The sequence below is a fragment of the Variovorax sp. J22R115 genome (assembly GCF_030317005.1).
Classification (GTDB): Bacteria; Pseudomonadota; Gammaproteobacteria; order Burkholderiales; family Burkholderiaceae_C; genus Variovorax.
In genome coordinates, this window is the sequence record NZ_JASZYM010000007.1 from 55,721 (window position 1) to 170,013 (window position 114,293).

109 protein-coding genes (2 of these 109 running past the window's edge) are annotated in these 114,293 nt (G+C 65.9%); 36 read left to right on the plus strand and 73 right to left on the minus strand.

Going from position 1 to position 114,293, the window contains the following annotated elements; translation table 11 throughout:
- The 5 genes from QTI04_RS13740 to QTI04_RS13760 form a co-directional block, all read right to left on the minus strand.
- Positions 1–18: the beginning of an ABC transporter permease gene (locus QTI04_RS13740; protein ID WP_286616158.1), read on the minus strand. The gene continues 894 nt to the left of window position 1, outside the view; 18 of the gene's 912 nt are visible here — the first part of the coding sequence; the start codon lies at positions 16–18; its stop codon lies beyond the left edge, outside the window.
- 98 nt (positions 19–116) lie between these two features.
- Entirely contained in the window at positions 117–1,700 is a 1,584-nt protein-coding gene (locus tag QTI04_RS13745) for an ABC transporter substrate-binding protein (RefSeq protein WP_286616159.1), read from the minus strand.
- Positions 1,701–1,729: 29 nt separating this feature from the next.
- Positions 1,730–2,983: a M20 aminoacylase family protein gene (locus QTI04_RS13750; protein ID WP_286616160.1), complete on the minus strand. Its 1,254-nt coding sequence runs from the start codon at positions 2,981–2,983 to the stop codon at positions 1,730–1,732.
- Positions 2,983–3,963 (minus strand): ABC transporter permease, encoded by a 981-nt coding sequence (locus QTI04_RS13755; RefSeq protein WP_286616161.1) that lies wholly within the window; start codon positions 3,961–3,963, stop codon positions 2,983–2,985. The genes QTI04_RS13750 and QTI04_RS13755 overlap by 1 nt, the downstream gene beginning before the upstream one ends.
- Positions 3,964–4,126: 163 nt before the next feature.
- Positions 4,127–5,428 carry a porin gene (locus QTI04_RS13760; RefSeq protein ID WP_286616162.1) on the minus strand — a complete coding sequence of 434 codons (1,302 nt, stop codon included), beginning with the start codon at positions 5,426–5,428 and terminating at the stop codon, positions 4,127–4,129.
- A 283-nt stretch (positions 5,429–5,711) separates the two neighbouring features.
- Between QTI04_RS13760 and coq7 the strand changes: the two genes are divergently transcribed.
- Positions 5,712–6,341, plus strand: coding sequence for a 2-polyprenyl-3-methyl-6-methoxy-1,4-benzoquinone monooxygenase (gene coq7 / locus QTI04_RS13765; protein ID WP_286616163.1), 630 nt, complete (start codon positions 5,712–5,714; stop codon positions 6,339–6,341).
- Between the two features lie 21 nt (positions 6,342–6,362).
- On the opposite strand, the gene QTI04_RS13770 is transcribed toward coq7, so the two are convergent.
- Positions 6,363–6,812 (minus strand): OsmC family protein, encoded by a 450-nt coding sequence (locus QTI04_RS13770; protein WP_286602820.1) that lies wholly within the window; start codon positions 6,810–6,812, stop codon positions 6,363–6,365.
- 249 nt (positions 6,813–7,061) lie between these two features.
- Here QTI04_RS13770 and ilvA point away from each other — a divergent pair, with 249 nt between their 5' ends.
- The gene (gene ilvA / locus QTI04_RS13775; protein WP_286616164.1) at positions 7,062–8,615 is read left to right on the plus strand and encodes a threonine ammonia-lyase, biosynthetic; all 1,554 of its coding nucleotides are present in this window, start codon (positions 7,062–7,064) and stop codon (positions 8,613–8,615) included.
- Between the two features lie 6 nt (positions 8,616–8,621).
- Here ilvA and QTI04_RS13780 read toward each other — a convergent pair whose 3' ends face one another.
- Positions 8,622–9,137 (minus strand): type II secretion system protein N, encoded by a 516-nt coding sequence (locus tag QTI04_RS13780; RefSeq protein WP_286602823.1) that lies wholly within the window; start codon positions 9,135–9,137, stop codon positions 8,622–8,624.
- Positions 9,138–9,201: 64 nt separating this feature from the next.
- Here QTI04_RS13780 and gspG point away from each other — a divergent pair, with 64 nt between their 5' ends.
- The 12 genes from gspG (at position 9,202) to QTI04_RS13840 (ending at position 20,970) form a co-directional block, all read left to right on the plus strand.
- Entirely contained in the window at positions 9,202–9,642 is a 441-nt protein-coding gene (gspG, locus tag QTI04_RS13785; protein ID WP_286602824.1) for a type II secretion system major pseudopilin GspG, read from the plus strand.
- Positions 9,617–10,120, plus strand: coding sequence for a prepilin-type N-terminal cleavage/methylation domain-containing protein (locus tag QTI04_RS13790; RefSeq protein WP_286602826.1), 504 nt, complete (start codon positions 9,617–9,619; stop codon positions 10,118–10,120). The genes gspG and QTI04_RS13790 overlap by 26 nt, the downstream gene beginning before the upstream one ends.
- Before the next feature lie 20 nt (positions 10,121–10,140).
- The gene (gspI, locus tag QTI04_RS13795) at positions 10,141–10,491 is read left to right on the plus strand and encodes a type II secretion system minor pseudopilin GspI (protein ID WP_286602968.1); all 351 of its coding nucleotides are present in this window, start codon (positions 10,141–10,143) and stop codon (positions 10,489–10,491) included.
- Positions 10,491–11,138 carry a type II secretion system protein J gene (locus tag QTI04_RS13800; RefSeq protein ID WP_286616165.1) on the plus strand — a complete coding sequence of 216 codons (648 nt, stop codon included), beginning with the start codon at positions 10,491–10,493 and terminating at the stop codon, positions 11,136–11,138. Before gspI ends, QTI04_RS13800 begins: the two co-directional genes overlap by 1 nt.
- Entirely contained in the window at positions 11,135–12,235 is a 1,101-nt protein-coding gene (gene gspK / locus QTI04_RS13805) for a type II secretion system minor pseudopilin GspK (protein WP_286616166.1), read from the plus strand. Before QTI04_RS13800 ends, gspK begins: the two co-directional genes overlap by 4 nt.
- Positions 12,236–12,366: 131 nt before the next feature.
- Entirely contained in the window at positions 12,367–13,578 is a 1,212-nt protein-coding gene (gene gspL, locus QTI04_RS13810) for a type II secretion system protein GspL (RefSeq protein ID WP_286616167.1), read from the plus strand.
- Positions 13,575–14,144 carry a type II secretion system protein GspM gene (gene gspM, locus QTI04_RS13815; RefSeq protein WP_286616168.1) on the plus strand — a complete coding sequence of 190 codons (570 nt, stop codon included), beginning with the start codon at positions 13,575–13,577 and terminating at the stop codon, positions 14,142–14,144. The genes gspL and gspM overlap by 4 nt, the downstream gene beginning before the upstream one ends.
- A gap of 6 nt (positions 14,145–14,150) precedes the next feature.
- Positions 14,151–14,954: a type II secretion system protein N gene (gene gspN, locus QTI04_RS13820; protein WP_286602834.1), complete on the plus strand. Its 804-nt coding sequence runs from the start codon at positions 14,151–14,153 to the stop codon at positions 14,952–14,954.
- Between the two features lie 2 nt (positions 14,955–14,956).
- Positions 14,957–17,272, plus strand: a complete 2,316-nt coding sequence (gspD, locus tag QTI04_RS13825; RefSeq protein ID WP_286602836.1) for a type II secretion system secretin GspD — start codon at positions 14,957–14,959, stop codon at positions 17,270–17,272.
- A gap of 9 nt (positions 17,273–17,281) precedes the next feature.
- Positions 17,282–18,700: a type II secretion system ATPase GspE gene (gspE, locus tag QTI04_RS13830; RefSeq protein ID WP_286602837.1), complete on the plus strand. Its 1,419-nt coding sequence runs from the start codon at positions 17,282–17,284 to the stop codon at positions 18,698–18,700.
- A 133-nt stretch (positions 18,701–18,833) separates the two neighbouring features.
- Complete coding sequence (gspF, locus tag QTI04_RS13835) at positions 18,834–20,066, plus strand: type II secretion system inner membrane protein GspF (RefSeq protein ID WP_286616169.1); 1,233 nt, start codon at positions 18,834–18,836, stop codon at positions 20,064–20,066.
- A 4-nt stretch (positions 20,067–20,070) separates the two neighbouring features.
- Complete coding sequence (locus QTI04_RS13840) at positions 20,071–20,970, plus strand: 5'-nucleotidase (RefSeq protein ID WP_286616170.1); 900 nt, start codon at positions 20,071–20,073, stop codon at positions 20,968–20,970.
- Positions 20,971–20,987: 17 nt separating this feature from the next.
- On the opposite strand, the gene QTI04_RS13845 is transcribed toward QTI04_RS13840, so the two are convergent.
- From QTI04_RS13845 to QTI04_RS13855, 3 genes are read right to left on the minus strand one after another with little or no spacing between them, the layout of a single operon-like run.
- The gene (locus QTI04_RS13845; protein ID WP_286616311.1) at positions 20,988–22,664 is read right to left on the minus strand and encodes a putative 2-aminoethylphosphonate ABC transporter permease subunit; all 1,677 of its coding nucleotides are present in this window, start codon (positions 22,662–22,664) and stop codon (positions 20,988–20,990) included.
- 59 nt (positions 22,665–22,723) lie between these two features.
- Positions 22,724–23,791 (minus strand): ABC transporter ATP-binding protein, encoded by a 1,068-nt coding sequence (locus tag QTI04_RS13850; RefSeq protein ID WP_286616171.1) that lies wholly within the window; start codon positions 23,789–23,791, stop codon positions 22,724–22,726.
- 10 nt (positions 23,792–23,801) lie between these two features.
- Positions 23,802–24,836 carry a putative 2-aminoethylphosphonate ABC transporter substrate-binding protein gene (locus QTI04_RS13855; protein ID WP_286616172.1) on the minus strand — a complete coding sequence of 345 codons (1,035 nt, stop codon included), beginning with the start codon at positions 24,834–24,836 and terminating at the stop codon, positions 23,802–23,804.
- 240 nt (positions 24,837–25,076) lie between these two features.
- Between QTI04_RS13855 and QTI04_RS13860 the strand changes: the two genes are divergently transcribed.
- Complete coding sequence (locus QTI04_RS13860; protein WP_286616173.1) at positions 25,077–26,846, plus strand: ABC transporter ATP-binding protein/permease; 1,770 nt, start codon at positions 25,077–25,079, stop codon at positions 26,844–26,846.
- On the opposite strand, the gene queC is transcribed toward QTI04_RS13860, so the two are convergent.
- Genes queC through QTI04_RS13875 form a run of 3 tightly spaced genes read right to left on the minus strand, consistent with a single transcriptional unit; the run spans position 26,825 to position 30,043 of the window.
- Positions 26,825–27,526 carry a 7-cyano-7-deazaguanine synthase QueC gene (gene queC / locus QTI04_RS13865; RefSeq protein ID WP_286616174.1) on the minus strand — a complete coding sequence of 234 codons (702 nt, stop codon included), beginning with the start codon at positions 27,524–27,526 and terminating at the stop codon, positions 26,825–26,827. The genes QTI04_RS13860 and queC overlap by 22 nt on opposite strands.
- Before the next feature lie 13 nt (positions 27,527–27,539).
- On the minus strand, positions 27,540–28,004 hold the full coding sequence (locus QTI04_RS13870) for a DUF1854 domain-containing protein (RefSeq protein ID WP_286616312.1): 465 nt from the start codon (positions 28,002–28,004) through the stop codon (positions 27,540–27,542).
- Positions 28,004–30,043: an ABC transporter ATP-binding protein gene (locus tag QTI04_RS13875; protein WP_286616175.1), complete on the minus strand. Its 2,040-nt coding sequence runs from the start codon at positions 30,041–30,043 to the stop codon at positions 28,004–28,006. The genes QTI04_RS13870 and QTI04_RS13875 overlap by 1 nt, the downstream gene beginning before the upstream one ends.
- Between QTI04_RS13875 and QTI04_RS13880 the strand changes: the two genes are divergently transcribed.
- From QTI04_RS13880 to QTI04_RS13905, 6 genes are all read left to right on the plus strand, one after another.
- Positions 30,032–30,229, plus strand: a complete 198-nt coding sequence (locus QTI04_RS13880) for a hypothetical protein (protein WP_286616176.1) — start codon at positions 30,032–30,034, stop codon at positions 30,227–30,229. The two genes, QTI04_RS13875 and QTI04_RS13880, sit on opposite strands and share 12 nt — an antisense overlap.
- A gap of 178 nt (positions 30,230–30,407) precedes the next feature.
- The gene (cphA, locus tag QTI04_RS13885) at positions 30,408–32,651 is read left to right on the plus strand and encodes a cyanophycin synthetase (RefSeq protein WP_286616177.1); all 2,244 of its coding nucleotides are present in this window, start codon (positions 30,408–30,410) and stop codon (positions 32,649–32,651) included.
- 33 nt (positions 32,652–32,684) lie between these two features.
- Positions 32,685–35,252 carry a cyanophycin synthetase gene (gene cphA / locus QTI04_RS13890; protein WP_286602852.1) on the plus strand — a complete coding sequence of 856 codons (2,568 nt, stop codon included), beginning with the start codon at positions 32,685–32,687 and terminating at the stop codon, positions 35,250–35,252.
- 202 nt (positions 35,253–35,454) lie between these two features.
- Positions 35,455–35,820: a hypothetical protein gene (locus QTI04_RS13895; protein ID WP_286602853.1), complete on the plus strand. Its 366-nt coding sequence runs from the start codon at positions 35,455–35,457 to the stop codon at positions 35,818–35,820.
- 116 nt (positions 35,821–35,936) lie between these two features.
- Positions 35,937–36,188 (plus strand): hypothetical protein, encoded by a 252-nt coding sequence (locus QTI04_RS13900; RefSeq protein ID WP_286616178.1) that lies wholly within the window; start codon positions 35,937–35,939, stop codon positions 36,186–36,188.
- A 30-nt stretch (positions 36,189–36,218) separates the two neighbouring features.
- A complete protein-coding gene (locus tag QTI04_RS13905; RefSeq protein WP_286616179.1) occupies positions 36,219–37,724 on the plus strand; it encodes a CYTH and CHAD domain-containing protein in 1,506 nt (501 codons plus the stop codon).
- On the opposite strand, the gene QTI04_RS13910 is transcribed toward QTI04_RS13905, so the two are convergent.
- The 10 genes from QTI04_RS13910 to QTI04_RS13955 form a co-directional block, all read right to left on the minus strand.
- On the minus strand, positions 37,721–38,650 hold the full coding sequence (locus QTI04_RS13910) for a dihydrodipicolinate synthase family protein (protein WP_286616180.1): 930 nt from the start codon (positions 38,648–38,650) through the stop codon (positions 37,721–37,723). The genes QTI04_RS13905 and QTI04_RS13910 overlap by 4 nt on opposite strands.
- Positions 38,651–38,665: 15 nt before the next feature.
- Positions 38,666–40,402: an IlvD/Edd family dehydratase gene (locus QTI04_RS13915; protein ID WP_286616181.1), complete on the minus strand. Its 1,737-nt coding sequence runs from the start codon at positions 40,400–40,402 to the stop codon at positions 38,666–38,668.
- A 39-nt stretch (positions 40,403–40,441) separates the two neighbouring features.
- Positions 40,442–41,476 (minus strand): galactofuranose ABC transporter, permease protein YjfF, encoded by a 1,035-nt coding sequence (yjfF, locus tag QTI04_RS13920; RefSeq protein WP_286616182.1) that lies wholly within the window; start codon positions 41,474–41,476, stop codon positions 40,442–40,444.
- Positions 41,473–42,543, minus strand: a complete 1,071-nt coding sequence (locus QTI04_RS13925; protein WP_286616183.1) for an ABC transporter permease — start codon at positions 42,541–42,543, stop codon at positions 41,473–41,475. Before QTI04_RS13925 ends, yjfF begins: the two co-directional genes overlap by 4 nt.
- A gap of 118 nt (positions 42,544–42,661) precedes the next feature.
- Positions 42,662–44,191: a sugar ABC transporter ATP-binding protein gene (locus QTI04_RS13930; protein ID WP_286616184.1), complete on the minus strand. Its 1,530-nt coding sequence runs from the start codon at positions 44,189–44,191 to the stop codon at positions 42,662–42,664.
- Positions 44,188–45,405 carry a multiple monosaccharide ABC transporter permease gene (mmsB, locus tag QTI04_RS13935; RefSeq protein WP_286602863.1) on the minus strand — a complete coding sequence of 406 codons (1,218 nt, stop codon included), beginning with the start codon at positions 45,403–45,405 and terminating at the stop codon, positions 44,188–44,190. The genes QTI04_RS13930 and mmsB overlap by 4 nt, the downstream gene beginning before the upstream one ends.
- Positions 45,395–46,918, minus strand: a complete 1,524-nt coding sequence (gene mmsA / locus QTI04_RS13940) for a multiple monosaccharide ABC transporter ATP-binding protein (RefSeq protein WP_286616313.1) — start codon at positions 46,916–46,918, stop codon at positions 45,395–45,397. Before mmsA ends, mmsB begins: the two co-directional genes overlap by 11 nt.
- A gap of 73 nt (positions 46,919–46,991) precedes the next feature.
- Positions 46,992–48,065: a multiple monosaccharide ABC transporter substrate-binding protein gene (gene chvE, locus QTI04_RS13945; protein WP_286602864.1), complete on the minus strand. Its 1,074-nt coding sequence runs from the start codon at positions 48,063–48,065 to the stop codon at positions 46,992–46,994.
- A gap of 63 nt (positions 48,066–48,128) precedes the next feature.
- Positions 48,129–49,094: an ABC transporter substrate-binding protein gene (locus tag QTI04_RS13950; RefSeq protein ID WP_286602865.1), complete on the minus strand. Its 966-nt coding sequence runs from the start codon at positions 49,092–49,094 to the stop codon at positions 48,129–48,131.
- Between the two features lie 64 nt (positions 49,095–49,158).
- Positions 49,159–50,610: an aldehyde dehydrogenase family protein gene (locus QTI04_RS13955; protein WP_286616185.1), complete on the minus strand. Its 1,452-nt coding sequence runs from the start codon at positions 50,608–50,610 to the stop codon at positions 49,159–49,161.
- Positions 50,611–50,700: 90 nt separating this feature from the next.
- Between QTI04_RS13955 and QTI04_RS13960 the strand changes: the two genes are divergently transcribed.
- Positions 50,701–51,660: a LysR family transcriptional regulator gene (locus tag QTI04_RS13960; RefSeq protein WP_286616186.1), complete on the plus strand. Its 960-nt coding sequence runs from the start codon at positions 50,701–50,703 to the stop codon at positions 51,658–51,660.
- A gap of 35 nt (positions 51,661–51,695) precedes the next feature.
- Positions 51,696–52,625, plus strand: a complete 930-nt coding sequence (locus QTI04_RS13965) for an SMP-30/gluconolactonase/LRE family protein (protein ID WP_286616187.1) — start codon at positions 51,696–51,698, stop codon at positions 52,623–52,625.
- Between the two features lie 9 nt (positions 52,626–52,634).
- Here the strand turns inward: QTI04_RS13965 and QTI04_RS13970 are convergent, their stop codons facing one another.
- A complete protein-coding gene (locus QTI04_RS13970; protein WP_286616188.1) occupies positions 52,635–53,612 on the minus strand; it encodes an AraC family transcriptional regulator in 978 nt (325 codons plus the stop codon).
- Positions 53,613–53,751: 139 nt separating this feature from the next.
- Between QTI04_RS13970 and QTI04_RS13975 the strand changes: the two genes are divergently transcribed.
- The 5 genes from QTI04_RS13975 to QTI04_RS13995 all read left to right on the plus strand — a co-directional run bounded on the left by QTI04_RS13975 (position 53,752) and on the right by QTI04_RS13995 (position 58,477).
- The gene (locus QTI04_RS13975) at positions 53,752–54,681 is read left to right on the plus strand and encodes an NmrA family NAD(P)-binding protein (protein WP_286616189.1); all 930 of its coding nucleotides are present in this window, start codon (positions 53,752–53,754) and stop codon (positions 54,679–54,681) included.
- Positions 54,682–54,829: 148 nt separating this feature from the next.
- Entirely contained in the window at positions 54,830–55,495 is a 666-nt protein-coding gene (locus tag QTI04_RS13980) for a response regulator transcription factor (protein WP_286616190.1), read from the plus strand.
- 37 nt (positions 55,496–55,532) lie between these two features.
- The gene (locus QTI04_RS13985) at positions 55,533–56,423 is read left to right on the plus strand and encodes a sensor histidine kinase (protein WP_286616191.1); all 891 of its coding nucleotides are present in this window, start codon (positions 55,533–55,535) and stop codon (positions 56,421–56,423) included.
- Positions 56,424–56,555: 132 nt separating this feature from the next.
- On the plus strand, positions 56,556–57,515 hold the full coding sequence (locus QTI04_RS13990) for a formylglycine-generating enzyme family protein (protein WP_286616192.1): 960 nt from the start codon (positions 56,556–56,558) through the stop codon (positions 57,513–57,515).
- A 14-nt stretch (positions 57,516–57,529) separates the two neighbouring features.
- Entirely contained in the window at positions 57,530–58,477 is a 948-nt protein-coding gene (locus QTI04_RS13995; RefSeq protein ID WP_286616193.1) for a transporter, read from the plus strand.
- 16 nt (positions 58,478–58,493) lie between these two features.
- Here QTI04_RS13995 and QTI04_RS14000 read toward each other — a convergent pair whose 3' ends face one another.
- From QTI04_RS14000 to QTI04_RS14020, 5 genes are read right to left on the minus strand one after another with little or no spacing between them, the layout of a single operon-like run.
- Complete coding sequence (locus tag QTI04_RS14000; protein WP_286602880.1) at positions 58,494–59,861, minus strand: patatin-like phospholipase family protein; 1,368 nt, start codon at positions 59,859–59,861, stop codon at positions 58,494–58,496.
- Between the two features lie 28 nt (positions 59,862–59,889).
- Positions 59,890–60,333 carry a hypothetical protein gene (locus QTI04_RS14005; RefSeq protein WP_286602881.1) on the minus strand — a complete coding sequence of 148 codons (444 nt, stop codon included), beginning with the start codon at positions 60,331–60,333 and terminating at the stop codon, positions 59,890–59,892.
- A gap of 43 nt (positions 60,334–60,376) precedes the next feature.
- Positions 60,377–60,928 (minus strand): hypothetical protein, encoded by a 552-nt coding sequence (locus QTI04_RS14010; RefSeq protein ID WP_286616194.1) that lies wholly within the window; start codon positions 60,926–60,928, stop codon positions 60,377–60,379.
- A 13-nt stretch (positions 60,929–60,941) separates the two neighbouring features.
- A complete protein-coding gene (locus tag QTI04_RS14015) occupies positions 60,942–61,355 on the minus strand; it encodes a hypothetical protein (RefSeq protein WP_286602884.1) in 414 nt (137 codons plus the stop codon).
- Between the two features lie 10 nt (positions 61,356–61,365).
- Positions 61,366–62,148, minus strand: a complete 783-nt coding sequence (locus tag QTI04_RS14020) for a hypothetical protein (protein ID WP_286616195.1) — start codon at positions 62,146–62,148, stop codon at positions 61,366–61,368.
- Between the two features lie 287 nt (positions 62,149–62,435).
- Between QTI04_RS14020 and QTI04_RS14025 the strand changes: the two genes are divergently transcribed.
- Together QTI04_RS14025 and QTI04_RS14030 are read left to right on the plus strand one after the other, a co-directional pair.
- Entirely contained in the window at positions 62,436–62,825 is a 390-nt protein-coding gene (locus QTI04_RS14025; RefSeq protein WP_286602886.1) for a hypothetical protein, read from the plus strand.
- A gap of 150 nt (positions 62,826–62,975) precedes the next feature.
- Positions 62,976–64,823, plus strand: a complete 1,848-nt coding sequence (locus QTI04_RS14030; protein WP_286616196.1) for a tannase/feruloyl esterase family alpha/beta hydrolase — start codon at positions 62,976–62,978, stop codon at positions 64,821–64,823.
- 2 nt (positions 64,824–64,825) lie between these two features.
- Here the strand turns inward: QTI04_RS14030 and QTI04_RS14035 are convergent, their stop codons facing one another.
- The 24 genes from QTI04_RS14035 to QTI04_RS14150 form a co-directional block, all read right to left on the minus strand.
- Positions 64,826–65,161, minus strand: a complete 336-nt coding sequence (locus QTI04_RS14035; RefSeq protein WP_286602890.1) for a hypothetical protein — start codon at positions 65,159–65,161, stop codon at positions 64,826–64,828.
- 65 nt (positions 65,162–65,226) lie between these two features.
- A complete protein-coding gene (locus QTI04_RS14040; protein ID WP_286602891.1) occupies positions 65,227–66,111 on the minus strand; it encodes a hypothetical protein in 885 nt (294 codons plus the stop codon).
- Between the two features lie 73 nt (positions 66,112–66,184).
- On the minus strand, positions 66,185–67,630 hold the full coding sequence (locus QTI04_RS14045) for an NAD-dependent succinate-semialdehyde dehydrogenase (protein ID WP_286602892.1): 1,446 nt from the start codon (positions 67,628–67,630) through the stop codon (positions 66,185–66,187).
- A gap of 75 nt (positions 67,631–67,705) precedes the next feature.
- On the minus strand, positions 67,706–68,320 hold the full coding sequence (locus tag QTI04_RS14050; RefSeq protein WP_286616197.1) for a hypothetical protein: 615 nt from the start codon (positions 68,318–68,320) through the stop codon (positions 67,706–67,708).
- A 140-nt stretch (positions 68,321–68,460) separates the two neighbouring features.
- Positions 68,461–69,900, minus strand: coding sequence for an efflux transporter outer membrane subunit (locus tag QTI04_RS14055; RefSeq protein WP_286616198.1), 1,440 nt, complete (start codon positions 69,898–69,900; stop codon positions 68,461–68,463).
- Between the two features lie 36 nt (positions 69,901–69,936).
- Positions 69,937–71,598 carry a proton-conducting transporter membrane subunit gene (locus QTI04_RS14060; RefSeq protein WP_286616199.1) on the minus strand — a complete coding sequence of 554 codons (1,662 nt, stop codon included), beginning with the start codon at positions 71,596–71,598 and terminating at the stop codon, positions 69,937–69,939.
- Entirely contained in the window at positions 71,595–73,124 is a 1,530-nt protein-coding gene (locus QTI04_RS14065) for a complex I subunit 5 family protein (RefSeq protein ID WP_286602897.1), read from the minus strand. Before QTI04_RS14065 ends, QTI04_RS14060 begins: the two co-directional genes overlap by 4 nt.
- A complete protein-coding gene (locus QTI04_RS14070) occupies positions 73,125–73,466 on the minus strand; it encodes an NADH-quinone oxidoreductase subunit K (RefSeq protein WP_286602899.1) in 342 nt (113 codons plus the stop codon).
- Positions 73,463–74,404: a hydrogenase subunit MbhD domain-containing protein gene (locus tag QTI04_RS14075; RefSeq protein WP_286602900.1), complete on the minus strand. Its 942-nt coding sequence runs from the start codon at positions 74,402–74,404 to the stop codon at positions 73,463–73,465. Before QTI04_RS14075 ends, QTI04_RS14070 begins: the two co-directional genes overlap by 4 nt.
- A complete protein-coding gene (locus QTI04_RS14080) occupies positions 74,401–74,697 on the minus strand; it encodes a monovalent cation/H(+) antiporter subunit G (protein WP_286602901.1) in 297 nt (98 codons plus the stop codon). Before QTI04_RS14080 ends, QTI04_RS14075 begins: the two co-directional genes overlap by 4 nt.
- Positions 74,694–74,978 (minus strand): monovalent cation/H+ antiporter complex subunit F, encoded by a 285-nt coding sequence (locus tag QTI04_RS14085; RefSeq protein ID WP_286602903.1) that lies wholly within the window; start codon positions 74,976–74,978, stop codon positions 74,694–74,696. The genes QTI04_RS14080 and QTI04_RS14085 overlap by 4 nt, the downstream gene beginning before the upstream one ends.
- Positions 74,971–75,471, minus strand: coding sequence for a Na+/H+ antiporter subunit E (locus QTI04_RS14090; RefSeq protein WP_286602905.1), 501 nt, complete (start codon positions 75,469–75,471; stop codon positions 74,971–74,973). Before QTI04_RS14090 ends, QTI04_RS14085 begins: the two co-directional genes overlap by 8 nt.
- Entirely contained in the window at positions 75,468–76,082 is a 615-nt protein-coding gene (locus tag QTI04_RS14095) for a hypothetical protein (protein WP_286602907.1), read from the minus strand. Before QTI04_RS14095 ends, QTI04_RS14090 begins: the two co-directional genes overlap by 4 nt.
- A gap of 18 nt (positions 76,083–76,100) precedes the next feature.
- Positions 76,101–79,181, minus strand: a complete 3,081-nt coding sequence (locus QTI04_RS14100; protein ID WP_286616200.1) for an efflux RND transporter permease subunit — start codon at positions 79,179–79,181, stop codon at positions 76,101–76,103.
- Positions 79,178–80,176, minus strand: a complete 999-nt coding sequence (locus QTI04_RS14105; RefSeq protein ID WP_286602909.1) for an efflux RND transporter periplasmic adaptor subunit — start codon at positions 80,174–80,176, stop codon at positions 79,178–79,180. Before QTI04_RS14105 ends, QTI04_RS14100 begins: the two co-directional genes overlap by 4 nt.
- A 165-nt stretch (positions 80,177–80,341) precedes the next feature.
- Positions 80,342–81,598, minus strand: coding sequence for an arginine deiminase (locus QTI04_RS14110; RefSeq protein ID WP_286616201.1), 1,257 nt, complete (start codon positions 81,596–81,598; stop codon positions 80,342–80,344).
- Between the two features lie 34 nt (positions 81,599–81,632).
- Positions 81,633–83,057 (minus strand): basic amino acid/polyamine antiporter, encoded by a 1,425-nt coding sequence (locus tag QTI04_RS14115; protein WP_286616202.1) that lies wholly within the window; start codon positions 83,055–83,057, stop codon positions 81,633–81,635.
- Between the two features lie 172 nt (positions 83,058–83,229).
- On the minus strand, positions 83,230–84,582 hold the full coding sequence (locus QTI04_RS14120; protein ID WP_286616203.1) for a tetratricopeptide repeat protein: 1,353 nt from the start codon (positions 84,580–84,582) through the stop codon (positions 83,230–83,232).
- A gap of 91 nt (positions 84,583–84,673) precedes the next feature.
- Entirely contained in the window at positions 84,674–85,720 is a 1,047-nt protein-coding gene (locus QTI04_RS14125; protein WP_286602915.1) for an AI-2E family transporter, read from the minus strand.
- Positions 85,721–85,831: 111 nt separating this feature from the next.
- Positions 85,832–86,218 (minus strand): energy transducer TonB, encoded by a 387-nt coding sequence (locus tag QTI04_RS14130; RefSeq protein WP_286616204.1) that lies wholly within the window; start codon positions 86,216–86,218, stop codon positions 85,832–85,834.
- A gap of 106 nt (positions 86,219–86,324) precedes the next feature.
- A complete protein-coding gene (locus tag QTI04_RS14135; protein ID WP_286616205.1) occupies positions 86,325–87,353 on the minus strand; it encodes a class I fructose-bisphosphate aldolase in 1,029 nt (342 codons plus the stop codon).
- An 86-nt stretch (positions 87,354–87,439) separates the two neighbouring features.
- A complete protein-coding gene (locus QTI04_RS14140) occupies positions 87,440–88,627 on the minus strand; it encodes a phosphoglycerate dehydrogenase (protein ID WP_286616206.1) in 1,188 nt (395 codons plus the stop codon).
- Positions 88,620–89,702 (minus strand): 3-phosphoserine/phosphohydroxythreonine transaminase, encoded by a 1,083-nt coding sequence (serC, locus tag QTI04_RS14145; protein WP_286616207.1) that lies wholly within the window; start codon positions 89,700–89,702, stop codon positions 88,620–88,622. The genes QTI04_RS14140 and serC overlap by 8 nt, the downstream gene beginning before the upstream one ends.
- 108 nt (positions 89,703–89,810) lie before the next feature.
- Complete coding sequence (locus QTI04_RS14150) at positions 89,811–90,326, minus strand: nucleoside deaminase (RefSeq protein ID WP_286602922.1); 516 nt, start codon at positions 90,324–90,326, stop codon at positions 89,811–89,813.
- Positions 90,327–90,419: 93 nt separating this feature from the next.
- Here QTI04_RS14150 and arsH point away from each other — a divergent pair, with 93 nt between their 5' ends.
- Positions 90,420–91,139 (plus strand): arsenical resistance protein ArsH, encoded by a 720-nt coding sequence (gene arsH / locus QTI04_RS14155; protein WP_286602923.1) that lies wholly within the window; start codon positions 90,420–90,422, stop codon positions 91,137–91,139.
- A gap of 122 nt (positions 91,140–91,261) precedes the next feature.
- Positions 91,262–91,678 carry a hypothetical protein gene (locus QTI04_RS14160; RefSeq protein WP_286616208.1) on the plus strand — a complete coding sequence of 139 codons (417 nt, stop codon included), beginning with the start codon at positions 91,262–91,264 and terminating at the stop codon, positions 91,676–91,678.
- A 31-nt stretch (positions 91,679–91,709) separates the two neighbouring features.
- On the opposite strand, the gene QTI04_RS14165 is transcribed toward QTI04_RS14160, so the two are convergent.
- The 6 genes from QTI04_RS14165 to QTI04_RS14190 are packed head-to-tail and all read right to left on the minus strand — an operon-like array spanning position 91,710 to position 97,885.
- Positions 91,710–92,687 carry a tripartite tricarboxylate transporter substrate binding protein gene (locus QTI04_RS14165; protein ID WP_286616209.1) on the minus strand — a complete coding sequence of 326 codons (978 nt, stop codon included), beginning with the start codon at positions 92,685–92,687 and terminating at the stop codon, positions 91,710–91,712.
- Positions 92,688–92,728: 41 nt separating this feature from the next.
- On the minus strand, positions 92,729–94,033 hold the full coding sequence (locus QTI04_RS14170) for a gallate dioxygenase (protein WP_286616210.1): 1,305 nt from the start codon (positions 94,031–94,033) through the stop codon (positions 92,729–92,731).
- 18 nt (positions 94,034–94,051) lie between these two features.
- A complete protein-coding gene (locus QTI04_RS14175) occupies positions 94,052–95,029 on the minus strand; it encodes a tripartite tricarboxylate transporter substrate binding protein (RefSeq protein ID WP_286616211.1) in 978 nt (325 codons plus the stop codon).
- Between the two features lie 11 nt (positions 95,030–95,040).
- Positions 95,041–95,748, minus strand: a complete 708-nt coding sequence (gene ligK / locus QTI04_RS14180; RefSeq protein ID WP_286616212.1) for a 4-carboxy-4-hydroxy-2-oxoadipate aldolase/oxaloacetate decarboxylase — start codon at positions 95,746–95,748, stop codon at positions 95,041–95,043.
- Positions 95,745–96,773 (minus strand): amidohydrolase family protein, encoded by a 1,029-nt coding sequence (locus tag QTI04_RS14185; RefSeq protein WP_286616213.1) that lies wholly within the window; start codon positions 96,771–96,773, stop codon positions 95,745–95,747. The genes ligK and QTI04_RS14185 overlap by 4 nt, the downstream gene beginning before the upstream one ends.
- Positions 96,770–97,885: a 4-oxalomesaconate tautomerase gene (locus QTI04_RS14190; RefSeq protein WP_286616214.1), complete on the minus strand. Its 1,116-nt coding sequence runs from the start codon at positions 97,883–97,885 to the stop codon at positions 96,770–96,772. The genes QTI04_RS14185 and QTI04_RS14190 overlap by 4 nt, the downstream gene beginning before the upstream one ends.
- Positions 97,886–98,079: 194 nt before the next feature.
- Between QTI04_RS14190 and QTI04_RS14195 the strand changes: the two genes are divergently transcribed.
- Positions 98,080–99,294 (plus strand): LysR family transcriptional regulator, encoded by a 1,215-nt coding sequence (locus QTI04_RS14195; protein ID WP_286616215.1) that lies wholly within the window; start codon positions 98,080–98,082, stop codon positions 99,292–99,294.
- Positions 99,295–99,452: 158 nt separating this feature from the next.
- On the opposite strand, the gene QTI04_RS14200 is transcribed toward QTI04_RS14195, so the two are convergent.
- Both QTI04_RS14200 and QTI04_RS14205 read right to left on the minus strand, forming a co-directional pair.
- Complete coding sequence (locus QTI04_RS14200; protein ID WP_286602934.1) at positions 99,453–99,740, minus strand: hypothetical protein; 288 nt, start codon at positions 99,738–99,740, stop codon at positions 99,453–99,455.
- 158 nt (positions 99,741–99,898) lie between these two features.
- On the minus strand, positions 99,899–100,378 hold the full coding sequence (locus tag QTI04_RS14205; protein WP_286602936.1) for a protein tyrosine phosphatase: 480 nt from the start codon (positions 100,376–100,378) through the stop codon (positions 99,899–99,901).
- A gap of 213 nt (positions 100,379–100,591) precedes the next feature.
- Between QTI04_RS14205 and QTI04_RS14210 the strand changes: the two genes are divergently transcribed.
- The gene (locus QTI04_RS14210; RefSeq protein WP_286602937.1) at positions 100,592–100,903 is read left to right on the plus strand and encodes a hypothetical protein; all 312 of its coding nucleotides are present in this window, start codon (positions 100,592–100,594) and stop codon (positions 100,901–100,903) included.
- On the opposite strand, the gene QTI04_RS14215 is transcribed toward QTI04_RS14210, so the two are convergent.
- Positions 100,900–101,772 (minus strand): LysR family transcriptional regulator, encoded by an 873-nt coding sequence (locus tag QTI04_RS14215; RefSeq protein WP_286602938.1) that lies wholly within the window; start codon positions 101,770–101,772, stop codon positions 100,900–100,902. The two genes, QTI04_RS14210 and QTI04_RS14215, sit on opposite strands and share 4 nt — an antisense overlap.
- Before the next feature lie 180 nt (positions 101,773–101,952).
- On the opposite strand from QTI04_RS14215, the gene QTI04_RS14220 reads away from it, so the two are divergent.
- The gene (locus QTI04_RS14220; RefSeq protein ID WP_286602939.1) at positions 101,953–102,156 is read left to right on the plus strand and encodes a hypothetical protein; all 204 of its coding nucleotides are present in this window, start codon (positions 101,953–101,955) and stop codon (positions 102,154–102,156) included.
- 27 nt (positions 102,157–102,183) lie between these two features.
- On the opposite strand, the gene QTI04_RS14225 is transcribed toward QTI04_RS14220, so the two are convergent.
- The 9 genes from QTI04_RS14225 to oxc all read right to left on the minus strand — a co-directional run bounded on the left by QTI04_RS14225 (position 102,184) and on the right by oxc (position 112,063).
- Entirely contained in the window at positions 102,184–103,110 is a 927-nt protein-coding gene (locus tag QTI04_RS14225) for a LysR family transcriptional regulator (RefSeq protein ID WP_286602940.1), read from the minus strand.
- A complete protein-coding gene (locus tag QTI04_RS14230) occupies positions 103,107–104,126 on the minus strand; it encodes a 2-dehydropantoate 2-reductase (protein ID WP_286616216.1) in 1,020 nt (339 codons plus the stop codon). Before QTI04_RS14230 ends, QTI04_RS14225 begins: the two co-directional genes overlap by 4 nt.
- Positions 104,127–104,161: 35 nt before the next feature.
- Positions 104,162–104,929, minus strand: a complete 768-nt coding sequence (locus QTI04_RS14235) for a fumarylacetoacetate hydrolase family protein (protein WP_286616217.1) — start codon at positions 104,927–104,929, stop codon at positions 104,162–104,164.
- 9 nt (positions 104,930–104,938) lie between these two features.
- Positions 104,939–105,838 (minus strand): succinate--CoA ligase subunit alpha, encoded by a 900-nt coding sequence (sucD, locus tag QTI04_RS14240; protein ID WP_286616218.1) that lies wholly within the window; start codon positions 105,836–105,838, stop codon positions 104,939–104,941.
- Position 105,839: 1 nt separating this feature from the next.
- The gene (gene sucC, locus QTI04_RS14245; protein WP_286602945.1) at positions 105,840–106,955 is read right to left on the minus strand and encodes an ADP-forming succinate--CoA ligase subunit beta; all 1,116 of its coding nucleotides are present in this window, start codon (positions 106,953–106,955) and stop codon (positions 105,840–105,842) included.
- Positions 106,956–107,194: 239 nt separating this feature from the next.
- Positions 107,195–108,442, minus strand: a complete 1,248-nt coding sequence (gene frc / locus QTI04_RS14250; RefSeq protein WP_286602946.1) for a formyl-CoA transferase — start codon at positions 108,440–108,442, stop codon at positions 107,195–107,197.
- Between the two features lie 34 nt (positions 108,443–108,476).
- Positions 108,477–108,914 (minus strand): PAS domain S-box protein, encoded by a 438-nt coding sequence (locus tag QTI04_RS14255; RefSeq protein WP_286602947.1) that lies wholly within the window; start codon positions 108,912–108,914, stop codon positions 108,477–108,479.
- Between the two features lie 121 nt (positions 108,915–109,035).
- Entirely contained in the window at positions 109,036–110,295 is a 1,260-nt protein-coding gene (frc, locus tag QTI04_RS14260) for a formyl-CoA transferase (protein WP_286616219.1), read from the minus strand.
- Between the two features lie 31 nt (positions 110,296–110,326).
- Positions 110,327–112,063 carry an oxalyl-CoA decarboxylase gene (oxc, locus tag QTI04_RS14265; RefSeq protein WP_286616220.1) on the minus strand — a complete coding sequence of 579 codons (1,737 nt, stop codon included), beginning with the start codon at positions 112,061–112,063 and terminating at the stop codon, positions 110,327–110,329.
- 184 nt (positions 112,064–112,247) lie between these two features.
- Between oxc and QTI04_RS14270 the strand changes: the two genes are divergently transcribed.
- Complete coding sequence (locus QTI04_RS14270) at positions 112,248–112,856, plus strand: Crp/Fnr family transcriptional regulator (protein WP_286602950.1); 609 nt, start codon at positions 112,248–112,250, stop codon at positions 112,854–112,856.
- 15 nt (positions 112,857–112,871) lie between these two features.
- Here QTI04_RS14270 and QTI04_RS14275 read toward each other — a convergent pair whose 3' ends face one another.
- Together QTI04_RS14275 and QTI04_RS14280 are read right to left on the minus strand one after the other, a co-directional pair.
- A complete protein-coding gene (locus QTI04_RS14275) occupies positions 112,872–113,708 on the minus strand; it encodes a cytidylate kinase family protein (RefSeq protein ID WP_286616221.1) in 837 nt (278 codons plus the stop codon).
- Positions 113,709–113,721: 13 nt separating this feature from the next.
- A protein-coding gene (locus QTI04_RS14280; RefSeq protein WP_286602952.1) for a tripartite tricarboxylate transporter permease crosses the window boundary here: on the minus strand, positions 113,722–114,293 show its end. Its footprint extends 958 nt past the window's final position; 572 of the gene's 1,530 nt are visible here — the last part of the coding sequence; its start codon lies off the right edge, out of view; the stop codon is at positions 113,722–113,724.

A 114,293-nucleotide genomic window follows, 5' to 3' on the forward strand; every position in this document is an offset into this window, starting at 1 on the left:
GGCTATGGTTTTTTTCATCGAGAGGCGGAAGAAGATGCCGCGGTCAGGCCGGCGCCGCACCGCCCCCTCGGGGGCAGCGACGACACGAGGTGCGGTAGCTTGGGAGGGTCACGCGCTCAAGGCTTGATGCTCATCCACTTGAACATCATCCAGTTGTCCGCGAGCTGCGTCAGTTCGACCTTCTTGCTCACGCCCCATGCCAGTGATTGCTGGTGCAGCGGCAGGTGGCCCACGTCGTCGGCGTGGATCGTGAAGGCTTCCTTGATCATCGCGTCGCGCTTGGTCTTGTCGGTCTCCGACTGGATCTTCTTGGTCAGTTCGTCCACCTTGGGATTGCAGTAGGCGCCGAGGTTGAACTGGCCGGTTCCCTTGTCGTCGACGCAAGCCGCCAGAGAACTGAGCGCGTTGTGCGAGTCGTACGTGGTCGGCGTCCAGCCGAGCATGTAGAAGCTGGTGTCGCGCCGAAGGACCTTCGGGAAGTAGGTGCCCTTCGTTTCGGCCGCGAGGTTGATCTTCACGCCGATCTTCGCGAGGCTGGCCGCCACGCTCTGGCAGATCTGGCCGTCGTTGACGTAGCGGTCATTCGGGCAGTTCATCGTCACTTCGAAGCCGTTGGGGTAGCCCGCATCGGCCATCAGCTTCTTTGCCGCTTCGACGTCGTAGGGCAGACGCTTGTCCTGCTCGGCGGTCCAGCCGTTGATGCCCGGCCCCACCAACAGTGCAGTGGGACGCGACGCGCCACGCATCACGGTGCGCTGGATGCCGGAAATATCGATGGCCTGGTAGAAGGCCTGGCGGACGCGCTTGTCCTTGAATGGGTTCTTGCCTTTGACGCTGGAATACAACAGCTCGTCGCGTTTCTGGTCCATGCCCAGGAAGATGGTCCGCAGTTCCGGGCCGGCGATGACGCGTGCGTTCGGACTCGCGTTGACGCGTGCGACGTCCTGCACCGGCACCGGCTCCATCACATCGACTTCGCCCGAGATCAGCGCGGCGACACGCGTCGCGGGATTGGCGATCGGCGTGAAGACGACTTCCTGGACGTTGCCTTCGATCTTGCCCCAGTAGTTGTTGTTGCGCACGAAGACCGTGCGCACATTGGGCTGGCGCTCGCGCACACGGAACGGTCCGGTGCCGTTGGCCTTGAACGACGCGGTGTTCTCGATGCCCTTGCGGCGATCGACCGGCCGGGTCGCCTGGTTCTCCTCGCACCACTTCTTGCTCATGATCATCAACTGAGAGATCACGTCGGGGAGGATAGGGAAGGGGCCGCGGGTTTCGATCTCGACCGCGAGATCGCCCACCTTGCGCACTTCCTTGATGTCGGTGGTGTTGCCCTGCATGTCAGAGCCCTCGCCCGCCGCGCGCTTGAAGCTGAACACCACGTCATCCGCCGAGAACGGCGTGCCGTCGTGGAACTGCACGCCCTTGCGCAGTTCGAAACGCCAGACCGTGGGCGATGTCTGCTTCCAGCTCGTGGCCAGCAATGGTGCCAGGGTCAGGTCCTTGTTGCGTCCCACCAGCATCTCGTAGACGTTGGCGGTCGTGCTCAATTGGAGCGTCTCGTTGAGCGAGTGCGGGTCCAGAGAGAGTGCATCGCCCTGGTTCGCAATGCGAATGGTTTGCGCACCGGCCATCAAGCTCGTGGCCGCCAGGACGGACAGAACCGCTGCAGCAACCATACTTTTCTTCAGACTCATGGGAAAGCACTCCTCGGGGTTGGAAAGACTCAAGACGCCGTCGAAGCGATCTTGTTTTTGGGTTTCTCGGCCGCGACGACCAGCGGCATGCCATGCTCGATCAAGCCCGCATGCAACGCGGCGCCGAGCGGCAGTATCTCGTCGTTGAAGTCGTACCGGCTGTTGTGCAGGAAGGCGCCGCCCCTGACGTCCTGGCCGATGCGCAGGTAGGCGCCCGCCTTCTTCTGCAGCATGAAGGAAAAGTCTTCGGCGCCCATGCTCGGTTCCATGTTGCGCTCGACGTTGTGCGCGCCCACCAGCGACTGCGCGACGTCGCCTGCAAACACGGCTTCCGGCGCGGTGTTGATGGTAGCGGGGTAGATCCGCTCGAACTTGACGGTGGCCGTGGCACCAAAGCCGCCAGCAACCGCGGTGCATAGTTCCGCCAATCGGCGCTCCACCTGCTCCTGCACCCTGGAGCTGAACGTGCGCACGGTACCGACCAGCGTGGCCTTGCCCGGCACCACGCTCATCGCCCCCAGGTCGCCCGCACTCACTGCACAAATGCTGATCACAGCCGCGTCGATGGGCCGCACGTTGCGCGAGACGATGCTCTGCACCGCTGTGATGATGTGCGCGGACACCACGACCGGATCGACCGTCAGATAGGCGTGCGCGCCGTGCCCGCCCTTGCCCGTGACCTCGATGGTGATGCGATCGGCCGCGGCCATCATCGCGCCGCGATTGATGCCCACCGTGCCGGCCGGCATGCCCGGCCAGTTGTGCATGGCATAGACCGAATCGACGGGGAAGCGGTCGAAGAGGCCGTCCTCGATCATCACGCGCGCACCGGCGAAGCCTTCTTCGCCCGGCTGGAAGATCAGGACCGCGGTGCCGTCGAAGTTGCGGGTCTCTGCGAGATAGCGCGCCGCGCCGACCAGCATCGCAGTGTGACCGTCATGGCCGCAGCCATGCATGAGCCCGTTCTTGGCGGAACGCCATGGAAAGTCGTTGTCCTCGCACATCGGCAAGGCATCCATGTCCGCGCGCAGGCCGATCATGCGGCCGCTCGCCGTCGAAGCGCCGCGGATCACGCCCACCACACCGGTCTTGCCGATGCCGGTGTGGACCTCGTCCACGCCGCAGGCCCTCAACGCCTCCTGGACGCGGCCGGACGTATAGACCTCTTCGAAGCCGAGTTCGGGATGCGCGTGCAGGTCGCGACGGAAAGCGGTGATTTCAGGATAGAAGCGGGCGATGTGGGCGAACGCCCTCCCCGCCGCTTGCAGACGAGGCTCAGTCATCAGTGACCTCCAGCGTTGCCAATACGCAACCGCGGGTCGACCACGAAGTAGAGCAAATCGACCACGAGATTGATGACGACAAAAATGAGTGCGATCAAGCACAGATAGGCCGCCATCACAGGGATGTCGGCAAAGGTCACGGCCTGGATGAACAGCAGGCCCATGCCAGGCCACTGGAACACCGATTCCGTGATGATTGCAAAGGCAATCAGGCCGCCGAGTTGGAGGCCGGTGATTGTCATCACAGGCACCAGAGTGTTCTTCAGCGCATGCCCGAAATGGATCGCACGGTCCGAGAGACCGCGTGCACGAGCGAACTTGATGTAGTCGGTGCGCAGAACCTCGAGCATCTCAGCGCGCACGAGCCGCATGATCAATGTGAGTTGAAAGATGGCGAGTGTGACTGCGGGCAACACAATGTGAAGCCAGCCGTCGGCCTTCAATAGGCCCGTGCTCCACCAGCCGAGTTGCACGGTGTCGCCACGTCCGAAGCTCGGGAACCAGCCGAGCAGGACGGCGAAGACAAGGATCAGCAGGATGCCGATCAGAAAGGTGGGCAACGAGACGCCCAGCAGGGAGATCGTCATGAACACCTGGCTCATGAAGCTGCCGCGCCGCAGCGCCGTGTAGACGCCCATCGGAATGCCGATGGCCAACGCGAGAACGGCTGCGACCAATGCGAGTTCCAGCGTGGCGGGGAAGCGTTCGCCAATCAGGCGCGACACCTTCGCTCCTTGCCGCAAGCTGAGGCCGAACTCACCTTGCGCGGCGTTGAGGAGGAAGTGCCAGAACTGCACGAAGAAGGGCTTGTCGAGCCCCAGGCTTTCACGGAGCTCGTGGACCTGCTCCGGCTTGGCGTCCTGGCCAAGCAGGAACACCACCGGGTCACCCACGTACTGGAAGAGAAGGAAGGCGATGAAGGCAACCGCGACCATCACGATGACGGCTTGGATCAGGCGGCGCAATACGAAAGCGATCATTCAGGAAACGAAGTTTTCAATGATGCTAGCAGAGCAAACTACGTGCCCATGCGGGAGTTCCCCGGGGGGTCAACACTTGCGTTGCTCCAATGAAAAAAGCCATCCGACTTGCATCGGATGGCTTCAAGAACTTCCCTTGATACTGGCTTACGCCAGCGTCAGATCAGAAAGCGTGACGGATACCGAAGTCGTAGCCCATCGAGCTCTTCGGGGTCAGGTTCGGCACAAACAGCGGGTTCGGGGCGCCGGTGGGCAGCGTTGCCGGGGCATTGCCGAAGTACTCGGGGCTGTTGCCGATGGTCAGGTCAGAGCCATTCTTGTTGTCGATGTAAGCCACCGTTGCGTACAGAGCCGTGCGCTTCGACAGGTTGTGCACGTAGCCGAGGGCCCACTTGCTCGCCTTGGGTTCGTCCAGGCCGAACACTTGTGCACGAGGCGTCGTGTTCTTGTAGTCGACAGCAGAGTAAGCAGCGCGGATCAGGCCAGGGCCGACCGGCACGGTCACGCCGAGCAGCCAACCGTCAGCGCCGGGTTCGCGGACGCCGAACGCATTGGCCACGGTGATCGCGGTCGTGTCGAACTTCGTATCAGACTTGGCGTACTCACCGAACAGCTTCACGACGCCGAAGTCGTACGAAGCACCGATGCTGCCCGAATCGAGCTTCGAGGTGGTGCCTTGGTAGAACTGGCTGGCCAGGGTCGTTTCAGCGTAGGAGATCGCGACGTCCAGAGGACCGTTGGCGTAGCCAACGCGACCGCCGATGTAACGGCCGGTACGCGAATCATTGAAAGCAAAACCAGCGGGGATGGTCGGCTGAACCAGCACGCCCGGATCCAGACTGGCCTTCTCGTTGAAGGCGTACATGAACTGACCGTAGAAGCCACCCAGGTTCGGCGGCAGGAAGTAGCCGATCGAGTTGCTGGAGCGAACGTACTGGTTGTTCACCGTGAAGCCGCTGTTCGAAGCGTTGCCGCTGTTGTAGCCGTTGGCCGTCGAGATCAGGTTGGTACCGACGCCGTTGGTGCCGAACGGATCGAACACGGTGTCGTTCCAGAACGTCGGGGTGTAGTCGCGACCGAGGCGAACTTCACCGAATGCGCCCGACAGGCTCACCGTTGCACGACGATTGAACGTCAAACCGCCGCCGCCTTGGGCCGTCGGGGCAACGCCGGAGATGGTCTGGCCGAGTCCTTCGTCGTTGTTGATACCGGCTTCGAGCCAGAAGCTGGCTGCCAGGCCACCACCGAGGTCTTCCGTACCACGGAAGCCCAGACGGCTGGAGTTGTAGCCCGAGTTGGTCAGCTTGGTGGCCTTCGTCGTGATTTTGTTGCCGAACAGGTCTTCCGTGTCGTTGGAATAGCCGCTGACAGCGGCGTCAACCACGCCGAACAACGTGACAGACGACTGAGCCGAGGCGACGCCGGCGACAGCCAGAGCAGCCAGGGCAACTAGAGATTTTTTCATTGCAAGTTTCTCCAAGGTTAAACATAGGGCTCCGGTGCGAAGGGCTCACCGTGACTGGCACTTTTGTGCTCCCACCGGACCCCGGGCCAACCTCCTTTTGGGAAGTTGTCGCTATTGCACCAGAGCCGCTTCGCCAGGGCAAAACAAATCGCCCGAAAACAGGGGCGGTCGAGGCGTTTCGTTGCAGCAGTGCAACAAAGGTTCTGGGGATTTTGCGACACCACTATGTGAAAGGATTTGCCCTGCGAGTTGTGACTTTTTGTGTTTCGGGTTCAATCGGGCCATGACCTCATCTCTCGACTCCGTCCTGGCAGTGGCAGACGCGGCGCTGCGCACACTATTCACCAAGCCGCACGCGACCAGGGAAACTCCCGCACCCGCAACCCCGGCAGGCACGCTGAGCGAAGCGGAACGACGGGAAGCCGGGGCCTTGATGCGCATCAATCACGTTGGCGAGGTCTGCGCCCAAGCCTTGTATACGGCGCAAGCAGCGGTCACCCGGGATCCGGCGCTGCGGATGCACTTCAGCGACGCAGCGCGCGAGGAAACGGATCACCTGGCCTGGACTCTGCAACGTCTGGATGAACTCGGCGCTCATCCTTCGGTGCTGAACCCGATCTGGTACCTGGGCGCATTCGGCCTGGGTCTCGTTGCAGGCCGACTAGGGGATTCATTGAGCCTCGGCTTCGTTGCCGAGACGGAGCGCCAAGTGGAGGCCCATCTCGATGGTCACCTCGACCGGCTGCCGGCGGGTGATGCCGCATCGCGGGCCGTCATCAACCAGATGAAACTCGACGAGGCGCGTCACGCCGCGCAGGCGTGGAGTGCGGGCGCGGCGGAACTCCCGGCGCCTGCGAAAGCCCTGATGCGCATGGCCTCCCGGGTGATGACGACCGTCGCCCACCGGATCTGAACGAGCGCAGGGCCGACGCCGTCAGATCTCGATCAGATCGAAACTGGTCGTGATCTCCGCGGTCTTTCCCAACATGACGCTTGCCGAGCAATAAGTGTCGTGGCTCAGGGCGATCGCGCGTTCCACCGCAGCGGCCGGAATATTTTTGCCCGCAACGGTGAAATGCATGTGGATCTTTGTGAAGACCTTGGGGTCCTTCTCCGCGCGTTCGCTGGTCAGCTTGACGCTGCAACGCTCCACCTGGTGGCGTCCCCGCTTCAAAATGAGCACCACGTCGTAGGCCGTGCATCCCCCGGTGCCTGCCAAAAGGGTTTCCATTGGACGGGGGGCGAGGTTCTGTCCGCCGTTTTCGGGCTTTGCGCCGTCGGGCGCTCCATCCATCATCAGGACGTGGCCCGTTCCGGTCTCGGCGACGAATCCCATGGCCGATCGCGTGCCGGTGTTGCCGGTCCAACTCACTGTGCATTCCATCTTTGCTCCAGGACGCGCGATAGAGGGTCCAAAACCCCCATCCGCGTGATTTAGTGTTCAAAAAGCGCAACTCGCTTGTTGCAATGCAACAAACAGTCGATATACTTTATTTCATTGCACACCGACACGTGTGCGCAGGTTGTCTCCTCCACCCTCCCAATTGGTGGATTTAGCCCCGAGCCGCAAGGCCCGGGGCTTTTTTCTTGGGCTCTCCAGCCCCTGCATCGGCAGGCCTATGATCGCGGCCCTATGTCCACGCCGACCATGCCTCTCACCCCTGCCGACTACCTCAAGAAAATTCTCACCGCGCGCGTCTACGACGTGGCAGTGGAATCGGCCCTCGAGCCGGCACGCGCGCTCAGCGCGAGGCTCGGCAATACGGTGCTGCTCAAGCGCGAAGACCAGCAACCCGTATTCAGCTTCAAGCTGCGTGGCGCCTACAACAAGATGGCGCATCTGAGCGAAGAACAACTCGCGAAAGGCGTGATCTGCGCTTCTGCCGGCAACCATGCCCAGGGCGTGGCCCTGTCTGCCCACAAGCTGGGGGTTCGCGCCGTGGTCGTGATGCCGGTGACCACGCCGCAACTCAAGGTCGATGCCGTTCGCGCCCTCGGCGGCGAAGTGCATCTGCACGGTGACAGCTACTCCGACGCGTACGGGTACGCGGTCGAGCAGCAAAGGCAGCACGGCCTGACCTTTGTCCACCCCTTCGACGACCCGGACGTGATCGCCGGCCAGGGCACCATCGCGATGGAGATCCTTCGCCAGCATCAAGGACCGCTGGACGCCGTGTTCGTCGCCATCGGCGGTGGCGGATTGATCGCCGGCGTGGCCAACTACATCAAGGCCGTACGCCCGGAGATCAAAGTCATTGGCGTGCAGATGAACGACTCGGACGCGATGATGCAGTCGGTCGCCGCCCATGAGCGGGTGACGCTGCCCGACGTCGGCCTCTTCTCGGATGGCACCGCCGTCAAGTTGGTCGGCGAGGAAACCTTCCGCATCGCAAGCGACCTGGTGGACGAGTTCGTCACGGTCGACACCGATGCGGTCTGCGCCGGCATAAAGGATGTGTTCATCGACACGCGCAGCATCGTCGAACCGGCCGGCGCGCTTGCCGTCGCTGCGATCAAGCAGTATGTCGAGGATCGGGGCAAGCGCGGCGAAACCTACGCCGCTATCCTCTGCGGCGCGAACATGAACTTCGACCGCCTCCGCTTCGTCGCAGAGCGGGCTGAGGTGGGCGAGGAGCGCGAGGGGTTGTTCGCGGTGACGATTCCCGAGGAGCGCGGCAGCTTCCGCCGCTTCTGCGAACTGGTCGGCCAATTGCCGGGCGCATCGCGCAACGTGACGGAGTTCAACTACAGGATCAGCGATTCGAAAGAGGCGCACGTCTTCGTCGGCCTGACGACGACCACGCGAGGCGAATCGAAGACGATTGCCGAAACCTTCGTGGCACACGGTTTCGGCGCGATCGACCTCACGCACGACGAACTCGCCAAGGAGCACATCCGTCATCTTGTCGGCGGCCGCACCGGCCTGGCAAAGGACGAACGTCTGCTGCGCTTCGTTTTCCCCGAGCGTCCTGGTGCGCTGCTGAAGTTCCTGAGCCTGTTGCGGCCCAACTGGAACATCAGCCTCTTCCACTACCGGAATCAGGGTGCCGACTACGGTCGCATCCTGGTCGGCCTGCAAGTGCCCGGCGCGGACAACGCGGCCTTCGACGAGTTTCTCCAGACGCTGGGATATCCCTTCGTGGAAGAGACCACCAACCCGGCGTACCGGCTGTTCCTGCAGGCCTGAAGCCGCTCAGCGCCGCGGGGCCGGCGCAGTCACGGGCGGCGGCGTGGACGCGGTTGGCGGCGACATCACTGCCAGCGGGCGCGTCGGCAGTTGCAACGTGAACGCCGCCGCCGAATCCGCACTGGCGCCCAGGGAGGCCGCGCGTGTCGTGACCGACTGGAGCACATAGCCTTCCTCGACCTTGGCGCCTACCCGGAAAGGCTTCGCGGGCTTGCCGTCGACGGCAATGAGCGCGGCGCCCTGCCCGTCGCTGTCCGCCACCACGCCGAGCAGCGCGAACCGACTCGCGGCTTCGGGCGCGGCCACCGCCGTAGCCTGCGTCGGGACGGCGCCCAGCAATTGGGCGACGGCGGCTGGATCGGCGGCGGCCTGCGGCGTGCTGGCCACCGCGGGCGGCGCCATGGCGTCGGAAGGCGCAGCCAGCCTCAGTCCCCAGAACACGATGCTCGCGGCCGCAAGCCCCCAGAGACCGGTCGTCGCTGTGGCTACAGGCCAGCGAGCAGGAGCATAGGGAACTGACATGGGCCCGGATTATCATTCACCGAACGCGGCACGCGCTGCCCCCGACGCTCTCACCACACCTTTCATGCCTCTTTCTCACCGTTCCCTTTCGCGCACGCTGCAACGCGGCTTCACCCTGATCGAACTGATGGTCGTACTGGTGATCATCGGCGTGCTCGCCGCGCTGATCGTGCCGAACGTCATCGAACGCGCGGACGATGCCCGCGTGACGGCGGCCAAGACCGACGTCAACAACCTCATGCAGGCACTCAAGCTCTACCGACTCGACAACCAGCGCTATCCCACGGGTGAGCAGGGCCTGCAGGCGCTGCTCACTCGGCCGACGGCCGGCCCGGCAGCCCCCAACTGGAAGCCCTACGTCGAAAAGCTCCCGAACGACCCGTGGGGCCGCCCCTACCAGTACCTGAATCCGGGCATCAAGGGCGAGATCGATGTGCTTTCGCTCGGCGCCGATGGCCAGCCTGGCGGCGAAGGCAAGAATGCCGACATCGGCAGCTGGCAGTAAGACGCGCTGCCGTCCACCCCAAAGCGCCCATCGCGGGACTGGCGGGTTCACGCTGCTCGAACTGTTGGTCGTGATAGCCATCATCGCGCTGGCCACGGCCGGCGTCGGGATGGCGATGCGGGACTCCGGCCAGGCGACGCTCGACCGCGAAGCCGAGCGGCTCGCCGCCCTGCTCGAAGCCGCCCGCGCGCAATCACGCGCTGCCGGGGTCGCGGTGCGCTGGCGCCCCACGCCGGATGGGCCGGGCAATTTCAGCTTCGATGGCCTGCCATCCAACTCGCTGCCTACGGCATGGCTCGCCGACGGCATCACGGCCCAGCCGATGACGGCGGAGGGCGCCGCCGTGCCGGCACTTCAACTGGGCCCCGATCCGATCATCGCGGCGCAGCAGGTGCTGATCACCTCCGATGGTCCGCCGAGCCGCAGCCTGCGCATCGGCACCGACGGGCTGCGCCCCTTCGCGGTGGTAACGCCGTGAAGCGGCAGTTCCGAAGCCGCATGCTCGGCTTCACGCTGATCGAGGTGCTGGTCGCGCTGGGCATCGTCGCGATCGCGCTGATGGCCGGCACGCAGGCGACGATGGCGCTCACGCGCAATGCGCAGCGCCAGTCCGACGTGATGCTGGCGCAAATGTGCGCCGAGAACGAGCTGATCAAGGCCCGCCTGGCGCGGCAACTTCCCGCCGTCGGCGATGCGGGCCTGATCTGCACCCAGGCCAACGTGAACTTCGGCGTCACGGTCTCGACCACGCCCACGCTGAACCCCAACTTCCGCCGCGTCGACGTGCAGGTTCGCGATGCCGACGAGGCACCGGTACTGCGGCTCTCCACCGTGGTGGGCCGCTACTGATGCGCAGGACGCGCGGCTTCACGCTGATCGAATTGCTGGTCGCGATCTCGGTCATGGCGCTGCTCGCGCTGATGAGCTGGCGCGGCCTCGATGGAATGGCGCGCGCGCAGGCCCAGAACCGCGAGCGCGGCGACGCCGTGCTCACGCTGCAGACCGCGCTGGCCCAATGGGGCGCCGATCTCGACGCCACCGTGGCGCTGTCGCAGACCCGCGCGATGGATTGGAACGGTCGCGTGCTGCGTCTCACCCGGCGCAGCACGGATGGCGGCACGCCGCGTGTCTACGTGGTGGCCTGGACCTTGCGCACGGACGCTGCCACCGGCACGCACTGGCGCCGCTGGCAGTCGCCCGGCTTCACGACTCGCGCGGAGTGGCAGCAGGCCTGGGACCGTGCCTCCGCCTGGGCAGAGGACGGCAGCAACGAGGCTCGCGGTGCGGAGGTCGACCTGATGCCGGCCGACGGCTGGCAGATCTACTACTTCCGCAACGACAGCTGGTCGCCCGCCGTCAGCGCCGAAGCGCTGGGAACCAACACGCCCCTGCCCGACGGCGTGCGGCTGGTCCTGAGCCTGCCGCCGGGCCCGGCGCTCGCGGGCCTCCTCACGCGCGACTGGGTGCGGCCCTCGGTGACGGTGCCCAAGACATGAAGCGCCGCATTCCCATTCATGCAAGCCGGCGTGAGTTCGGCGCCGCACTCCTGACGGCGATGCTCACCGTCACGCTGGTCGCGACCTTTGCAGTGGCGGCACTCTGGCAGCAATGGCGCGCGACGGAGATCGAAGGGGCGGAGCGGGCGCGGGTGCAGTCCGGCTGGATCCTGATCGGGGCGCTCGACTGGTCCCGGCTGATCCTGCGGGAGGACGCCCGCGCCAACGCCGTCACTGGCGGGGCCGATCATCTTGCCGAACCCTGGGCCATTCCGCTGGCAGAAGCCAAGCTGACCAGTTTCCTCGCCGCAGACAAGAACATCGCCAGCGATGCGCTCGAAGGGCTGCCCGACGCCTTTCTTTCGGGGCGCATCATCGACGCGCAATCCAAGCTCAATGTGAGGAATCTGGTGGAAGGCGGCAAGCCGGTGGAGTCAGCCGTCAAGGCCTTCGAAAAGCTCTTCCAGTTGCTCGGGCTGCCTGCCCAGGAAGTCCAGTTGATGGTCAGCAACCTGCAGCGGGCACTTCCAGCCACGGTGAGCGCGCCGGCCGGGACCACGGGCACGACGGGAACCACGGGCACGACGCCGGTGACTCCCGTACCCACCACGACCCCGACAACAACGGCGGCGGAAACCGACACCTCCACATCGGCCACCGGCCCCTTGATACCTCAGCACACCGACCAGTTGGTCTGGCTGGGCGTGTCCCCGACGACCGCGGCGGCCCTGGAACCCTATGTCACCATCCTGCCAACGGGCGGCACAAAGCTGAACATCAACACGGCCAGCGCCGAAGCACTGTTCGCCAGCGTACCGACGCTGGATCTCGCAAGTGCCAAGCGGCTGGTCGAGCGTAGGGCGCGAGCCTATTTCCGCAGCCTCGCCGACGCCAATGCGCTGGTCCAGCCAAGCACGGCGCAGTTCAGCGAGGGTCAGCACAGCATCGCAACCAACTACTTCGAAGTCCATGCCCGACTGCGCCTCGAAAGCGCCTGGGTGGACGAGCAAACCCTGTTGCGTCGGGACGGCATCGAAGTCCGAATCGTCTGGCGAGAGCGTGGCGCGGGCGCCACGGTGGCGCCACCCAAATCCTGACCCCGCGAGCGTCGCCAGCCCTATTGGATCAAAAATTTGCGCAGCGCCCGTAGCATCTGCGTGAGACGCTATCAAATTTGTAGCGCCTGCGATGACCCCACTTCTACAATAGTGACCCTTTCGTTTTCTCCATGGCCTTGCTGCTTGTAACCATTCCTCTCACACCCGGTTCGGCCACCGCCGAATACGGCTGGTCGGCGTGGTCCAGCGACGGCCGCAAGCTGCGTTCGCAGGGGAGCGCGCCGCCTGCGCTGCTGCCGGCGAGCGACGAAGTCATCCTCGGCGTCCCCTCCGCCATGCTCTCGTGGCACCAGGTCACCTTGCCGCAGGGCAGCATGAGCGGCGCGGTGCGCCTGCGCTCGGTGCTCAACGGCCTGCTCGAAGACCGCCTGCTCGACGATCCCGAATCCCTGCATTTCGCACTGGAACCCGGGGCCCGCGTGGGCGTCCCCGTCTGGGTGGCGGCGTGCAACCGGATCTGGCTTCGCAGCGCCGTGCAGGCGCTTGAAGCTGTGGGACGCCGCGTCACACGCATCATTCCGGAGTTCGCACCCCAGCCGGCCGGGGTCCCGACCATGGTCTTCGCCATCGGCGAACCTGGCGCGGCACTGTGCGTGGTTTGCGGCACCGACGGGGTCGCGATGCTGCCACTCGACAGCGCCGGTCTCGCGCTGGCCGGCAACCTTCCCGTTGACACTACCGCGCTGGCCGAACCCGCGGTCGCCGAACTGGCAGAAAGCGTGCTCGGCTATCGCGTTCCCATCGTCAAGCCCGCGGAACGCTGGCTCCGGGCCAGCGAATCGCAGTGGGACCTCGCTCAATTCGATCTCGCCTCCACCGGCCGCGCCCGCGCGGGCAAGAAGTTCGTCGCGATCTCGCGCGCGCTGTGGCACGGCCCGCAGTGGCGCGCCGCCCGATGGGGCGCCGTGATCCTGGTGCTGGCGCAACTGATCGGCCTCAACGCATGGGCCTGGAAGGAGCGCAATGCGCTCGATGCCAAGCGCCATGCGATACGCAACGTGCTCACGCAGACTTTCCCCTCGGTGCAACTGGTGGTCGACGCCCCGCTCCAGATGCAGCGCGAAGTCGCCGCATTGCAGCTAGCGACCGGTGGCGTCACGGCCAGCGACTTCGAACCCATGCTCGGCGCGCTGGCCGCGAGTCTCCCGCGAGGCCGCGCGCCCACTGCCATCGACTTCAGCGCCGGCCAGCTGCGATTGCGCGGCCTCGGCCTGCAAGCCGCGGAGCTCGGCAACGTGACCGCCGCCATGGCATCGCGCGGCTACAACGCCCGCAGCGAGGGCGACCTGCTTCTCGTGCAGTCGGCGGAGGCAGCACGATGAAGGGGTTCGAATCACTCAAGGCGCGCTGGCAGGCCTGGTGGCCCGAACTCGAGCCGCGCGAGCAACGCATGATCGCCATCGCAGCCGCGCTCGTCGTGCTTGCGCTGTTCTGGTGGGTGGCGCTGGCCCCGGCGCTGCGCACGCTGTCGTCGGCACCGGCCGAACACGCGCAGCTCGATGTCCAATTGCAGCGGATGACCAGCCTGCAAACGCAGGCCAAGGCCCTGCAATCCCAGCCACGCGCGAGCCGCGACGACGCCATGCGCGGTCTCGAGACATCGGTGCGCCAGAACCTCGGCCCCAACGCGCAGATGCAACCCGCGGGCGCCGGCGAGGGCGTGACCATCGCACTGCGCTCGGTGCCGGCGGACGCGCTCGCCCAGTGGTTCGGACAGGCACGCAGCAACGCGCGTGCCGTTCCGCGCGAAGTGCACCTGACCCGCAGCACGCAGAGCGCTTCGCCTCCTTCGCCTCCATCCTCGTCCCAGCCCGCCTCCGCGACGACAGGGGATTCGCCGCGCGTGCGATGGGACGGCACCGTGGTCATGAGCCTGCCTGCGCGCTGACCCAGCATGGCCACACGTTTCCCCAGCCCCGACGCCCCCGCCAAGTCCGCCTGGCGATGGGCCGTGCTCGGCATGCTTATCGGCACCTTGCTGGCGTTCTCGCTTTTTGCGCCGGCACGCTGGCTCGCGGCCGGCCTGGCCCGGTGGAGCAACGGCCACCTGCAACTGGTCAACGCACGCGGAACGGTCTGGACCGGATCGGCCGGTGTCGTGTTCTCGAGCGGCGCAGGCGGCGCGGAGGCGATCTCGCTGCCCGGAACGCTCGGCTGGACATTGCGGCCGCGCTGGGACGGAGTGACGGCCGCGCTCGATCTCTCCTGCTGCGCGGCCAAGCCGCTCGAATTCAACGCGCGTCCGCGTGCGAGCGGCCTCGAGCTCGAATGGCGCGACGGCCAGTCGCGCTGGCCCGCCGCGATGCTCGCCGGCTTCGGCGCGCCATGGAACACGCTCAAGCTCGACGGCATGCTGGACGTTTCGACCCAGGCCTTCGTCCTGCGCTCGAGCGGTCCGCAATTGGCGCTCGAAGGGCGCGCAACGCTCGACGCCACCGACATTTCTTCCAGTCTCTCGACCTTGAAACCGATGGGCAGCTACCGCGTTGCCCTCGAGGGAGGCGCTGCGCCGACCCTCCTGCTGACCACACGCGATGGAAGCAGCCTGCAGCTCAGCGGCAGCGGCCGCTGGAACGGCCTCGCTTTCCGATTCGACGGGGAGGCCAGCGCAGCGCCGGGGCGGGAAGACGCACTTTCGAACTTGTTGAACATCATCGGGCGACGCGAAGGCGCGCGCTCGCTCATCACACTGGGTTGACCATGAAGCCAAAGACTTCGACCGGCATCCGCATCGGAACCATCGCGCTCGCCGCGCAGATGCTGATCGCGGCCTGCATTCCTTCCGCGTTCGCACAGGAAACCATCGTGCGGCGCGGCGAACCGATCACGCTGAACTTCACCAACGCCGAGATCGAGTCCGTCGCACGGACCATGGCGGTCGTGACCGGCCGCGACGTGGTCGTCGACCCGCGCGTCAAGGGCACGCTCACGCTGCAGACCGACCGCGCCATCTCCCCGGACGCGGCGTTCAACCAGTTCGCGGCGGCGCTGCGGCTGCAGGGTTTTGCGGTGGTGCAGTCCGAAGGGCTCTACAAGGTGGTGCCGGAAGCCGACGCCAAGCTGCAGAGCAGCACGGTGACCACTTCCACCCCCACTTCGTCGAGCGTGAACGGCAATCAGATCGTCACGCAGATCTTCAAGCTCAACTACGAATCGGCCAACAACCTGCTGCCGGTGCTGCGCCCGCTGATCGCGCCCAACAACACGATCAACGTGAACCCGGGCAACAACTCGCTGGTGATCACCGACTACGCCGAGAACATGCGCCGCCTCGCACGCATCGTGGCAGCGCTGGACGTGCCGAACGCTTCGGACATCGAAGTGATTCCGCTGAAGCATTCGATCGCCACCGACATGGTGCCGCTGATCACGCGGCTGCTCGAAGGCGGCGCGAGCACGAGCCCGGGCGCCACCACGCCGGGCTCGGTCGATTCGTCGTTCCGCACCACGCTGCTTGCCGAGCCGCGCGGCAACGCGCTCATCCTGCGAGCAGCCAACCCGGCGCGCGCACAGTTGGTCCGCACGCTGGTCGACAAGATCGACCGCCCGGCCATCGACAGCGGTAACGGCGCCGCCGGCAATGTCTACGTGGTCTATCTGAAGAACGCCGATGCGGTCAAGCTCGCAGCGACCTTGCGTGCGGCGATGTCGGCAGAAGCACGTGGCGGCACCGGTGGCCTTCAGGGCACCACGGGCGGCGGCACCCAGCAGGCCTCGCAGCAACTCAACACCGCACAAAGCGGCCTGTCGCAGGCCAGTTCGGCTGCAACGGCGCCCCTCAACCCCAACGCCAACCAGCCGTCGACCGGCGGCCAGGTGCAGGCCGACCCGTCCACCAATTCGCTGATCATCACGGCGCCCGAACCACAGTACCGGCAGATGCGCGCGGTGATCGACCGCCTCGACGGCAAGCGCGCGCAGGTGCTGGTCGAAAGCCTGATTGTCGAAGTGAACGCCGACAAGGCGGCGGAGTTCGGCATCCAGTGGCAGACCGGCATCGGCAACAGCGGCGACCGGAACGTGGGCTTCATCGGCACCAACTCCAGCCTGGGCGGCCAGAACATCGTCGACCTGGCGGTCGGCCTGGCGACCGGCAACACCGCTACGCGGCCTTCGACCGGCATCAATTTCGGCATCGGCACCAAGTACGGCGGCCAATACATCCTGAGCTTTGTCGCGCGTTTTCTCGAGAGCAATGGCGAGGGCAACGTGCTGTCGACGCCCACGCTGCTGACGCTGGACAACGAGGAGGCCAAGATCGTGATCGGCCAGAACGTGCCCTTTCTGACGGGCCAGTTCACCAACACGGGTGCTGCCAACGGATCGGTCAATCCGTTCCAGACGATCGAGCGCAAGGACGTCGGCCTGACCCTGCGGGTGCGACCGCAGATCAACGAGAGCAACACCGTCAAGATGTCGATCTTCCAGGAGGTCTCGACCATCCAGGCGTCGACCCTGAACAACGTGAACGGCCCGACCACCAACAAGCGCAGCATCGAATCGAACGTGGTGGTGGACGACGGCAACATCATCGTGCTCGGCGGGCTGCTGCAGGACGAGTATTCGAGCGGCACGGAAAAGGTGCCCTTGGCCGGCGACATCCCGATCCTCGGCAATCTCTTTAAGAGCGAAACGCGCTCGCGCAAGAAAACCAACCTGATGGTGTTCCTGCGGCCCGTGGTGGTGCGCGACAACGCCGTCGGCGACCAACTCGCCCTCGACCGCTACGACGCCATCCGCGGCCTGCAGCAGACCTCGCAGCCGGAGAAGAACATCTTCCTGCGCAGCGTGGATGAGTCCGCAGTGCTGCCGGCGGCGCCGCCCGGGCAGGGCATGCAGCCCTTGGCACCTACACCCACACTGCCGCCGGCCGCCAACCCGGACCGCCGCATCGAGGGCACGCGCCTGGTGCCGCCGCCGCTCACCCCGAGCGACACGCGGGCACTGCGCCCAAGCACCATGAAGGGCGCATTGCCACCCACCGCCGACCCATCGACGGGCCGCGAATTGCCCTAGAGTCAGGTCGTGCGCTATCCCCTCCCCTACGCCTTCGCGCGCGGCCAGCAGTTGTTGCTGGAAGAAACGGACGAAGGCAGCTATACCCTCTGGATGCCCAAGGTGCCTCCGCGCAGCGCGCTGGGCGAAGTGCTGCGCAAGTACCAGGTCAAGACTTTTGAGCCACTGGCGCCCGAACAGCTGGCTCAGCGCATCAGCGCAGCCTATGCGCAGGGCGAATCGAACGCCGCCGCCGTGGTTAGCGAGGTCCAAGGCGACGCCGACCTCTCGCGCATGATGCAAGAACTGCCGGCGGTCGAGGACTTGCTCGAATCGGCCGGCGACGCGCCGATCATCCGCATGCTCAACGCACTGCTCACGCAGGCGGCGCGCGACGGCGCCAGCGACATTCACATCGAGCCCTACGAGCGGACGTCTTCGGTGCGCTTTCGCATCGACGGCACGCTGCGCGAAGTCGTGCAGCCCAATCGCGCGCTGCATGCGGCGCTGATCTCGCGCCTGAAGATCATGGCCGACCTCGACATCTCCGAAAAGCGCCTGCCGCAGGACGGACGCATCAGCCTGCGAATCGGCACCCGCGCAGTCGACGTGCGCGTGTCGACGCTGCCGTCGGCGCACGGCGAGCGCGCGGTGCTGCGTTTGCTCGACAAATCGGAAAGCAAGCTCACGCTCGAATCGGTCGGCATGCAGGGCGACACCCTCGCGCGTTTCGAGCAGTTGATCGGCCAGCCGCACGGCATCATCCTGGTGACCGGACCGACCGGCTCGGGCAAGACCACCACGCTCTACGCCGCGCTCAGCCGGCTCGACGCGAGCAGCAGCAACATCATGACGGTCGAAGACCCGATCGAGTACGAGCTGCCAGGCGTCGGTCAGACCCAGGTCAACGCCAAGATCGAACTGACCTTCGCCAAGGCCCTGCGCGCTATCCTGCGGCAGGACCCGGACGTGATCATGATCGGCGAAATCCGCGACTTCGAAACCGCGCAAATCGCCATCCAGGCATCGCTCACCGGCCACCTCGTGCTCGCGACGCTCCACACCAACGACTCCGTCAGCGCCGTCACGCGCCTGACCGACATGGGCGTGGAGCCGTTCCTGCTCAGCTCGTCGCTGCTCGGCGTGCTGGCGCAGCGGCTGGTTCGCAAGCTGTGTCCCGTCTGCTCTGTGCCCACAGATGGTGGCGAAGGTCAACCCGTCGGCTGCACCGCCTGCGGTCAGACCGGCTACCAGGGCCGCACCGGCATCTTCGAACTGCTCGTGGCCGACGACACCGTGCAGTCGCTCATCCACAACCGCGCCCCCGAAAGCCAGATCTTCGTCGCCGCCGAGCGCGGCGGCCTGCGCTCCATGCGCGAAGATGGCGAACGCCTCCTCAAGGCCGGCGTCACCTCACGAGCCGAACTTCTGAGGGTCACCAGAGACTAAGCAGCCCTCCGCAAGCCACGCTCCCATTCGCAGGTTGCCCCGGATCCGGCTCCGCCGGTCCGAAGGCAACGCCCCCGGAAGGGGGTTGGCGGCCACACGAAGTGGGCAAGCCTGGGGGAGAGAGAATCGCCAGATGCCCGCCTATTCGTTTGACGCCATCGACCAGCAAGGCCAGCCCCGCAAGGGCGTGCTCGAAGCCGATACCGCCCGCGGTGCGCGCGGCATGCTGCGCGCACAGGCGCTGATCCCCCTCGCCGTCACACCCGTCGGCAGCGTTGAAAGCGGCGCACCGGCCGCCGGTGGGTGGCGCCGGATGTTCGGCGGCGGCCGCATCTTCAGTTCCACGACCCTGGCCGTCTGGACCCGCCAGATCGCTGGCCTGGTGTCTTCGGGCCTCCCGCTCGAACGCGCACTCACCGCACTGACCGACGAAGCCGAGAGCGAAGCGCAACGCAACCTGGTCGCCTCCTTGCGCGCCGAAGTCAACGCCGGCTCGCCCTTCGGTCGCGCGCTCGCGCAACATCCCCGCGAGTTCTCCCCGATCTACACCGCCGTGATCGGTGCCGGCGAACAGAGCGGCAACCTCGGCCTCGTGCTGGAGCGCCTGGCCGATGACCTCGAACAGCGGCAGGCGTTGCAACAAAAGCTCGTCGGCGCGGCCCTGTATCCGGCGATCGTGACGCTGGTCGCGATCGTCATCGTGATCTTTCTCGTGAGCTACGTCGTGCCGCAGGTCGCCAACGTGTTCGCAGGCACCAAGCGCGCGCTGCCCATCCTCACGGTGGCGATGCTGGCCCTCAGCGATTTCGTGCGCAACTACGGGTGGTTGATGCTGGGCGTCATCGTCATCGGCACCATCGGCGCTCGAATGGCGCTCGCCCGCGAGGCCTTTCGCGAGAAGTTCGATGCGGCGTGGCTCAATCTCCCGCTCGTCGGCAAGCTCTCCCGCGGCTACAACGCGGCGCGCTTCGCGAGCACGCTGGCGATGCTGGCGACGGCCGGCGTGCCCATCCTGCGTGCGCTGCAGGCCGCCTCCGAAACACTCGGCAATCGGGCCATGCGCGCCGATGCGCTCGATGCGCTCGTGCTGGTGCGCGAAGGCGCGCCGCTGGCTTCGGCGCTGGCGCAGAAGAAGCGCTTCCCGGGCATCGTCTCGATGTTCGCGCGCCTCGGCGAGCAGACCGGCACCTTGCCGCTGATGCTGCAGCGTGCGGCGAACCAGCTCGGCGCGGAAGTGCAGCGCCGCGCCATGCACCTCGCCACGATCCTGGAGCCCTTGCTGATCGTGGCGATGGGCGGCGTGGTGATGCTGATCGTCCTCGCGGTGCTGATGCCCATCATCCAATTGAACCAATTCGTGAAGTAGCTCTATGGCGGTCTCCCTTGACGATAAGTTGGTGGTGGCGATCTCCTCGCGTGCACTCTTCAATCTGGAAGAAGAAAACCGGATCTTCGAATCAGGCGACGACGCGGGCTACATGAAACTGCAGCTCGACCGCCTCGACGTGCCGGCCCAGCCGGGCATCGCCTACTCGCTGGTGCGCAAGCTGCTGCGCTTCAACGACGACGGCAAGCAGCGCGTCGAGGTCGTGATCCTGTCGCGCAACGACCCGGTGTCGGGGATGAGGATCTTCCGCTCGGGCGCGGCCAACGGCATCTCGCTGCAACGCGGCGTGTTCACACAGGGGCGGCCGCCGTTCGGCTACCTGCGGCCGTTGCGTGCGCACCTCTTCCTCTCGGTCAATGCGGAAGACGTGCGCGAGGCCCTCGTTGCCGGATTCCCTGCAGCGCGGGTGCTCGTCGAATCGGTGCATGCCAGCGATGCCTATCCGAATGAAGTGCGCATCGCCTTCGACGGCGATGCGGTGCTCTTCAGCGACGAGGCCGAGCGCGTGTTCCAGGCCGAAGGTCTCGACGCCTTCCAACTGCACGAGTCGAGCAAGGCCCAGATGCCGCTGCCTGAAGGGCCGTTCAAGCCGCTGCTCGCGGCGCTGCATCGGCTGCAGCAGGCCAGCAGCCCGGCCATGCGCATTCGCACGGCGCTGGTGACCGCACGCAGCGCGCCCGCGCACGAGCGCGCCATCCGCACGCTGATGAACTGGAAGATCAAGGTTGACGAAGCAATGTTCCTCGGTGGCCTGCCCAAGGGCGAGTTCCTGCGCGAATTCGAGCCCGACTTCTTCTTCGACGACCAGACCGGCCACGTCGATGCGGCTGCGCGCCATGTGCCCTCTGGGCACGTCGCCAGCGGCATCAGCAATCCGCGCTGAGCCGCTCGGGCAGAAAGCTACCTGCTTCTCCAGCCCTGCGTCCGCGCCAGCACCGAGCGGCCCGCCAGTGCGAACAAGCCACGGCCGAGTGCGGCCGTCAGCATGATCAGCGACGCCATGGCCGCTGCCGGCGCGACATCGCCCGCATCGTCCATGTTCAGCACCGCGATGGCAGCCAGCGTGGTCTGCGGTGCGTAGAGGAAGACCACCGCCGATACCGTTGTCATCGCATTGACGAAGAAGTAGCCCGCGACGTCGAGCACGGTCGGCATCGCCACCGGCAGGTGCACGCGCCACAGCGTGCGCCAGAAAGGCACGCCCATCGATTCCGACACCAGTTCGTACTCGCGGTCGAGCTGGCGCAGCGCCGTGAGCGAAGTCAGGTGCGCGACCGAGAAGAAGTGCGCAACCGTGCAGATCACGAGGATCGCCATGCCGCCGTAGAGCCCGCGCAGCGGATTCGATGGCGCGTTGAAGAAGAAGATGTAGCCCACGCCCAGCACAAGGCCGGGCACGGCGAGCGGCAGATTCGCGAGCAGGTTGAGCACCTCGCGCAACAGCACGAAGTGGCGCGGCTTCTCGACCAGGTAGGCCGAGACAAAGGTGGCGATAGCACCCGCCACCGCGGCGCCCACCGCGAGGCGCAGCGAGTTGAAGTAGCTGCCCCAGCCGCCGCCATCCATATTGCTGAAGTCGTAGTTCTTGAGCGAAGGCGCGAGCTTGTAAGGCCAGTAGGTCGCCAGCGAGGCGAACACCGCCATGCCGATCATCACGACGATGCAGAACGCGATCAGCAGGCATGCGGCCAGCAACGCTCGGTCGCGCACCGGCATGGGCTCCGGCACGTAGAGCGTGGCGCGCGCGGACAAGGCCGCAGCCTGCAGGCGACGCACGCGGCGCTCGACCAGGAAGGACAGCACGGCAGGAATCAGCAGCACGAAACCGACCACCGCGCCCATCTGGAAGTTCTGTTGCCCCACGACCTGCTTGTAGATGTCGGTCGCGAGCACTCCAGTCTGGCCACCCACCACCTTGGGCACCCCGAAGTCGGTGATGACCAGCACGAAGACCACCATGCCGGCAACGATCAAGCCGTAGCGCGATGCCGGCAGCGTCACGGTGCGGAAGATGCGCCAGCGCGACGCGCCGAGCGTCTGTGCTGCCTCGTAGAGGCGGCCGTCGGACGTGGCCATCGCCGTGGTGAGAATCAGCAGCGCGTGCGGCAAGGTCCAGAACACCGAGCCGAGCACGATGCCCAAGGGGCCGTAGATCGACACGTCGCCGAGCCAGCCCTTGAACACGCCCTGGTTGCCGAACAGGTAGACCAGGCTGATCGCCGGCAGCAGCGAGGGCGCGAGCAGCGGCATCAACGCGATGGCGCGCAACAGTCCCTTGCCGCGCATGCACGAGAGCGTGAGCCCGTAGGCATACACATAGGAGATGCCCGTGCACAACGCCGCGCTGACCACTGCGAGCCAGACACTGTTGAAAGCCGACCGCACGAGCGCGGGGTTGTCGACGTAGTGCGCGAAGTTCGCGAGCCCCACGAACGCGCCCGCGCGATCGAAAAAGCTCTGCCCGACCAGCGCACCCACCGGCAGCGCCACGATCACGATCAGCACGGCCACGGCCAGCAATACGGCAGCGCCCGTCAGCCAGCGGTCGCGATCGAAAGCGCTGCGTTGGCGCGGCAGTTCGGTCGTCCGGGCAGCGATCGTCGACACGGTCGTGGAGTCGACGTCGGCGAGGGCGCTCAACGCGCCAACACCGACAGCGCGTGCTGCGGCAGCTGGATGTGCACCATGCTGCTGGGCACCAGCGGATCGACGCCACGATGGTCCACCGGCAGATCGGCCTCGATCTCGATGCCCAACGGCTCGCAGGCGAGGCGCGCGGCCGTCCGGTTGCCGAAGAACTCGGTGTCCAGAAGGCGCGCCGCGAAGCTGTTGATGCCCACGTCGTCGCCGAAGCGACGGACCACCACGTGCTCCGGCCGGATGCCGATGGTGGCCTGCGCGCCCACGCCGACGTCACCCGGCTCGCAGACCAGTTCGCTGTCGCGCACACGCATCCTGCCGTCGGGCAGCACGGTCGCGGCCAGCATGTTCATGCGGCCGACGAAGCTCGCGACGAAGCGGGTGCGCGGACGGTGGTAGAGCTCATCGGGCGTGCCAGCCTGTTCGATGCGGCCGTTGTGCATCAGCACCACGCGGTCCGCCATCGACAGCGCCTCTTCCTGGTCGTGCGTGACCATGATCGTCACGACGCCGAGGCGCTTCTGCAGCGCGCGGATTTCGGTGCGCAGGCTGGTGCGAACCTGGGCATCGAGCGCGGACAGGGGCTCGTCCAGCAAAAGGAGGCGCGGATTGGGCGCCAGCGCACGCGCCAGTGCCACGCGTTGCTGCTGGCCGCCAGAGAGCTGCACCGGATACTTGTCGGCGTGCGCGGCCAGCCCGACGAGATCGAGCATCTCGCGCGAGCGCTTGGCGATCTCCCGCGCCAGCGCCCCTGTCGGCTGCAGGCCGTAGGCGATGTTCTGCGCCGCCGTGAGATTGGGAAAGAGCGCGTACGACTGGAACACCACGCCGAAGCCACGCGCAGCCGGCGGCAGACCCGCGATGTCCTGGCCGCCCAGCAGCAACTGGCCGTGGTCCGCGTGTTCGATGCCGCAGACGATGCGCAGCAGCGTGGTCTTGCCGCAGCCCGAAGGCCCGAGCAGACACACGAACTCACCGGGTTCGATATCCAGGTCGATCCCGTCGAGCACGCGGGAGTTGCCGAAGGATTTGCCGATGCCGCGCAGGGAAAGGAAACTCGTCATGCGCGACCCGTCACTGCGGAGCCTTTTTTTCGGACTTCGACTCGTAGCGTTTGGACCACTCGGTCAGGATGCGTTCGCGATTCGCGGCAGCCCAGTCGAAATCGTTCTTCGCGAGCAGCTTCTCGACGTCGCCCGGCACGAACTCCAGCTTTTCCTGGATGCCCGGCAGCACGAGCACGGCGAAATTCTTCGCATAAAGCTCGTTCGCCTGCTTCGTCACGGCCCAGTCGGCCAGCGCCTTCGCGGCCTCGGCCTTCTTCGTCGTCTTCATGATGCCGGTGGCTTCCATGTCCCAGCCGAGGCCTTCCTTGGGCAGCACGATGTCGATGGGCGCGCCGTCGCGCTTGGTCTTGTTGGCGCGGTACTCGAAGGACATGCCGAGCGCGAATTCGCCAGCGCCTGCCTGGCGGCAGGGCTTGCTGCCGGACTGGCTGTAGATGCCGATGTTCTGGTGCAGGGCGTCCATGTACTGCCACGCCTTCTGCTCGCCCATCATCTGGATCCAGCCCGAAACCATCAGGTAGCCGGTGCCCGAAGCGGCCGGGTTCGGCATGGTGATCTGGCCCTTGTAGACCGGGTTCGTCAGATCGGCCCAGCTCGTGGGCTTGGGCAGGTTCTTCTTCTGCGCCTCGGCGGTGTTGAAGCACACGGCGGAGGACCACACGTCCATGCCGACCCACTTGGGCGGATTCGCGCTGTCGCGCATCGTCGGCTTGATGGCTTCCAGACCCTTCGGCGCGTAGGGCTGCAGCATGCCTTCCTTGTCGAGCAGCATCAGCGAGGTGGCGGCCAGCCCCCAGACCACGTCGGCCTGCGGGTTGGACTTTTCGGCGAGCAGCTTGGCCGTGACGATGCCGGTGGAGTCGCGAACGAACTTCAGTTCGATCGAGGGGTTGTCCTTCTCGAAGGCCGCCTTGTAGGCCTGCACCTGATCGGCTTCGAGCGCGGTGTACACCAGCAGCTCGGTACGGCCCTGGGCGGCCGCGCCGACACCGATGGTCAGCAAGACGGCGGGCAAGGCCCATTGAAAAGTGCGACGCAACATGGGGATCCTCTTGGGGTTGTGGCTGGGCAGCAGACTGCCGATCGGTGCGCGGCTCCGCGCGAAACCCGTCGATCATCCGGAGGGCATGTGACAGGCGTTTGTCAATTCCCCATGCACCGGGCAGCCTGTCACGGGGCCGTCATGCCGCCGACACGTTTCAGCGCCGCTTAAGCTTGCGGCGCTTGCGGGGCGCTACGATGAAAGATACGCGCCGTTCTGGCGTGAACCCAGGTCCACGCCATGACTGAGCCTACACAAGCCCCTAAGAACATCCTTGCCACCCTGCGCCGCATCGGCGCACTTGCGGCGCCCTACTTCCGGTCGGAGGAAAAGTGGGTGGCGCGCGGCCTGCTTGCAGCCATCGTCGCGCTCAACCTGGGCGTGGTCTACATGCTGGTGCTGAACAACCAGTGGTACGCGCGCTTCTACGACGCATTACAGAACAAAGATCAGGCCGTGTTTTGGAGGGAGATCGTCTTTTTCTGCTGGATCGCCGCCGCCTACATCGTGATCGCGATCCTCAAGTTCTATCTGACGCAGCTGCTGCAGTTGCGGTGGCGTGCGTGGATGACGCGCAGCTACCTGTCGCGCTGGATGGCGAATCACACCTTCTATCACCTCGAGCTTGCGCGCTACGGGCAGAACGATGGACAGACGCCGGACAACCCGGACCAGCGCATCCAGGAGGACATGCAGATCTTCACCGACTACACGATGACGCTGTCGATGGGGCTGCTGAACGCCGTGGTCACGCTGGTGAGCTTCATCGGCATCCTGTGGGGTCTGAGCGGCGTCGTGAGCCTGCCGCTGTTCGGCAGTACCTATGAGGTTCCGGGCTCGATGGTCTGGATCGCGCTGGCCTACTGCGCGGCCGGCACGGTCATCACCCACTACATCGGCAGGCCGCTGATCGGGCTGAACTTTCAGCAGCAACGCTACGAAGCCGACTTCCGCCACCATCTGGTGCGCGTGCGGGAGTACAGCGAGGCCATCGCGCTGGACCGCGGCGAGCAGGTCGAGCATGGGCAGCTCAAGCTGCGCTTCGGCTCGGTGCTGAAGAACTACCTGCAGTTGATCAAGAAACAGAAGAACCTGGTGGCCTTCACGGCTTCGTTCGGGCAAGCCTCGGTGGTCTTTGCGTTCATCGTGCAGGCGCCGCGCTTCTTCAGCGGCGCAATCCAGCTCGGGCAGCTGATGCAGGTCAACTCGGCATTCGGCCGTGTGCAGGATTCGCTGAGCTGGTTCGTCGACAACTACGACCGCGTCGCCGTCTGGCGCGCGACCGCGGACCGGCTGACCTCGTTCGAGGCGGCCATGCGGGCCCATGACGGCACCGTCAGTGCGCTGGAACGCACACCATCGAAGGCCGGCGAGGGCCTGAACGCCGCCGATGTCAGTGTCGCCTTGCCCACCGGTGCGTCGCTGATCCAGGGCGCCGCCCTGTCGGTGAAGCCGGGTGACTCCGTGCTGCTGCAAGGCCCCTCGGGCAGCGGCAAGTCGACGCTGTTCCGTTCCTTCGCCGGCATCTGGCCGTTCGCGAACGGCCGGGTCTCGGTGCCAGACAACGCGATGTTCATCCCGCAACGGCCGTACGTGCCCAACGGCCGCCTGCGCGACGCGCTGGCCTACCCCGAGCCGGCAAGCAAATACACGGACGCGCAACTCGTGCAGGCCCTCGACGATGCCTTGCTGCCCGACCTCGCAGGCCGGCTCGACGACAGCGACGCGTGGAGCCAGAAGCTCTCGGGCGGCGAGCAGCAGCGCCTGGCCATCGCTCGCGTCCTGCTGCGCAAACCGGCCTGGCTGTTCGCCGACGAGGCCACCAGTGCGCTCGATGCCGAAGCGGAAGAGACCCTGTACAAGCGGCTTGCGGCCGGCGTTCGCGCCGCGGGTGGCGCGATGGTGTCGATCGCGCACCGGGCATCGGTCGGCGCCTTCCACGACAGGCGCTGGACGCTGGTGCCGGAAACCGACGGCGCGTCGGCGCGCTACAGGGTCGAGGCCACGTAGCGCTCCCAGCCCCGCGAGCGCAGTTCGCACGCGGGGCAGTTGCCGCAGCCGTAGCCCCAGGCGTGGCGCTGCTCCCGGTCGCCGAGGTAGCAGGTGTGCGTGTCCTCGACGATCAGGTCGATCAGCGGGACGCCGCCCAGCCGGTGCGCCATCGCCCAGGTCTCTGCCTTGTCTATCCACATCAGCGGCGTCTCGATCACGAAGCGCCGATCCATGCCGAGCGACAACGCAAGCTGCATCGCCTTCATCGTGTCGTCGCGGCAGTCGGGATAGCCGGAGAAATCCGTCTCGCACACGCCGGTGACGATCACCTCCAGCCCGCGCCGGTAGGCCAGCGCGCCAGCAAGGGTGAGGAACAGCAGGTTGCGCCCGGGAACGAAGGTGTTCGGCAGTCCGTTCGCCTGCATCTCGAAGGCAATGTCCTGCGTGAGCGACGAAGCGCTGACCTGGCCCAGCACATCGACCGACAGCATGTGGTCCTCGCCCAGCCGCGGCGCCCAGTGCGGGAAGCGCTCCCGCAGATGCGCCAGCACGGTGATTCGCGCTTCGAGTTCGACGCGATGGCGCTGGCCGTAGTCGAAGCCGACGGTTTCCACGCGCTCAAATTTGTCGAGTGCGTCGGCGAGACAGGTGGCGGAGTCCTGGCCGCCCGAGAAAAGGACGAGTGCGGTGTTGTGCATGGCGACCGACTCTCTAGAGGAAGCGCTCCAGCAGCTTGCGCGAGGGGCGGTCCAGCGACTTCACGTCGGGAATGCGGAACTGCACGCCATGCGCGCTGGCGATCAGCAGCGCGCCGCCTTCCAGGCGACGGATGTCCTCCTCGGCCTTGAGCACGAAGCTGCTCTCGCCGCGGTCGGTGCTCACCTGCCAGGTGCTGGGAACGCCGAAGCTCGACACCTTGTGCAGTTTCAGCAGCGTCGGCGCGAAATCGCGCGCGACCAGATCCTCGTCGAGCAACTGGCGCAACGATGCGGGCAGCACGTCCATCCGGTCGATCCACACGAGTTCGCGGCCATCGCTGCCGACGAGTGAAATGCCGTCGTCCGGCGCGGTGAGCGGAAACGCGCGCACCGGCACCACGCCGACATGGCGCATGCCTTCGGCATCGGTCAGCACGAGGCGGCCGAACGCATCGCGTTCCAGTTGAAGTCGGTCCATCATGCTTCCCCCGCCGGATGGGCTGCGTGGCTGCCGAGCGCCATCGCCACCGCCGCGCGTTCGTCCGCAGCGCCGGCGCTCTCGTCGTCGGCTTGCCGCAATTGCGCCTGGTAGAGCCGCCAGTAGGCGCCCTGCCGGGCCATGAGTTCGTCGTGCGGACCGACTTCGACGATCTCGCCGCGGTCCATCACCACCAGCCGATCGGCCTTGCGCAGCGTCGAGAGGCGGTGCGCGATGGCGATCGTCGTGCGGCCTTGCACCAGATTGTCGAGCGCCTTCTGGATTTCCTTCTCGGTCTCGGTGTCGACCGCCGACGTGGCCTCGTCGAGGATCAGGATGCGCGGGTCGATCAGCAGCGCTCGCGCGATGCTGATGCGCTGGCGCTCGCCGCCCGAAAGCCCCTGGCCGCGCTCGCCGACCAGCGAGTCGTAGCCATGCGCGAGCCGCAGAATGAAGTCGTGCGCATGCGCGGCGCGGGCCGCGGCGACGATCTCCTCGCGCGTGGCATCGGGCTTTCCGTAGGCGATGTTCTGCGCGATGGTGCCGAAGAACAGGAAGGGCTCCTGCAGCACCAGCCCCACGTGGCGCCGGTAGTCGGCCACCGCGAAGCGGCGAATGTCGGTGCCGTCGACCCTGATGGCGCCGTCGGTCACGTCGTAGAAGCGGCAGATCAGGTTGACCAGCGTGCTCTTGCCCGATCCGCTGTGGCCCACGAGGCCGATCATCTCGCCGGGCTCGATGACGAGATCGAGGTCGCGGATCACCGCGCGGCTGCCGTAGCGGAAGCCCACGTCGGCCATCTCGATGCGTCCCTGCACGCGCTCGACCTTCACCGGATTGGCCGGCTCGGGCACGTTGCTCACGTGGTCGAGGATGTCGAAGATGCGCTTGGCGCCGGCCGCCGCCTTTTGCGTGACCGAGACGATGCGGCTCATCGAATCGAGCCGCGTGTAGAAGCGCCCGATGTAGGCGATGAAGGCGGTGAGCACACCGACGGTGATGCGCCCGCGCGCCACCTGCCAGATGCCGAAGCCCCAGACCACGAGCAGGCCGATTTCCGTCAGCAGCGACACGCTGGGCGTGAACAGCGACCAGGTCTTGTTGAGCTTGTCGTTAACCTGCAGGTTGTAAAGGTTGGCGGCGTGGAAGCGGTCGGCTTCGCGCTTTTCCTGCGCGAAGGCCTTCACCACGCGGATGCCGGGAATGGTGTCGGCCAGCACGTTGGTCACCTCGCTCCACACGCGGTCGATCTTTTCGAAGCCGGTGCGCAGCCGGTCGCGCACGACGTGGATCATCCAGGCGATGAAGGGCAAAGGGACCAAAGTGACGACCGCCAGCAGCGGGTTGATCGAGAACAGGATCACCGCCGTCATCGTGATCATCAGCACGTCGGTCAGGAAGTCGAGCGCGTGCAGTGACAGGAAAACGTTGATGCGGTCAGTCTCCGAGCCGATGCGCGCCATCAGGTCGCCCGTGCGCTTGCCGCCGAAGTAATCCAGAGGCAACGTCAGCAAGTGTTCGTAAGTGGTGGTCCGCAGGTCGGCGCCGATACGTTCGGAGACCAGCGCCAGCATGTAAGTGCGCGCCCAACCCAGTGCCCAGCCGACCAGCGCCGCACCCAGCAGTGCGCTGAGGAACATCACCACCTTGGCGACCGCGATCTTCTGGCCGTTCTGGAACGGGATCAGGATGTCGTCCATCAGCGGGATGGTCAGGTATGGCGGCACCAGCGTGGCGGCGGTAGAGGCCAGCGTCAGCACGAAGCCGGTGATGAGCTGCTTTCGGTAGGGCTTGGCGAAGCGGCCCAGTCGCAGCAGCACCCAGGTGGAGGGCGGAGTCTGGAGTTCGGGCTCGGCGAGCGCGGCGTCGTCGACATCACCGCCATCGCCTGTCACCTGCGCGACTCCCGCCGCCTGCTGCTCGAAGAGCTTCTGCAGGCGCAGCGCCGCCGGCTGGTTCGCGAGCGTGTAGCGCCAGCGGGCCAGCCGACCCCTGGCATCCAGCAGGTCGAGCGTGCCGATACCGGCGTGATCGGCCATCTGCAGCTCGAGGCCCGGCGCCGGGAGCGGCCATTCCGCCCAAGTGCCGTCCGGCGCGCGGGCCAGCAAACGGCGCTCCGTCAACGCCAGCAGGCCGGAGGCAAATCGAAGATCCCCGTCGAGGTCAACCGGCAGGCTCGCCAGAACGTTTTCCGCATCAGTGAGCCGGCTTTTCAGAATGTCTGAAGCCTCCTCCGCTTCGCCCCCCGGGGTGCCTACTGGATCGTGATGTTGCATTGTGTTTCTGTATCTCTGGCCCGCCAACGGACCCTTCATGGCGCTCGCCGGGCGCCGATTCTGACCGATGACCATGGGCGCTCTTGAAGGTGCCGCGGTGCTCGGCCAAAGCACATCGAACGTTTTCATGACCCGTTTCGACGACATACGCCTGCTGCGCACCAACTATTTGCGCGGCCCCAACCTCTGGACCTACCGGCCCGTGCTGGAAGTCTGGCTCGACCTTGGCGCGCTCGAGGACTATCCCTCCAACAAGATCGACGGTTTCACCGACCGCCTGACGACCCTGCTGCCGGCGCTGATCGAGCATCACTGCGGCGTCGGCGAGCGCGGCGGCTTCATCCAGCGCCTGACCGAAGGCACATGGGCGGGCCACGTGCTGGAACACGTCGTGATCGAGCTGCTCAACCTGGCCGGCATGCCGACGGGCTTCGGCCAGACGCGCAGCACCTCGCAGCATGGTGTCTACCGCATGGTCTTCCGCGCCCGCGACGAGCAGGTGGCCCGCGTGGCGCTCGGCGAAGGCCATCGCCTGCTGATGGCCGCCATCAACAACGACCCCTTCGACGCCGCCGCCGTGCAGCGCGCGGTCGACGCGGTCAAGGCCAAGGTCGAGGACTGCTACCTCGGCCCCAGCACCGCGTGCATCGTCGGCGCCGCCACGGATCGCGGCATCCCGCACATGCGGCTCAACAGCGGCAATCTGGTTCAACTCGGCTACGGCGCCAACCAGCAACGCATCTGGACGGCCGAGACCGACTACACCAGCGCCATCGGCGAATCCATCGCCAGCGACAAGGAACTGACCAAGTCGCTGCTCGCCAGTTGCGGCGTGCCGGTGCCCGAGGGCCTGGTGGTCGCCACCGCCGAGGAAGCCTGGGAAGCCGCCGAAGACGTCGGCCTGCCCGTGGTGGTGAAGCCTTCCGACGCCAACCACGGCCGCGGCGTCTCGCTCGAGCTCCACACGCGTGAGGAAGTCATCGCCGCCTTCGCGGTCGCCGAGCCGGAGGGCAGCGACGTGATGGTCGAGCGCTTCATCCGCGGGTCGGAACACCGCCTGCTGGTGGTCGGCGGACAGGTCGTTGCCGCAGCGCGCGGCGAGATCATCACCGTGACCGGCGACGGCACCTCGACCGTGGCCCAGCTCATCGAGAGCCAGCTCAACAGCGACCCGCGCCGCGGTGCAGAAGAAGAGTTTCCGCTGGACGTGATCGTTCTCGACACTGACGCCAAGCTGCAGCTCGAACTCAAGCGCCAGGATCTCGACGGCACCGCGGTGCCCGCCTCCGGCCGGGTCGTGACGATCCAGCGCAACGGCAACATGGCCATCGACTGCACCGACCAGGTCCACCCCGACGTCGCGCATGCCGCCGTGCTGGCCGCCCGCGTGGTCGGCCTGGACATCGCCGGCGTCGACCTCGTGGCGCTGGACATATCACGGCCGCTGGCGGCCCAAGGCGGCGCCATCGTCGAAGTCAACGCCGGCCCCGGCCTGCTGATGCACCTGAAGCCCGCCGTCGGTTCGCCACGGCCGGTGGGTCGCGCGATCTGCGACCACCTGTTCCCCGACGATGCACCGGGTCGCATTCCCGTGGTCGGCGTCGCCGGCTCGCGCGACACCGCCGTCTTGTCGCGCCTGGTCGCGTGGCTGATCGGCCTCGGCGGCCGCCACACCGGTCTGGCCTGCCGCGACGGCCTCTTCCTCGAACGCCGCCGCGTCGATGCACGCAACAGTGCCAACTGGGAGGCCGGCCACCGCCTGCTGGTCAACCGCGCCGTGCAGGCCGTGGTGGTCGAGAACGGTGCCGAAACCATCCTGCGCGACGGCCTCGCCTATGACCGCTGCGAAGTCGGCATCGTGACGGACCTCGAAGGTGCCGAAGCACTGGCCGAATTCGACATCACCGAAAGCGACCAGATGGTGCGGGTGCTCCGTACCCAGGTCGACGTCGTACTGCCCGAAGGCACCGCCGTCCTCAACGCCGCCGACCAGCGTGTCGCCGGACTGGCGCCGCTGTGCGATGGCGACGTCATCCTGTATTCCACCGACCCGCAGGCCGAGGCGCTGGCCAAGCACCAGTCCAGCGGCGGCAAGGCCGTACTGGTGCGTCAGGACCGCGTGGTGCTGGCCAACGGCAGCAGCGAATCCTTCCTGCCCGGACTCGGCCGCCTGACCATCTGGCGCGCCACGCACGTGGGCGTGAGCCTCGAAAGCCTGCTCGCCGCTGTCGCCGCGGGCTGGGCACTCGGCATTCCGCTGAACCTGATCGGCGCCGGCGTCGAAGCCTTCGAAGCCGATCTGCAAGCGGCACTCGCGTCTTTGCAGCTGTCGCAGACCCTTCTTTCGCCCGTCGAACAACAATTTGCCTGACCGGCCGGACCTCGATCCGCGCCACCTACTGCCATGGAAGTTACCCGTACTCGCGCGCTGCGTGGGCCCAATCTCTGGAGCCGCCACACCTGCATCGAGGCGATCGTCACCTGCAAGGACGACGAGAACGCCATCGAACGGCTGGCCGGCTTCGAGCCCCGCCTGCGCGCCCTGTTCCCGAACATCGGCGAACTGCACCCCATCGTCCTCGGCCAACCGCTGGCGCTCGCTCATGTGCTCGAAAACGCCGCCGTGGCGATGCAGGCCCAGGCGGGCTGTGCAGTGAACTTCGGTCACACCGCGCGCACGATCGAAGACGGCGTCTACCAGGTCACCTTTCAGTACAGCGAAGAGGCCGTCGGCCGGCGCGCGCTCGAACTGGCCAAGGCGCTCATCGACGCGTCGCAGAACGGCACCGATTTCGATGCCATCGCGGCCATCACCGAACTGCGCGACCTCGACGAATCCGAGCGGCTGGGCCCGAGCACCGGCTCCATCGTCGATGCGGCCGTCGCGCGCGGCATCCCCTATCGCCGCCTGACCTCCGGCAGCCTCGTGCAGTTCGGCTGGGGCTCTAAGCAGCGTCGCATCCAGGCCGCGGAAGTCGACAGCACCAGCGGCGTGGCGGAGGCCATCGCGCAGGACAAGGAATTGACCAAGCAACTGCTCAATGCGGCCGGCGTGCCGGTGCCGCTGGGCCGCCCGGTCACCGACGCCGATGACGGCTGGGCCGCAGCGCAGGAAATCGGCTTGCCCGTGGTGGTCAAGCCGCAGGACGGCAACCAAGGCAAGGGCGTCACCGTCAACATCACTACGCGGGAACAACTGATCTCCGCCTATGACTCGGCTGCCGTCTACGGCGAGGTCATGGTCGAGAAATTCCTGCCCGGCTTCGACTTTCGCCTTTTGGTCGTGGGCGACCGGCTGGTGGCGGCCGCCCGCCGCGATCCTCCGCACGTGATCGGCGATGGCGCGAAGACGGTTCGCGAGCTGGTCGACGTGGTCAACCAGGACCCGCGACGCGGCGAAGGCCACGCCACCTCGCTCACCAAGATCCGGCTCGACGACATCGCCATCGGCCGCCTGGAAGCGCAAGGCCTCACGCCCGACAGCGTGCCCACGCTCGGCCAGCGCGTGGTGCTGCGCAACAACGCCAACCTCTCCACAGGAGGCACCGCCACCGACGTGACCGACACGGTGCACCCCGAAGTGGCCGCCCGCGCAGTCGATGCGGCGCAGATGGTCGGGCTGCACATCTGCGGCGTCGACATGGTCTGCGAGAACGTTCTGCGCCCGCTGGAAGAGCAGCACGGCGGCGTGGTCGAGGTCAACGCCGCGCCCGGCCTGCGCATGCACATCTCGCCCTCTTTCGGCCGAGGTCGCGCAGTGGGTGAAGCAGTAATGGACACCCTCTTCGCGCACGGCGACGACGGCCGCATCCCCGTGGTGGCCGTCACCGGCACGAACGGCAAGACCACCACCGCGCGCCTGATCAACCACCTGCTCGCCGGCAGCGGCCTGCGCACCGGCATGACCAACACCGACGGCGTCTACGTCGACGGCCGGCAGACCGACAGCGGCGACTGCAGCGGACCCAAGAGCGCCCGCAACGTGCTGCTGCATCCCGACGTCGATGCCGCCGTGTTCGAAGTGGCGCGGGGCGGCATCCTGCGCGAGGGGCTCGGCTTCGACCGGTGCCAGGTGGCCGTGGTAACCAACATCGGCAGCGGCGACCACCTCGGACTCAACTACATCACGACGGTCGAAGACCTGGCCGTGCTCAAGCGCGTCGTCGTGCGCAACGTGGCGCCCAACGGCTATGCGGTGCTCAACGCGACCGACCCCAACGTGGCGGCCATGGCCGTCACCTGCCCCGGCAGCGTGATCTTCTTCGCCGCTGACCGGCAGCATCCGGTGATGGCCACTCACCGCGCACAGGGCAAGCGCACGGTCTACGTCGACCAGGACACGCTGGTCGCCGCCGAAGGCTCGTGGCGCGAGCGCATTCCGCTGCGCGACGTGCAGATCACGCGCAACGGCACCATCGGCTTCCAGGTCGACAACGTCATGGCGTCGGTCGCGGCCGCATGGGCGGTGGGCCTGGACTGGGACACCATCCGCAGCGGCCTCGCCAGCTTCAAGAACGATGCCGCCGGCGTGCCGGGCCGGTTCAACGTGATGGATTACCGCGGCGCCACCGTGATCGCCGACTACGGCCACAACACCGACGCGATGCGCGCGCTGGTCGCCGCGGTCGACACCATGCCGGCAAAGAAGCGCTCGGTGGTGATCAGCGGCGCCGGCGACCGCCGCGACTGCGACATCCGCGACCAGACCGCGATCCTCGGCCAGGCCTTCGACGACGTGATCCTCTACCAGGACGCGGCGCAACGCGGCCGTGCCGACGGCGAGGTCATGGCCTTGCTTCGACAGGGCCTCGAAGGGGCGCAACGCACGCGCTTCATCGACGAGATCCGCGGTGAGTTCATCGCCATCGACAGCGCGCTTGCGCGGCTGCAGCCGGGCGACCTCTCGCTGATCCTGGTGGACCAGGTCGACGAAGCGCTCGCTCACCTCGCCAAGCGCATCGCGGCAGGCTGAGCGCACGCGGAGCGCGCTCGCGAACGCGGCGGGCTTCTGCGAGCCATCTGCCCGTCCGTTTGCGGGATCTGTCCGACAAGAACGTGCGCCACCGGGGACTGGCCGACGGCCGTGCTCTCCCACACACTCCGAGCTTCCCGGGCCGCAGACTGAGCACCCATGGCGGTGCAAGTCCGCGCCGTCAAAGCAAAAGGAGTGATTCATGTCCAATGCCCTTCGTTCGTGCCTTGCGGTTCTTGTCGCGGCCGGCGGTCTTGTCGGTGCATCGTCGGCGCTCGCCCAGGCGTCCACCTCCGGTTCCCTCGTCTGCGACGGCGTCCTGCAGAACAAGCAGGCTTGCCTGCGCGAAAGAGGCGCGGCGCAACAGGAAGCGCGCCGTGGCGGACTCTCGAGTCCCGACGCTGCCACCCTCCAGGCGAATGCGCTGGCGCGGTGCAACCGCCAGCCTCCAGAAGACCGCGCCGCGTGCGAGGCACGTGTGCTCGGCACCGGACAAACCAACGTCACCGGCAGCGTCCTGGGCGGCGGCGTGATCCGCACGACCGTGGTGCCCGTCCCGGCGCGGTAGAGGGGTCTGCCGCATGCCCGCCGCGCAGGTTCAATGTCCTGCCTTGTCATGCGGCTGTCACAAATGGCGAGGACGCGCTGGCTATAGTCAAGGGCTTGTCCCCACGAGGAAAGCCCATGAACGCCATCAAGGTCGCTCGCCGGTTCATTGAAACGGACCCGGCCAACGAGTCGGCAAAGATCCTGGCCAGACTGGTGCTGGCGCTCGAGTCGGAGCACAGCTTCGAACTGGTCACGCTGTATGAACTCGACTACAAGAGCTTCCAGTTGGCGATGGACATCCTCAGGGAATGGCGCCTTGACCGCTATTACGCCAGCAAGTCGAAGCTGTTCGATTTGTCGATGCAGGTCAATGAACTGGACAGCTGATCCCGGCGCGTGGGCGCCGTCAGGCGCGCTGTGACCGAGTTCGAACTCAAGTTCCAGATCGACCCTTCGCACCAGGCTGCGGTCGAAGCGGCGGTGGCCCGGGGACGCTCCTACCGCACGCGGCTTCGCGCGCGCTACTTCGATACCGCGGATGGCGCCCTGGCGGCGCATCGCATCGTGCTACGACTGCGCAAGGAAGGCGGCACCTGGGTGCAGACCGCCAAGGCGCCGACGGACGGGCCGCTCCAACGCCACGAACACAACTTCGAGCTCCCACCCATGGGTGCGCGCGAAGTGCCCTTGCCGCGCATCGACCGGCACGACGGCACACCCGTCGGTGATCTCATCGTCAAGGTGTTGCGCCAGGCGGGGCACGACCCGGCAGCGCTCGAACTCGTCCCGCTCTACGGCACCGACGTCTGGCGCACCACGCGTGAAATGCGCACCGGCGACGCTCTGGTCGAACTCGCTTTCGATCGTGGCGAGGTGCGGTCGGGCGACCGCACGCATGCGCTGTGCGAACTGGAAATCGAACTGAAGCATGGCAGTCCGCAATCGATGCTCGAACTCGCCCAGCGCTGGCGCAACCGGTATGGGCTTTGGCTCGACACCGTGTCGAAGTCGGCGCGCGGCGAACGGCTGGCCAACGGCATCCAGCATGGGCCGCCGACGAAGGCGGTGCAGCCCTCTCTGAAAGGCGATCCGTCCGGCCCGGAGGTTTTTCGCGCAGTGTTGAACACCTGTCTCGCACAGATCCTGCCGAATGCGAGCGAAGTCGCCGCAGGCAGCCAGGACGCGGAGCACGTGCATCAACTGCGCGTGGGCATCCGGCGCTTCCGGACCGCGCTGCGCGAGATGTCCGATTTCGCGCCGCAGATCGACTCCGCGTGGGAGCTCGCGCTCGTCGACGCGTTTCGCGCGCTCGGACTTCGGCGCGACCGCGAGCATCTTCGGCAGAGCGTGCAGCCGCAGATCGAGGCCGCGGGTGGCCCCCCCGTCGCGTGGCAGCACGCTGCCGACGTTCCGGAACCCGCCGACGTGGTGCGCAGCGCGGATTTCCAGACAGTGTTGATGGACTTGGTCACCGCCTCGCTTCCCACGGAGGCCACCGAGGCCACGGACGATGCCCCCGAAGAAGCGCCCCCCGCGCGCAAGCTGCTGCGAAAGCGGCTGGCGAAGCTGCATCGCCAGGTGGTGCGCGACGGCCGGCGCTTCGAGGCGCTGGAGTCCACCGCACAGCACCGTGTCCGCAAGCGCCTCAAGCGCTTGCGCTACCTCGGCGAGTTCGTCGCCCCGCTGTTCGGCCGGCGCGAAGCCAAGCGCTATCTGAAGGAACTGGAGCCGGCGCAGGACGCGCTCGGCAAGCACAACGACGACGCCGTGGCGATCGCTGCCTACCGGCAGCATGCCGCCCACGACGGACGCGCGTGGTTCGCCGTCGGCTGGCTGAGTGCGCGCCAGCCCGACGATGCGGTGGAATGCCGCAAGGCGCTCGACAAGATCGCCGAAGCGCGGCCCTTCTGGAAGAGGCCCTAGCGCCCCCAGCGCAGCACCAGCGGATCGAGCCGCCGCGCGGTCTCGATCAGGCCGGCCCGCGTGTCCGGATGCATGGCGGCCAAGGGATGACGCGGCGCCTCGCAGTCGATCACACCGCCCTCCTTCATCAGCGCCTTGCAGGCCAGCAATCCGGCCTGCCTGTTCTCGTAGTTGATCAGGGGCAGCCACTGCTGGTAGCGCTCGAAAGCCTGCTCGCGCCGGCCCGCGAGGTAGTCCGCGATGATCGGCCGGATGCCGTCCGGGTAGCCGCCGCCCGTCATCGACCCCGTCGCGCCCGCGTCGAGATCTGGCATCAGCGTGATGGCTTCCTCGCCGTCCCACGGTCCTTCGACCGCGTCGCCACCAAGCCGGATCAGTTCACGCAGTTTCGCCGCAGCGCCCGCCGTCTCGATCTTGAAGTACGCAACGTGCACGATCTCTTTCGCCATGCGCGCAAGGAACGGCGCCGACAGCACAGTGCCGCTGGCCGGTGCGTCCTGAATCATGATGGGAATGTCGACCGCATCGGACAGCCGCGCATAGAAGTCGTGAATCTGCGGCTCTCCCACGCGGAAGGTCGCGCCGTGGTACGGCGGCATCACCATCAGCATCGCGGCGCCCATGTTCTGAGCACGCCGGCTGCGTTCGGCGCAGACCCTGGTGCTGAAGTGCGTGGTGGTGACGATCACCGGCACCCGGCCTGCGACGTGTTCCAGGATCGATCGGGTCAGCACTTCGCGCTCCTCGTCCGACAGCACGAACTGCTCGGAGAAGTTCGCGAGGATGCAGATGCCGTCGGAGCCGGCGTCGATCAGGAAGTCGATGGCTCGTTTCTGGCTCGCGAGGTCGAGTTCGCCCGACTCGGTAAAGGTGGTCGGGGCGACCGGGAAGATGCCCTGGTAGCGGCGTTTCGTCGAAGCGGTCATGGAAAGATCTCCGGATCAATGCGAATGGCGTGGCACGGCCGCACCGCGGCAGCCGACGAGGAAGTCGAAGTCGCAGCCCTCGTCCGCCTGCAGCACGTGGTCGACGTAAAGGCGCTGGTAGCCGCCGCCCTTGACGGGCGCTGCGTCGGAGGCGATGGCTTCGAGGCGGTCGGCCAGTTCGGCGTCGCTGATGTCGAGATGCAGCCGGCCCTCGTGGCAATCGAGCTCGATCCAATCTCCATCGCGCACCGCCGCGAGCGGACCTCCATCTGCTGCCTCGGGCGCGACATGCAGCACCACCGTGCCGTAGGCGGTGCCACTCATGCGTGCGTCGGAGATGCGCACCATGTCCTTGATGCCCTGGCGCAGCAGCTTGGGCGGCAGCCCCATATTGCCGACCTCGGCCATGCCGGGGTAGCCCTTGGGGCCGCAGTTCTTCATCACCAGCACGGAGCTCGCGTCGACGTCGAGCGCTTCATCGACGATGCGCTCCTTGTAGTGCTCCAGATTCTCGAACACGACGGCGCGGCCACGATGCTTGAGCAGTTCCGGCGAGGCGGCCGATGGCTTCAGCACCGCGCCGCGTGGCGACAGGTTGCCCCGCAGGATGCAGATGCCGCCATCGTCGATGAGCGGCTTGTCGATCGGGCGGATCACTTCGTCGTTGTGGCTTGGCGCCTCGCGAACGTTCTCCCACAGCGACTTGCCGTTGACCGTGAGCGCATCCGGGTGAGGCAGCAGGCCATGCTCGCCGAGGCGGCGCAGCACGGCCGGCAACCCACCCGCGTAATAGAACTCCTCCATCAGGAAGCGACCCGAAGGCATCAGGTCCACCAGCGTGGGCGTGCCGCGCCCGATGCGCGTCCAGTCCTCGAGTTCGAGCGGTATGCCGATGCGCCCCGCGATCGCCTTGAGGTGAATCACCGCATTGGTCGACCCCCCGATCGCGGCATTCGTGCGGATGGCGTTCTCGAAGGCTTCGCGCGTGAGGATCTTCGACAGCGTCAGCCCTTCGCGCGCCATCGCGACGGCGCGCATGCCCGACATCTGCGCCAGCACATAGCGACGCGCATCGACCGCCGGGATCGCCGCGTTGTGCGGCAGCGATGTGCCCAGCGCCTCGGCCATGCAGGCCATGGTCGACGCCGTGCCCATGGTGTTGCAGGTGCCGGCCGAACGCGACATGCCCGCCTCGGCCGAGAGGAACTGGTGCACGTTGATTTCGCCCGCCTTCATCGCCTCGTGCAGTTGCCATACGGCCGTGCCGGAGCCGATGTCGCGGCCTTCGAGCTTGCCGTTGAGCATCGGCCCGCCCGTGACGACGATGGCCGGGATATCGCAACTCGCGGCACCCATCAGAAGCGCGGGCGTAGTCTTGTCGCAGCCCGTGAGCAGCACCACCGCGTCGATCGGGTTGCCGCGGATCGCCTCCTCCACATCCATGCTCGCGAGGTTGCGCGTGAGCATGGCGGTCGGCCGCAGGTTCGATTCACCGTTGGAGAACACCGGGAACTCCACCGGAAAGCCCCCCGCCTCCGAGATGCCCCGCTTCACGTGCTCGGCGATCTTGCGGAAGTGCGCGTTGCACGGCGTCAGCTCCGACCAGGTGTTGCAGATGCCGATGATGGGCCGTCCGTCGAACTCGTGCTCGGGGATTCCCTGGTTCTTCATCCAGCTGCGGTACATGAAGCCGTTCTTGTCGGCCATGCCGAACCATTCGGCCGAACGCAGTTTTCTCGGGGAGTCGGACATGCGATGGATTCCGTGAATTGGGAGAGAAAGACAGAGCCCTCAGTGCCGCTCGGCCGCACGCGCGGAGAACAGCCGCTGCAGGAGGCAGAAGACGAAGAGCAGCACGCCGACCACGATGCGCGTCCACCAGGAGCTCAGCGTGCCGTCGAAGGAAATGAGCGTCTGGATGATGCCCAGCATCAGCACGCCGAACAGCGTGCCGACCACATAGCCGACGCCACCCGTAAGCAGCGTGCCGCCGATCACCACGGCGGCGATGGCGTCGAGTTCGAGGCCCACCGCGTGCAGGCCGTAGCCCGACAGCATGTAGAAGGTGAACACCACGCCGCCCAGCGCGGAGCAGAAGCCGGAGAGCGTGTAGACGCCGATCACGGTGGAGCGCACCGGCAAGCCCATCAACAGCGCCGATTGCTCGCTGCCGCCGATCGCATACACGGTGCGGCCGAAGGGCGTGTAGTGCGCCACGAACACCGCGAGCGCCACCACCGCCAGCGCAATCAGCCCGCTGATCGTGATCGATGCCCCGCCCCACACCGGCATGCGCCACTGCGAGACCTCCGAGTAGAACTCGTTGGTGATGCTGATGGAGTCGATGCTGATCAGATAGCAGAGCCCGCGCGCGAGGAACATGCCGGCCAGCGTGACGATGAAGGGCTGCAGTCGGAAGCGCTCGATCAGCACGCCCATGAAGGCGCCGAAAAGCGTGCCCATCGCCAGCACCAGCGGGATCACGATCGCGGGGCTCCAGCCGTGCTTTTCGACCAGCGAGGCCGAGACCATCGTGGTCAACGCGATCACGGAGCCGACCGAGAGATCGATGCCGCCCGACAGGATCACGAAGGTCATGCCGACCGCGACGATGCAGAGAAAGGCGTTGTCGATCAGCAGGTTCAAGAAAACCTGAGGCGAGAAGAAGCCGTCATAGAAGACCGAGCCCAGCGTCGCCATCAGCACGAAGAGCGAGATGGTCGCGGCCAGGGGCAGGTACTTCGGATTCATTCGCGTGCGCGGCCGCTTCACCGGCGTCCCGGACTCCGGCGCGCGCGCCGCGGACTCGGGCGCCACGGCGCTCATCTCGCCACCTCCCCACGCGCCGGCCGCTGCACCAGTTGGCGAAGGCTCGCGCGGAACTCGGCCGATTGCAGCAGCATGACGACGAACACCACCGCCGCCTTCACGACCAGATTGATCTCCGGTGGCACCCCTAGCGAGTAGATCCCGTAGGTCAGCGTCTGGATGATGAGCGCGCCGATCACGCTGCCGACCAGGCTGAAGCGCCCCCCCGTGAGCGCCGTGCCGCCGAGCGTGACGGCCAGGATCGCGTCGAGTTCCAGCAACTGACCCGCGTTGTTGCCATCCGCGCTCTTGACGTTCGAGCTGATCAGCAGGCCGGCCACGCCCGCGCAGAAGCCGCAGAACATGTAGGCGCACACGATGATGCGGCGTGAACGCACCCCGGCCACGCGCGCCGCGTTCGGGTTGATGCCCACCGACTGGATGAACAGCCCCAGCGCGCTGCGCGTGATCGCGAGATAGACCACAGCGAACACGACGGTGGCGATGTAGACGGAGAACGGCAGCCCGAAGAGGTAGCCACTGCCGATGAAGAAGAAGGGCGCGTAGTAGATCGTGATGATCTGCCCGCCCGTGATGAGCTGCGCGATGCCGCGCCCCGCGACCATCAGGATCAGCGTCGCGATGATCGGCTGCATACCCACGCGCGCGACCAACAGGCCATTCCACAGCCCGCACACCGCCGCCACGGCCAGTGCCGCAACGATGGCCAGCCACATCGGGAAGCGGCTCACCTCGGCGGCGGCACCGTTGCTGACGACCAGCGATCCGCCGATCATCCAGGCCGCGAGCGCCGCCGCAATCGCCACCACCGCGCCGACCGAGATGTCGATGCCGCGCGTCGCGATCACCAGCGTCATGCCGAGCGATACCAGCACCAGCGGCGATGCGCGATTGAGGATGTCGATCAGGCTGCCGTACAGGTGCCCGCCGCGCACCTCGATGTGCAGAAAGCTCGGATTGAAGATCGCGTTGATCGCCAGCAGGATCAACAGCGTGATGACCGGCCACACCAGCCGATGGCGGAAGACCCGCGCGACGATGGAAACCGAGTCTGTGTTGCTCATGTCAGCTCCACCGTGCAGCCCATACCAGAAACACCGCGGAACCGGCTCGGCCGGGCCGCCGGTGTTGCCCCCGGCAGGGGGTGGAGAGCGACACGAAGTGCGCGAGCCTGGGGGCGAGTCATATCTCTGCTGCGATGAGGTCGTACACCGCGTCCTCGCTGGATCCCGCAGGCAGCTCGCCCACCTTTCGCCGCTCGCGCAGCACCGCGATCCGGTGCGAGACGCGCACCACCTCGTTCATCTCGGACGAGATGAACAGCACCGCCATGCCGCTGCGCGCGAGACGCAGGATCTCGTCCATGATTTCCTGCTTGGCCGCGACGTCGATGCCGCGCGTCGGCTCATCGAGGATCAGCAGGCGCGGCTCGATCGCCAGCCAACGCGCCAGCAAGGCCTTCTGCTGGTTACCGCCCGAGAGCAGGCCGATCGGCGTGTCGACGCTGGCCGTCTTGATGCCCAGCGCCTTGACGAAGCGCTCCGCCAGCGCGGTCTGCTCCGCGCGCGACAGCGTGTTGCGCATACCGAGTCGTGCCTGCAACGCCAGCGCAATGTTCTCGCGCAAGGACAGGTCGGCCACGATGCCGTCCGTCTTGCGCTCCTCGGGGCACAGGGCCAGGCCGTGCTTCACCGCATCCGCCGGACTGCCCAGTTCGACCACGACGCCATCGATGCGCAGGCTGCCGCTATCGGGCTTCGCGAGGCCGAACAGCAGCCTCGCCAGCTCGGTGCGGCCGGAGCCGAGCAAGCCGGCCAGCCCCACGATCTCACCCGCGTGCACGCCGAGATCCACCGGTTGCAACTGGCCGCGCTGGCCCACGCCTTCGGCCTGCAGCACCGCAGGTGCGCCCTCCTCGATCGGTGGAAGCTGCGCGTGGCCCGTGGCCTGCGCCACGAGTTCGCGTCCGACCATCGCGGCGATCAGGGCCTGCGGCCCGAGGTCACGCGTCGCCCATTCGCCGACCCAGGCACCGTTGCGCAACACCGTGATGCGGTCCGACACGGCATAGACCTGGTTGAGGAAGTGCGTGACGAACAGGATGGCCAGCCCCTCCCCCCGCAGTCTGCGCAGCACGGCGAAAAGGCTCTTCACTTCGTCGTCGTCGAGGCTCGACGTCGGCTCGTCGAGGATCAGCACCTTCGACGACAGGCCCAGCGCGCGCGCGATCGCCACCAGTTGCTGCACCGCGACCGAGTAGCTCGACAGCAGCCGCGTGACATCGATGTCCACGTCCAGCCGCGCCAGCAGCGCACGCGCCTGTCGATGGACTTCGGCCCAGTCGATCCGATAGCCCTGCGCCAGCCCGCGGCGCGGGTAGCGCCCCGAGAAGATGTTCTCGGCCACCGAGAGGTTCGGGCAAAGGTTCACCTCCTGGTAGACCGTGCTGATGCCCATGCGCTGGGCCTCCAGCGGCGACGCCGGCCGGATCGGCTGGCCGGCCAGCAGCATCTCGCCGCTGTCAGCTGCGTAGACGCCGGTCAGCACCTTGATGAGCGTCGACTTGCCCGCACCGTTCTGCCCCATCAACGCATGGATCTCGCCGGCCCGAAGCCGCAGCGCCACGCCGCGCAGCGCCGGAACGCCGTTGAACTGCTTGTCGATGCCCGTGAGCTGCAGCACGGGCGCGTCGGAAGAGGATTCGTGCTTCATTTGTTCTTGTTGTAGACGTCGATGAACACGGCGGCCAACAGCACCAGCCCCTTGATGACCTGCTGGTAGTCGATGCCGATGCCGAGGATGGACATGCCGTTGTTCATCACGCCCATGATGAAAGCGCCGATCACCGCGCCCATGACCCTGCCGACGCCACCCGACGCCGAGGCACCGCCGATGAAGCAGGCCGCGATCACGTCGAGCTCGAAGCCCAGCCCCGCCTTGGGCGTCGCCGTGTTGAGTCGCGCCGCGAACACCAGCCCCGCCAGCGCCGCGAGCACGCCCATGTTGACGAAGGTGAGGAAGGCCAGCCGCTGCGTCTTGATGCCCGACAGCCGCGCCGCCTTCTCGTTGCCACCGAGCGCATAGATGCGGCGGCCCACCGTGGTGCGGTTGGTGACGAAGTCGTAGGCCACGATCAGCACCGCCATCACGATCAGCACATTCGGTAGCCCCTTGTAGGTGGCGAGCAGGTAGCTCAGCAGGAGGATGGCCGCCGCGAAGAACAGGTTCTTGGCCAGGAAGAAGGCGTAGGGCTCCTGCGCCATGCCGTGCTGCGCGAGCTTCGCGCGGCCGCGCAGCTTGAAGAACACCAGCGCCGCCGCGGCCAGCGCGCCGAGCAGCAGCGAGGTGGTGCGCAGGCTCTCCCCGCTGAACACGTCCGGCACGAAGCCCGAACTCAGTTTCTGGAACGCTTCAGGGAACGGTCCGACCGACTGCCCCGCCAGCAACGCCAGCGTGAGCCCCTTGAACACCAGCATGCCCGCCAGCGTGACGATGAACGACGGGATCCTGAAGAAGGCCACGAACCAGCCCTGCGCCGCGCCGATCACGCCGCCCGCGACCAGGCACACGATGAACGTCGGCACGAAGTGCCACTCGTACTCCACCATCAGCACCGCCGCCAGAGCGCCGACGAAGCCGCACACCGAGCCCACTGACAGGTCGATGTGACCGGCCACGATCACCAGCAGCATGCCGAGCGCCATGATCACGATGTAGCTGTTCTGCAGCAGCAGATTGGTGAGGTTCAGCGGGCGCATCAGCGTGCCGTCCGTCAGCACCTGGAACAGCACCATGATCGCGACCAGCGAGATCAGCATGCCGTATTCGCGCAGGTTGTTCTTGAGAAAGCCCGCGTGCTCCCCGCCGGTCGAGGCCGGTGCGCTGATCGGGGTGGCCGGCTTCACGGCATCGACTTCAGGCGGCATGGACGCTGCTCCCGGAGGCGACGATGACGCGCATTATTTTCTCCTGCGAGGCCTCGGCCACAGGAAACTCGGCGACGAAGCGGCCCTCGTTCATCACGTAGATGCGATCGCACATGCCGAGAAGTTCCGGCAGTTCGGATGAAATCATGAGAATGCCTTTGCCCTCGCTCGCGAGCTGGTCGATGATGGTGTAGATCTCGTACTTGGCGCCGACGTCGATTCCGCGCGTCGGTTCGTCGAGGATGAGCAGTTCCGGCTTCGCGAACAGCCACTTGCTCAGCACCACCTTCTGCTGGTTGCCGCCCGACAGGTTGACCACGCGCTGGTCCACTCCGGCGCAGCGGATTTTGAGCGCGCGCCGGTAGTCGTTCGCCACCTTGAACTCGCGGCCCTCGTCGATCACGCCGCGTTCCGACACCGCGGCCAGGTTCGCGAGGCTCACGTTCTTGCGGATGTCCTCCTCCAGAACGAGCCCCGCACTCTTGCGGTCCTCGGTGACGTAGGCGATGCCGTGGTCGATGGCCTTGCGGATCGTGCCGACGTCGACTTCCTTGCCGTGCATGTGGACCGAGCCGCTGATGCGCTGCCCGTAGGAGCGGCCGAACACGCTCATCGCGAACTCGGTCCGGCCCGCGCCCATCAGGCCCGCGATGCCGACGATCTCGCCGCGCCGTACGTGCAGGTTCACGCCCTTGATCTGCTCCCGGTCGGCGTGCAGCGCGTGGTGCACGCGCCAGTCGCGCACCTCGAAGATGGTCTCGCCGATGTGCGGCGTGCGATCCGGATAGCGGTGCGCCATGTCGCGCCCGACCATGCCGCGGATGATGCGGTCCTCGCTGATCGGCGCGGCGCCGCACTCCATCGTCTCGACGGTCGCGCCATCGCGCAGCACCGTGATCGAATCCGCCACCTTGGCGATCTCGTTCAGCTTGTGCGAGATGAGGATCGACGCAATGCCCTGCGCCTTGAGGCCCAGCAGCAAGTTCAGCAGGGCATCGCTGTCGCTTTCGTTCAGGCTCGCGGTCGGCTCGTCGAGGATCAACAGCTTGACCTCTTTCGAAAGCGCCTTCGCGATCTCCACCAACTGCTGCTTGCCAACGCCGAGGTTGGTGATGAGCGCGGTGGGCGGTTCCTTGAGCCCCACCTTGGCCAGCAGTTCGCGCGTCTTGGCGTACGCCTCGAACCAGTCGATCACGCCACCGCGCGCTGTCTCGTTGCCGAGGAAGATGTTTTCGGCGATGGACAGCAGCGGCACCAGCGCCAACTCCTGGTGGATGATGATGATGCCGAGCTTCTCGCTGTCGGCGATGCCCCTGAAGCGGCGCAGCTCGCCCTCGAAATGGATCTCGCCCTCGTACGAATCGCAGGGATAGACGCCGCTCAACACTTTCATCAGCGTGGACTTGCCAGCGCCGTTCTCGCCGACGACTGCGTGGATCTCGCCTGCGCGCACCGCAAGGTTGACGTTGTCCAGCGCGTTCACGCCGGGAAAAGTCTTGGTGATGCCCCGCATCTCCAGAATCACATCGTTCACCCTGTCTCCTTCGAGCCTGCGAGGCCGGCCGGCCCCGCATCGCCTGTCGCAGCTACTTGATCTGGCTCTCCTTGTAGTAGCCGCTGTCGACCAGTGTCTGCTTCCAGTTCGAAGCATCGACGCTCACCGGCTTCAGCAGGTACGAGGGCACGACCTTCACGCCGTTGTTGTAGGTCTTGGTGTCGTTCACCTCCGGCTGCTTGCCCGCCAGCATGGCGTCGACCATGCCGACCGTGACCTTGGCGAGCTCGCGCGTGTCCTTGAACACGGTGGAAGTCTGCTCCTTCTTGAGGATCGACTTGACCGAGGGCACTTCCGCGTCCTGCCCCGTCACCACCGGCATCGGCTGCTGCGCCGTACCGTAGCCCACGCCCTTGAGCGAGGAGATGATGCCGATCGACAGACCGTCGTAGGGCGAGAGCACGGCATCGACGCGGTCCTTCGTGTAGTAGGCCGACAGCAGGTTGTCCATGCGCGCCTGCGCCACCGCGCCGTCCCAGCGCAGGGTCGAGACCTTGTCCATGCCCATCTGCTTGCTGCGCACCACGAGCTTGCCGCTGTCGATGTAGGGCTTCAGCACCGACATCGCGCCGTTGTAGAAGAAGAAGGCGTTGTTGTCGTCCGGCGACCCGCCGAAGAGTTCGATGTTGTACGGGCCCTTGCCCTCCTTGAGCTTCAGCGCCTGCTCGATATAACTGGCCTGCAGCACGCCGACCTGGTAGTTGTCGAACGTGGCGTAGTAGTCGACGTTCTTCGAGCCCTTGATGAGCCGGTCGTACGCGATGACCTTGACGCCCTTGTCGGCGGCCTTCTGCAGTACATCCGACAGCGTGGTCCCGTCGATGGCTGCGATCACCAGGACCTTCGCGCCCTTCGTCACCATGTTCTCGACCTGCGCGAGCTGGTTCGGAATGTCGTCGTCGGCGTATTGCAGGTCGGTCTTGTAGCCCTTCTCGTTGAAGTACTTGACCATGTTCGACCCGTCGGCGATCCACCGCGCCGACGACTTGGTCGGCATCGAGATGGCGACGAGACCTTTGTCCTGGGCATGGACGAGCGGCGCAATGCCGACAAGCAGTGTCGTGGCCGCGCCGGCCAGCAAGGTCTTGAGAAAGGTGCGTTTCATGGCAAGGTCTCCTTCGTTGTGTGCGTGCGCGACGCGCCGCTTGCGACGGCGCGTCACTGCCTGTTAGTACTTCCTGTTTGGGAACTCGGCTTTGGCGACTTCCATGGGGAAGATGCCTTCCTTCGTGAGGATGCGCTTCGGAATCGGCTTGCCGGCCTTGATGTCCTTCACGGCGCTCATCAGCTGGGGCCCAAGCAGCGGGCTGCACTCGACCGATACGTTGAGCTTGCCGGCCATCATGGCCTCGAAGGCGCCCTTCACGGCGTCGATCGAGATGATGATGATGTCCTGCGCCGGCTTCATGCCCGCTTCCTCGATGGCCTGGATCGCGCCGATCGCCATGTCGTCGTTGTGCGCGTAGAGCACATTGATCTTCTTGCCCTCGGCCTTCAGGAAGGCCTCCATCACCTCCTTGCCCTTGGCGCGGGTGAAGTCGCCGGTCTGCGAGCGGATGATCTTGAACTTCGGATCGGCCTTGATGATTTCCTCGAAGCCCTTCTTACGATCGATCGCCGGCGCCGAGCCCACCGTGCCCTGCAGCTCGACGATGTTGATCGGGCCTGCGTTGCCCTTCTCCTTCTCGACGAGCCAGCGCCCGGCCTTGCGGCCTTCCTCGACGAAGTCCGAGCCCATGAAGGTGACGTAGAGCGAGTCGTCCTTGGTGTTGACGGAGCGGTCGGTCAGCACCACGGGGATGTTGGCGGCCTTGGCTTCCTTCAGGACGGTTTCCCAGCCCGATTCGACCACCGGCGAGAAGGCGATGACATCCACCTTCTGCGCAATGTACGAGCGGATCGCCTTGATCTGGTTCTCCTGTTTCTGCTGCGCATCGGAGAACTTGAGATCGATGTCGGACTCCTTCGCGGCCGACTTGATCGACTCTGTGTTGGCGGTGCGCCATTCGCTTTCCGCGCCGACCTGGGCAAATCCCAGGACGATCTTCTTCTGCGCCAGAGCCGTGACCGGCAGCAGCGAGGACAGCGACGCGGTGGCGAGTGCAATGTTGAGCGTGCGACGATTCAGTTTCATGTTGTCTCCTGGTTGACGTGGTGAAAGAAACTCTTCTTCTCTTGTTATCTGCTTCTCTTGTCACTCAGGCCAGCACGTAGCCGGTCTTGACGGTGGTGTAGAACTCCACGGCATGTCGCCCCTGCTCGCGCGGTCCGTAGCTCGATGCCTTGCGGCCGCCGAAGGGCACGTGGTAGTCGACGCCGGCGGTCGGCAGGTTGACCATGGTCATGCCCACCCTCGCATGGCGCTTGAAGTGCATCGCGCGCGCCAGCGACGTGGTGCAGATGCCGGCGCACAGGCCGAAAGGCGTGTCGTTGGCCAGCACCAGCGCATGTTCGTAATCGTCGGCGCGCAGCACGCAGGCCACGGGTCCGAAGATCTCGTCGCGCGCCACACGGTGCTCGGGCTTGGCGAGAAAGAGCGCCGGGCTCATGTAATAGCCCGTGGTCGCGCGGTTCAGGCGTTCGCCGCCGCCCATGTGCTCGGCGCCTTCCGCGGTGGCGCTCTCGATGGCGGCGAGGTTGCGTTCAAGCTGGTGCCGGTCGACCACCGGTCCGATGTCGGTGCCCTGCGCCAGCGCGTGCCCGATCTTGAGCGCTGCGAGCCGGTGGCGCACGCGCGAGACGAAGGCGTCGTGCACTGTCGATTCGACGATGAGGCGGCTCGACGCAGTGCAGCGTTGGCCCGTCGAGAAATAGGCGCCCTGGACCGCGCAGTCGACGGCGCGGTCCAGGTCGGCATCGGCGAGCACTACGAGCGGGTTCTTACCGCCCATCTCCAGTTGCACCTTGGCACGCCGGCGGGTGGCCGCCTGCAGGATGTGTTCGCCGGTGACCACCGAACCGGTGAAGCTGATCGCATCCACCAGCGGACTGTCGACGATGCTCTGCCCCACTTCGCGTCCGCTGCCCATCACGAGGTTGAAGGTGCCGGCGGGAAGCGCCGCGCGGCTGATGATCTCGGCCAACGCCCAGCCGCAGGCCGGCACCAGTTCGGCCGGCTTGAACACAACGCTGTTGCCGTAGGCCAGCGCCGGCGCGATCTTCCAAGCAGGAATGGCAAACGGGAAGTTCCACGGCGTGATGAGCCCCACCACGCCGAGCGGCTCGCGCGTGATGTCGACCTGCACGCCGGGCCGCACGGAGGCGAGCGTCTCACCGTCGCCGCGCAAGGCTTCCCCAGCGAAGAACTTGAAGATGTGGCCCGCGCGCGCCGCCTCGCCGATGGCCTCTGGCAAGGTCTTTCCTTCTTCACGGGCGAGCAGCTTGCCGAGTTCTTCGCGGCGCGCGAGGATCTCGCTGCCGATCTGGTCGAGCACGTCGGCGCGACGTTGCGGTGTGGTCTGGCTCCAGTGCGGGAAGGCATCGGCAGCGGCGCGGATCGCCAGTTCGGTCTGGTTTCGGTCGGCGCGCGCGTATTCCGCGACCACTTCGCGGGTGTCGGACGGGTTTTCACTGATTCCCGTGGTAACACCCGTCTCCCAGCGGCCGTTGATGTACTGCCGTGCGTTCTGTTGGAGGTCACTGCGCTTCAAAGTGGTGCGAGTGTAGGAATCGCCCCGATATCTTTCCAATCAATATTTCGATGGAATAGATATCAGAAGCAGCATTCAGGTAAACCCCATATGACCAACTACACGCACTGGTTCATCCGTGCGCGCCTCAAGACCCGGCAGTTGCTGCTGCTGGTGGCGCTGGCCGAAGAGGGCAACATCCATCGCGCCGCGCAGGTGCTGAACATGACGCAGCCGGCGGCCTCGAAGCTGTTGAAGGATCTGGAGGACGTGCTGGAGGTCCCGCTGTTCGACCGTCTGCCACGCGGCATGCGGCCGACCTGGTATGGCGAGACGATGATCCGCCACGCGCGCATTGCGCTGGCGAGCCTCAATCAGGCACACGACGAACTCACGGCGCTCAAGGCGGGGAGTGCGGGGCAGGTCAACATCGGCGCGATCACTGCGCCGGGGCTGGTGCTGCTGCCGCCGGCGGTGGCGGCGGTGAAGCGCGATCACCCGAATCTGCGCGTCTCGCTGGAGATCGAGACGAGCCCGGTGCTGCTGGAACGGCTCGAGCAGGGCAAGCTCGATCTGCTCGTGGCGCGACTCTTCGCGGAGCACGACAAGAACAACCTTCGCTACGAGGCGCTCACGGAAGAACCGGTGTGCGCATTGGTGCGGCCGGGACATCCGCTGCTGGGCATGACAGGACTGGGTCTGCGCGATCTGGTGTCGGCCGGCTGGATCGTGCCGCCTGCGGGCAGCGTACTGCGCCATCGCTTCGAACTCATGTTCCAGGAAGTAGGACTGGCGCCGCCGATCAACGTGATCGAGACGGCGGCCCTGCTCTTCATCACGCGGATGCTGCAGCAGAGCGATATGGTCGCGGTGCTTGCCACCGACGTGGCGCGCTACTACGCGGCGCACGGGATCGTTTCGCTGCTGCCGATCGAGATGCCGTGCCACATGGATGCGTTCGGCATCATCACGCGCACTGACCGTCTGTTGTCGCCTGCGGCCAAGGTGATGATGCGGGCGTTGAAGACGCAGAGCTTTCAGGCTTATGGGCGGCGGCTTGAAGTGGATTGATCTTGTTCGCAGCCCGCCCCACCCAGGAGACACCCTTGAACGCAACACCATCCGCCACCTGCCCCACGACCCCTGCAACCCTCGAAGCGCCGCGTTGCGTCTGGCCCGCAGGTGCGACGTTGGGCGAAGGCACCTTGTGGTCACAGCGCGAGCAAGCTCTCTACTGGGTCGACATCATTGAACGCCGTCTGCATCGCTTCGACCCTGCGAGCAATGGTCAGACAACCTGGAGCTTCGACGAGGAGATCTCCGCGGTTGCGGAACGAGCCAACGCGCCCGGCTTCATCGTCACATTGCGTCGTGGCTTCGCCCTGTTCGACCCGGCAACGGGCGACGTTGCACCCAGGTACCTGCATCAGCCCGAACCCGAACTCGCCGACAACCGCTTCAACGACGGCAAGTGCGACGCCCAGGGCCGCTTCTGGGGCGGCACCATGGACTGCGCGTGCGAGGCGCCCACCGGCTCGCTCTACCGTTTCGACCCCGATGGAAGCTGCACCCGCCATGACCAGGGCTTTGCCGTGACCAACGGGCCGACGTGGTCGCTGGATGGACGGACCCTGTACTTCAACGACACCGTCACCAGCCGCGTCTACGCCTACGACTTCGATGCCGCCGAAGGCACCCTCTCCAACAAGCGCCAGTGGCTCCGATTCGCACGTGGCGACGGCTTCCCCGATGGCATGACGACGGATGCTGCCGGAAGGCTCTGGATCGCGCATTGGGGCGGCGCCTGCGTGAGCTGCCACGATCCAGTGAGCGCCGGTGAACTCTGCCGCATCCCACTGCCAACGAGCCACATCACCAATTGCGCGTTCGGCGGACCCGATCTGCGCACGCTCTACATCACGAGCGCCACCAGCGGCCTGACGCCCGCGCAGCGCGAGGCCGAGCCTGAAGCGGGCGGACTCTTTGCCGTTCAGCTCGACGTACCTGGATTGCCCGCGTCGCCGTTCGGCGGCTGAAGCCGACCTTCACACTCGCAGGCGCAGCTCGGCGGCAGCGGAGCGCCTGCGCCGCGCCGCGCCCGGCGACACACCGATGTAGCGTTTGAAGGACCGGCTGAACGCCGCCTCGGACTGGTAGCCGAAGCGGGCCGCGAGATCGCAGAGCCGTGCATCCTTCTCCTGTAGTGAGTTGAGCGCCAGATGCATGCGCCAGCGCGCCACGTAGCGCATTGCCGGCTCACCCACCAGCGTCGTGAAGCGCGCGGCAAACGCCGACCTCGACATCGCCACTTCGCGCGCCAGCGCCGCGACCGTCCAGGGCCGTGCGGCGTCACGGTGGATGAGCGAGATCGCTCGGCCGATCTGCTTGTCCTGCAGCGCGCCGAGCCATCCGGTCTGCGCAGCCGGGTCCTTCGCCATCCACGAGCGGATCGCCTGCACCACGAGGATGTCGGCCAGCCGCGTGATGACGGTCTCGCCGCCCGGCTGCAACTCGCGTGCCTCGACCGCCATGAGGCGAAGCAGGCTTCCGACCCAATCAAGTTCGCGCGCGCCCGGCGCGTCGATGCGAATCACCGGCGGCAGCAGCTTCACGAGCTGGTGCGCGGCCGGATGGTCGAAACGCACCGCGCCGCAAACCAGATGGGTCGGCGCGCCACCACCGCCGTGCCGCAGGATTTCGTAGCGTTCGCTGACCTGCTCGCGCGGCAAGTCGAACAGCTTCAGGGTGCCGGCGCCGGGCTCGCAGCCGAGACGATGGCCCTCGCCGTGCGGCACCAGCGCGAATTCGCCCGGTTGCAGCAGATACGGCTCCGCACCGTCGACCTCGAGCCAGCACTGTCCCGAAGTCACGACATGGAACATCAGGCTGTCTTCCATCGGCGGCAGCGCGAGTCCCCAGGGCGCAGTGAACTCCGAGCGGCAATAGAAGATGCCGCTCATCCGCAGGAAGTGCAGCGCCTCGCCGAGCGGGTCGACCGGGGCCAGAGCTTCCTTGAGGTCCATGTGGCGCAGTATGCGTAGCGCAAACCTCATCGTCCAGCGCGCCTGGACGCATGAGCATGAAATCGCGAGCGATGGACATTGATCCACCGACTCTTGCCCACGATAGTGGACTTCATGCAAACCACCATAGGAGCGACGCATGAACACCACCACCATCACCGTCATGGGCGCGACCGGTCACACGGGCGCGAAGATCGCGCAGCGCTTGCTGAAGTCGGGCGCCAAGGTCCGCGCTCTCGGACGGACTGAAAGCAAGCTCGCAGCACTCCGGAGTGCCGGCGCCGAAGTTCGGACCGGCGATGTGGCCGATGCGGGCTTCCTGGCCGAGGCGTTTCGGGGCGCGGACGCCGCCTACACCCTGCTCGCGACCGATCGCCATGCGCCCGACTACGCGGAGCGGCAGGCGCGGGAGGGCGAAGCCATCGCCGGCGCGGTCCGCGACAGTGGTGTCTCCCATGTCGTCGCGCTCAGCAGTCTGGGCGCAAACCTGCATGAAGCGACGGGCGTGATCGCGGGGTTGCATGCGCAGGAAGGGCGGCTGCAACGTATCGCGGGGATCAACCTCCTGCTTCTTCGACCAGCCTCCTTCTTCGAGAACTTCTTCGAGGCGCTGGATGTCGTCAGGCACATGGGTGTTCTGGCCGATTCCGTTGCGCCGGACATCGCCATGCCGATGGTCGCCGCCGACGATATCGCCGCGGTCGCAGCCAAGGCGCTCATGGAGCGGGACTGGAGCGGCATCGCCGTGCAGGAACTGCTCGGCCCGCGCGACCTGAGCCAGGCCGAGGTCGCCCGCATCCTGGGCCAGCGCATCGGCCAGCCCGACCTTCACTACGTCCAGCTTCCCGATGCCGATATGGCGGACGCACTGGTCGGCGCAGGCCTCTCGGCAAGCTTCGCCGATCTCTACGTCGAGATGACTCGCGCATTCAACGCGAACAGGGTTCATCCGCTCGCAGGATGCGCCACCCGAAGCTGCACTCCGACGACCTTCGAGCACTTCGCCGGGGAGCTGGCCGGCGCCTACGCGGCTTTACTTTCCTGTCACAAACTTGTTAAGACAAACTAGCTACATTTTCAAGAGCCCTTGGAGTTCCTTACACCAAAGGGCAGGTTGTCATGCACCTTGGCTGCGTGTTCAATGCACGACCAATCCTCGCTGTTTCAGCGCCCCAACCTTGAACGGCCGCCGCGTGCGCCGGCCCGGGAGATGTGGAATGAGTGAAATGACGGCCTTGAACCCAGCGGAAGAAACACCGGTCGTTCGCCTGATCGATGACGACGTGTCGTTCAGGCGCGCGGTGCAACGGCTGCTGCGTGCTGCCGGGCATCGCGTGGCGGAGTACGGATCGGTGGGCGAGATGCTGCTCGAGGGCATTGGCAGCGCACCCGGCTGCCTGGTGCTGGACATTCACATGCCCGGCCCCAGCGGCCTCGATCTCCAGGAGATGGTCGCCACGCAGCCGGAGCCTCTGCCGGTCATCTTCGTGACGGCCGAAGCAACCGTGCATGAAACCCTCCGCGCCATGAAGGCCGGCGCCGCGGACTTTCTCTTCAAGCCGGTCGATGGCGATGCGCTGCTGTCGGTGGTGAACAAGGCGGTCCACGAGGACGCCATCCGGCGGCAGGCGCACCGCCGGCTGTCCGCGCTGCAGACCCGCTACTCGCGCCTGAGCCCGCGCGAACGGCAAGTGCTCGATATGGTCGTCAACGGCGCGCTCAACAAGCAGATCAGCGCCGAACTCGGCGCGGCGGAGCGCACGGTCAAGGCGCATCGCGCGCACGTCATGGAGAAGATGGAGGTGAGCTCGCTGGCCGATCTGGTCAGGGCTGTCGGGCAACTGGACGCAGCGCCTCAGGCCCTCAGTCGCGTGGACGCCTGAGCGCGCACGCGAGCCAGACTCACCAGGCGCCATTCACATGTCGCCCAAGCCCGCCACAGGGATTGCGGTCTCGGCGCTGATCGCCTTGCTGTTGGCCGCCATGTGGCCTGCGTTGGCGCCGAACCATCGGCGCACGTCGACGAGGGCCCGGCCTGTGCAGCGCCGCCCCGCCGTTGCGGTGAACACCGCCCCGATTCATGGCGTCGACGAACTGACGGCGTCCATCACCCACGAAATCAACCAGCCGCTGAGCGCCATCCTAGCGAACGTGGATGCCGGCGCCCTGCTGTGGAAGCAGCAACCGCTGCCGGCCGACGAGCTCAAGAGCATCCTCACGGACATCCGCGACGACGTCCTGCGGATCAGGCAGATCATCCAGAAACTCAGGACGCTGCTCGGCAAGCGCTCGCTAGAGGCCACGACGCTGGAGCTGAACGAAGTGATCGCGGCGAGCAGGGGTCTGCTCGGCCAGCTTGCCCGGCGCCATCAGACTCGCCTGCAATTCGATCTCGCGCCCGGCCTGCCGCCGGTGATGGGCGACGGCATGCACCTGCAGCAGGTGCTGGTGAACCTGGCGACCAACGGCATGGAAGCGATGAGCGATCTACCCCCCAGCCGGCGAACGCTGAAGCTGACGACGGAGAAGGGCGACAAAGGCACCGCGGTATTCACCGTAGCCGACAGCGGGCCCGGCGTGGGCGCGAGCAAACTGGTGGAGATCTTCAAGGTCTTCTACTCGACGAAGCCGGAAGGCATGGGCATGGGACTCGCCATCGTGAAGACCATCGTCGACGCGCACGGCGGCAAGATCGAGGTCGGCACCAACGATCATCAGGCGGGCGCACTGTTCAGGGTGTCCTTGCCCACCATCGACGTCGCGCGCAAGCGCGTGGGGCGCAAGCCGGCCGCCGAGATTCCATCGGCCTAGGATGCGCCGATTGACGGTGCGCAGATCGCTTCACCCGATTTGCCCCAAGGGGCAGCACGTATTGCCCAACAGGCCGATGGGCAATGCACACCGGCCCCTCCATCATCGATTCACCGAGATTGGCGATCCTTCATGACGACTGAGCTCAAGAGCACAACGCGGACCGATGGCATGGTCTGGATTCCCGACGGCACCTTCCTCATGGGATCGGACCGGCACTACCCGGAGGAGGCGCCGACCCACAAGGTGGCCGTGAAGGGCTTCTGGATCGAAACGCACACCGTCACCAACACGGAGTTCAAGCGCTTCGTGGAGGCGACCGGCCACGTCACGCTGGCCGAGCGCCCGGCCAATGCAGAGGACTATCCCGGTGCAGATCCGGCCATGCTCGCACCCTCGTCGGTCGTGTTTCGCAAGACACCCGGGCCGGTGGACATGGGCAATCCCTACAACTGGTGGACCTACCAGCGCGGCGCCGACTGGCGGCATCCGCGCGGGCCGGGCAGTTCGCTGCAGGGGCTGTGGAAGCACCCGGTGGTGCATGTCGCCTTCGAGGATGCCGAGGCCTACGCCAAATGGGCCGGCAGGGAGCTCCCCACCGAGGCCGAGTGGGAATACGCCGCGCGCGGCGGTCTCGAAGGCGCCGAGTACACCTGGGGCAATGACTTCAGTCCCGGCGGGAAGTTGATGGCCAACTCGTGGCAGGGCGAATTCCCGTGGCAGAACCTGCTGCAGGACGGCTACGAAGGGACCGCGCCGGTCGGCTCGTTTCCGCCGAACGGCTATGGCCTGTACGACATGGCCGGCAACGTCTGGGAATGGACCACCGACTGGTACCAGGAGCACGACAAGATCATCAAGAGCTGCTGCACGCTGGACAACCCGCGCGGCGGCCAGGCCGAAGGCAGCTACGACCCGCGCACGCCGGAGGTCCGCATTCCGCGCCGGGTAATGAAGGGCGGTTCACATCTCTGCGCTCCGAACTATTGCCATCGCTATCGCCCGGCGGCCCGGATGGCGCAGCCGATCGACACGGCGACCTGCCATCTCGGCTTTCGCTGCATCGTGCGCAAGGAGCCAGCGCACCCGTGATGAAAGGAAGAACAATGACTAGGCGGTTTGTCCCGCGCACGCTGTGGTCGGTCTTGATGCTTGCATCCTTTGGTGCGGCAGCAACCGAAGGCGGCATCGGGCGCCCGATCACCGCCCAGCAGGTGTACTCCGATGCCGGCATCGTGCCGCCGACTCCGGGCTTCGCTTTGTCGCTTGCCAGCATCTACTTCTCGGGTGATTTGGACGGCTCGCGCCAGGTGTCCCTCGGCCGCACGCTCGGCGTCGGGCTGGATGCGACAGCGATCTACAACATCGCGAACCTCACCTACGTGTGGAACACGGGGCCGGGCCGCTGGAACTTCGCGTCGGCCATCGGGCTGCCGGTGCAATACACGAAAGCCGAGATCGGCATCTCCGGCCCCTTGCGCAGCGCCTCTGTCAGCGACAGCAACACGCACTTCGCCGACATGCTGTTCAACCCGCTCATCGCGGGCTATCACATCAGCGAGACCGAGCACCTCGCGCTCTCCGTGCCCTTCTATGCCCCGACGGGCTCGTACGACCCCGACCGCCTCGCCAATGCTGGCCAGAACACCTGGACCTTCTCGCCGACGATCGCGTACACCCACCTGCTGAAAGGCGGCGGGGAATTCACTGCGATGGCGGCATTCGATTTCTATACACGCAACGACGACACCGACTACAAGAACGGCGCCGTGTTCCGCATCGATGCCATGTGGACGACCACCATCGCGCCCCAATGGCATCTCGGTGTCGTGGGCGGCTGGATCGAGCAGGTCGAGGACGACACCGGCCCCACGGCGGACAAGCTCAATGGCTTCAAGGGTCGTTCGGTCGGCCTGGGGCCCATCGTCACCTGGAGCGGGAAGATCGGCAACCAGCCCGCCGCCTTCTCGGCGCGGTGGGTCTATGACGTGGAAGCCAAGAACCGGCCCAAGGGCAATGGCGTGTCCGTGAGTCTCACGCTGCCGTTCATGTAGCGCGCGAACGTCCCCCTCAATCGGGCTTGGCGCCCAGCGACTTGAGCAGCGCTTGGAATTCAGGCGAGCGCCGCAGGACGTCCCGTCCCGCCTCGATCAGTTGAGTAACTTCCCAGCCGCTGATCGAAAACGCCGTCGGCGTCTGCAGCAGCTCGCGGCGCATGTCGCCCTCGGCGTCGCGCAGGTTGACCGCCACCACATGGATTTCCGCATCCGCCGCGAAGGCATCGGAGCCGTCGCCGCGATGGATCTTGAGGTCCGCTCGCCACTGGCGCGTGACATCGGCCAGGAACTCCTGCGTCTCGATGGTCGCGCGCGAGCCGGTGCCGAAGAGCAACGCGTCGCCAACCTGGGCGAGGCTGGGCACCTTGTCGTCCGCATCGATGTCGTTGGCGGGGTCCCGCTCGGAGTTGACGGTGACCAACACCAGCTTCCGGATGCTGCCGGGCGGCAGGCCCGCATCGGACAAGCTCCTGCGCAGGCCGCCTCCGGCCAATGCGCGGTCGAGCATCCTGCGCACGCCGAGGTTGTCCGCCAGTCCGCCATCGACCAGGTGGATGTAGGGACGCCGCTTCGCATCGAGGTAGCTCTTCGCCTGCGAGCGGTACATGCGTGCGCGATAGTCGGTCCCGGCGCCGAAGACCTCCGGTGTCCGCACGCCCCGTTCGCGGCACTCGCCCGCATAGTTCTTCAGCCCCATCGGGCTGAGCACGATCGGCACCGCCGACGATGCGGCGACCGCAAAGGCCAGAGGCATGCTGCGCAGGTCGGAGCAGATCAGCGCGAACTGCTCCTGAGTGAACTCGAAGGTGGTGCCCAGCGACATGTCGGTCGCCGCGATGATGAGTTGCGTGCGCGGCGGGTTGTCTTCGACGTCCGCAAAGGTGCGACCCTCGTAGAGCTCGTCCAGTCGCTCCGCGAGCACGTTGCTGCGGCCGTACCACGGCGAGGTCATCCTGTACAGGTGCACAGGCCGGAGCGTCTGGGTGATGAGGCTGTTCTGGAAGTTCTGCCGCAGGAAGTCGCGCTCGAAATCCGGCAGCCGGTCGGCGCCGAAGGCCGCGTAGTACGCCGCCAGGATGCTGCCGCCCGACACGCCGGTGATGACATCGGCCGTTGTCAGCAGGTCTGTGTTCCGGCCGTTCCACTGGAAGGTGGTGCGATGCAGTTCAGTGAGCACGCCGTAGCCGAAAGCGGCGGCTCTCGCGCCGCCGCCGGACAGCGTCACCGCGACGACGATGCTCGGATCGGCCGAGGCGGCGATCGGCGGGATGGTCGCGTTGTCCGCGACCAGCGGTGCATTGATCCACGGCCGCACCGAGGAGCAGCCCGCAAGGCACCCGGCGATCAGCAGGCCGCAGACGACGGTGCGGATCGCGGCCAAGCGTTCAGCTCACGAGCGCAGCCCGCGATCACTGGGGAAGGACGCGGGCGCCCTCGCCGCTTCCTTCGATGTAGACCCGCTGCCCGACGCGCAAGGCCGGGTTGATCGGCTGAGTCACCGTCACAAGGACGCCGGCCTTGGTGCGGACGATCACCTGCTGGCCCGGCTGCGGACGGTCGTAGCGCCTGGCAACCTCGGAACCGGCGATGCTGCCGCCGATGGTGCCCAGGACCATCGCCACGTCGCGCCCGGTGCCGCCGCCGATCAGGCTGCCGATGCCCAGGCCGGTGAGGCCGCCGACGACCGCGCCCACGCCGGTGTGCGCCGGGCTCTGGATGTCCGCGGGCATGATCTGCTCGATCACTCCCTGGCGCACCTCCATCGAGCCGGATGATGAGGACCCGGGCGCCGCACAGGCCGCAAGGACCAGGGCCATTGCCAATGCCGCGATGCGAGAGAAAAGTTGGGTCATGATGAGATCACTCCTTCCACGTTGTTGAAATCAGCCAATGGGTTCATGCGCGCTTGAGCCGCAGACCCGTCACCAGGAACGTCAGTCCCGTCGCGAGGGCGAAGAGTCCGACGAGCATTCGCCGACCGTCCTCGATCGAGAATCCGAACATCAGGGCCACACCGAATAGCAGCGTGCATGCGCTCACGATCAACGCGGGCAGGGCCCCTGCGCGCCCTTCCGATGAAGCGCCCCGGTTCATCAGCACGTAGACGAGGCCGACGACGCCTAACGCAATGCATACGGTGATGAGCGAGCCGAAGAAGGCGACGGCGCCCACGATGCGATCCTGGAGGTTCGGGTAGGCAAAGGCCACGACACCGGTCCCGACGCGCATCAAGGCGTCGGCCAAGGCAAGGGCAAAGAGCCACTTCCCCGGCGCGTACCGGTTCAGGGCGAACGCCAATGCGAGGCCGATGAGACCGTCGGCGAGGCTGAAGAGACCATTGCGTCCGAGCAAGTGCTGCAGCTGAGCCGATGCGGGCGCGACGATCAGATACAGCGCGAAGAGCACGCTCAAGGCTCCCCGGAGCAGCAAGACGGATCGCAGGTTCATGATGGATCCCGCCTCAGCCGGCCCACGGGCCGACCACCTTCCAGGGCGTGGCCTTGGCGGTGCTCTTGTCCGGGTTCCTGCAGAAGATGTACCCGCCCGCGTTGTGCATGGAGCCGTGGCGGTTTTCGATACGCGCCAGCCTGCATCCCGCGCGCCCCTTCGGATCCTTCTCGGGCGTGACGCTGCCGCTGTTGGGCGTGCCGGGGTTCTCCCATTTGACGGTGACACCGTCTTCGCCGCTCTCCAGTGCGCGGTTGATCGTCTTCGTCATCAGGTCGATGTCGGCCTGCTTGAACTGGACGATCGGCGTGTCGCGCAACGAGTTGTAGATCGTCCAAGGCCTGGCCGCAGCCGGCAACGGGGCCCCAAGCGCCGCAGCGGCCGCCGCGGTGATCGTCACCCACTTCATTCCCTCGCTGACTCGCATGATGGGCTCCTCATTTCGGCAGAATGAAATTGACCTGGAATCGCACGAACCAATCCGAGGCATTGTCCGGCCGGATCACGTTGTAGCCCGCACCGGCCACGAAATTCATCGGCACGAACGTCTCGGGCTTGACCAACAGCGAATACGACACACCGAGCGGCACTGTCCAGCGTTGGCTCGATCGCTTTTCATCCCAGTTCGCCGTAATGATGCCGATGTACCCGATCGACTGCTTCGAGTCCAGTCGGTAGCTGACGATGGGCTGCAACGAAAAGGCGTTGACGTCGGGCCGGTCGCTGTCGCCCGCGAAAGACCACACCTGCGTCACCAGCGCGCCGACGCTCCACGCACCCGATTCCTTCAGCCCGACCACCGCCGGCCCGAGGGACCACTTGCCCTGGCCCAGGCGATCGTCGGTGGCCGTCGGCATGACCAGGGCCGGCCCCACGCCCCAGATCAGCCCGCCCGACCCCGGCGGCGGCGCAAGGAAACCCTCGTAGGTGATGTCGCCCAGGCCGTTCACACGGTCCTGCCCTGGCAGCACGGCCGGATTGGACAGTAGCGGAACGATGGCGCGGTTGATCAGCGACCAGCCGCCTCCGAGCTTGACGGGGTAGACCGGCTGGATGTTGAGCGTGTGCTGCGGCTTGCTGAATGGTCCGGTGTCGAAATTGGTCGTCCACTGGAACGGCAACGTGACGATGTCGGCGACCGGATTGACGAGTTGCTTCTGCAATTCTTCGTCGCTTTGCTGGGCCCATGCATCGCAGGCGACGAGCGATGCCGTGGCCACCACACATGGTGATCTCCACAGCGAGGACAGCGTTCGATGCATTACGACCCATATTGGGGTGTGGCCGCTAAAGCTGCAAATTGGCCCGATGGGCAAGCGCTTCTGCACCTTCGGGCAATTTCCGGGCGACGGCCGGGACTGGCAAGTGCGGTCTTTCATGCAAATCGCGACGCCTTGAATCAAAAGGCGAGCCTGATCCGCAATAGTTCACATGGCGGATGGCGCAACAAGCAAACGCCCACTTAGGATGAAGTGCACAAGAACGCTGCTGGATTTCAGGGGGTCACATGAAGGCGCATTTCGAAATCGGAGTCGTGGTTGCGGCGTGGGCCATCGCCGTCCCATTGGCGGCCAACGCCCAGTCGGCGGGAAGCATGGGCGTGGGGTCTGCGTTGTCCAGCGAACAGCAGGAGGCCGACTACCGCGTGATCGCTGCGCGGTGCGGTACGCCAGCGTACGAGAAGGCCTTCTTCAAGCAGTCGAAGGCCGCAGTCGCTGCCGGGTTGGTCTCGAAGGGCCGCGATCCGGCGGAAGTCGAGAAGACCATCACCGCCCTGCGCCGCAGCCCCTTCGTGCTGGTCGCCGCACCGGCCGACTGTGCCGACCAACTGAAGATGCTCGCGGAGCTTCGGACGAGCCGGAGCACCCTCCTCAAGACAAGACGCACGAAGTCGTAGGCCTGCGTCCAGATCCGCATCCAGAGTCGCCGATGTAGGCGCGCCGGCGTGGCACTGACCGGCGCCTTCCTACGCCCACGAGTTGCGGCACGGCGGATGAAGCGATTGGCGTTAGGCAGTCGCCCGGCGCATTGGCACACGGAGACCTTCATGCGCACATCGAGCGGAGACGAATCGCGGGCAAGAACAATTTCAACGTGGGCTCGACTGCTGGCGGGCATCGCCATCGCAGGGGGACTCGCGGCCTGCGGTGGTGGCGGAGGGCATGGAGGCGGCGGCTTCCCGGTCGCTCCCCCCGGACAGGCGAAGCTCACTTGCGACGACACGATGAAGACGCGCTTCACGCCGGACCCGCTCACGCAGGTTCTGCTCGTCAAGTCGTTCAAGGCCGGCGATCCACTGCTACTGTCGGGCACCGCCAACGCCAACACCCCGATGGCAACGAGCGACGTGTGCGTCGTGAAGCTCCTGGTTGGCCCCGGCAAGCCCGGGCCCGCAGATGCGCCGTCGACGTCGCAAGGCATCGGCATCGAGATCTGGCTCCCCAGTGAAAGCAAGTGGAATCAACGGATCCACGTGAAGGGCGGCGGCGGCTGGGCCGGTGGCGTGCACACCTCGCTGACCGCGCTCGCGGGCATTTCGGGCGGCACCTCCGGCGCGCCAGCAGCGACCGCGATGGTCGAAGGCGCAGTCTCCGCGAGCACCGACACCGGCCATGCCAATACCGTGAACGGCGGCTCGTTCGCGATGAATCCCGACGGCTCGATCAACACGGTGCTCTGGAACGACTTCGCGCAGCGGGGCATCCACGAGATGGCCGTGAAGACCAAGGCGCTGACGCAGGCCTACTACGGAACAGCGGCGAAGCGGGCGTACTGGAACGGCTTCTCGACCGGCGGCCGCCAGGGCCACATGGAGGCACAGGCCAATCCGGCCGACTTCGATGGCATCCTTGCCGGCGCGCCCGCCATCAACTGGACCAAGTTCATCACCGCCGAGCTGTATCCGCAGATCGTCTACCAGCGCGACCTCGGCGGCGTGCCCTTGACCAGCGGTCAGGCGGCGGCGCTGGGCAACGCCGCGATCAATGCCTGCGACACGGTCGGCAACCGGCATCTGGGCTACATCCCCGACCCGTTCCAATGCCGCTACGACCCGACGCAGGATCTGAACGTGATCTGCGCGTCGAGCGGCGGCAACGCGCCGTCGGGCGACTGCGTCACGCAAGTTCAGGCCGCGGCCATGAACAAGATCTGGTACGGACAGACGGCCGACGGCTCGGCGCCGTCGCCGTCGACCGACAACGGCACCGCACTCGAACCGCAGGGAGCCCAGCGCTGGTACGGCCTCACGCGCGGCACCAACACCAGTGGCCTCGGTGGACCGACTCCCTTCACCATCGCGAGCGACCTGGTCGCGCTGGAACTGCAGGACGCGAGCTATGCATCGAGCAACTTCGTCAATGCCACCCGCAACGGCGCGGACCGCTGGAAGACGCTGTCGTATCTCGATCTGTCGAATGCCTACGACCGTGGCGTGGCGCTGCAGACGTCCTTCGCCAACATCAACACGGATGACAACAACCTGGCCGGGTTCGCGGCGCGGGGCGGCAAGATGCTCGTCTATCACGGCCTCGCGGACACGCTCATCCCGCCGCAGGGCACGCTCAACTACTACAACCGGTTGACCGCGCAGATGGGTGGCGACGCGGTCGTCAAGAACTTCTACCGGCTTTTCCTCGTCCCGGGCATGGCGCACGGCTTCTCGAACGGCACGACCAACCCGGCCGCGAATCCGCCGCTGCCGACCATCGACCAGCTCTACCTGGCGCTCACGACCTGGGTGGAACAGGACCAGCCGCCGAGCCGGATCGACATCTCTTCGCCTGTGACCGCGGCCAATCCAACCGCAAGCTCACGGCCGATCTGCATGCACCCGACGAAGCCCGCATTCGTCGGCACGGACCCGCTGGTCGCGAGTTCGTACAACTGCTCTTGAGGCTAGAGCGCGCCGTAGACGCTCTCGTCGGGCTCGGCTCGATCGTGCTTCTTGGTAGCCGTCCGCAGACTCAGCACCCACAGCCGCGCGTGGCGCTGTTCGCGGCTCTCGAAGCGTTCGGTGAAGCGCCGGATGCCCGGTCGCTCGATGGCAGCGATCGTCATCCAGTCGGTGCCGCCGAACGATTCGGCTTCGCTGCTTCGTTCGACCAACGCCGGCCGCAGCGACATCACCCATTCGATCGGAACACGCGGATCCCGGTCCAGCATCCGCAAGGCGATCTTCGCGGCCTTGGGGCTGAGCGCCTGTACCTTGTTCAGGTGGAAATCAACATCCATGGGGCACCGTCCTTTTGAGACACACTAGGATACATGTGTAGCAAATTGACGCAAGAGGGTGCTGCCTAGGAACCTCCGCCTTCCATGCGCTTGTATTCGTTGCGCTTCATCGTGAGGTAGTCATTCCGTTCTACCTCGTGCAACTGACGCGCGTAGCGTTCAGTGCTGTCGAACCAGGTGGCGAGGCGACCCGGCAACTGCTTGGCATCGGGAGCGCCCAGGTAGGCGTCGATCGCAAGGTAGTAACGCATCGTGTTGCGCTCCACCACGCCGCGCACGCCGCCCACGTACTCCGGCTGGCCCGACGCATTGGCGCCCGTCGAAGTGAAGCCGACCTTGTCGCTGCCGAGCGTCGCAAGATAGCCCTGCATGGCGATGCGGGCGGCCGTGCCGTACCCGTAGCTGTAGCTGAGATGAATGAAGGTCTTGCCGCCGTCCAGCGGCGTCGCCTCGAGTTCGATGCGGTAGTCGCGCGTGGAGAGCGGACCCTTGTCGGCGCTCAGGCGTGCGCTGAAGTAGTCCGCCGAAACGGTCGCCGGCTGCCACACGAAATCGACCTTCTGCGCCTCAGACAGCGGCTGGTCGAACTTGCGGCCGACCGCGACCGCCACGGTCTTGGGGCTGTCTGCCTCGCGCACCGCGCAGTGCTTGGTGTTGAGGTGCAGCATGAGCACCTCGCACCAGCCGGACGGCTTGCTCAGTGCGCCGCTCACCTTGTCGAAGGGGTAGGCGATGACCGCGAAGATGTTGCCGCTCAACTGGCCGGATGCTTCGCTGGATTCGAGCACCAGCGGCCGTCCGAAGACGTTCTGCTCGAGTTGGCCCTTCACCGAAGCATGCTTGGCCTGCATGGCCGCAGCGCTTCCCAGTTGCGTCTGCGCCAGCGCCAGGGCCGGCAGCAGCAGCAACCAGACCCAGAGCAAGGCCCGGCGAATCGTTGCGTGATTCATGATGCCGCGCATTGTCACGCGGTATCGCGCATCTGGCTAGCAGAACCTCACGGACGACCCCCGGGTGCCGACGTCAGACCGCCATGATCGACACCGCCTTGGTGACCAGGTAGGCCTCCATGGCTTCCGGTCCGCCTTCGGAGCCGTAGCCCGAGTCCTTGACGCCGCCGAAAGGCATTTCCGGCGACGGTGCGGCCGGTTGGTTGATCCACAGCATGCCGACTTCCATCTGCTGCGACAGGAGGTGCGCGTTCTTGATCGACTGCGTGAAGGCATAGCCCGCCAGGCCGTAAGGCAGGCGGTTGGCCTCCTTGATCGCTTCTTCGAGCGTGTCGAAGCCGCGAATCGCCGCGATCGGGCCGAAGGGCTCGTTGTTGAACACGTCGGCTTCCAGCGAAACATCCGTGAGCACGGTGGGCGCGAAGAAGTTGCCGTCCGTTCCCACGCGTTCGCCGCCGGTGGCGACCTTGGCGCCGGTGGCGCGCGCATCGTCGAGCACCTTCGCCATGGCAGTCAGACGCCGCGAGTTGGCCAGCGGGCCGAGCGTCGTGCCTTCCGCCAGGCCGTCGCCCAGCTTCAGGCTCTCGGCGTGCTTGACCATCGCGCGTGCGAATTCGTCGCGGATGCTGTTGTGCACCAGGAAGCGCGTGGGCGAGATGCAAACCTGTCCGGCGTTGCGGAACTTCGCACCGCCTGCCGCCTTGGCGGCCAGGGCGACGTCGGCATCGGCGGCAACGATCACGGGGGCATGGCCGCCGAGTTCCATCGTTGCGCGCTTCATGTGCGCGCCCGCCAGTGCCGCGAGTTGCTTGCCCACCGGCGTGGAGCCCGTGAAGGTCACCTTGCGGATGATGGGATGCGGAATGAGGTAGCTGGAGATCTCGGCCGGATCGCCGAACACCAGGCCGACCGTTCCCTTGGGCACGCCGGCATCGACGAAGGCCTGGAGCAGCGCTGCAGGCGAAGCCGGGGTTTCCTCCGGCGCCTTGACCAGGAAGGAGCAGCCGCTGGCCAGCGCCGCGCCGAGCTTGCGCACGATCTGGTTGATCGGAAAGTTCCAGGGCGTGAAGGCAGCGACCGGGCCCAGCGGTTCTTTCATCACGAGTTGCTGCGCCGAGAGGTTGCGCGAGGGCACGATCCGGCCGTACACGCGGCGGCCTTCGTCGGCGAACCATTCGATGATGTCGGCGCCGGCGAGCACTTCACCGCGCGCTTCGACAAAGGGCTTGCCCTGCTCCTGCGTGAGGATGCGGCCGATGTCGGCAGCTCGTTCGCGCAGCAGGCTGGCGGCTTTGCGCATCGTCGTGGCGCGCTCGTTGGCCGGAATCCGGCGCCAGGCTTCGAACCCGCGCTGCGCCGCATCCAGCGCGCGGTCCAGGTCGGGGATGCCGGCGTGGGCGACCTTCCCGATGGGCTTGCCGGTCGCGGGATTGATCACGTTCTGGGTCTTGCCGCTCACGGCGTCGCACCATTCGCCGTCGATCAGGAGGCGGGTGTCGGGATAGCTGGGGGTGGTCATGCGAGGTCCTTGATGCTCTGAAAGGTGGATCGAATCGCACGATCCTAGCGCCCTTTCCTGAACCACTTCCGCAGGCTAGATGGGGGGGCGCGTGGTCTCGGCCACCGACGACTCCGCGCGCACCCAATAGAACTGCCGCGGCACGGGCATGGACGGCGCCCTCATGCGCCGCGTCGGCGTGAGCCGGATCGAACCGTCCCCCGCGCAGTAGAGCGGCTCGCCTTCCGGAAGCGTCCGATGGGCGTGGAGCATGGTCGGCAGCGAGACTTCGGCGCTGTCGCGCCAGGGATCCGTCGAGCGGACGATGAAGAGTTCGCGCGTGACGATCAACTGGCTGGAGAAGGCCGAATCGGCCTCCGCACCCGTCGACCCGATGCCCTTCCACGTCGCATCGACGTCGAAGGCCAGCATCACCGCGTCGGGCGTTTCCATGCCGTGGAGCGAACCGCTCTGGGCGGCGGCCAGCCAACCCAGCAATTGCGGGGTGAGGTCGAAGCGCACCGACGCCGAAGGCGCGGATCCGGGCACATCCACGTAGACGCTGCGCGACGTGCGGAGCGCGGACTCGGCCTTGAGTTGTCGCTTCCTACGCCGCGACGAGCGCACATGGGCGACCGCCACCAATCCTGCCACCGGGCCGGCTGCGGCGAGCACCTTGAAGGCATCGATGCCATAGCCGGACAGCGTCATGCCGATGCCCCCGCCCAAATGCCGCCACAGCTGTTCCCGATTCTCACGCTCACTCCTCACGGGGCAGGCTCGTCCAACACGACGAGTTGTTTGCACGCGATGGGTATATCGGCGGGGTTTCCGGAAAGTTGAGGCGAGGGTCATTCCGCAATGAAGGCCACGGGCCGCGGGGTGATGGAATCTGCGATATCCACCCAGCCGCCGCCCATGGCCTGGTAAACGTTGACGACCTGCGTGTAGCGGTCGGTCGTCAACGCCACCGATGCGAGTTCGGCGGCGAAGAGTTCAGTCTCCGCGACGAGCACTTCGAGGTAGCCGATCAGGCCGCTCTCGAATTTCAGCCGCGACAGACGGGCGAACTCCCGGAGCGCCCTCACGCGTTCACGCTGCAAGGCCACGCCCTCGATCGTCTTCTGCGATCCGGTGAGGGCATCGTTCGTGTCGCGAAACGCATTCAGGATGGTCTGCCGGTATACGAGTTCCGCCTGCTCCTTCTGCGCCTCGGCAGACTTCACCTGTCCTTCGATCGCCCCGAAAGTGAAGATCGGCCCGGCCAGGCTCGCGGCTGCCTGCCATGCCGTCGCCGGCCCCGACAGGAAGTTGCTCGCGGAAGTGCTCGTCGATCCATAGGCTCCCGTCAGCGAGATGCTCGGGTAGTAGAGCGCACGCGCCGCACCGATGCTGGCATTGGCGGCCACGAGGTTCTGCTCGGCCTGCAGGATGTCCGGCCGCCGCCCCAGCAGCGTCGAAGGCAGGTCGGCAGGGATGAGCGGCGCGGCGAGTTGCTCGATGGTCTTGCCGCGCGGGATCGGCCCCGGATTGCGTCCGAGCAGGATCGATATCCGGTTCTCCACCGCGGCGATCTGCTGCTCGATGGCCGGGATGGCCGTGAGCGCCTGCTGGTACTGCGAGCGGACTTGGCTCACTTCCGTCTTCGACACCACGCCAGACTTGAAACGCAGGTCGAAGATACGCACCGTCTCGCCGAAGTTCGCCGCGGTCGCCGCGGCGATCTCGCGCTGCCGGTCCAGGCCGCGCATGGCCAGGTAGCTCGTCGCGACACCCGCCACCAGCGTGAGCACGACACCGCGTTGCGCCTGCTCGCTCGCATAGACCTGGGCCTGCGCGGCTTCGCTCAGGCGCCGCACGCGGCCGAAAAGATCGATCTGCCAGGTGGCGCCGAGCGCCGCCTGGTAGAGCGAGAAATAGGGATTGGCGGGCTCGGGGATCGGCGGGAACCCTTCCCGGCTCGCCCGGGTGCGGCTCGCAGCGCCGCTGTAGCCGATCTGCGGATAGGCCTGCGAACTGGCAACGCCGAGCGTGCCGATGAACTGGTCGACCCGCGCCGCCGCGACACGCACATCGAGGTTTTCGCGCAACGCCGTCTCGATCAGCTCGTTCAACACCGGATCGCCGAACTGTTCCCACCATTTCGTGTTCGCGACCTCGGCCGCCTTCGGGTAGTCGATGCGCCAGGCCGTCGGCGCCTCCACGGTGGGTCGAACGTAGTTCGGTCCGACCGTGCAGCCGGTGAAGGAGAAAGCGGCGGCGACCAGCGCTGCGACCGTGTACATCCTCATGGCGTTTTCCTCGGTGAAGATCGGATGGTGGGCATGTCAGGCCAGCAGCGTCCAGCCGAACAGCAATGACACTGCCAGCAACGCGATGCTGGCGACCGCCCAGCGCCGCAGGAAGGTGTCGGTGCGTTCGAAGCGCGCGGCGGTCGCGCTGCATGCCCATTTCAGATGGCCCAATGCGATGCCGAGGTCACCGGCGGGGATGCGCGGCAGATGCCGGCCCGCACGGTCCAGCACGAGCGCGAGCGCGGCGCCGATCAACATCGGCCAGAGTGCCGACCAGAGCGCGGCCGGTGCCAGCGCGTCGGGTCGCATGTCGGCGGGGATCGCCAGATAAAACGCCCACGGCACCGCCACCGACGCCACCGCCATCGCGAGCCACGACACCATGAGCACGGCAGGCGCTCGCGCATCGGGCTCCGGTGCCGCTTCCGCGACCAGGCGACGTATGAAATGGACCATCAGCAGGGTGGAGGCGACCGATGACACGTCGGCCAGGCTGCCGGCGAGGCCGTCGCCGAGGATGTCCTTCGCCGCGTACTTGGTCAAAGCGCCGCCGGTCAGCGGCAGGCCTGCCAGCCCCAAGCCGATCACCGCGGCGGGAACGAGCATCGGCCACAGGTGCCGGCGGCCCGTGAGCACGATCACGCCGACGGCCAGGAACAACGCACCCTTCACCAGCAGATGATGCGCGGCATAGAAGGCCGCGGCCATCGCCGTGGAGCCATCGCCCGCGGCGAGGCCCATGCCGATCACCGCGACGACGAACCCCATCTGGCTCACGCTGGAGTACGCCAGAACGACCTGGGGCCGCGTCTGCGTGATGCCGATCAGGACGCCATAGAGCGCCCCCACCATGCCGATCGCCGCGAGCGGGAGCCCGAAATCCGGCAGCGCGACATCGAGCGGCAGGAAGCGAATCAACGCGATGACGCTGGCCTTGACCACCGCGCCGCTCATCACTGCCGCGGCGGGTATCGGCGCGGCGCCGTAGGCGATCGGCATCCAGAAATGCAGCGGCACCAGCCCCGCCTTCATGCCGAGCCCGATGAGCAGCAGCACGAGCGTGATGTCGCGCGTGGGCGACGTTGGCAATGCGGCTGCGGCATCGCGAATCAAGAGGCTCCCCTCCGGCGTGGCTTGCGCCAGAAGAATGAGGCCCGCGAGCAGGAAGGCTTCGGCCAGCAAGGCAAGCCCCAGGTACAGGGCACTTGCGCGCAAGGCGTCCGGCCCCTCGCCCTGCAGCACGAGTCCGCTCGCGCCCACGCTCAGCACCGCCAGCAGGAAGTAGAAGCCGATGAGGTCGGCCGCGAGGAACACGCCGACGCTGCCAGTCAGGGTCATCAGCCAGCAGACGATGAATCCATCGGCATGCGGCCGATCACGCAGATGGCGCACGGCGTAGAGACCCGCCAGGGCCCACAGCAGCGCCGCAACGGCGAGCAGCATCGCGCCCGGCGCATCGAGCGTGAGCGTCAGCGCGTAGCCCGCGTTGCCGATGATCAGCGCGGAATCGCCGCCCGCGAAGAAGGCCGCCACGAGCGCGGGGAGCGGCGCAAGGACGAAGAGCGCGGGCATCCGGCGACGCAAAGCCGGAACCGCGCAAGCCAGCAGCAGCACCAACGGAACGGCGATGGCGGCAGCCAGCAATCCCGCGGCGCCCAGGAAGATGACAAGCAAGCTGGCGGACCCGATGATCATCGTGCCCCCGCCAGCGGTATGTACGAACGGCCTATCTGGGTCATGTCGACCGGGCACAGAGCGGCCGCGCCCAGAAGGAAGGAACACAGTGCCAACGCCAGCACGGCCAACTGCTGGTAGCGTGGAATGCGCACCTTCGGCACCCATCCGGCTTCTGCCGGCGTCATCGCGCGCACGACGACCAGGAACACGTAGGCGCTCGTCAACAACCCACCCACGAGCATCACCAGCACCCACCACCATTGCGCGGTCGCGATCGCGGCCGACAGCAGCAGCCACTTCGCGAGAAAGCCACCCGAGGGGGGCAGCCCGATCAGCGATGCGCCTCCGAGTGCAAAGGCGACCATCGTCATCGGCAGCGCGCGCCCGACGCCGCGCAGGTCCGCGACACGGTCATGCCCGAGCGTCGAGTAGATGAGTCCGGCGGCCATGAACATGGCGGCCTTCGCGGTGGCGTGCGAGATGGCCTGCAACATGCCGCCGCTGACGGTCGATGCGCTGTCGAGCTGCGCGGCATCCATGCCGAAGACCAGCGGAAACATCAGGAAGAGATAGCCGATCTGCGCAACCGTCGAATAGGCGATCAGCAGCTTCAGTCGCGCCTGCCGCAACGCCACGACATTGCCGACCAGGATCGCCGCCGCACCCAGCGCCGCCAACAATTGGGCGGAGGGCCAGGTCACGACATTGGCGAAGACGTCGAGCCACAGACGCACCACCAGGAACCACGCGCCCTTGATTACCAGCGCGGAGAGCACCGCGCTCGCCGCTGCCGGTGCGCCGGCATGCGCGGGCGGCAGCCACAGGTGCAGCGGGAAGAGCGCCGTTTTCGCGAGAAGGCCTGCCGTCATCAGCGCGGCTGCGGCCCAGGTCACAGGCTCGGCCCGGACGTTGGCCGCCAGCAGCGCGATGTCCAGCGTGCCGTAGGCGCCGTACAGCAGGAAGGCGCCCAGCAGATACAGCATGGACCCCAGCAGCGCGTACACCAGATAGCGCAGCGCTGCCTGCAGCGTCTCGCCGCGGCCGTCGAGGCTGACGAGCGGGACGCCCGCGAACGTCAGCAGTTCGAGCGCGACATACAGGGTGAACACGTCTCCGCTCACGAACACGAGGTTGAGCGACCCCCACACAGCGGGCAGCAGCAGCCAGAACATGAATGGCGCCCGCGCCTCGCGCGTGCCCTTCGGCGTGCCGAAATCGCCGCAGGCGTAGATGCCGATCACGCCAATGACGACCGCGACGGCCACCAGCATGATGACCGACAGGCCGTCCGCGCGCAGCGCCACACCCAGCGGCGGCGTCCAGCCGCCGAGCAGGTAGACGATCGCATCGCCGGTCTGCACCAGCGCGCGGGCGATGGCGAAAGCAATGCCGAGCCCGAGCAGCAGCGTGACCATGGCGACCCGCTGCGCATTGCGCCCACCCAGCAGCAGCCCGACGAGCACCCCGACGAACGGCACCAGCACCGCCAGCACGAGCAGGAAGCCGTCGGGTGTTGTCAGGTCCATCGACGCGGAGAGCGGCACCTAGATCTCTCCATCGGCAGCTTTCGCCTGGGGCGGCAGATCGCCGGACAGCGTGACCGATCCGGCTTCCTCGAACAGCCGCAGCAGCAGCGCCACGGCGAGCGCGGACGCCCCGAAGGCCACGACGATGGCAGTGATCAACAGCGCCTGCGGAACCGGATCGCCGTTCATCCCGGCGGCCGCGCCCCGGCGCGCGATCACCGCGCACACCACGAAGATGCCGTTGCCGATCAGGTTGAAGGCGAGGATCTTGCGCAGCGGCTGAGGGTTGACGATGAGGCCGTACAAGCCCAAGCCGACGAGCACCGCGCCACACAGTCCGAACAAGGTGGTGGCGCTCATGACGGTGACGTCCGTTGTGGCGCGCCGGCCAGCAGCAGGGCCAGCGTCATCGCCAGAGAGGGCATCAGCGCCACTTCGACGATGACGATCAGCGGCTTGGCATGGCCTTCGGGATAAGCGAGGAAAGCGCCCGCGAGGGCGACGCCCGTGAAACCGATGGCGATGAACACCGCAGGGCCGGCCACCAGCACGGTGCGCAGCCAGGTGCGGCTCACGGGAGGTGCGTCCGCCAGCCCCGCCATCATGACCAGCAGCCACATCGCCGCGAGGATGGTCGCGCCCTGGAACTTGCCGCCCGGATCATCGGCACCCACCCACAGGATGTAGATGGCGACGACGATGCCGATCGGCGGCAGCACGCGCGCGAAGTACGCGAGGATGCCGTTCGGGTCCGCCGGCTGCGCGGGGCCGGGACGACCGCCCCACGCGCGGTCCGGCGCCAGCGACCACACGCCCACCAGCGCGAACAGCAGCACGATGGCTTCGAGCAGCGTGTCCATTGCACGGAACGAGAGCAGCACTGCCGTGATCGGGTTGCCGACGCCCGTCGAGGCGATGTTGGCGGCCACCTGGGGGGCGAGGGTCGGCGGCGGTTCGGGCAGTGCGAGCACGCAGACAGCTATCACAGCGGCCACGCCGACCGCGGCCACCGCGGCCAGCACGCGCGTGGGCAGGCCGGGTTGATCGACGCGGGCCGCGGCCTCCGTCCGGCGCAAGCGCGAGGCGGCACCGACCAGCAGCGCACCGGTCAAGCCGGCGCCGATCGCGGCCTCCGTCATCGCCACGTCGATCGCCGACAGTTGGAGCCACACCAGAGTAAGCAGCAGTCCATAAGGAATGAATCCGGCGACCGCCGCGAAGGTGTCGCGCGCGAAGACAGTCCACGCCGCCAGCCCGAGGAACAGGAGTGCAAGGGCGATGTTCAGGGTCAGGCTCATGGCTTCTGCCCCTCGCGGCGCACGGCGCGCGCAATGAGCTGGGACACCGTCGCCGACCCCAGGAGGACGAGAAACCAGATGAGCACGAGCTTGAACGCGGTCGAGAGGCTGTCTACCTGCGGGAGCAACCCCACCACCACGAGCCCGAGCCCCAGGTTGTCGGCTTTGGTCAGCGCATGCAGCCGGGTGAAGGTGTCGGGAAAGCGCAGCAGGCCCACGCTGCCAGCGAGAAAGAAGAATCCGCCCGCGCAAATGGCGGCGATGGTGAAGATGTCGGCGACGAGGTTCGTCATGATCCGTCGCTCCCCGCTTCATCCCGCACTGTGGTCGCCCCGGCCTTCACGAAGGCGATGGCGGCAAAGGCCGCGAGGATCGACAGCGTCAGCACCACGTCGATGACGGCATCCATGTCGATGGCCGCGCCCGCCAGCAGCAGGGCCGCGATGCCGCCAGTGCCGAAGAGCTGCACGGCCATCATGCGATCGACGTTGCCCGGTCCGCGCAGGATGCAGACCAGGCCCAGCGCGACCATCGCGAGCACGAAGGCGGTGGCGCCGATCAGGAAGCTAGTCATGGCCTTCCCCCGCCACCAGGGCCTTGGTCAGCAATTGCTCCTCTTCGGCCATGTGCTGCGCGAGCGGCTGCGTCACATCGAGGCAGTGATAGACGATGGAGGTTTCGGTCTCACCGACCGGAACGGAGCCCGGCAGCAGGCTCATGATCGAAGCGAACTCGTTGCGCGCCAGCCCCGGCGGAAAGCCCACCGGACACGAGACGAATCCCGGCTGCATCGGCATGCGCGGATCGAGCGCGCGACGGGCCACGTCGATGCCGGCCAGCACCGACTGCCAGAGGAAGTGCGGCACGAATCCGAGCAGCGCGCGAAAGCGCACGTGCCCCGCCTCACGCGGGAGGAGGTGCAGGCTCGTCCAGGTCGCGGCGACCGTGGACACCAGACCGAACCCGAGGTCGGCCGGCTTCACACTCGGCATCAGCACGAGCCAAAGCGCCAGGAACATCGCACCGCGCGCCAGCGCCGTGCCAGCCAGCGAAGGCGTCAGCGTCATGACGACCCTCCTTCGGTGCCTGCGCAGACAAGCTGCACATCCATGCGACTCAGCCGCTCGTAGAGACGCGTCTCCTCGCGGATCGGCCACCAGTCGTACAGGAATATCTCCATCGGCCGCCACAAGGCGACCCAGCCGCCAATCACCAGGCTCTCCTGCACGAGCCGGGTGTAGCGCTCCTTGTCGAAGAGGCCCGCGATGAACTCGCCGACGAAGAAGGCAATCGCCAGGAACACGAGGCCGATCAGCAAGCTGATGCGACCCAGCCGCAGCAGCCGCCGCATCTGGCGCCGGGTGGACACCGCGCGCTGGCGGAAGTATTCCCCGACGGCATCGCGCAGCATCGAGGCGGCTTCCGGTGCCGCGGTCCGGCTTTCGATGCGAACCACCAGCGCCATCGGGCGTCCCGCCGGCACCTCGCGGGCCCAGTCGACGATGTAGTCCTGCGCCCTGGGATCGAGGTCACGCTCCCGGAACGGCGCCGGGTCCATCGAGTTGAAGAGTTGCCGCAGTTCCGCGACATGCAGTTCGAGCACCGCGCGCCCCTCCGCGGCCGGACTCTCCCCAGAGGACAACCTGGTCGTCGCTGCAGGTGCGGGGGTCGGGGTCAAGGGGGTGCTCCTCGTTCATCACGCCGGATCGCTCGCGGGACCGAAGGCCTCGTCTCGCAGCGGCGGCTTTTCCTTGCCGAACACCGCCACGTACACGGTCGGCAGGAACACCAGCGTCAACACCGTTGCCACCAGCAGACCGCCCATGATGGCGAAGGCCATCGACCCCCAGAAGACCGTCGGCGCGATCGGGATCAGGCCCAGCACGGTCGATATCGAGGTCAGCATCATCGGGCGCATGCGCGATGTTCCCGAGGCCACGACCGCATCGAGAACGCTCTGGCCTTCGGCGCGGTTGGTCTCGATCTGCACGATCAGAATCACCGCGTTCTTCGCGATCATCCCGATCAGCGCCAGGATGCCGAGGATGGCGACGAAGCCCAGCGGCCGGTTGAACAGCAGCAGCGTGAGCACCACGCCGATGAGCCCCAGCGGCATGATGCAGACCACCATCGCCAACCGCCGGAAGCTCACCAGCAGCACCATCATGCTCACGAGCATCAGCACGATCATCAGCGGCACGACGGCGTACACCGAGGCGCTCGATGCGGCGCTTTCCTCGAACAGGCCGCCGGTCTCGACCTTGTAGCCCTTCGGCAGCTTGGCGTTGAACTCGACCATCCTCGGCGCGAGTTTCTCGACCACCTCGTCCGGCAGCACGCCGTGGACGACGTCGGCGCGCACGGTCAGCGTGGGCAGGCGGTTGCGCCGCCAGATGAGCGGCAGCTCCTGCTCTTCGGTGAAGGTCGCGAACTGGCTCAGCGGCACCATGCGCCCGGTGGGCGTGGGCACCTGCAGCGAGCTCAGCGTCTGGAAGGACGCCCGCTGGTCGTCGGTGGCACGGGCCACCACATTGATCAGGTAGATGTCGTCGCGCACCTGCGTCACCGGCGACCCGGTGACCGCTGCGTTCAGGATGCCCGACAGCGTGCGCGTGCTCACGCCCAGTTGCCGCGCCTCGTCCTGGTTGATGTGCACCCTGACCTGCCGCGCCGGCTCCATCCAGTCGTAATTGACGTGGCGCACGCGCGCATCGGAGCCCAGCACGTCGGCCAGTTCGAGCGCGTACTTGCGCACCTCGTTCGTGTCCGGCCCGCTCACGCGGTATTGCAGCGGCCAGCCCACCGGAGGCCCCAGTTCGAGCGGGGACACGCGCGCCACCACATCGGGGAACTGCTCCGCCAGCGCCTTCTCGAGCTTCAGCTGAAGCCTGTCGCGCGCGTCGAGGTCCTTGGCCACCACCACGAACTGCGCGAAGAACGGGTTGGCGAGCTGGACGTTGAGCGTGAGGATGAAGCGGATCGCACCGCGCCCGACATAGGTGCTGAAATGGTCCACATCGGCGTCTTCCTTCAGCAGTGCCTCGAAACGCTCCGCCTGCGCCTGCGTCGCATGGATCGAGGCGTTCTGCCGCAAAGTCATGTCGATCGTCAGCTCGGGCCGGTCCGACGCCGGGAAGAACTGCCGCGGCACGAACTGCAAGAGGAAGATGGTCGCCACGAAAGCGGCGATGGTCAGCCCGATGGTCAGCCACTTCGCGCGAATCGCGCCTTGCAGGAAGCGGCCGTAGATCTCGGTCACCTTGCTCGGCTTGGGCGGCGCAGCATCGGGCTTGGGCGCCTTCAGGATCGCCTTGCCAACCAGCGGCGAGAAGATCACGGCACCGAGCCACGACACGATCAGCGCAATGGCCACGACCGCGAAGATCGAGAAGGTGTATTCGCCCGCCGAGCTTCTTGCAAAGCCGATCGGCACGAAGCTCGAGATGGACACCAGCGTGCCGATCAGCATCGGCGCGGCGAGCGTGCGGTAGGCGAAGGTCGCGGCCTGGTCCTTGGTATCGCCCGCCGCGAGCCGGTTGATCATCGCGTCGACGGTGGTCATCGCGTCGTCGACGAGCAGGGTCAGCGCGATGATCAGCGCGCCCAGCGAGACGCGATGCAGGTCGATGTTCAGCACGTCCATGATGGCGAACACGATCGCCAGCGTGAGCGGAATGGACAGCGCCACCACCGTGCCCGGACGCACGCCGAGGCTCACGAAGCTGCACACCAGGATGATGATGATGGCCTGCCACAGCGAGGCCATGAAGTCATTGATGGCGACGTCGACCGTGACGGCCTGGTCCGCCACCAGGGTGGGCTGGATGCCGTGCGGCAGGTTCGCCGTGATGTCGGCCATCTCGGCGCGGATGTTGCGGCCGAGCGCGAGGACGTCGCCGGCATCTCGCATCGCGATCGCCAGGCCGATGGCCGGCTTGCCGTTGACGCGGAACATCGGCTGCGGCGGATCGACGAAGCCGCGCCGCACCGTCGCGATGTCGCCCAGGCGAATGATGCGATTGCCGAAGACGAGGTTGACCGCCTCGATGTCGCGCTCCGAATCGAAGGCGCCGGTGACGCGCATGAAGACACGCTCCTGCTCGGTCTGGATGGTGCCGGCAGGACGCACGATGTTCTGCGCCTGGAGCGCGGCGACGATGGTCGGGTAGTCCAGGCGCAAGCCTGCGAGACGTTCGGTCGAGAACTCGATGTAGATCTGCTCGTCCTGCGCACCCATCACCTCGATCTTCGAGACGTCGGGCACCTGCAGCAGGCGCGAGCGGGCGGCCTCGACATAGTCACGCAGTTCGCGGAAGGTGAAGCCGTCGGCCGTGAAGGCGTAGATGATCCCGAAGGTGCTGCCGAAGTCGTCGTTGAAGAAAGGCCCGACCACGCCCGCCGGCAAGGTCTGCCGCATGTCGCCGATGTTCCGGCGCACCTGATACCAGATGTCCGGGACCACCGCCGCCGGTGTCGACTGCTCGAGGTCGACGAAGATCGTCGTCTGGCCGGCGACCGTGTAGCTGCGCACCCGGTCGAGATGGTTGGTTTCCTGCAGCGTGCGTTCGAGCCGCTCGGTGACTTGTTTCAGGGTCTCGTCCACGGTAGCACCGGGCCAGCCCGCCGCGACCACCATGGTGCGGAAAGTGAAGATCGGATCCTCCGCACGGCCCAGCCGAATGAAGGACAGCGTGCCCGCGACCACCGCGATGATCATCAGGAAGATCACCAGCGAGCGCTTGGAGAGCGCCCACTCCGACAGGTTCGGGCCGATCACTGCGCGGCCTCGAGCATCCGGACCTTCTGGCCGGGCCGCAGCGCCTGGACGCCCGCGGTCACCACCACATCGCCGGGCGCGAGCCCCGACGTGACCTGAACGCGCGCGGCGTCATAGGCCCGCACTTCGATCGCCCGGGCCGACACGGTGCCGGCCTTCGGATCGACCACCCACACGGAGGCGCCTTGACCCGATCGAGTCAGCGCCGAGGCAGGTATGTCGATGGCGGGAGCGCTGTCGAGCTTCATGCGCCCGTTCACTGTCGTGCCCAGGCGCATCGCGGCGGGCGCGTTGATCAGTCGGACCCTGACGCCGAACGTGCCCGTCACCGGATCGGCGCGAGGCGAAACCTCGCGAACCTGGCCCTTGGCGGTGACGTTCGGATCGCTCACAAGCGAGACGGTGATCTCCGCGTCCGAAGGCGCACTGTTCTTGACCTGCGCGGGCACGTCGAAGACCGCATCGCGCGCACCCTCCCGCGCAACCTGGACGATCATCCGCCCCGCCTGCACCACCTCGCCCGGCTCCGGCCCGCGTGCCGTCACGATGCCGGACACGTCGGAGACCAGGCGCGTATAGCTCAGGCGGTTCTGCGCGAGCGTCACCAGCGACTGCGCGGACTCGACCTGCGACTGCGCCACCTTCAGCAGTGCCTCCGCCTGCTCGAAGGAAGCGCGCGAGACCGCATCCTCCTTGAGGAGATCCCGCAACCGCACATGGTTGTTGCGGGCCTCCACGCCCTGCGCCTGCGCTGCCGATAATTGCGCCCGCGCGGACTGCAGGCTGCTTTCCTCGTTCAGCGGATCGAGCCGTGCCAGCACCTGGCCAGGCTTCACCCTGTCGCCGATCTCGACATTGCGCTCGACCAGCCTTCCGTCGATCCGGAACGACTGGTTGATCTCCGTCTGTGCCTGCACGGTGCCGGTGAGGTTCACGGTGTCGCCGATCGCGCGCTTCTCTATCGTCATGACGCGGACCGGGCGGATCTCCGCCACCGGGGCCTCCTCGGCGCGCCTGCAGGCCGACAACAGAACAAGCGCAGTGAGAGCGATCAGCGTTGTCGTTCTGACCAGGTAGTCAACTCGTTGATCAGCGGATTTCTCAGGCACGGCACGTTGTCCTATCAATGGAGCGGCGGCTGATTGGCCGCAGCCCCGGGGTCAGAAGTCCACCGCATCCCGAATGATCGGGCAGGTCATGCAATGGCCGCCGCCACGGCCGCGGCCGAGTTCGGCGCCCACGATGGTCACCACCTCGATGCCCTGCTTGCGCAGCAGCGTGTTGGTGTAGGTATTGCGGTCGTACGCATAAACCACGCCCGGCGAAGCGCACACCAGGTTCGCGCCACTGTCCCACTGGGTGCGCTCACGCTGGTAGTCGCTGCCGCCGGCCTCCACCACACGCAGCTTCTTGAAGCCCAGCGCATGCGCCACGACGTCGACGAAGGGCTTGTTCTCCGCGTGCAGTTCGACCCCGCTCGGATGGCTGCTCGGACGGTAGGAGTAGGTGCGCGTCTGGTTCATGAAGTCGGGCGCTAGCAGCACGCAGTCGCGGTCGGCGAAGGTGAAGACGGTGTCCAGGTGCATCGCCGCACGGATCTTGGGCATGGCCGCAACGATGACGCGCTCGGCCGCGCCTTTCTTAAACAGGGTGGCCGCGAGTTGGCTGATGGCCTGGCGCGAAGTGCGCTCGCTCATGCCGATAAGGACGTTGCCCTTGCCGATGGGCATGACGTCACCTCCTTCGAGGGTCGCGAGGCCATGGTCTTCGGTCGGGTCGCCCCACCACACGTTGACCTTGCCAGCGAAATCAGGATGGAACTTGTAGATGGAGGTGGTGAGGATGGTCTCTTCGTGGCGTGCGGGCCAGTACAGCGGGTTGAGCGTGACGCCGCCGTAGATCCAACAGGTCGTGTCACGGGTGTAGAGGGTGTTGGGCAGGGGCGGTAGGAGGTACTCGGTGGCACCGGCGGCTTCGCGGGCGACTTCCAGTGCCTTGCCGCCGTGCGCATCCGGAAAGTCGTGGGTCGAAAGGCCACCGATCAAGGTCTCGGCCAGCGCGCGGTTGTCGAGTCCTTCGAGGTAGCTGCGAAGTTCATCGATAAAGCCGAGGCCGACCTGGTTGGGCACGACCTGGTTGTCGAGGATCCACTTCTTGCCTTCCGGCACCGCGACGGTTTCGGCGAGCAGGTTGTGCATCTCGAGGACCTCGACGCCGCGGTCGCGCATCTTGGTGACGAAGTCGAAGTGGTCGCGCTTGGCGTTCTCGACCCACAGCACGTCGTCGAAGAGCAGTTGGTCGCAATTGCTGGGAGTGAGGCGTGAATGCGCCAGGCCCGGGGCGCACACCATCACCTTGCGCAGTTGGCCTACTTCGGAGTGAACACCGAATGCGGTGGGTTTTGTCTCTGTTGCCATGACGTTCTCCTGTGTGTGTACCCAGCCGGAATGGCTAGATGGTGATGTAACCCGTCGCGAGCCAGTAGATGCCGACGACGGCACCGATGACGGCGAGGATGAAGATGATCCAGTCCGATGCCTTGGTGAACACCGGCAGGTTTTGCTCGCGGCGACACCAGAAGTAGAGCGCCGTGCCCGGCGCATACAGGACGGCCGAGAGGACGATGAACTTCATCCCGCCGGCATAGAGCAGGAAAGCCGTGTAGGCCGTTGCGACGATCGCAATGACGAGATCGCGCGTACGCTCCTCGGGCCGCACGTCATAACCTTCTCGACGCTTCGTCAGTTGAAGGCCGTAGCCTGCCACCAGGAGGAAGGGGATCAACGCCATCGCACTGGTCAGGTTCAGCATCAGCGAGAACGCATCGCGCGACCAGTAGGTGGTGATGACGATGAGCTGCACGATGATGTTCGTCGCCCACAGGGCCACCACGGGCACCTTGTTCTTGTTCTCCTTGGCGAAAGCCTTCGGCATGTCCTTGGTCTTGGCCGCAGCGAAAAGCACTTCGGCGCAAATCAGCGACCACGCCAGATACGCGCCCAGTACTGAGACGATCAGCCCCAAGCTCACGAAGACTGCGCCCCACGGACCGACCACAGCCTCGAGAACGGTCGCCATCGACGGCTGGCGCATGACGGCCACGTCGGGCCGCTCCAGCACGGCATAGGGAAGCAATGTGACCAGCACCATGAGGGTGGTGACCACGACGAAGCCGGTGATGGTGGCGGCTCCCACATCGGAGCGCTCCTTCGCGTAGCGCGAATACACGCTCGCGCCTTCGATCCCGAGGAAGACGAAGACAGTGACCAGCATGGTCGCGCGCACTTGCTCGAAGATGCCCCCTTCCAGGCCCGCCCCATAGAAGTTGAAGCGGAACATGTCCATCTTGAAGGCGAAGATCAGGATCACGATGAAGACCAGAATCGGAATGACCTTGGCGATCGTGACGACGGTGTTGATGAACGCCGCCTGCTGGACCCCACGCAGGATCATGAAGTGGAAAAGCCAGATGCCGACCGATGCCACCACGATCGCGACCACCGTGTTCCCGTCGCCGAAGACCGGAAAGAACGCACCCAGCGTGGACTTGATCAACACCCAGTACGACACGTTGCCGATGCAGCTGCCGATCCAGTAGCCGAAAGCGGAGAGAAAGCCGGGGTAGTCGCCGAAGCCGGCCTTGGCATAGGCGAAGACGCCGGCGTCGAGGTCGGGTTTGCGCTCGGCGAGCGACTGGAAGACCCGCGCCAGCATGTACATGCCGGTGCCGGCAATGAGCCACGCGATGACCGCGCCGAACGGACCGGTGGCATTCGCGAAGGTGCGCGGCAACGAGAAGATCCCCGCACCGACCATGCCACCCACCACCATCGCGGTGAGCTGCATTCGCGACATTTTCTGCTCAGTCGAAGCCATGGCATTTCCTCACTCGTTGAATGTTTGGAACTTCGCTCCCTGAGGGCTCGTGTCGCGCCAGCGCGATCACGGCTCATGTCTACAACCCGGTGCGAATGAGCATCAGTGGCTCATGGGCCTTTGTCAATAGCACCATCGGGCACCGCTCCGGCCACTGCGGAAAGCGAAAAAATCAGAAGGCCTTGCGCACGTTGATCCACACCTCGGTCGAGCTGTAGTTGAAGCCCACCGAATTGCTCTGGTCCCGAATCCAGAGAATCTCCGGACGCAGCGTCCAGGTCGGCACGAATTCCCAGACCAGGTAGGCGCCGACTTCGTAGAGGTTGTCCCTGCGCCGCAGGATGACAGTGTTGTCGAGCGTATCGGGATGAAAGTGAACGTTGTCGGCGTTGAAGGAATCGCGCTCCCACCACGCGAAAGTGCCCCAGCTCAGCTTGTTGTTCACAGTGAAATCGAGGGAAACGGTCGCGCCATAGACGTCCGAGTCGCCGTCGGGCCGGCTCGTCGCATAGTTGTGCCCGGCGTGCCCCGTCACGGAAAAGCTTCCCTTGCCATCCATGAACGACCGAACCCAGCCGGCAGAGACCAAGGCGGTGGTGCGGCTTCTGTCGCGCAGATTGCCTTCGGGGTATCTGCGCCGCCGCACATCCGCGCCGAGCGTGAACTGGTTGTCGGGGTCGTAGCGCATGCGGTAGTCGCTGAAGATGGAGACGTCGTTGCGGTAGTCGCTGTCGCCGCGGTAACTGGTCCTGCCCCTGAACCCGGCCGCGAGGTTGTTGTCGCCCAGGGTCTTGCTGCCTGCGAGGCTCCAGCGCAGGTCGGAATCGTTTCTGCTCTCGGAGTTGTCGTAGTACCTGAACCGGTAGTCCAGGTTCGCGTCGATCGCATAGCCGTTCTGCAAGGCGTAGTTCACGCCCCCGCCCACACGCGCGTTGTAGAAGGTGTCGCGCCGGTCGCCGCCGCCGAACGCGTCGGTGCCGCGCGTCGAGTTCACCCGATAGCGGCCAACGCCTGTTTCCGCGTAGCCGAAGCCCGTCAGCGCCCGCCCTTCGTCGAGAGACTGTCGCGCTGCCTGGTCGTAGATCTCGACCTGGGACAGAACGTCCGGCGGCAGGTTGTCGAAGCGCAGCACTGTCTCGAACTCGATCTTCGCCTCCGCGTACTTTCCGAGTGCGAAGTAGGCGCGGCCCAGCGCGAGATGCGCGGCGACGTTGTCCGGTCGCGTCGCAAGACTGCGCTCGAACAGCGCCTTCGCTTTTTCGCCGCGCTGCGTGCCCAGTGCAGCACGGCCGAGCAAGTAGGTGAAGGTGGCGTCGTTCGAGTTGGCGTCCTCGAACGGCGCGAGCAGATCGTAGGCTTCCTGGTACTTGCCGTCGCGCACCAGTTGCTCGGCACGTGGAACATCGGGATCGGCGGCGAAGGCCGCGTTGGCAGTCAGCACCACCATCGACACGGCGAACGCTCGGGCGACGGAGCGCCAGGGTGAAAGTGTTCGACCACGGCATTCGGAACGGATCTCGATCATCGTGAATGTCTCCTCGGATGCTTGGACCCCCCCTGAGAAAACATTAGACACCTGACGCCGAGCCACATGCAATGCGGCCGAAGTGCAGATCTCAGGGCTGGCCGCTGCGCGACAGCAGCACGGCGAAGGGCCGCGTGCCGGGAAACTCCGAGAAGATGATGGTCAACATCGCGGTGATCGGCACCGCCAGGAAGGCGCCGGGCACACCCCACAACGCCACCCAGACCGCGAGGCTCACCAGGATCGCGAACGGGCTGAGATTGAGCGAGTTCCCCATGACATACGGGTCAATGAAGTTGCCGATGACGAACTGAATGACGGTCAGCCAGAGCAGGATCGGAACGACGTGCGACGCATCGCCGAACTGTGCAAGTGCCATTGCGCCGGGCAGCAGCACACTCAGGAACGAGCCGATGTACGGGACGAAATTCAGCAGCACGATCATCACCGCCCAGAACGGCGCGAACTCGAGCCCCGTGAACCGCATGACCGCGTAACTCAGCACACCGAGCAGCACGCCGAGGAAGGTCTTGAGGGCCAGATAGGCGCCCACTCTCGAATTGATGTCCGCAATCACCTGCCTGATGCGCTGCGCATGTTGCGGGCTGCTTGCAATGCTCGAGATCTTCGCGTCGAGATGGGCCCGCTCCACGAGGAGGAAGCAGGCATAGAGCGCCACGATCACCACGCTGGCGAAAATCGACGATACGGACGACAGCGCTGACCCGACCAGTCGCTGAAGGCTCACCTGCGCGAGAAGGTCGCGCCGCAAGGTCGTCCATGTCGGCTCCGCCTCGACGTGGAAGAAGATGGCCACTTGCTGCACTGCCGCGAGCAGCGATTCCTGGTAGCGCGGTGCCTGGGCAATGACGCTGTCCTTGCTCGCGAGGATGGTGTAGACGACCATGAACAGGCCGAACGCGATGATCAGCACCGACAGGATGGAGATGACGAAGGGCGGAAGCGCGGGTCCGACCAGCGGGATCCGGGCGATCAGCCGCGCGAGGCCGAGGATCACGTACACCACGAAGACGCTGAACATGATGGGGACGAACACGTCGCGCCCGATGTAGCAGATCCAACCGATCATCAGCGCAATGGCCGTTCCATACACGAAGGTTTGAAACCGTTGGTTCATCTTGAGTGCAGCTCCGCGGGTCGGGGCATGGCCGGGTCGGCCGTGTCAGGGCGAACTCATCTTATGTGAAGGAACGCCAAGCGCGGAGCGCATCAAAGATGCGGCAGCACCCTAGTTGAGCGTCGGCTGCGGAGGCGGCGACGTGATGAAGAAGCGCATCGGCACCTCTCGCCAGACCACCCTGCCGTCATCGGGCGTCGGCTTGAATTTCCATTTCCATATTGTTTCGGTGGCCGAGCGATCGAGTCGTGCATAGCCGCTCGATTGCTTGACCTCGACGGCCACCGGCCGGCCATCCGGCGTCGTTCGCACGTGCAGCAGCACCGTTCCCTGCTCACCCTTCTCTCGCGATTCAGCTGGATACGGGGCGTTCGGATTGGGCGGACTCGGCGCCCATTCGCCAGGTTGCGCAGCAGGCGGTGCAGCGCAAGCGATCAGCAGCGCAGCGACGCCGCTCACAACCATGGCCTTGCCGAACGGCCAGTTTCGGATATTCATCGGATCTCCCTCTTCCCTTGTGAACGATGAGTCTTCGACGGCTCGAATGTCGCAGCGCGAATCCAGTCGTTCGCCGATGCTACCCGGCAGGCTCAGCGCGTTTCGATCATCGAGGCTCGGCAGTCTCCATCGCCGCGTCGTACTTCCCCTCGCTCGCCGCACCATTGAGCCGTGCGCGCTTGCGCAGAGCGTCCTGGGCCTGGCGCGCCTGATCGGACTTCCCCTGCCACGCCTGCAGCGCCGGGTCCTGCAGTGCACGCCCATAGGAAAAGCTCAAGTTCCAGGGCTGTGGCCCCAGCCGGTTCAGGGCGTCCAGGTTGGCCGTCGCTTCGGCGGGTGACTGCCCTCCCGAGAGGAAGTTGATGCTCGGCACCGCCGCAGGCACCGAGCGCCGCAGCACGCGAAGGGTCAGCTCGGCCACCTCCGCTGGTGTCGACTGCCGTGCGTGGGTCTTTCCGGGCACCACCATGCTCGGCTTGAGCAGCATGTGCTCCAGCACCACGTAGTGCCGGTGCAGCGCATGGAAGACCTCGTGCAGCACCTCCTGCGTCACTTCGGCGCAGCGCGCGATCGTGTGGTCCCCGTCGATCAGCACTTCCGGCTCCACGATGGGCACCACGCCCAGTTCCTGGCAGACGGCAGCGTAGCGCGCGAGTGCCTCCGCGTTGGCTTCGATCGCGGCCCGGCTGGGCAGTGTGCCGGAGACGTTGTAGACCGCGCGCCACTTGGCAAAGCGCGCACCCTGCTGCTTGTACCCCTGGAGGCGTTGCGCCAACCCGTCCAGCCCCAGCGTGATTTCGTCGCCCGGTGCCAGTGCGAGCGGAATCTTGCCGGCATCGACCTTGATGCCCGGCACGATGCCTTGCCGCGCCGCCAGTTGTGGCAGCGGCTCGCCATCGTCGGCACGCTGCCCCAGCGTCTCCTCGTACAGGATGACGCCGCTCACGTGCTGGCCGAGGTCCGGCGTCGAGAGCAGCAGGCCGCGGTAGGCGCGCCGGTTGTCCTCCGTAGACTCCACGCCAATCGTCTTGAAACGCTTGGCGATCGTCGGACCGCTTTCGTCGGCGGCGAGGATGCCCCTGCCCTTCTGGACCAGCGCTTTCACTGTGGCTTCAAGTTCACTCGAAGTGGCCATGGTGTGTCTCCAATCAGAGAGGCCAGTCTCCTGCCGGGAGGCGCTTTTCTGCAAGTGCCCCTGTTGGGCGTGATGCCAAGACGAAGTCAGTCCGCAGCGCGCGGCAGGTAGCGCGCTGACAGAACCCCGTCGATCGAGGCGATGTCGGCCAGAACCGCCGGGCTCACGGCGCTGTCGATATCGACCAGCGTGTAGGCCATGTCGCCGCGCGACTTGTTGACCATGTTGTGGATGTTCAGCCCGGCATTCGCCATGGCGGTGGAAATCTGCCCGAGCATGTTGGGCACGTTGGCGTTGGCTATCGCCACGCGGTAGGCCGACTCTCGCCCCATGCTGACGCTCGGGAAGTTCACCGCATTGTCGATGTTGCCGTCCTCCAGGAAGTCGCGCAGTTGGTCGGCGACCATGACGGCGCAGTTCTCCTCCGCCTCGCGCGTGCAGGCGCCCAGGTGCGGCAGACACACGATGCGCTCATGTCCCAGCAACGCGGCGCTGGGAAAGTCGCACACATAGCGACCCAGGTGCCCCGCGGCCAGCGACGCCAGCACCGCATCGTTGCTGACCACGCCCTCGCGCGAGAAGTTCAGCAGCACCGCGCCGGGCGGCATCAGGCGGATGTTGTCCGCATTCACCATGTGGCGGGTGGCGTCCACCAGCGGCACGTGCAGGGTTACGAACTGCGCGTTGCGCAGCACGTCCGCCACGCTCGCTGCCTTTCGCACCTGCGATGGCAAGCTCCACGCGGCATCGACGGTGATGTCCGGGTCGTATCCGAGCACGTTCATGCCCAACTTGATGGCCGCATCGGCCACCAGGCAGCCGATCTTGCCCAGGCCCGCGATGCCCAGCGTCTGTCCGGCCAACTCGAAGCCGGCGAAGGCGCTCTTGCCGTTCTCGACCGTCTTTTCCATGTCGGCTCGGCCAGGACCCAGTTCATCGACGAAGCGCAAGGCGCCGGAGAGGTTGCGCGCAGCCATCAGCATGGCCGCTAGCACCAGTTCCTTGACGGCATTGGCGTTGGCGCCCGGCGCATTGAACACCGGCACGCCTCGCTCGCTCATGGCCTTGACCGGGATATTGTTGGTGCCGGCGCCGGCGCGGGCGATGGCTCGCACGCTGTGCGGGATGTCCATCGCGTGCATGTCGGCCGAGCGCACCAGCACCGCATCGGGCGCCGTCACGTTCTTGCCCGTCACATAGCGATCGGCCGGCAGGCGCTGGAGACCTTTGGCCGAGACCTCGTTGAGCACCAGGATCTGGAGCCGGTCAGCCATGGCCGACCTCGAACTCCTTCATGTACTCGACGAGCGCCGTCACGCCTTCGATCGGCATGGCGTTGTAGATCGACGCTCGCATCCCGCCCACCGACCGGTGGCCCTTGAGTTGCACCATGCCGCGCGCCTGCGCGCCCTTGAGGAAGGCTTCGTCGAGCGATTCGTCGCGCAGCTTGAAGGGCACGTTCATCAGCGACCGGTCTTCGCGCGCCACCGGGTTGTAGAAGAAGGAGGTGGTCTCCAGGTGGTCGTACAGCACCGCGGCTTTCTTGCGGTTGTGCGCTTCCATCGCCTCGAGCCCGCCCTGCGCCTTGATCCAGTTGAACACCAGGCCGGCGATGTAGATCGTGTAGGTCGGCGGCGTGTTGAACATCGAGTCGTTGTCGGCCTGGATCTTGTAGTCGAAGGCGGAGGGCGTGATGGGCAGCGCCTGGCCGATCAGGTCGTCGCGCACGATCACGATGGTGACGCCGGCCGGACCGACGTTCTTCTGCGCGCCACCATAGATCAGGCCGTAACGACGCACGTCGACCGGCCGCGACATGAAGTTGCTCGACATGTCGGCGACCAGCGGGACCTCACCGGTGTCGGGGGTCCAGTGGTATTCGACACCGCCGATGGTTTCATTCGAGCAGATGTGCACGTAGGCGGCATCCGGATCGAGCTTCCAGGTCTCCCGGCGGGGCACGCTGACGTAGCCGCCCGCCTCGCTGCTGGCGGCCACGTTGACCTTGCAGTACTTCTTCGCCTCCTTGATCGACTTCTTCGACCACTCCCCGGTGTCGATGTAGTCGGCGCTCGCACGGCCGCGCAGCATGTTCATCGGCACGATGGCGTTCTCGCCGATCGCGCCGCCCTGCAAAAACAGCACCTTGTAGTCCGCCGGCACCCCCAGCAACTCGCGCAGCAGGCTTTCAGCCTCGGCGTGGATGGAGATGAACTCCTTCCCGCGGTGGCTCATCTCCATGACCGACATGCCGCTGCCCCGCCAGTCGAGCATCTCGTCGGCTGCCTGGCGAAGCACGGATTCGGGCAGGGTCGCGGGGCCCGCGCTGAAGTTGAAGACACGCGTCATGTATGAGTCTCCTGGAAAATGGCGAGGAAGGTCGCCATTCGACAGGACGTCGACGCAAAAAGCAACGGCTTGCCGAACCGGCTCTCGCAACAGCCAGCGCAGCACGCGTCAGCGCGTGGCCCAGAACGCGCGCTGCATCTCGATGGTCTCCTGCGCGATCTCGACCACCGGCCCGATCAGCTCCACGGCCTTCTGGCAGTGGTCGAAGACGTAGCGCGACGGCACGCTCATCGTCGGGTTCTCGGCATGGCTGCCGGTCTCGACGAGCAGTTGGGCCTCGGTCATGCCGTACACCACGCGCCCGATGTTCGCCCAGTAAGCCGTGCCCGCGCACATGCAACAGGGCTCGACGGCGGTGTAGAGCGTGCAACCCCAGAGGAACTCGGGTGTGTAGTTGGTCGCGGCCACGCGCGCCAGCACGGACTCGGCATGGTTGACGGTGTCGACGTTGCACTGCTCCAGCAGCACGGTCTCGTTGTCGGGGCCGACCAGCACGGCGCCGAAGGGGTGGTGGCCGAGCGCGATGGCGCGGCGGGCGACTTCGTTGGAGCGGCGCAGGTGGCGCACCATCTGTTCGTGCGTGGGGCGCGGACCCTGGGACGACGGGGGATTCGTTTCGGACATGACGGGTACTCCTCGATGGGGCGCGATACTCTCACAACGATCATCGGCTGCGACGCGATTCCCAAGGCGACGCCAGCACGATGGACGAACGTCATGACTGAACACACTACATTCCCCGCGCTCGACACGGCGCTGTTCGACGCCCCGACGCGGGAGCGACTCGTCGCCCGCGAGCCCTCCCTGCATCGCCCCCGCTTTCTGATGCTCTATGGCTCCCTGCGCGAGCGCTCGTACAGCAGGCTCCTGACGCTGGAGGCGGCGCGGCTTCTCGAGGCCATGGGCGGCGAGGTGAGGGTATTCAATCCGGCAGGCCTGCCCCTGCCCGACAGCGTCCCGGAGACCGACCCGAAGGTGCAGGAGTTGCGCAAGCTGGCCGAGTGGTCCGAAGGCATGGTGTGGACCTCCCCCGAGCGGCACGGCGCCATGACCGGCATCATGAAGGCGCAGATCGACTGGATTCCGCTGGCTCTGGGCGCGGTGCGGCCGACGCAGGGCAAGACGCTGGCGGTCATGGAAGTCTCGGGCGGCTCGCAATCGTTCAACGCCATCAACCAGATGCGCGTGCTCGGCCGATGGATGCGGATGCTGACCATCCCCAACCAGTCGTCCGTTGCCAAGGCCTACCTCGAGTTCGACGAAGCCGGCCGCATGAAGCCTTCGAGCTACTACGACCGCGTCGTCGACGTGATGGAGGAGCTGTTCAAGTTCACCCTGCTCACGCGCGATGTCAGCCCCTACCTGGTGGACCGGTACAGCGAGCGCAAGGAGAGTGCCGAGGAACTGTCCAGACGGGTCGGCCAGCGGGGAATCTGAGTTGCCGCGACGAAATTGGCGCAACTGGCAGCGCCGTGCCGCGCATGCGTCTTGCAAGCGGCCGTGTGGGACGTACACTGCGCCGGCACTTCCCCGTGCGTCCCAGTCCAACATCGCTGTCCATGAACATCCGCTTTGCAGAACCCGTTCCACAGGCCCTGTCCGACGAGGCCGCCGCCATTGCCCGGCAGAAGAAGGAACTACTCACTCGCCCGCAGAAGCTGCCCGCGTTTTCGATGGAACTTCGCGCGCGTGAGGGCCATGTCTTCAGGGTGGGGCAGCGCTTGACGGTAGCGCTGCCGGCCATCGATCGCTATCTCGCAGCGCCGACCACGGACGTTCCGCTGCATGCGCCCGATGGCGAGGAGGTGCGTGCAGTTCCGACGGCCACCCAACTCAAGGTGATGCTGCGCGCGCACTACAGCGGCGCCACAGTCAACGTCATCATCCTGTCGGTGGAACCAGCGCCTGTCCACGCCGGCAATCGCGAGGCCGTCTGGAAGGAAGCCGCGGCGACCGCGCGGGTCGTGTTCCAGTGAAAGGATTCACTGGCCGCGGCGCTGCAGGGTTTCAGTCGGGCTTGATGTTGGCTTCGCGGATCAGCTTGCCATAGCGCGCGGCGTCGTCCTTTACCAGCTTGCCGAACAGCTCGGGCGCACCGGGCAGCGACACGCCGCCTGCCGCTGCCAGCTGGTCGCGCACCTCGCTCGATTCGAGCGCCTTCTGCACGGCCTCGTGCACCTTCGCCAGGATCGGCTTCGGCAATCCCGCCGGCGCGACGAAGCCATACCAGACACTGGACTCGAAGCCCGGATAGCCCGACTCAGCCACGGTCGGCACGCCCGGCAGCACTGCGGAGCGCTCAGGGCTCATGACGGCCAGCACACGCAGCTTGCCGCCTTTCACCAGCGGCAGCGCCTCCAGCGCATTTACCGCCACCACGTCGACATGGCCGCCGAGCACATCCGTGAGCGCCTGCGCGCCCCCCTTGTAGGGCACGTGCCGCCACGAGAGGCCCGCCGTGTGCTGGAAAAGCTCCATCGCCAGGTGCGGCGTCGAACCGTTGCCCGGGGTCGCCACGCTGATCGTGCCTGGCTTGGCCTTGGTCGCGGCGGACAACTGCGCCAGCGTCTTGATCTCCGAACCTTCGCGCACGGCCAGCACCACAGGCACCCTTCCGACCAATGACACCGGCGTGAGGTCGCGCTCCAGGTCGTAGGGCGCCGGCTGGAACAGCGACGGATTCACGGCGAGCGCGTTGGCCGCCAGCAGTAGCGTATAGCCGTCGGGCGGACTGGCGATAAGCGCCTTGACGGCGATGTTCGTACCGGCCCCCGGCTTGTTCTCGACGATGACGGGTTGGCCGAGGGTGGCGGCCATGCGCTGCCCGACCGAGCGTGCGATGGCATCCACCGCACCGCCAGCGCTGTATCCGACAAGGATCTTGATTGGCTTCGATGGGTAGGCATCTGCAGCCGCCGCGCTCGATGTGGCAAGGGGCAGCAACGCGGCCAGCGCGAATGCGCAACGAGACAGGATGGATTTCATGAAGAGATTCCGAAGATGAAAACGAAGGGCCGACGCGGACGTCAGCGTTTGTCGGCCGCGGGCGCGGCATCCCAGGCCTGCGCCTTGGCATCCTTGCCGGCGACCGAATACAGCGCGCCGGGGGCGTTGCGCGTTTGCTGGAATGCCTCCAGCGTCTCGCCACGCATGGCGGCGTAGATGTGGAGGTTGGACACGCCGACGACCGCACCGAGCTTCTCCAGCATGAAGAAGATGACGCCGTAGTGAATCAACCCGCGCCAGTCGCGACGACGCACCATGTCGCGCTCCTGCGGCGTCAGTTCCGCTGCCTCGAACGCGGCCTCTTCATCCGCGAGGAAATGCGCCCGGTGCTCGGGACGCGTCATCCCGTGCAGGAACTTGTTGAGGCGGTAGGCGCGCACGCTGGTCTCCAGCGAGAACGGATAGGTGCCCTGGAGCGCTTCGACGCCGGCGAGCTGCTCGTCCATGTGACGCCGATGCCGCTGCGACTCGCCCGCGATCGGCGGGCTTGCGAGGTTCTCGTAGATCTGGGTCGCGATGCCAGTCATGGACGGCAGGTAGTAGCTCTGATGCGTCTTGCGCACGTTCGACGACAAGGCCCCGCGCATGACCAGCCACATGATGACTTCGGCGCCCTCCATGCCCCCGAGCGTCGCCAACTCGGCCTGCGTCATTTCGGTGAGCCGCACCGGGTCGTTCTCGATCAGGTCGAGGAACTGGGCGTCCCACGCCGTGTTGTTGAAGCCCGCGCGCTCGCCATGCACCTGGTGCGACAGCCCGCCGGTGGCGACGATGGCGACCTTCAGGTCTTCCGGATAGCTCTCGATGGCGCGGCGCAGTGCCTGGCCGAGGCGGTAGCAGCGCCGGGCCGAAGGCACGGGCGATTGCAGCACGCCGACCTGCAGCGGAATGACCGGCACGGTCCATGCGGGCTTGTGGGGGCACAGCAGCGACAGCGGCGAGAAGACGCCGTGGTCCAGCGCCCGGTCCTGGAAGAAGGACATGTCGAACTCGTCCGCCACGAGCGAGCGACCGATGTGCCGCGCCAGCGCCGGGTGCCCGTCCAGGGGCGGCAGGTCGCGTGCGCCGCCGCCCTCGTCCGCCACCGCGTGGCGTTCGCCGACGCCCAGCGAGAACGCCGAATAGTGGTCGAAGAAAAAGGAGCTGACGTGGTCGTTGTAGATGAAGAACAGCACGTCCGGCTGGCGTTCGGCCAGCCAGCGCTGCACCGGCTCGAAGGCCTTGAAGATGGGCGCCCAGACCGGATCGTCCTGCTTGTTCTTGTCGAAGGCGAAGCCGATGGTCGGGGTGTGGGAGCAGGCGACGGCGCCGAGGATGCGAGCCATGATGAATCCTTGTTGCTGTCAGTCGAGCGAGACGTTCGCTTGCTTGATCACCGCCGCCATCCGCTTGGACTCGGCCTGCACGTACAACTCGAACTTGTCGCGCGTGACCGGGAACGGCTCATAGCCGAAAGCCACGAACTTGGCCTTGAAATCGGGATCGGCCAATGCCGTCTCCACATCACGCCGGATCTTGTCGCTCACGGCGCGCGGCAGGCCGGCGGGTGCGGCCAGTGTCGTCCAGCCGACGACCTCGAAACCTGCGGGACCGCCGGATTCGGCCACCGTCGGCACATCGGGGAACGCCGGATGCCGCGCCGGCGCGGCCACGGCGAGATAGCGCAGCTTGCCGGCCCGCTGCATGGCGCCCGCCGAACCCAGCGTGCCGAGCGCGAAGGACAACTCGTTCGTCGCGACGCTGGTGTAGAGCTGCGTGGTTTCCTTGTAGATGACGTGGGTCATCTGGGTGCCCGTCATCGTCTCGAACAACGCCGAGCCCAGGTGCACCGGATTGCCGATCGACCACGAACCGTAGTTGAGCTTGCCGGGATTGGCCTTGGCGTCGGCCACGATCTGCCCGACCGACTTGTACTTGCTGTCCGTCGCCACGGTGAAGAAGAAATTGGTGCGGAACAGTGGTGCGATCTGCTCGAAGTCCTTCACCGGGTCATAGGGCAGCTTCTTGAACAGGTGCGGATAGGCGACGAGATGGACGTTGTCCAGCTGGATCAGGTCGTGCCCGTCGGTCGCGCCGCGCTTGAACGCATCGATGGCGATGAAGCCGTTGCCGCCCGGGCGGTTCTCGACGGTCACCGGCTTGCCCCAGGTGCGGCTGAGCTTGTCGGCCAGGAGCCTCACCACGCCTTCGGGGCCGCTGCCGACCGGGAATGGCGTGATGATGCGCACCGCACGGGTGGGGAAATCCTGCGGATGGGATGGCGTTGCGGCCAGGGACAGCACGGTGGCCGCGAGAGCCGCGAATGCGTCGAGTTTTTTCATGGTGCCTCCAGTCAGTCGATGTAGCGCAGGCCGGCCTTGGCCAGCGGCTCACGCATGGCATACATGTCGAGGCCAAGTTCGCCCGCGGCGAAGCGCGCACGCTTGCCGGTCTCGTTCGCTTCGCGGGCTTCGGCCGCATCGGCCACCTGCTGCGCACGCGAAGCAGGCACCACGACCACGCCGTCGATGTCGGCCACCACCACGTCGCCCGGTTGCACGAGCGCGCCGGCGCACACCACCGGCACGTTGACCGAACCCAGCGTCGCCTTGATCGTGCCCTTGGAATGGATGGCACGGCTGAACACGGGAAAGTTCATCGCAGTAAGGTCGCGCACGTCGCGCACGCCGCCGTCGATCACGAGGCCCTTGCAGCCGCGCGCCTTGAACGAGGTCGCCAGCAGGTCGCCGAAGAAGCCGTCGGTGCTGTCGCTGGTGCAGGCCGCGATCACCACGTCGCCGGGCTGGATCTGCTCGGCCGCGACATGCAGCATCCAGTTGTCGCCGGGCTGCAGCAGGACAGTGACGGCGGGGCCGCAGAATCGCGCGTCGGGGTAGATGGGGCGGATGCGCGGCTGCATGAGCCCGAGCCGCCCGAGCGCCTCGTGCACGGTGGAGACGCCGAAGCGCGAGAGCTTTTCGACGGCGGCGGAGTCAGCGCGCGTGATCCGGCGGTGGACGACGCCGAGTTCCTGAGGTGTGCTGGTTTGCGTCATGTTCATAGTCCCTTGGCAGTCAGTGCGCGATCGAGGCGCGGGTATACGCGGCGCGCGTTTCCTTCGTAGACCTTGTGGCGCGCGTCGCCGTCGAGCATCGGCGTCGCGTCGATGTAGCGCCGCGTGTCGTCGTAAGGGAAGCCGGTCTCGGGATCGATGCCGCGCACGGCGCCGATCATTTCGCTCGCGAACAGGATGTTGTCGACCGGGATCACGCGTGTCAGCAGATCAATGCCCGCCTGGTGGTACACGCAGGTGTCGAAGAAGATGTTGTTCAGCAGGTGGTCCTTCAGCAGCGGCTTCTTCAGCTCCTGCGCGAGGCCGCGGAAACGCCCCCAGTGGTAGGGCACCGCGCCGCCGCCATGCGGGATCACGAAGCGCAGCGTCGGGAAGTCCTTGAACAAGTCCGAGGTCAGGCACTGCATGAAGGCCGTGGTGTCGGCATTGAGGTAGTGCGCGCCGGTGGTGTGGAAGCAGGCATTGCAGCTCGTGCTCACGTGCACCATCGCCGGAATGTCGTGCTCGACCATCTTCTCGTAGATCGGATACCAGTGGCGGTCCGACAGCGGCGGCGAGGTCCAGTGCCCGCCGGAGGGGTCGGGGTTGAGGTTGATGCCGACGAAGCCGTAATCCTTGACGCAACGCTCCAGTTCCGGAAGGCAGGTGCGCGGATCGACGCCGGGCGACTGCGGCAGCATGGCCGCGCCGATGAAGTTGTCCGGAAAGAGTTGCGCAACGCGGTGGCACAGCTCATTGCAGATCGCGGCCCACGTAGCGCTCGTCTCGAAGTTGCCGATGTGGTGCGCCATGAAGCTTGCACGGGGCGAGAAGATGGTCAGGTCGCTGCCGCGCTCGCGCATCTTCTGCAGCTGGTTGCTTTCGATGGATTCGCGCAGCTCGTCGTCGCTGATCTTCAGCGACGCGGACGAAGGGGTCTCCGCGGGATTGCCGAGGCTGGCGATCTGGCGGTTGCGCCATTCCTCCAGCGCCTTGGGCGCGGTGGTGTAGTGGCCGTGACAGTCGATGATCATGCAGGGTCCAGTTTTCGAATCAAGGGTTGCGGGGGCACCAGCACCTGGCCGCGGAAGAGCGGCCGTGCGGTGCGCAGAAGTGCGGCGCCGGCGATGGCAAGGCCGCTGTCGTCCATCAGCAGGCGCACGGTGAACTCGCCGGTCGGGTGCTCCACCGACAGGTCGTGCCGCGGCGCGGCACCGAGGCGGCACAGCGGCTCGGTCACGGTGCCTGACAGCACGCAGGCCGAAGCCACCGAGACCGCGCCCAGCACACCGATCGCGTCATGGCACTTGCGTGGAATGAAGGTGCGGGTGTTCAGCGAACCGCCGGCCTGCGCGGGCGAGACCAGCGTCATCTTCGGCACGACCTTGACGCTCACGTCGCCCAGGCCCATGCGCTGGCCGGCCTGAAGGCGGATCGACTCGATGCGCGCCTTGAGCGCCGTGTTGGCGTCCAGCTCGGCCGGTGTCTCGTTGCCGGTGCAACCGAGGTCCGCTGCGCGCATCACGACCACGGGCATGCCGTTGTCGACGCAGGTGACCTCGACGCCGTCGATGCGATCGGTGGGCTCGCCCGTGGGCAGCAACGCGCCGCAACTCGAACCGACGATGTCGGAGAAGCGCAGCTCGATCGGCGATCCCTCTCCAGGTACGCCGCTGATGTGCGTGTCGCCGCTGTAGGCCACCCGGCCGCCAGGCGTCTGCACCACAGCGTCGCAGTAGGAGTTGGTGTTCACCATGCGGATGCGCACCACCGACTCCTGCGGCTGAGCGGCGACGAGGCCCTCTTCCAGCGCGAACGGGCCAACGGCTGCAAGGATGTTGCCGCAGGTCGGCGCATAGTCGATGCGCGACTCGGCCGCCACCACCTGCCCGAACAGGTAGTCGACATCGGCGCGCGCATCCTGCGACCGCGAAATGAACGCCACCTTGGTCGTGAGCGGATGGCCGCCGCCGATGCCGTCGATCTGCCGCGCGTCCGGATGGCCCATCGCGGCGAGGATGAGCGCGTCGCGCGCGGCCGGTTCGACTGGCAGGTCGCTTGCATGGAAAAAGGCAGCCTTGGAAGTGCCGCCACGCATCCACACGCAAGGGACCGCATCGAGGGAGCTGAAGGAGGTCGTCGCCATGGGCCATAGTCTCGGCCGAACACGCTGGGCGCGGTGTGAGTTCTAATTTCGCTGCGTTCTTACTTATTTATTGACCAAGGGTTTACCCTTTCCATCCTCCGCACCATTCGTTACTTGCAGCTACACAGCAGGAGCCCCCCGCATTGCCATCGACAAAAGTTATCGAGATGCCTCGGTTTGCCCAACAGGACCCCTTGGCGATCAATCTGCGGCACCTTCAGGCGTTCACGAGTGTTGCGACCACCGGCAGCGTCACGCGGGCCGCCGAGAACCTGTTCCGCGTGGCGTCCGCGGTCACACGCGCGGTCGGCGAACTGGAGGCATCGCTGGGCGTGGCCCTCTTCGAACGCAGGGCACGAGGCATGCTGTTGACCGTCTACGGCAAGGCCGTGTTTGCGCGCGCGGTGCGTGTGGAGCAGGAGTTTGTCGCGGCCAGCCAGGAGTTGCTCCCGACCGATGGCACACGCCGGCTCGATGCGCGCGGCCTGCTGACGGCGATGTTCAGCGGACGGCGATTGGCACTCTTCGCCGGCTTGGCCGAAATGCACAACATGCCCGCCGTCGCGCGCGCTTTCGGCGTGACGCAGCCGGCGCTGAGCGCGCTGGTGCGTGATCTCGAGGAGCGATCCGGGTGCGCCCTCTTCACCCGTTCGGCGCGCGGCGTGCGGCCGACGCGAACGGGCGAACTGCTCGCGTTCCGATGCAAGCGGGCCTTGGCCGAACTGCGCAGCCTCGATTCCGATCTTGCGGCGATCCAGGGCGTCGTCCAGGGCAGCGTGATGGTCGGCGCGCTACCGCTGTCGCGAACGCTGGTGCTGCCGGCGGCCATCTCCGCACTGCTGGCCGAGCATCCACGTGTGCACGTCAGCACCGTGGAGAGCCCTTACGGGGTGCTCGCTGCCGCGTTGCGCAGTGGCGAGGTGGATTTCATCCTGGGGGCGCTGCGGCCCGAAGCCGAGGCCAGGGATCTGGTGCAGGAGCCGTTGTTCGACGACCGCATTTCATTGATCGCCCGCGCCGACCATCCGCTCGCAGCGGTACCGCGCATCAGCTTCGCGCAACTGCGCCGGGCGGGCTGGGTGTTGTCCCGGCGGGGCTCACCTTCGCGCGAGTTGTTGGAGCGATTTTTCCATCATGCAGGCCAATCGGCACCGGAGCCCGCCGTCGAGACAGGTGACCTGGCACTGTTGCGGGGCCTGCTGCTTCAAAGCGACATGGTGACGGCCATCTCCGCGCATCAGCTCCACTACGAGATCGAGGCCGGGACCCTGGTGGTGCTGAACTTTCCACTGGCAAGCACACAGCGGCAAATCGGGATCACGCAGCGCGGTGGCGCCCTGGCCGCGCCTTGCGCGCTGGCTCTGATGCAGGAAATCCGACATTGCGTGAAGCGACTGCCATCCTATTGAGAGCAGAGATCCTTCAGGCTTGATCTCGGAAGAATCTTACGTCTGCTCCATGGCATCAACAGCACAATCGATAGGCTGCTGTCACGCATCAATTCGTCGGGCGCGGTCTCTCGGAGCGAACTCCCTGGACCGTGGCCTCGACTTCATCCACTTTCTTCTCAGACCGCGACGAAACGAAGATGCGCCTCGTGCGCCAGCCCGTCGCGAACGATGTCCCGCGCCTCGTCATCGGCAAACTCAAAGAGGGCGTCGGGAATCTCGTCCTCGTCCAGCGCGAAGAGGATCTCGATGGCATCCTGCTGCGCTTCGGAGAACGTGCCGACCTGGGTCAGCCGATTGAACTTTGCAGCCGTCTCCTTCGGCGCCAGTGGGCAAAGCTCGAGCAGTTCCAGCACGAGCTTGATCTGGGACGGTGTGAGCGGCTTCGGGGCAACAGGCGTCTTCATGGCGATGATCCTTTGTCGGTCGGGCTCGGGACGATTTCCTTTGCCATGAAATCAGTCTCGGCGCCGATCCTTAAGCATTGCTGAAGACGGTCCCGCGATGCTTCTCCTACCCCGCAAAAACCCGAGCAGGGCGTGAGGAAAGTCTCGCGACGAAGGGGCTATTGCATGTGCGCCAGATCACGCACGTCCGAGCGGATCGCTGCAGGGTCCGCGCCGTGCAGCGGCAGACTGATCAAAAGCTCCAACCGACGACGCAGCGCGTACAGCACCTGGAGGGCTGCGCGATCGATGTCCTCGGCGTTGTCGAGGGCCACGATATCCGGAAAATCCCACAAGGCGGCGTCGGGCTGCCCGGGCCAGTTGGGTTGAAACGGCAATGTGGCTTCGTCGAGTGTGATCACGAAATTCGCCCGCGGAGAAAGCCCCCGGATCATGTCGTTCCAGCCGTGAGGTTGTGACTGCGGCACCTGCATGCCTGTGCCGGTGAGCGCTCTGATGGCGGCCGGATGAATCTCGTCGCTGACATGGGCCGGGTGCCCGCACGAGTAGGCGGAAAAGCGGTCTGCACCGAGGTGCGCCAGGCAGGCATGAGCCAGGATGCTGCGCAAGGAATTGCGACGGGAGACGAAGATCACCACGAAGCGCTTTGCGACCATTGAAAACCGACTGAAGCAGATGACGAGGGGTAGGTTAGGGGCGCGGGGGCCATCTCCGCAAGCGCGTTAAACCCACCACTCCCCAGGAATGACGAGTTCCGTCCAACAGTCAATAAGGAAATCAACGCGGTTGTCGTGTCGACTTGGACGGAGCCAAATGCTCCGAATACAAAGCCGCCCCACCGAGGAGAGAACATGGATTCGACTCAAGACGAAAGCCGATTCACTCGCTCGGACCGCGAAAGATTCGATCCCCTGGGATACCGGCGGATCAACTGGATCCGATGGGCCTTGCGGGTCGTGATCCTGCTGGTCGCCGGCGCAGCGCTGGTGGCCGCCTATCCTTGTCTGAGCAATGCCGACTTCCCCGTTGCCAGCCTGATCATCTACTCGGCGGGGATGGTGTTCATCAGCATGCCACTCTGCCTGCTCTATGAAAGCGCCCTCAAGGTCCACGAGTTGACCGTTGCGAACGGACTCGGAGATCCGGCCTCCCGGCCCATCTAGGAGGGCTTGACTGCCAAGACCGCCGGGCCGGCGCTCGCCACCTTGCGCAGCACGGCCAGCGCCGGGTCGACGATCCTGGTATCTGCACCGACGGCGTACACCGCATAGGCGGGGTACAGGAACTCAGGCGTGTCCGGCACGCGAAGAAGATGGCCCGATTCCAGATAGGCGCGGACTACGTCGAGCCGGAAGTACCCTGTGCCGCCGGCGGCCAGAAGAAACTCGCGACCGAGCGGCCCTAAGCCAGCACTCACTGCGGCATGGGCGAGTCCCGGAAACGCGAGGTCGTGCTGCGTTGCGAACTCGGGGCCCCAATCAACGTAGACGTAGTCCGCAGGCTGCGGAATGCGCGCGGGCTTCGCCGTTGTCACCATGACGAGCTTTTCTTCGATGAGAAGCTCCACGCGCAAGCCGGGCCGCTGCTGCGGCGCGTAGACGATGGCAATGTCGAGCACCCCTGCGGCGACCTTGTCGAGCAGATCGTGGGGAAAACCCACCTCCGTGCGGATCGCCAGGCTCGCGTCATCGGCCCGCAGTTGCAGCAGCCATCGCAACAGCAACGGATCCCAGAGGCTGATCTCGCACCCCGCAGCGAGTACGGCACGGCTGCCGACCGGCACCGCCACCTGGTGGCGTGCCCGCTCCCAGACTTGCACCAGCATGGTCGCGTGCGGCAGGAATTGCTCGCCCGCCCGGGTGAGCGCCGCTCCAGCCTTGTTACGCACGAACAACCGACGTTCGAGCAACTCTTCGAGCGTACGCACCCGGGCGCTGACAGAGGTCTGCGTGACGTGGAGCTTCTGCGCGGCGCGCTGGAAGCTTTGCGTCTCAACGATCTCCAGGAAGGTCCGGGCTAGAGTGATGTCCATGGCTGCGCCTTTCAGGGCAGAATTTTTGCATTCAACCGGCAATAAATCTCGTTTTACTTATCAAGAAGCTACAGCGAAGATGCAATTCATCCGGGCCTGAACCTTGCACGCCACAGCCCACTCCATTCGAAAAGGAACTTCTCGATGTCCATCGTTCACCGATCGTCAAAAATCGTTGGTATGCCCGATCGCTTGCTCCGTGCTCTCAACACCCTGTCCGAAGAAGCCCAGGCGCTTGCACAAGCGCTGTTGAACCCACGCTCGGTCATCGAAGAAGTGGAGGAAATGCGCGCCTTGCAGGTGAAGGCCAATGCCATCGAAGCCAAGGACCCTGCGCGCGCAGCGGTGTTGCGCTGGCACGCCTCGCGCGTCGGCTTGCGCTAAAGGCCAGGCCACGCCGGCTGTGGCGAATCAAAGGCCGGGAACCGGGACGATCTGTGAGATCAGCGCCGTTCCGTCGCACATGAGAAAGTCCTTGAAAGCCTGTGCCACCGGTGGCAGCCGCTTGGTCCTCCGATGCACCACGTACCAGTTGAGGACCAGCGGAAGCCCTTGAACGTCGAGAACACTCAGGCTGCCTGACTTCAGTTCCTGACTGACTGTGTGCGCAGACAAGAAACTGACGCCCATGCCGGCGATCACGGCCTGCTTGATCGTCTCCGTACTGCGGATTTCCATGGCGATATGAACCCCCGCCAGCTGGCCGCCCAGGGCTTCTTCCATGGAGTTCCGTGTGTCCGAGCCCTTCTCGCGGACGACGAAGGGCTCATGCATCAGCGTCGCCACCGGGATCTGCTTCACACCGACGAGTGGATGGTTGGCCGCCGCGACGACGACGTAAGGGTGCGGCGCAAAGGGCTCGTTGACGGTGTCGAGATCGGCAGGCGGCCGCACCATGATCGCCAGGTCGGTCAGGTTCTCGGTGATATGGATCAGCAACCCCTCCCGGTTGTGAACCGTGAAATTGAGCTTCACGCCCCGATGCCGACTCGCGAAGTCGACGAGCAAGCGCGGAAAGAAGTAGTCGCCGGCACTGATCACGCCCACATTGAGCCGGCCTCCCGAGACACCCTTGAACTGGGTCATCGCACTCTCGGCTGCCTCGAACTGCTGAATGATCGAGCGGCCGATCTGAAGCAGCTCCGCGCCCGCCGGGGTGAGGTAGATCTTCTTGCCGAACTGTTCGAAGAGCGCGTTGCCCGCGTGCTCTTGCAGCTTGCGCACCTGTGTGGACACCGCGGGTTGCGTCAGGTGGAGTTCCTCCGCCGCGCGCGAGAAACTCAGCAGTCTCGCGACCGCCTCGAACACCTTCAGCTGCCGCAACGTGGCGTGCTTCACCCGACCGAGGCCAGTTCCCGAAGGCGGACATGGCCGCGTTGATCCGCCATCGACCGGGCGAGCAGCTTGACCAGCGAATGCACCGTGTCGATATGCGGCGTGGGCGTATCGGTCAGGCGGGCCAGCTCGACCACGGCACCCACCAGTGCATCGATTTCCGGAGCACGTCCTGCTTCCACGTCCTGCAGCATGGAGGTCTTGTGCTTGCCGACCTTCTCCGCACCGGCAATGCGCTTCTCCAGCGACACGCGGAACTCGATGCCCAGCTTGCCGGCCACGGCCTGCGCCTCTTGCATCATCGAGGTGGCCAGCTCTCGCGAAGGCGGAAACTGGCAGATGTCGACCAGCGTGGCATGGGACAGGCTGCTGATGGGATTGAAGGTCAGGTTGCCCCACAGCTTGAGCCAGATCTCGGAGCGGATGTCGTCGAGCACGGGGGCCTTGAAGCCGGCACCGCTCAGGCAGGCCGAAACGCGATTCACGCGCTCGCTCGACGACCCGTCGAGTTCGCCCACGGGAAAGCGATCGCCCTCGATGTGCCTCACGACGCCGGGCGCCAGCAGTTCGGAAGCCGGATAGACCACGCAGCCGATGACCCGCTCGGCCGGGATCTTCGCGGCGACCCGCCCGTCGGGGTCGACGCTGCGAACCGGCGAGCCTTCGAGCGCGCCCCCGTGCTTGTGGAAGTACCAGAACGGGATGCCGTTCTGCATCGTCACGACAACGGTGTCCGGACCGAACAGGCGCGGAACGTCATTGGCCACCGCTTCGACCTGGTGCGCCTTCATGGCGAGGATGACGATGTCCTGCGGGCCGGCCTCGTCATAACGGTCGGTGGCCTTGACGCTGCGCGCCACCTCCTCTGCTCCGTCGTGCGCGATCAGCTTGAAGCCATTGCGGGCAATGGCCTCCAGGTTCGCGCCGCGCACGATGAAGGTGACGTCTTCACCGGCGAGCGCGAGCTTCGCGCCGACGAATCCTCCGATGGCGCCCGCGCCAATCACAGCAATCTTCATGTCGATTCCCAAGTAGTTGAATCTCTCTGGCGGGCTCACTCGAAGCGGTTGCCCAGCTTGCCGATGCCTTCGATCTCGATCTCGATCAGGCTGCCGGCCTTCATCGAACCAACGCCGATCGACGTGCCGCACAGGATGACGTCCCCGGGATGCAGCGTCATGTCGAAGGAGATCAGGCTGACCAGTTGCGGCACCGAGAAGCGCATGTCGCTGATCGGGTAGCTCTGGCGCACTTCCCCGTTGAGACGGGTCGTCACGGTGAGCATGGACGGATCGAGCCCGGTTGCCACCACCGGGCCCATGGGGCAGAAGGTGTCGAATCCCTTGGCGCGAACCCACTGGGGAAAGGACACGTCGCGGTTCAGGATGTCTGCCGCCGTCACATCGTTCGAGCAGGTGTAGCCGAACACGTGTTCCAGCGCATCGTCTTCATCCACCGCCGTGCAGACCTTGCCGATGACGATGCCGAGCTCGCCCTCGAACACGATCCTGCTGTCATCCAAGGGCTTGCGGATGACTTCACCATGCGCCAAGTAGGAGTTGGGCGCCTTCAACAGATAGAGCGGTTCCGATGGCACCGACAGGCCCAGCTTTTCACCGAGCGCATGGAAGTTGTTCCACAACGCGATGACCTTGCCCGGCGTGGTCGGTGTGCGCAGCTGGAGGTCGGCAAGCGCCAGCATGCGACCCGTGGGCTCACAGGCTCCGAACATGTCGCCCTGGTGCTCCCGAACGTGATCGCCATGGAGAGTGCCGAAGCCTGTCTTGCCGGCGTGGTCGAAACGGAGCCATTGGTGATGCATGTCGCGTTCTCAGTCGAAGGGGAGGTAGTCCGGCATGACGAGCGATGCCAGCAGCTTGCCGATCTCAGCGGGGTTGGGCGTGACGTGAATGCCGCATTGCTTCATCAGCGCCATCTTTTCTTCTGCGCTCCCGTTGACGCCGGAAGCGATGGCGTCCGTGTCACCCGCGCGCCAGTGCGGCGGCGCAGCGGCGCCGGCGACGAAGCCGACCACCGGCTTGCGCATGTGATCCCGGATCCAGCACGCGCACTGCTCCTCGGTGTCGCCGCCGATCTCACCGACCATGATCACCGCGTCGGTGCGGGGGTCGTCATTGAACATCTTCAGCACGTCGAGGAGTTGGAGGCCGCCGGGCAAGTCGCCCCCTATGCCGACCACCGTCGATTGCCCGATGCCGAAGCTCCTGAGTTGGCTGGCGGCTTCATAGGCCAGCGTGCCCGAACGCGACACCACGCCGATGCGGCCTCTCTGGTGGATGTCGCTCGGCATGATGCCGATCTTGATTTCGTCCGGTGTGATGAGACCTGGGCAGTTCGGCCCGAGGAGAAGCGTCCGGCTGCCCTTGAGCCGCCCGAGCGTGCGGATCATGTCCCTGACCGGGATGCCCTCCGTGACGCAGATGACCAGATCCAGCTCGGCGTCGATCGCCTCGTCGATCGCAGCGGCGGCAAGGGCCGGCGGCGTGTAGATGACGGAGACGGTGGCGCCGGTCGCGGCCCGGGCGTCCCTCACCGTGGCGAAGACCGGAACGCCGTCGACGAACTCGCCGGCTTGGTCTGCGTCGACGCCCGCGACGAAGCACTTCCTGCCATTTCCGTAGGCGCGGCACAGGGTCGTGTGGAAGCGTCCCGTATCGCAAGCGATGCCCTGGGTCATGACCCTCGTGTGCTTGTTGACGAGAATCGACATCTCAGCTCTTTCTCCGACTCGCGGTCACGACCAGTTCCGCGGCCTCCGCCATGCCGTTGGCGTTCATGATCGGGAGGCCCGATTGCGCGAGGATGGATTGGCCGAGGCTTTCGCTGGTCCCTCTCATGTGCACCACCAGCGGCACTGCGAGCCGGACCTTGCGTATCGCGGCGATCACGCCGTGGGCCAGCACGTCGCATGATGTGACGCCGCCGAACATGCTCACAAGGATGGCACCCACCTTCGGATTGCCCGACATCAACTCGAATGCCTCGGACAGCTTCTCGTCGGTCGCTGCACCGCCCACGTCATGGAAGCTGGCCGGTGCTCCGCCATAGAACCGGATCATGTCCATCGTCGCCATCGTCGAACCGGGGCCGTTGACGACGCAGCCGATGTTGCCGTTCGACGCTTCGAATTCCGCAGGGTCTTCCTGCTCGCAGTCTCGCATCGCCGCGATGTCGGGCTGGCGGAACAGCGCGTTCGAGTCGAAATCGAAGCTGGCGTCGAGCGCGATCAAGCGGCCGTCGCGCGTCACCACGAGCGGATCGATCTCGAGACGCGACGCATCGCTGGCATCGAAGGCCTGGTAGAGCTTCCGCATGAGGACATTCGCCTCTGCGATCGATCTGCCCGCAAGGCCGATGCCCCGCGCAAGGGCGTCCGCCTCGGCGGCCTTCCATCCCGTGGCGGGATCGATCAGCAGCTTGTGGGCTGACTCCGACATGGAAGCAGGTTTCGATGCTGTCAATGCGACGCAACCGGACTCGCGGTCCACTGCCATGCGGAGGTAGAGCTTCTGCTCGATCTCGACGCCTTCCTCGACCAGCAGGCGTTTCACCACACGGCCCTCGGGGCCCGTCTGACGTGTCCTCAGCGCAGAGCCCAGCAAACCCTCCGCGAGCCGCCGGACGTCGGCAACCGACCATGCCTGCTTCACGCCGCCCGCCTTGCCCCGGCCCCGTGCATGCATCTGCGCCTTGACCACCCACGCCCTGCCACCGAGCCGGGTGGCAGCTTCCGCGGCCTCGTCGGCCGAAGCACACGGAAGGCCGCGCGGCGTGTCGACGCCATATTTCCGCAGCAGTTCCTTGGCCTGGTATTCGTGGATGGTCATGACCTTCCGGAACGGGCGACAGGCGGTCGCCGGACGGAAGGCTTCTGACACCGCGGATTCCTGAACTGTCACTACTGTCTCCTTGGAGTCGAACGTTGCTGCGGCCAAATCAATTGGGACTGGGACTAACGGTCAACTGTAGGAATCTGCAGAAATAATTGATAGTTAAAGAATTCTTTGCTGAGCATTACGCATGAGTTATGCATCACGGGTCATTGCGCTGCTCGATTGCAAATGAATCAGATCACGCGCTCTTCGCGCAATGCCTCGATCTGCGACTGGCTGTAGCCCAGTTGCGCAAGCACCTCCACCGTGTGCTCGCCGAGCAGCGGCGAGCGCTTCACCTGCGTCGGGCTGTCGGACATCTTGATCGGATTGCCCACCGTCAGGTAGCGGCCCCGCGTCGGATGGTCGACCTCCACGATGGTTCCGCTTTCGCGCAACGAAGCGTCTTCGGCGATTTCCTTCATCGACAGGATGGGTCCGCATGGAATGTCGTACGCGTTGAGGATCTCCATGGCCTCGAGCTTGTGCTTCGTCATGGTCCACTTCTCGATGCGCGCGAAGATGGGCTTGAGGTGCAGCAGCCGCGCCGCCGGCGTGGCATAGGCCTCGTCGGTGATCCAGCCCTCTTCGCCGATCACCTTGCACACGGCGGGCCACACCGCCGCCTGTGTGATGAAGTAGATGTAGGCGTTGGGGTCGGTCTCCCAGCCCTTGCACTTGAGGATCGAGCCCGGCTGGCCGCCGCCCGATGCATTGCCGGCCCGCGGCACGGCCTCGCCGAAGGTGCCGTCCGGATACTGCGGGTACTCGTGCATCGTCCCGGTGCGTTCGAGCCGCTGCTGGTCGCGCAGTTTGACCCGGCAGAGGTTCAGGACGGCATCCTGCATCGGTGCCAGCACCTTCTGTCCGCGTCCCGAGTTGTGCCGCTGGAGCAACGCCGCCAGGATGCCCAGCGCCAGGTGCAAGCCGGTGCCGCTGTCGCCGATCTGGGCGCCGGTGACCATCGGCGGGCCGTCGTCGAAGCCCGAGGTCGATGCCGAGCCGCCTGCGCACTGCGCCACGTTCTCGTACACCTTGCAGTCCTGGTACTTTCCAGGGCCGAAGCCCTTGACCGAGGCCACGACCATCCTCGGGTTGAGCTCATGAATGCGTTCCCAGGTGAAGCCCATCCGGTCGAGCGCGCCGGGTGCGAAGTTCTCCACCAGCACGTCGCAATGCTTGATCAGGGTTTCCAGCACTTCCCGACCCTTGGGCTTCTTGGTGTCGACCGTGATCGAGCGCTTGTTGTGGTTGAGCATCGTGAAATAGAGGCTGTCCACGTCCGGGATGTCGCGCAGCTGTCCGCGCGTTGCGTCGCCCTCCCCGGCGCGTTCGACCTTGATCACGTCGGCGCCGAACCAGGCCAGCAGCTGCGTGCAGGTCGGGCCCGACTGGACATGGGTGAAGTCAAGGATTCGATAGCCTTCCAGCGCTTTGCTCATACAGGGGTCTCCGGTCTCGATCTATGTGGGTTGCCTATTGATCCGCCGCCGCCAATCCTTCGAGTTCCGCCACGCGTTTGCGAAGCGCGCGCTCGTCTTGGAAGCGTTGGGTCTCGTCACGAATGACGGCAACGACCGCGCTCACCGCGCCATCGGGCGCGAAGAGCATGGCCACCGTGAAAGCGATGGACATCGAGCGTCCGTCCTTGTGTGTGGCCGGCACGCGCAGCAGGTCATTGCCGTACTTCGTGGTGCCAGTATCCATGGACTTGTGGTAGCCCTCCCAATGGCGCTGGCGCAGTCGCTCCGGCGTGATGAGATCGAGCGATCGGCCCAGGGCCTCGCTCTCGGTGTAGCCGAACATGCGCTCGGCGCCCGGATTCCACAGCGTGATGGCGCCGGTGGCGTCGGACGCGATGATCGCATCGCCGACAGCCGCGACGAGTGCCTGACAGTCGATGGCGGTGTTCATGGCGCTGGCTCCCTGTTCTCCGTGAGGCATCTTTTTCCGCTTCCTGGTCTTCCAACAAAAAGCGGCACCCATCGCGGGTGCCGCCCAAGGACACATCGACTTCGACGATGTGTCCCGGCGGTCACACCGCCTTCGCCGAGCGCAACTCGCTGATCTGCGAGGCGCTGTAGCCGAGTTCAGCCAGAACCTCCTCGGTGTGCTCGCCCAGCAGCGGCGAGGCCGTGATCTCGGGCTTGAGATCCGAGAACTTGATCGGGCTGCCCACGGTGTAGTAGCTGCCGCGTTCCTTGTGCGGCACTTCGACGATCGAGCCACTGGCGCGCAGCGACGGGTCGTGCAGGAGTTCCTTCATCGTCAGCACCGGCGCGCAGGGAATGTCGAACTTGCGCAGGATGTCGACCGCCTCGAACTTGGTCTTGTCGGCCAGCCATCCCTCGATGGTCGCGAAGATGTCGGTGATGTGAGGCTGGCGCGCCTTCGGCGTCATGTAGTCGGGGTCGGTCTTCCACTCGGGCTTGCCGATGGCATCGCAGATCGGCGCCCATGCATGGCCTTGCACGGTGAAGTAGATGTACGCGTTGGGATCGGTCTCCCAGCCCTTGCACTTCAGCACCCAGCCCGGCTGGCCGCCGCCGCCGGCATTGCCGCCGCGCGGCACCACGTCGCTGAAGGTCCCGTGGGGGTACTGCGGATACTCTTCCAGGAAGCCGAGCCGGTCCAGGCGCAGCTGATCGCGCATCTTCACGCGGCAGAGGTTCAGCACGGCGTCCTGCATCGCGCAGGCCACGCGCTGGCCCTTGCCGGTCTGCTCGCGGCCGATGATGGCGGTCAGGATGCCGATGGCGAGATGCATGCCGGTGTTGCTGTCGCCAAGGGCGGCGGCACTCACGGTCGGCGGGCCGTCCCAGAAGCCGGTGGTCGAGGCCGCGCCCCCCGCGCACTGTGCGACGTTCTCATAGACCTTCAGGTCGTCGTAGTGGTGGCCGTCGCTGAATCCCTTGACCGACGCGACGATCATCCTGGGATTGAGTTCCTGGATGCGCTCCCACGTGAAGCCCATGCGATCCAGCGCACCGGGGCCGAAGTTCTCCACCAACACGTCGGACTCGCGGATCAGCTTCTCCAGCACGAGCTTGCCTTCCTGCTGCTTGGTGTCCAGCGTCAACGAGCGCTTGTTGCTGTTGAGCATGGTGAAGTACAGCGCATCGACGTCGGGGATGTCGCGCAGCTGCGAGCGTGTGACATCGCCCGCGCCTGGGCGCTCGACCTTGATGACATCCGCACCGAACCAGGCGAGCATCTGGGTGCACGCCGGGCCGGCCTGCACGTGGGTGAAGTCGATGATCTTGATGTTGCTCAGTGGTTTGTTGTTGCTGCTCATGTTGACGATCTCCTGGGTTAACTTGCTTGAATCACTTCTTCTTTGCCGCGCTGGGGTTCAGGCTGGTGATGCGGCCGCTCTCGGTGCCGGCGGTCTCATCGATCACGGCATTGATCAGCGTCGGTCGTCCGGAAGCGATGGCCTCGGCCAGGCCCCGCTCCAATTCGTCCGCCGTGGTGGCGTGCACGCCGACACCGCCGAAGGCTTCCATCAACTTGTCGTAGCGCGCGTTCTTGACGAACACGGTCGGCGCCACGTCCGCCCCGCCGCTGGCGTTGACGTCGGTGCCCCTGTAGACACCGTTGTTGTTGAAGACGACGATGCAAACCGGCAGGTTGTAGCGGCAGATCGTTTCCACTTCCATGCCGCTGAAGCCGAAGGCGCTGTCCCCCTCGATGGCGATTACCGGCTTGCCGGTCACCACCGCCGCGGCGACGGCAAAGCCCATGCCGATGCCCATGATTCCCCAGGTGCCCACATCGAGACGCTTGCGGGGCTCGTACATGTCGACGATGCTGCGGGCAAAGTCCAGCGTGTTGGCACCCTCGTTGACGACGATGGCGTCGGGCCGCGCCTTCACCGCATCGCGGATCACGCTCAGCGCGCTCTGGAAGTTCATCGGCGAGGGCCGGGCTGCCAGGGTGACGGCCATCTTCGACAGGTTCTTGTCCTTGCGCTCGTCGATCGCAGCGGTCCATTCGGCCGGCGGCTTGGCCCAGCCGCTTCCCATGCCCGTCAGCAGCGCCGACACGCAGGAGCCGATGTCACCGATGACGGGTGCGGCAATGGCGACGTTGCTGTCGATTTCCGTCGGCGCGATGTCGATCTGGATGAACTGCTTCGGCCCGCCCCAGGTCTTGCCCTTGCCGTGCGACAGCAGCCAGTTGAGCCGCGCACCGATCAGCATCACGACGTCGGCTTCCTGCAGGACATAGGAACGCGCAGCCGCGGCGGATTGCGCATGCGTGTCAGGGAGCAGCCCCTTGGCCATCGACATCGGCAGGTAGGGGATGCCCGTCCGCTCGACCAGTGCGCGGATGTCGGCATCGGCCTGCGCGTAGGCGGCACCCTTGCCCAGCAGGATCAGGGGCTTCTTCGCCGTCTTGAGCAAATCGAGCGCACGCCGGACCGCGTCGGTTGCCGGAATCTGCCGGGGCGCCGGATCCACCACTCGGATCAATGACTTCTTGCCGGCTGCGGCCTCCATGGTCTGCGCGAACAGCTTCGCCGGCAGGTCGAGATAGACACCGCCCGGGCGACCCGACACCGCGGCGCGGATGGCCCGTGCGATGCCGACGCCGATGTCCTGGGCGTGCAGGACTCTGTAGGCGGCCTTGCACAGCGGCTTGGCAATCGCGAGCTGGTCCATTTCCTCGTAATCGCCCTGCTGCAGGTCGACGATCTCACGCTCGCTGGACCCGCTGATCAGGATCATCGGGAAGCAATTGGTGGTGGCATTGGCCAGCGCCGTCAGTCCGTTGAGGAAGCCTGGAGCGGACACCGTCAGGCAGATCCCTGGCTTCTGCGTGAGGAAGCCGGCTGCCGCCGCCGCATTGCCCGCATGTTGCTCATGGCGGAACGAGATCACCCGGATGCCTTCCGCCTGCGCCATGCGCGTCAGGTCGGTGATCGGGATACCGGGTAGTCCGAAGATCGTGTCGATGCCGTTCAGCTTGAGCGCATCGATGACCAGGTGAAACCCGTCGATCGTTGTCGGTTCTTCTTGTTCGTGCGAGGTTGCCGGCGGGTTGGCCAGGACAGCGGACATCTTGTCTCCTTGAGTTCGAAATACGGATCCGATCACTCGCACGCCGAGCCTCACCCCTGGAGGTTGCACAGCGGAAAACTCCGTGCGTCGTGGTCAGGACTATCATTCGGCGTCCCCGGTACGGCCGTTGACCTCGGTCAACTTTCGGGAAAACAGAACGCGGGGAAAACCCCACGAGAGCGAAGTGACCCTTCTTTCGAAACATCCAGAACAAAACGTCATTCGTGTACAGCTACGGCAGAACGTGCTGCTCAAGGATCTGAGCGATAGCGACCGCGCCGAGCTGGAGGCCCATCTCACCATCGTGGACGGCAACAAGGGCGAGTTCCTTCTCAATCAGGGCGTGCGCGAGATGGAGCAGTACTTCATCCTCGACGGCATCCTCAAGCGGGTCGTGAGCAATGCACAGGGCAAGGAAATGATCCTGCGCTTCGCCGACGAGCACGACATGGAAACCAGCTACGCCGCCTTCCGGCTGGGCACCCCCACGCCGTACGGCATCGTCTGCGTGACCAAGGCCCGTGTGGCGAGCCTGCCCTTGCAGGAATGGGTCGAATTCCTGAAGAAGCGCCCGCTCGCGAAGGAACTGTTCGAGTTCATGGTGATGCGAGGGATGAGCGAGATCATGGCGCACACCATCACCCTTCACCTGCTCGACGCACCCGGGCGCGTGCACCGGTTCATCCGCAAGCACGCGGAACTGATCGACCGCATCCCGAGCAAGGAACTGGCTTCGTACCTCAACCTCTCGGCCGAAACGCTGAGCCGGCTCAAGAAGCGCGGCAAGATCTGAGGCGCCGCGGCGCGCTCAGGTCTGCTTGGACGAGGCGAAGCGCCTGGTGCTCGACATCAGCTTGAGCTGGTTGTCGACATCGGTCACGCCGGCGACGTCCGCGGCGACGCTCTCCGCCTGCGTCCGCTCTTCATCGTCAAGGACGATGCCGCGCATCGTGATGCGCCCGCTGGTCGCCTCGACGGTGATGCTGATGGCACGCGTCGCCGGATGGTCTTTCAGCGCCACTTTCACGCGGGCCGCCAAGGCCATGCCCGAGAGAAGCGCCCGCGACTCGGCGGTTTCGGCAAACTCCGGACGGCGCACCAGAAGACTGATCTGCTCCACGCAGCTCTGCACCGAGATTCGATCGGTGTTGAGGACCAGGTCGTAGAGAAGCGGATCACCCCAGGTGACGCCGAACTGTTCGTGCATGCGCGATGCGTGAGCCTGGTCGCTGCGACGAATCTCGGCTTCGGCGAATTCGGCGTCATCGGTCTCGAGATCGCGCATCAACCATTCGACGCGCTTGCGCATCGAGCGGGTGATACGCACGGACACGATGTGCGGAACCGGGCGCAACAGGCAGGTTGCGCCCCACCCCCGCAGGACGACGTCGCCGCGGTCGGCGAGGTCGTACAGTTCTTCGGCCGTGTACAGGGCCACGCTGCGCTGGTCGGTGGTCAGCCGCTCGACCAGCCCTGCCTTGCCCTCGCGCAGGCGACCGATGAGGCTTTGCGGCACGTGCATCCGATTGGCCACGTGCTCGGCAATCTCGTGGCGCACGATCCTCAATCCCAGTGACTGCGCGAGCTCGACGGAAACGTCCTTGGCGAGCGAGCCCATCTCCTGTGTCATTGCGATGACTGGCATGTCGGCTCCCTGTTCAATCCAGCGGGCGCTCGGCGGCCAGCTCGTCCACCTTGATCGGCCTGATCAGCCCCCACGCCTTCGAGAGCAGGGGCCAGAACAGCAGCGCCAGTGCGAGGGTGGTGATGCCGCCGACCAGAGGGTTCGAGAACATGATCATGACGTCGCCCTGCGACACCAGCATCGCTTGCCGGAACGAGTCTTCGGCCTTGTCGCCGAGCACCAGCGCGAGCACGAGCGGCGCCAGCGGGAAGTCGAGTTTCTTGAACAGGTAGCCCACGATGCCGAAGCCCAGCATGAACCAGATGTCGAGCATCGCGTTGTGCACCGTGTAGGCGCCGATGGCACAGATGACGATGATGACCGGCGCGATGATCGAGAACGGGATGCGCAGGATGGATGCGAACAGAGGCACGGTGCTCAGGACCACGATGAGCCCGACGATGTTGCCCAGGTACATGCTGGCGATCAGGCCCCACACGAAGTCCTTCTGCTCGACGAAAAGCAGCGGTCCAGGTTGCAGACCCCAGATCAGCAACCCGCCCAGCAACACGGCAGCCGTTGGCGAACCGGGAATCCCCAGCGCCA

Coding starts and splice junctions, on each gene's coding strand:
- QTI04_RS13745 (WP_286616159.1), bottom strand. CDS start 1,700: ATGAGTCTGAAGAAAAGTATGGTTGCTGCAGCGGTTCTGTCCGTCCTG.
- QTI04_RS13750 (WP_286616160.1), bottom strand. CDS start 2,983: ATGACTGAGCCTCGTCTGCAAGCGGCGGGGAGGGCGTTCGCCCACATC.
- QTI04_RS13755 (WP_286616161.1), bottom strand. CDS start 3,963: ATGATCGCTTTCGTATTGCGCCGCCTGATCCAAGCCGTCATCGTGATG.
- QTI04_RS13760 (WP_286616162.1), bottom strand. CDS start 5,428: ATGAAAAAATCTCTAGTTGCCCTGGCTGCTCTGGCTGTCGCCGGCGTC.
- coq7 (WP_286616163.1), top strand. CDS start 5,712: ATGACCTCATCTCTCGACTCCGTCCTGGCAGTGGCAGACGCGGCGCTG.
- QTI04_RS13770 (WP_286602820.1), bottom strand. CDS start 6,812: ATGGAATGCACAGTGAGTTGGACCGGCAACACCGGCACGCGATCGGCC.
- ilvA (WP_286616164.1), top strand. CDS start 7,062: ATGTCCACGCCGACCATGCCTCTCACCCCTGCCGACTACCTCAAGAAA.
- QTI04_RS13780 (WP_286602823.1), bottom strand. CDS start 9,137: ATGTCAGTTCCCTATGCTCCTGCTCGCTGGCCTGTAGCCACAGCGACG.
- gspG (WP_286602824.1), top strand. CDS start 9,202: ATGCCTCTTTCTCACCGTTCCCTTTCGCGCACGCTGCAACGCGGCTTC.
- QTI04_RS13790 (WP_286602826.1), top strand. CDS start 9,617: ATGCCGACATCGGCAGCTGGCAGTAAGACGCGCTGCCGTCCACCCCAA.
- gspI (WP_286602968.1), top strand. CDS start 10,141: ATGCTCGGCTTCACGCTGATCGAGGTGCTGGTCGCGCTGGGCATCGTC.
- QTI04_RS13800 (WP_286616165.1), top strand. CDS start 10,491: ATGCGCAGGACGCGCGGCTTCACGCTGATCGAATTGCTGGTCGCGATC.
- gspK (WP_286616166.1), top strand. CDS start 11,135: ATGAAGCGCCGCATTCCCATTCATGCAAGCCGGCGTGAGTTCGGCGCC.
- gspL (WP_286616167.1), top strand. CDS start 12,367: ATGGCCTTGCTGCTTGTAACCATTCCTCTCACACCCGGTTCGGCCACC.
- gspM (WP_286616168.1), top strand. CDS start 13,575: ATGAAGGGGTTCGAATCACTCAAGGCGCGCTGGCAGGCCTGGTGGCCC.
- gspN (WP_286602834.1), top strand. CDS start 14,151: ATGGCCACACGTTTCCCCAGCCCCGACGCCCCCGCCAAGTCCGCCTGG.
- gspD (WP_286602836.1), top strand. CDS start 14,957: ATGAAGCCAAAGACTTCGACCGGCATCCGCATCGGAACCATCGCGCTC.
- gspF (WP_286616169.1), top strand. CDS start 18,834: ATGCCCGCCTATTCGTTTGACGCCATCGACCAGCAAGGCCAGCCCCGC.
- QTI04_RS13840 (WP_286616170.1), top strand. CDS start 20,071: ATGGCGGTCTCCCTTGACGATAAGTTGGTGGTGGCGATCTCCTCGCGT.
- QTI04_RS13850 (WP_286616171.1), bottom strand. CDS start 23,791: ATGACGAGTTTCCTTTCCCTGCGCGGCATCGGCAAATCCTTCGGCAAC.
- QTI04_RS13855 (WP_286616172.1), bottom strand. CDS start 24,836: ATGTTGCGTCGCACTTTTCAATGGGCCTTGCCCGCCGTCTTGCTGACC.
- QTI04_RS13860 (WP_286616173.1), top strand. CDS start 25,077: ATGACTGAGCCTACACAAGCCCCTAAGAACATCCTTGCCACCCTGCGC.
- queC (WP_286616174.1), bottom strand. CDS start 27,526: ATGCACAACACCGCACTCGTCCTTTTCTCGGGCGGCCAGGACTCCGCC.
- QTI04_RS13870 (WP_286616312.1), bottom strand. CDS start 28,004: ATGGACCGACTTCAACTGGAACGCGATGCGTTCGGCCGCCTCGTGCTG.
- QTI04_RS13875 (WP_286616175.1), bottom strand. CDS start 30,043: ATGGCCGATCACGCCGGTATCGGCACGCTCGACCTGCTGGATGCCAGG.
- cphA (WP_286616177.1), top strand. CDS start 30,408: ATGACCCGTTTCGACGACATACGCCTGCTGCGCACCAACTATTTGCGC.
- cphA (WP_286602852.1), top strand. CDS start 32,685: ATGGAAGTTACCCGTACTCGCGCGCTGCGTGGGCCCAATCTCTGGAGC.
- QTI04_RS13895 (WP_286602853.1), top strand. CDS start 35,455: ATGTCCAATGCCCTTCGTTCGTGCCTTGCGGTTCTTGTCGCGGCCGGC.
- QTI04_RS13900 (WP_286616178.1), top strand. CDS start 35,937: ATGAACGCCATCAAGGTCGCTCGCCGGTTCATTGAAACGGACCCGGCC.
- QTI04_RS13910 (WP_286616180.1), bottom strand. CDS start 38,650: ATGACCGCTTCGACGAAACGCCGCTACCAGGGCATCTTCCCGGTCGCC.
- QTI04_RS13915 (WP_286616181.1), bottom strand. CDS start 40,402: ATGTCCGACTCCCCGAGAAAACTGCGTTCGGCCGAATGGTTCGGCATG.
- yjfF (WP_286616182.1), bottom strand. CDS start 41,476: ATGAGCGCCGTGGCGCCCGAGTCCGCGGCGCGCGCGCCGGAGTCCGGG.
- QTI04_RS13925 (WP_286616183.1), bottom strand. CDS start 42,543: ATGAGCAACACAGACTCGGTTTCCATCGTCGCGCGGGTCTTCCGCCAT.
- QTI04_RS13930 (WP_286616184.1), bottom strand. CDS start 44,191: ATGAAGCACGAATCCTCTTCCGACGCGCCCGTGCTGCAGCTCACGGGC.
- mmsB (WP_286602863.1), bottom strand. CDS start 45,405: ATGCCGCCTGAAGTCGATGCCGTGAAGCCGGCCACCCCGATCAGCGCA.
- mmsA (WP_286616313.1), bottom strand. CDS start 46,918: ATGCGGGGCATCACCAAGACTTTTCCCGGCGTGAACGCGCTGGACAAC.
- chvE (WP_286602864.1), bottom strand. CDS start 48,065: ATGAAACGCACCTTTCTCAAGACCTTGCTGGCCGGCGCGGCCACGACA.
- QTI04_RS13950 (WP_286602865.1), bottom strand. CDS start 49,094: ATGAAACTGAATCGTCGCACGCTCAACATTGCACTCGCCACCGCGTCG.
- QTI04_RS13960 (WP_286616186.1), top strand. CDS start 50,701: ATGACCAACTACACGCACTGGTTCATCCGTGCGCGCCTCAAGACCCGG.
- QTI04_RS13970 (WP_286616188.1), bottom strand. CDS start 53,612: ATGGACCTCAAGGAAGCTCTGGCCCCGGTCGACCCGCTCGGCGAGGCG.
- QTI04_RS13975 (WP_286616189.1), top strand. CDS start 53,752: ATGAACACCACCACCATCACCGTCATGGGCGCGACCGGTCACACGGGC.
- QTI04_RS13980 (WP_286616190.1), top strand. CDS start 54,830: ATGAGTGAAATGACGGCCTTGAACCCAGCGGAAGAAACACCGGTCGTT.
- QTI04_RS13985 (WP_286616191.1), top strand. CDS start 55,533: ATGTCGCCCAAGCCCGCCACAGGGATTGCGGTCTCGGCGCTGATCGCC.
- QTI04_RS13990 (WP_286616192.1), top strand. CDS start 56,556: ATGACGACTGAGCTCAAGAGCACAACGCGGACCGATGGCATGGTCTGG.
- QTI04_RS13995 (WP_286616193.1), top strand. CDS start 57,530: ATGACTAGGCGGTTTGTCCCGCGCACGCTGTGGTCGGTCTTGATGCTT.
- QTI04_RS14005 (WP_286602881.1), bottom strand. CDS start 60,333: ATGACCCAACTTTTCTCTCGCATCGCGGCATTGGCAATGGCCCTGGTC.
- QTI04_RS14010 (WP_286616194.1), bottom strand. CDS start 60,928: ATGAACCTGCGATCCGTCTTGCTGCTCCGGGGAGCCTTGAGCGTGCTC.
- QTI04_RS14015 (WP_286602884.1), bottom strand. CDS start 61,355: ATGCGAGTCAGCGAGGGAATGAAGTGGGTGACGATCACCGCGGCGGCC.
- QTI04_RS14025 (WP_286602886.1), top strand. CDS start 62,436: ATGAAGGCGCATTTCGAAATCGGAGTCGTGGTTGCGGCGTGGGCCATC.
- QTI04_RS14030 (WP_286616196.1), top strand. CDS start 62,976: ATGCGCACATCGAGCGGAGACGAATCGCGGGCAAGAACAATTTCAACG.
- QTI04_RS14035 (WP_286602890.1), bottom strand. CDS start 65,161: ATGGATGTTGATTTCCACCTGAACAAGGTACAGGCGCTCAGCCCCAAG.
- QTI04_RS14040 (WP_286602891.1), bottom strand. CDS start 66,111: ATGAATCACGCAACGATTCGCCGGGCCTTGCTCTGGGTCTGGTTGCTG.
- QTI04_RS14045 (WP_286602892.1), bottom strand. CDS start 67,630: ATGACCACCCCCAGCTATCCCGACACCCGCCTCCTGATCGACGGCGAA.
- QTI04_RS14050 (WP_286616197.1), bottom strand. CDS start 68,320: ATGACGCTGTCCGGCTATGGCATCGATGCCTTCAAGGTGCTCGCCGCA.
- QTI04_RS14055 (WP_286616198.1), bottom strand. CDS start 69,900: ATGAGGATGTACACGGTCGCAGCGCTGGTCGCCGCCGCTTTCTCCTTC.
- QTI04_RS14060 (WP_286616199.1), bottom strand. CDS start 71,598: ATGATCATCGGGTCCGCCAGCTTGCTTGTCATCTTCCTGGGCGCCGCG.
- QTI04_RS14070 (WP_286602899.1), bottom strand. CDS start 73,466: ATGAGCGCCACCACCTTGTTCGGACTGTGTGGCGCGGTGCTCGTCGGC.
- QTI04_RS14075 (WP_286602900.1), bottom strand. CDS start 74,404: ATGAGCCTGACCCTGAACATCGCCCTTGCACTCCTGTTCCTCGGGCTG.
- QTI04_RS14080 (WP_286602901.1), bottom strand. CDS start 74,697: ATGACGAACCTCGTCGCCGACATCTTCACCATCGCCGCCATTTGCGCG.
- QTI04_RS14085 (WP_286602903.1), bottom strand. CDS start 74,978: ATGACTAGCTTCCTGATCGGCGCCACCGCCTTCGTGCTCGCGATGGTC.
- QTI04_RS14090 (WP_286602905.1), bottom strand. CDS start 75,471: ATGACGCTGACGCCTTCGCTGGCTGGCACGGCGCTGGCGCGCGGTGCG.
- QTI04_RS14110 (WP_286616201.1), bottom strand. CDS start 81,598: ATGGCAACAGAGACAAAACCCACCGCATTCGGTGTTCACTCCGAAGTA.
- QTI04_RS14115 (WP_286616202.1), bottom strand. CDS start 83,057: ATGGCTTCGACTGAGCAGAAAATGTCGCGAATGCAGCTCACCGCGATG.
- QTI04_RS14120 (WP_286616203.1), bottom strand. CDS start 84,582: ATGATCGAGATCCGTTCCGAATGCCGTGGTCGAACACTTTCACCCTGG.
- QTI04_RS14125 (WP_286602915.1), bottom strand. CDS start 85,720: ATGAACCAACGGTTTCAAACCTTCGTGTATGGAACGGCCATTGCGCTG.
- QTI04_RS14130 (WP_286616204.1), bottom strand. CDS start 86,218: ATGAATATCCGAAACTGGCCGTTCGGCAAGGCCATGGTTGTGAGCGGC.
- QTI04_RS14135 (WP_286616205.1), bottom strand. CDS start 87,353: ATGGCCACTTCGAGTGAACTTGAAGCCACAGTGAAAGCGCTGGTCCAG.
- QTI04_RS14140 (WP_286616206.1), bottom strand. CDS start 88,627: ATGGCTGACCGGCTCCAGATCCTGGTGCTCAACGAGGTCTCGGCCAAA.
- serC (WP_286616207.1), bottom strand. CDS start 89,702: ATGACGCGTGTCTTCAACTTCAGCGCGGGCCCCGCGACCCTGCCCGAA.
- QTI04_RS14150 (WP_286602922.1), bottom strand. CDS start 90,326: ATGTCCGAAACGAATCCCCCGTCGTCCCAGGGTCCGCGCCCCACGCAC.
- arsH (WP_286602923.1), top strand. CDS start 90,420: ATGACTGAACACACTACATTCCCCGCGCTCGACACGGCGCTGTTCGAC.
- QTI04_RS14160 (WP_286616208.1), top strand. CDS start 91,262: ATGAACATCCGCTTTGCAGAACCCGTTCCACAGGCCCTGTCCGACGAG.
- QTI04_RS14165 (WP_286616209.1), bottom strand. CDS start 92,687: ATGAAATCCATCCTGTCTCGTTGCGCATTCGCGCTGGCCGCGTTGCTG.
- QTI04_RS14170 (WP_286616210.1), bottom strand. CDS start 94,033: ATGGCTCGCATCCTCGGCGCCGTCGCCTGCTCCCACACCCCGACCATC.
- QTI04_RS14175 (WP_286616211.1), bottom strand. CDS start 95,029: ATGAAAAAACTCGACGCATTCGCGGCTCTCGCGGCCACCGTGCTGTCC.
- ligK (WP_286616212.1), bottom strand. CDS start 95,748: ATGAACATGACGCAAACCAGCACACCTCAGGAACTCGGCGTCGTCCAC.
- QTI04_RS14185 (WP_286616213.1), bottom strand. CDS start 96,773: ATGATCATCGACTGTCACGGCCACTACACCACCGCGCCCAAGGCGCTG.
- QTI04_RS14190 (WP_286616214.1), bottom strand. CDS start 97,885: ATGGCGACGACCTCCTTCAGCTCCCTCGATGCGGTCCCTTGCGTGTGG.
- QTI04_RS14200 (WP_286602934.1), bottom strand. CDS start 99,740: ATGAAGACGCCTGTTGCCCCGAAGCCGCTCACACCGTCCCAGATCAAG.
- QTI04_RS14210 (WP_286602937.1), top strand. CDS start 100,592: ATGGATTCGACTCAAGACGAAAGCCGATTCACTCGCTCGGACCGCGAA.
- QTI04_RS14215 (WP_286602938.1), bottom strand. CDS start 101,772: ATGGACATCACTCTAGCCCGGACCTTCCTGGAGATCGTTGAGACGCAA.
- QTI04_RS14220 (WP_286602939.1), top strand. CDS start 101,953: ATGCCCGATCGCTTGCTCCGTGCTCTCAACACCCTGTCCGAAGAAGCC.
- QTI04_RS14230 (WP_286616216.1), bottom strand. CDS start 104,126: ATGAAGATTGCTGTGATTGGCGCGGGCGCCATCGGAGGATTCGTCGGC.
- QTI04_RS14235 (WP_286616217.1), bottom strand. CDS start 104,929: ATGCATCACCAATGGCTCCGTTTCGACCACGCCGGCAAGACAGGCTTC.
- sucD (WP_286616218.1), bottom strand. CDS start 105,838: ATGTCGATTCTCGTCAACAAGCACACGAGGGTCATGACCCAGGGCATC.
- sucC (WP_286602945.1), bottom strand. CDS start 106,955: ATGACCATCCACGAATACCAGGCCAAGGAACTGCTGCGGAAATATGGC.
- frc (WP_286602946.1), bottom strand. CDS start 108,442: ATGAGCAAAGCGCTGGAAGGCTATCGAATCCTTGACTTCACCCATGTC.
- QTI04_RS14255 (WP_286602947.1), bottom strand. CDS start 108,914: ATGAACACCGCCATCGACTGTCAGGCACTCGTCGCGGCTGTCGGCGAT.
- frc (WP_286616219.1), bottom strand. CDS start 110,295: ATGAGCAGCAACAACAAACCACTGAGCAACATCAAGATCATCGACTTC.
- oxc (WP_286616220.1), bottom strand. CDS start 112,063: ATGTCCGCTGTCCTGGCCAACCCGCCGGCAACCTCGCACGAACAAGAA.
- QTI04_RS14275 (WP_286616221.1), bottom strand. CDS start 113,708: ATGCCAGTCATCGCAATGACACAGGAGATGGGCTCGCTCGCCAAGGAC.